Below are 115,343 nucleotides of genomic sequence, written 5' to 3'. Positions count from 1 at the left end.
CCCGCGAACAGATCCGCGCCGACCTGAACTTCTGGCGGGCCGACGTGTTCGTGCTGCCCGCGACCCGGAATGTCGACGCGCTGCGCACCACCATGACGCAACTGCTCGGCTTCGGGCCGACCCGGGTGGCTGACGTGTGGGTTTGGGACGTACGCGCGATGCGATAGGTGGTGATCACCGGCTCCGGCCCCTCGGGTGGCTAGCATCAACCCCCGTGCGACCGGACCGATCAACTCGAGCGTTCACCCGTTACCGCCTGATCGCCCTCGTCTCCGGGCTCCTCGGATTCGTGCTGGCGCTGCTGACACCGCTGTTGCCGGTGCGGCAGGACCAGGCCACGCTGGACTGGCCACAGGCCGGGCGCAGCAGTGTCGAGGCGCCGCTGGTGTCGTATCAGCCGCTGCGGCTGAGCGCGACGCTGCCGTGCTCGCTGATCCAGGCGGTGGGATCGGGCACGGTGGCCGCCACCGTGCCCGTCGCGTCCGGCCAGGCCACCGCCACCGGGCTGGTGGTGTCGGTGGCCGACGGCACGCTGTCGGTGGTGCTGCGCGACGTGCCGCTGCTGTCCGCGCCGGTCGCCGAGATCACCGCGGCCGGGTGCACCGCGCTCACCATCGATTCGACGGCCGCCGCGACCACCACCGAGATCACCGGCGCGACCAGGCAGGACGGGACGCCGTTCCGCAACACCGTGACTCGGGACATCCGGCCGCAAATGGTCGGTGTGTTCACCGATCTCGAGGCCGGTCGGCTGGACGGCGCCCGGGTGCACGCCGACATCGACTCGCGCTTCTCCTCGTCACCGTCGGTGCTGAAGCTGATCGCGATCATCGCGGCGGTGCTCTGCACGATCGTCGCGCTGCTCGCCCTGCACCTGCTCGACACCAGCGATCGGCGCCGGGCGCGCCGGTTCCTGCCCGCGCACTGGTGGCGGTTCACCACGACCGACGCGGTGGTGCTCGGCACGCTGGGGCTGTGGCACTTCATCGGCGCCAACACCTCTGACGACGGTTACATCCTGAACATGGCGCGCGCCTCCGGGCACGCGGGGTACATGGCGAACTACTACCGCTGGTTCGGTGTGCCGGAGGCGCCGTTCGGCTGGTCCTACGAGGTGCTCGCCTGGATGACCCGGCTCTCCGACGCCAGCCCGTGGATGCGCCTGCCCGCCCTGCTCGCCGGGGTGACCTGCTGGCTGGTGATCAGCCGGGAAGTGTTGCCGCGCTTGGGGGCCCGGGTGCGCCGGAACAAGGTCGCGCTGTGGACGGCCGGGCTGGTCTTCCTCGCCTTCTGGCTGCCTTACGACAACGGGCTGCGTCCCGAGCCGCTGATCGCGGCGGGCGCGCTGCTCACCTGGTGCTCGATCGAACGCGCCATCGCCACCGGGCGCCTGCTGCCCGCGGCGATCGCGGTGCTGATCGCGGGATTCTCGCTGGCTGCCGGGCCGACCGGGCTCATCTGCATCGGTGCGTTGATCGCGGGATCACGGCCGGTGCTCCAGATCATCATCAAGCGGGCGCGCGGGGTGGTGCCCGCGGCCGGCGGTGGCGTCGCCGAAAGCCCCTCGGGTTCAATGGGGCTCGACGAGGCCGACGAAAAGAGTGTTCCGGCAACGAAGTCCGAGGCCGGCGCCCGACCGTCCTGGGCTACAACGCTCTTCCGCTACCTGGCTCTGCTCGCGCCCGGCCTCTCCGCCGGAACCCTGGTGCTGGTAGTGGTTTTCGCCGATCAGACGCTGTCCACCGTGCTCGAAGCCACCCGGGTGCGCACCATCGTCGGGCCGAACGTGGCCTGGTTCGACGAACGCACGCGGTGGGATTCGCTGCTGATGCTCTCGCCGGACGGTTCGCTCGCCCGCCGGTTCGGTGTGCTGGTCATGCTGCTGTGCCTGCTGGTCTGCGTGTTGCAGGTGCTGCGCAAGGGACGCATCCCGGGCACCTCGCGCGGGCCGTCGGTGCGGATCCTCGGCATCGTGTTCGCCTCGCTGGTGCTGATGATGTTCACGCCGACCAAGTGGACGCACCACTTCGGCGTGTACGCGGGCCTGGCCGGCTCGCTGGCCGCGCTCGCGGCAGTCGCGGTGGGCAGCGCGGGAATTCGCTCGCCGCGCAACCGGGCGCTGTTCACGGCGGCGGTGCTGTTCCTGCTCGCGGTGACGTTCACCGGGTCGAACGGCTGGTGGTACGTGTCCAGCTACGGCGTGCCGTGGTGGGACAAGGCGCCGCTGTTCGCGGGCAAGGGCTTCTCCACGTTGTTCCTCGGGCTCAGCGGGGTCGCGCTGCTCGTCGCGGTGTGGCTGCACTATCGGGAGCCGTATCGCCGGCCGCGCCCGACGCCGCGCCGGTTCGATCGGTTCGCGAGCGCGCCGCTGACCATCGCCGCGGCGCTGCTCGTGCTGTTCGAGGTGGCGTCGCTGGCCAAGGCGGCGGTCGCGCAGTACCCCGCGTACTCGGTCGCCAAGTCGAATTTCCAGTCTCTGGCGGGAGATTCGTGCGCCTTGGCAAACGAGGTCCTGGTGGAGACGGACACCGCCAACTCGGTGCTGCTCCCCCTCTCCGGCTCGCCCGCCGACGGATTAGCGGCGGAGGCGAAGGGATTCACGCCCAACGGGGTCGCGAGCGACCTGACCGCCGACGCGGACGAGACCGTGTCCGGCGGGGCCAACTCTGTCAACTCCGACTCGAAGAACAAGACCACCAAGACCACCGGCGCGGGCACCGGCGGCGGCACCACGGCGCAGACCGGCATCAACGGCAGCACCGTCGCGCTGCCGTTCGGCCTGGACCCGGCGACCACGCCGATCATGGGCAGCTACCAGGAGGACGAGCAGACCCAGGCCTCGCTGACCTCCCAGTGGTACCACCTCGACCTGGCCGACAGCATGCGCCACGACCCCGCCTACCAGGTGCTCGCCATCACCGCGGCGGGCCGGATCCGGCACGTGGACGCGGACGGCGTGGTCACCTACGGCCAGGAACTGCACCTGGAATACGGGGTGCGCGACGCGGACGGCTCGGTGCGCAAGCTCGGCTCGGTCGACCCGATCGACATCGGGCCCGCGCCGTCCTGGCGAAACCTGCGGGTGCCGCTGGATCGGCTGCCGGTCGAGGCGAACGCGGTGCGGCTGGTCGCGGTGGACAACGACATCACGCAGAAGCAGTGGCTCGCGGTCACCCCGCCCCGGCTGCCCAAGCTGGCCACGCTGAATTCCGTTGTCGGATCGCAGAACCCGGTGCTGCTCGACTGGCACGTCGGGCTGGCCTTCCCGTGCCAGCGGCCGTTCGATCATCACGACGGCGTCGCCCAGGTGCCGAACTGGCGCATCCTGCCCGACCGGGTCGGCTCCGACGCGTCCAACGCCTGGCAGGACGACATCGGCGGCGGGCCGCTCGGCTGGACCGGGCTGCTGCTGAAGTCCGAAACCATCCCCAGCTACCTCGACCACGACTGGTCGCGCGACTGGGGCTCGCTGGAGAAGTTCACCCCGTATGACAAGGACGCGAAACCGGCTGAGATCGGCGTCACGGTGCAAAGCCGGAGCGGTCTGGCCAAGGACGATCCGATCCGGGTTCGCTAGCCGCCGTTGCCGTTCCGCAACACCGGACCAGCCGGTTCGGTGTTGCGGGGCCGCAAAGATGTTGTAAACAGACCGGTTGGACGGCAAAAACACCGCACGATCGCAGGACGAAACCCACAGAAATCCGTAACCTGTGCACTATGACGTCGGCTTTCGACCACATGGATCTGCGTGACCTCGTCGGTCTGCTCACCGCAGATGAGCAACGCGAACTGCGCCCCGCGGTGCTGCGCGTCCTCGACCGCCTCCCCTCCCAGGAGGTCCTGCGCCGCGAACTCGGTCTGCGTATGACAAAGGTCTGAGCAACCAACCAGCGACTACCGGCCGCTCCTGATCCGGGCCACCCCGCCGGTAGTCCATCGCCCGTACGCCACTCGCCGGTCGGACCACGCCCGGCGACTCACGGCACCAGTACGAGCCGCCCCCGAATCCCACCCTCCGCCAACCGCCGCTGCGCCGTCCCCACGGCGTCCAGCGGCAACCTCTCGGCGACCCGCAACGTCAGCCTCCATATCGACATTGGCAACGAACTCATTCAGCTGACTGCGGTTGCAGCGAGCGAAATCCATAGTCGCCCGAGCGATTTCGGGGCATTCTTGATCCATACCGCCCGCCACCTCCGGGGCGGGTTTATTTTGCGCTGCACACGCCCGGCTGACAGATCTGAGCCAGAGTCTCAAACCAGTCATGCGAACCGCCGAATGCTCGATCAAACGGCCCGGGCATCGCGTCCGCACGAGTCATGCCCGCTGAGACAATGAACAGGCACGGCAGGTTCGTGAACGATAGTCTTGAGCCATGACCGCGGCATTCGACGACATGGACCTGCCCGCACTAGTCCGGCTGTTGACCGAGGACGAGCAGCGGGACCTTCGGCCCGTCGTGCTGCGCTTGGTCGCCAGTCACGGTCAGCCGGTCGAACAGCATCCGGCCACCCCGGCACGGCGTCTGTCCTTCGCCGGAACAGTCGAGGCCGCACCAGACTTTGCCACCACATCCCAGGAGGTACTCCGGCGCGAGCTCGGCGGTGGTGCGTGATCATTTGCGATACGGGTCCGCTCCTGGCGATTGCGAACAGTAAGGACAGCGAGCACAAGGCCTGTACAGCCGCGCTCGTCGATGAACCCGGCCCGCTGATCGTGCCTGCCACTATCGTGACCGAGGTCTGCTACATGCTCGCCAAGCATGGGCCACAAGCCGAGGCCCAGTTCTTACACGCCCTGGCTGCGGAGGAACTACAGGTCGAACCGCTGACCTCATCCGACTTCGGGCGCATGGCCGAATTGGTCATTCAGTACGGCGGCTTTCCGCTCGGAGCGGCTGACGCATCGGTCGTGGCAGTCGCCGAACGTCTCGGCGTGACCACGGTGGCCACGCTCGACCATCGCCATTTCCGCCAGATCATTCCCAAGCACTGTGCCGCTTTCACGCTGATGCCCGGCGAAGAGCAGTTGGCTCGGCACCAACGACACTGACCGTTCAGCACGACCTGATTCGGAAACCCAACGGCCGCAGGCCCGTCGGGAAGGCTGGGTGCCTTCGCGACGGGCCTGCGGTCGTTGATGCGGGTTAGAACACTCGGAGTTGGCCTGGGGACCAGAAGCCGGAGCGGGTGGTGGTGCCGGTCTCGAGCTGGGCCGGGGTGGCGGAGCGGTCGTACTGGTCGTAGCGCTCCAGGGAGCCCCAGTCGCGGGCCCAGTTGTCCTTGAGGTAGGTCGGGACGGTGACCGACTTCGCCAGCATCTGGGCGAAGCCGAGCAGTCCGCCGAACTCCTCGGCCTGCCAGGTGTTGGTGGAGCTGATGGCCAGCGGGCGGTCCGGCAGGATGCGGTAGCCGGGGACCTCCGCGACGCCGTTCTTGTGATAGAGCGGGCGCTGGCAGGGGAATTGCAGGCCGACCGCCCAGTCCTCCAGCACCGGCTGCTCGGAACCGATGAAGGTGTTGAGCGACTGCAACTTCGGCATCCGCGGCGGGGTGAACGCCAGCCACTGGTCGCCGATCAGGATCGGGTCGTTGGCGACGATGCGCACCGCGTCGGCGTCCGGCGCGATCTCGGCGAGCGGAACGCGCAGGTTGCGCCAGGACGGGAACGGGCCGATGTCGCGCGGCAGGTAGGTGCCGAGCTTCTCGACGCTGCCGTCCGGCAGGTGCTTGCCGTAGTCGACGGTGAGCGACTGGCCGTACTTGGTGTCGCCGGTGTCGTCGACGGACAGGATGCGACCGGCCGCGGAGATCACCACGAGCGGCTTGTCCTCCGACCGCGGCGCGAGCCCGTACCAGCTGGAGGTGAGGTGCGCGGGCTGCTGCACCCCGCTCTGGTAGCTGCCGAGGATCGGCGTGGTCGCCGGGTCCAGGCCGAAGGGCAGGGCCACGGTGCTGCCGTTGACGCCCCGCGCGCCCTGGCCACCGCCGGTGCCCGCGCTCTGTCCCTCGGCGAACGCGGCGCCGACCGACTGGGTGGAGGTGTTGCCGGTACCCGGTTTCACCTCGACGCTGTCCGCGGACAGGTCGTTCGGCACGCCGTTCGGATCGAAGCCGACCGGGTCGACGCCGGCCAGCGGGTCGTTCGGGTCGGTCAGCGGGTGCGCCGGATCGGCGATCGGCTGCAACGCGCCGCCGTTCGGATTCTGTTCCACCAGAACGTCATTGGCGAGACCGCAACTGCTGCCGCCGATCGCGTCCAGGTTCGACCGAGCGATCGAGTACGCCGGGTACTGCGAGACCGCGCCCTTGACCAGCGAGAGCACCTCGAGCAGCACCATCAGCGCGGCGACAACGGTCAGCGGGATCGCGGCGAACTTACGAATCCGCTTGCCCCGCGCCGACTTCGGTGAGGCCTCCGGTTTCGCGTAGCCCTCGCGCAACGAGTGCCAGGCCACCAAAGCCAGTGCGAGACCGAACAAACCGAGCATCAGGGTGTTGGACTGGTAGCCGTGCAGCGAGATCCGCTTGTCGAACCACGGCACGCCGAAGCTGGACACGTACCAGTAGCCGTTGATGCCGGAGAACGACAGCGCGAGCACGAACAACAAGCCGGCCAGGAAGATCGCGCGATTCTTCCGCGCGCGCAGGGCCGACGCCGAGACCGCGACCGCGGTCACCGCGGCCAGCGAACCGGCGATGCCGGCGTACGCGCCGAAGTGGTGCGTCCACTTGGTCGGGTTGAACATCATGAAGAAGATCGTGCCGAAGACGACGCCCATCAACCGCCAGGTCGGCCCGCTCGCGATGCCGGGAACCTGCCTGCGCCGCAACAACACCAGCATGGTGGTGAACAGGCACAGCAGCATCACCAGGAAGGCGAACCGGCGGGCCAGCGAGCCGTCGACGGTCTCCACGAACAGGTAGTAGTAGCGCAGGTAGTCCTCGTACCAGGCCAGGTTCGGCCCGGTCACCTGACGCACCCGGTTGGCCTCCTGGATGCCGGCGAAGGTCTGATCGGTGTACACCGCGATCAGCACGAGCAACCCGGCCGCGGCGATCGGCGCGAGCAGCGGCAGCGTCGACCACCACTTCGCCCCCGCGGAGCCGAACTGCCGTCGCCGGCGCACCACGATCCGCACCAGCGGGCGAATACCGGCGAGCAATGCCGCCACACACATCAATCCGGTCGGCGCGGCAGCCAGGGTGAACGCCGCGACCAGGACCGCGACGCCCGCGGGCAGCAGTCGCCCGGTCGCGATGGCCCGCTCGATCGACACCCAGGTGAGCAGCGCGCCGAGCGCGACGATCGGCTCCGAACGCAGGCCGTTGTCGAACGGCAGCCAGAACGCGAGGAACACCAGGCCGCCGGTCCACAGCGCGACCTTGCTGTTGCGCACGCCGCGGCCGAGGCGCGGCACCACCTCACGGCTGATCACCATCCAGCAGAGGATGGCGCAGAGCAGAGCGGGCACCCGGACCCACGCGCTCGCGGTGGAGAACTCCGCGAACAGCTGGATCACGTAGTAGTACCAGCCGAACGGCGCCTCCGGCACGCCGTACCAGCGGAAGTAGTTGGCCATGTAACCCGCGTGCGGCGCGACCCGCACCATGCTCAGGATGTAGCCGTCGTCGGAGGTGTTGGCGCCGACGAAATGCCAGACCAGCAGCGTGCCGATGATCGCGCCGTCGGCCCAGGTCGGCTTCAGCCAGTTGGACGGCAGGAAGCGGCGGTGCCCGCGCCCGTCACTGCCGTCGAGCCGGGCCAGCGCCGCGAGCGCGACCAGGGTGCACAGCACCGCCGCGATCATCGCGATCAGCTTGATCGCGGTCGGGCTGCTGGAGAAGCGGGTGTCGACGGTCATCTTGAACGACAGTCCGTCCGGCACCGCACCCTTGAGCTCGGAGAAGACGCCGACCACCTGTGGACGCAGGTCGATGTTCATGGTGCCCTCGACCGGCACCTCGATCTGCTGCCCGCTACCGGGCGGCGCCTTCGGGTCGTCGATCATCCGGGTGAGACCGGTGAACTCCGCGTGCGTGCTCTGGTTGTCCGAGGTCAGCACCAGCGCCGAGCACCGGTCCATGTCCGAGCGCGGCGCCGACACCACCACCGCGTTGCGGTCGACCACGTCCACCGAGGTGTCCGACACCCGAATGAACAACGCCTCCAACGCGGCCCGGTCGCCCTGCGGCGGCGCGGTGGCCAGCAGCATGCCGCCGCGCTCCGGCAGCTGCGCGACCGCGCTGCACGGAATGCTGGCGCTCAGGTCGATCGGGACCTGAGACATCAAGGGGGCCTGCACATTGCCGAGCTTGCCGTCCTGCGGCCAGTTCAGCTGCGCGGTGGTCTGCGTCACCGGCAGGAACGGGGTGGCCAAGGCGAACAGCGCGCCGAGCAATCCGGCGACCAGCGCGATTATTCGCGCGGTGCGGAAATCGGCCGAAGAGGCCGCTGGCACGGCGGGCGGTTTCGTCAGGACAGCAGTAGCGGCGTCGGGCACGATTGGCAATGCTAGCTGTAGCGCCCCTCCGCGTCTCGAGGCCAGGCTAGTCCGGCTCGCGAGTATTCAAGCCGGGCTTAAGTGCCAGGCAAGTTTTCCTCGGCGTCCGGCGGTTAGTGGCGAATCCTGTTCTCGGCCTACCCGGCGAGTTACCCGTGTTCTCGGGCGTCGCCGCCGTTTCTAGATCAATTGAAATGCGATATGAACTTTGCCCCCTCCGACCTGGATATATGTCACAGCTCCGAGCGCGGGCCCGGCAGACACGCCCAGTACGGAGGCCGTTCCCGGTCGCGCGCCGTCCGCGATAGTCGCGCCGCATACGAAGACCGGCAAAAGGTGTGCGGTGGCGGGCTGGCAAGGTGTGGGTATGACCAAGGTGAATCTCACGACGAATTACGGACCGATCGTCCTGGAACTTGACGACCAGAAGGCGCCGAACACGGTGCAGAACTTCGTGGATTATGTGAACGCGGGTCACTACAACGGCACCATCTTCCACCGCGTCATTCCCGGCTTCATGATTCAGGGCGGCGGCTTCGAGCGCGGCCTGCGGCAGAAGGGCGTGCAGGCGCCGATCCAGAACGAGGCCAACAACGGCCTGAAGAACGACAAGTACACCGTGGCGATGGCCCGCACCAACGACCCGCACTCGGCGACCGCGCAGTTCTTCGTCAACGTCTCCGACAACGCCTTCCTGAACCACTCCGCGCCGACCCCGTCCGGCTGGGGCTACACGGTGTTCGGCAAGGTCATCGAGGGCACCGAGGTGGTCGACAAGATCGCCGCCGTGTCCACCGGCAGCGCGGGCGGGCACCAGGACGTGCCGACCGACGACGTCGTCATCGAGTCCGCCAGCCTCGGCTGAGGTACGCCCGACTCGGGTGAATCGGGCCGCGCCCCAACGGGTTGCGGCCCGATTCCGGCTTACAGCGGCAGCAGGTGGTGCTTGCGCGGGTTGCGCGCCAGCGACTTGTCCCGCAGCAGCTGCAAGGCCTTACGCAGCTCCAAACGGGTGTTGGCCGGCTCGATGACCGCGTCGATGTAGCCGCGCTCGGCGGCCACCCACGGCGTCGCCATGGTGGCGTTGTAGAAGTCGATCATCTGCTGGCGCACCGCCGCCCGCTGGTCCTCCGGCGCGGCCTCGATCTGCTTGCCGCCGATCAGGCTCACCGCGCTCTCGGCGCCCATCACCGCGATCCGCGCGGTCGGCCAGGCCAGGTTCACGTCGGCGCCGAGCTGCTTGGAGCCCATCACCGCGTAGCCGCCGCCGTACGACTTGCGAATCACCACAGTAACTTTCGGCACGGTCGCCTCCACGTAGGAGAACAGGAACCGGCCGCCGCGCTTGATCACGCCGATCTTCTCCTGCTCCACGCCGGGCAGGAAGCCCGGCGTGTCGACGACGAAGACCAGCGGGATCTCGAACGCGTCGCACAGCCGCACGAAATGCGCCGCCTTGTCCGAGGCCCGAGCGTCCAGCGCGCCCGCGTAGACCATCGGCTGATTCGCCACCACGCCGACCGGACGACCGTCGACCCGGGCGAAGCCGGTGATGACGTTGCGCCCCGCGGTCGCGCCGACCTCGTGGAAACCGCCGTCGTCGAAGATCCGCAGCAGGATGTCGTGCATGTCGTAGGCGGCGTTGTCCGAGTCCGGCACCAGGGAATTCAGTTCCCGGTCGCTGTCGGTGCGCTCCGGCTCCAGGCCGGGGTTCACGATCGGCGGCAGTTCCTGACAGCTGGTCGGCAGGAAGCTCAGGTAGTCGCGCACCCATTGGAACGCCGACTTCTCGTCCGCCGCAACATGATGGATGTTGCCGTACTCCGCCTGGCTCTGCGCGCCGCCGAGTTCCTCGAGGCTCACGTCCTCGCCGGTGACCTCGCGGATCACCTTCGGTCCGGTGACGAACATGTACGCCTCTTCGGTCGCCACCACCACGTCGGTGTTGATCGGGGCGTACACCGCGCCGCCGGCGCACTTGCCGAGGATCATCGAAATCTGCGGCACCAGACCGGACAACGGCTCCTGCCGCCTGCCCAGCTCGGCATACCAGGCCAGCGAGGTCACCGCCTCCTGCACGCGCGCGCCGCCGGAATCGTTGATGCCGACCACCGGGCAGCCGACCTTGGCCGCGTACTCCATGATCCCGGCGACCTTGCGGCCGAACATCTCGCCGACCGAACCGCCGTACACGGTCTGGTCGTGCGAGAACACCGCCACCGGCCGGCCCTCGACCAGGCCGTGCCCGGTGACCACGCCGTCGCCGTAGAGCGCGGTCGGGTCACCCGGCTTGCGCACCAGCGCACCGATTTCCACGAAGGTGCCCGGATCGAGCAGCATGTTGATCCGGTCGCGGGCACTGGGGATGCCCTTCTTCGCCCGCTTCGCCACTCCCGCTTCGCCCGCCGGTTCCTGCGCGAGATCCAATCTTTTACGCAGGTCGGCAAGCTTCTCAGCAGTAGTGCTCACGTGGCCCCTTTCGTCAGTCACCCCTGAGGGGTTATCACCGCAAGCTTCGCAGTGAGGTCGGCTCCGATCTTTCCGATCCGCGGTTCATCGACGATCTGCAGGTGGTCGCCCGGGATGTGGATGACCTCGAGCTTTGGAATGTATTCGTCCCAACCACCATTCGGGCGCCGATCGGCGTAACGGGGCTCCAATTCGATCATGCCGTCCTGGTAGCGATCCGCGAGATAGAGCACGACATCGCCGTCGTAGTGGCTCGGCGTGGTCTTGGCCAGGTGCCGTCCCTCGATCCACGAGGTGCGCTGATGCTCGAGCACGCCGCCGGGAATCTTGGTGCCACTCATCTTGACCAGATCGCTGATCATCTTGAACTGCTCTTCGTCGGAAGCCGCGGCCAGCGTTTCCAGCTGTTCGCGATCGAGCTCGCCCTCGACGCCGTAGGTCTTCTTGGCGAAGACCTGATAGCGCTCGATCCGGCGCACCCGCTCCTCGGGGCTGTTGTCCTCGCCCTCGACCGGCATGGCCAGGTCGATCAGGCCGACATTGCGCACATCGGCGCCGTCGGCCCGCAGCAGCTGGGCGACCTGCAGCGCGAACACCGCGCCGAGCGACCAGCCGTACAGGACGTACGGGCCGTCACCCTGGATCTTGCGCAGCTCGGTCACATACTGCTGCGACCGCTCCAGGATGTCGCCCTCGACGCGTTCGAAGCCGTACATCGGGGTGCCCGCAGGCAGCCGCTTCAGCAGCGGCTCGTAGACCAGGGTGTTGCCGCCGGACGGGTGGAACACGAAGACCGGCACGGCATTCGAGCCCGCTTCGCGCGCCCGCAGCGGGCGGATGAAGCCATCCACATCGGCGCCGCTGTCCTGCAGGTTGCGCACCACGTCGGCGAGCTGCTCGATGGTCTCGCAGTCGAGCACGTCGTCGACGGTGACCTCGGCCTTGACCCGCTCGGTGAGGCGTTCGGCCAGCTTCTCGGCGACCTCTTCCGCGAGGATCGGCAGGGTGTTGAAGATGCCGCCCGCCGACTTGCCGGTGACGATCGCCCAGGTGGCGAAGGTCAGGCGTTCGGCGGCGTCACGCGGCGGCACGTCGTCGTCCTCGTCGGCCGCGGCGGGTGCGCCGAACACCGGCTGGACCGGAGCCGGGGCCGCCTGCGCCGTGAGCTCCTCGGCGGCGCCGACCACGGTGGTGTCCACCTTGTCGAGCGACTGCTCGATGGCGGTTTCCTTCGCCTCCGCCGCGGCGGACTGCTCGGCCGACACCGGAGCGGGTGTCGCCGTCGCGGGCGCGGCACCGGTGATGCCCGCGGCCGCTTCGGCTTCCGCGACGATCTCCGCGGCCTCCGCCTGCACCGACGTGGTCTCGATATCCAGCGAAACACCGTCGGTGCCAGCCGCTTTCGCGACCGCCTCGGTCGGGTCCGCACCGGCTTCGACCGCGGCGCGCGCGGCGGCGATGAACCCGCCGTCGACCACGATCTCTTCGCCCGCGGCCTGTCGCGCCGCGACCGCCTGCATCTCTTCGCGGTGCTCGACGGCGTAGCGCAGCACCTTGCCGACCTCGTTGAGGTTGGCGTCGCGCACGGCCTGGATCTGCAACTGCGGGATGTCGAACTCGTACTCGACGCGGTTCTTGATCCGCATGGCCATCAGCGAATCCAGGCCCAGCTCCATCAGCGGGATCTCCATCGGGAGGTCCTCCACCGCGTAGCCCATGGACTCGGCCACGATCAGCGCGAGCCGGTCGTCGAGCGACTGGTTGCCCTCGGGATCCCACCGGTCACCGAAGGTCTCCACCACCTCGAGGTCCGCGCCGCCCTCGGGCTCGGTCGCCGCGGCGGCCGGAACAGCCTCGGCCACAACGGGTTCGGGCAGCGGCGCACCGGAGGTGACCACCGCGTCGAACAGCAGGCGGAAGGTCGCGCCCTCCTTGGCGTGCACCTGCACCGACGCGCCACCGGGGTGCGGGGTGAGCGTGGTGGTCAGCGTGCCTCCGGAAGGAACGGCGCCGTGGGCGATCGAAGCACCCAGCGACACGTCGCTGAGCACCTGTGCCGCAGCGGCATTCACCAGCGCGACGAGGTCGCCTGCCGACTCGGCCTGTACCTCCCAGGCATGCCTGCCGTCCGGCAGCGCCACGTGCGCGCCGGGCGCCCCGGTGTTGCCGGTCGCGGCCAGCGAGACCTTCGGCCAGAACTCCTTGCGCACGAACTTGGTTCGCGGAACATCGGCGTAGTCGCCCGGGGTGAGCAGCGACGACAGATCGACCTTGTGCCCGTGCACGTACAGCTGGGCGAGCGCGCCGATCACACCGGCGGCCTCGTCTTCCTTGCGCTTGAGCGTCGGGATGAGCTGCGCGTCGTGCAGGCCCGCCGCGAAGGTGGTGCCCAGGACCTGCATCAGCGCAACGGAATTCGGCGCGAGTTCGAGGAAGGTGGTGTGCCCGGCATCGACCGCCATCTTCACCGCATTGGTGAAGTAGACGCTGCCGCGCATGTTCTTGACCCAGTAGTCCTCGTTGTGCACCGGATCATTGCCGGGGCGGTAGAACTCGCCCTTGTGCACCGTCGAGTAGAGGCCGGTCTTCAGCTTGGTCGGCTCGATGCCGGCCAGTTCCGCGGCCAGCTCGCCGAGCAGCGGGTCCATCTGCGAGGTGTGGCCCGCGCCGCGGGTCTGCAGGATCCGGGCGAACTTGCCTTCCGCCTCGACCCGCGCCACGATCGCCTCGACCTGGGCCTGCGGGCCGCCGATCACCGTGTTGGTCGGCGCCGCGTACACGCCGACCTCGACGTCCGGGTAGTCGGCGAGCAGCGCTTCGATGTCCTCGGCGCTCTTTTCGACGAGCGCCATGTTGCGCACGTCGTCGTCGGTGATCATCTGCTCGCCCTCGTACATCAGGCGCGAGCGGGCGCAGATCACCCGGACCGCGTCCTCGAGCGGCAGACCACCGGCGATGTAGGCCTCGGCGACCTCACCCATCGAATGGCCGACCACCGCGTCGGGCTGCGCGCCGTGTGCCCGCAGCACCGCGGCCAGGGCGATCTGAATGGTGAAGATGCCGACCTGCGAGGTGCCGACGTTGTAGTCCTGGCTGTCGTCGAGGAACAGCTCGCGGATCGAATAGCCTGCCTCGTCCTCCACCAGCACGTCGACCTCGTCGACGGCCTTGGCGAAGATCGAGTTCTCCAGGTAGAGCCGCTTGGCCATCTTGCGATGCTGCGCACCGAAGCCGGAGAGCACCCAGACCGGTCCCATGACGGCGGGCGCGTCGGCGGTGAACACACCGGCGCCCGGCTTGCCTGCGGCGATGGCGCGCAGGCCGGTGACGGCCTCCTCGTGGGTCGCGGCGAGCACCACGCCGCGCGAACGCCAGTGGCTGCGCTTGGCCAGCGACCGAGCCACATCCTCGAGCGAAACGTCGCGTCCCGCTTCGGATTCCAGCCAGTCGGCCAGCTCGGCGGCGGCCCGGCGGCGGCGCGAGGGCAGGTAACCGGAGACCGGCAGGATCACCGGCAGCGGTTCGGTCCGCTCTTCGGTCCATTCCGCCACGGGCGCAACGACTTCCGCGACCGGTGCCGCGGCTTCGGCAACGGGCACGGCGATTTCGTCGCCCGCTTCGGCTTCCTCGACGACCGCGTCCGCTTCCGCGAGCACGTCGGTGGTCTCGTCCTCGAGTTCGGCATCGAGGGCGGCGGTGGCATCGACCGCCGCGGCCTCGACCACGGGTTCAGTGGGTGCCGCGACCTGGGCCGAAGCCGGAACGTATTCCTGCACAACGACATGCGCGTTGGTGCCACCGAAACCGAAGCCGGAGATGCCGACGGTGGCGGTGCCGCTGTAGCGCGGGAACTCCGTGGGCTCGACGACGACCTTCAGGCGCGACTGATCCCACGGGATGTACGGGTTGGGGCCTGCGTAGTTGATGTTCGGCGGAATGACGTTGTGCTGCAAGCCCATCAGCACCTTGGCCAGGCTCGCCACACCCGCGCCGGACTCCAGGTGGCCGAAGTTCGTCTTCGCCGAACCGAGCAGCGCGGGCTTGTCCTCATCGCGTCCACGACCGACCACCTTGGCCAGCGCGTCGGCCTCGATCGGATCGCCGAGCGGGGTGCCGGTGCCGTGCGCCTCGATGTAGTCGACGGTGGACGGCACGATGCCCGCGTCCCGGTACGCCCGGCGCAGCACGTCGGCCTGGGCGTCGGGGTTCGGCGCGAGCAAGCCGTTGGAGCGGCCGTCGTTGTTTACCGCGGATCCCTTGATCACGGCCATGATTCGATCGCCGTCACGTTCGGCGTCGGCGAGGCGCTTGAGCACGAACACCCCGGCGCCTTCCGAGCGGACCATGCCGTCGGCGTCGGCGGAGAACGCCTTGATCCGGCCGTTCTTGGCGACGCCGCCGCCCATGTCGAAGCCGAGGGTGGCCATCGGCGCCAGGATCATGTTCACGCCACCGGCCAGCGCCACATCCGCGTCGCCCTCACGCAGCGCGCGCACCGCCTGGTGCACCGCGACGATGGTCGACGAGCACGCGGTGTCGACCGTGACCGAGGGGCCACGGAAGTCGAAGAAGTAGGAGATCCGGTTGGCGATGATGCCGTTCGAACTGCCCATGATTCCGTACGCCTGCGCGGACGCCGGTACGTTCGGGCCCTGCTCCGCGCCGAGCCCCAGCGCGGAGATCAACATGAAATCGCTGGTGGACGAGCCGACGAACATGCCGACCGGCTGACCCTTGAGCTCGCTCGCCGGAATCCTGGCGTGCTCCAACGCTTCCCAGGTCAGCTCCATCATCAGGCGCTGCTGCGGATCGACCCGCTCGACCTCGAGCGGGGACATCGCGAAGAACTCGGCGTCGAAGCCCTTGACCACGTCCTGGTCCAGGTAGCCACCGAGGGTGTTGCCCTCGGCGATCGCCTTGGCCGCCGCCGGATTGCTGGCGAACTCGGCCCAGCGCCCCTCGGGCAGCTCACGGATCGCGTCGCCGCGGCCGATGAGGAATTCCCAGGTCGACTCAGGGGTGTCGCCCGCGCCGGGCAGCCGGGTGGACAGGCCGACGATGGCGATGTCGTGCGCCTCGCCCGGCTGGTAGCCCTCGGTATAGAAGGCGTCGCCGGAGGCGTCCTCGAGCGGTTCCGGCTCACCGTTGATGACCATCTCGGCCAGCGAGGCGATCGTCGGATGCTGGAAGTAGGCGGTCGCGGTGAGCACGACGCCGGTCAGCTCCTCGATGTCGCCGACGAGCGCGATGGCGTCGCGCGAGGCGAGCCCGAACTCCTCCATCGGCCGGTCGACGGTGATCTGCTCGACCGGTTGATTGATCGCCTCGGCGACCCAGTTGCGCAGCCAATCCCGCAGCTCGGAGACCGTCATATCGGTCTGTGCGCCGCCGGGGGTGGAGGCGGCGACCACCTGCGCGGAAGCCTGGTCGGCGTCCGCGTCGGCGGGCAGGGATTCGGTCGTGGTGGACGTGCCCTCGTTGTCAGCCATCAATTCCTCAAGCTACCTGTCTGCGAACCGGGTGTCGGCGTCCGAGGCCACCCCTGGGCAATTACTCTTCCGGTGCATCGGGGAACGCCTGCTGGGTGTAACCACCCCGCAGCGTTCCCTCGAGGTAGGCGGCCTTGCAGGCCCGCCGGGCGATCTTGCCGCTGGAGGTACGCGGGATGGAACCCGCGGGGACCAGCAGTACGTCTCGAACGGTGACGCCATGACGCGAGGCCACCGCGGCCCGCACCTCGTCGGCGATCGGCAGCGGATCCGCCTTGCCCGCGCCCGGGCCACGCTCGGCCACGATCACGAGCTGCTCGGAGGCGTCGTCGGCGTCGAACTTCAGGCCGGAATGGCTGCCCTGATCGAAGACGAGCGCGGGTAGCTGGTTCGCGGGCACCGAGAACGCGGCGATGAAGCCGGGGCGCAGCGCCTTCGAGGACTCCTGCGCGGAGAACTCGAGGTCCTGCGGGTAGTGGTTGCGGCCGTCGACGATCACCAGGTCCTTCACCCGCCCGGTGATGTACAGCTCGCCGTCCAGGTACACGCCGTAGTCGCCGGTGCGCATCCAGTTGGCGTCGCGGTCGGTGCCCTCGGCATGGCTGCCCTCGGTCAACCGGTGCGGCACCTTGTTCTGGAAGGTGGCCGACGTTTCGTCCGGGCGACCCCAGTAACCGATGCCCATGTTGTTGCCGTGCAGCCAGATCTCGCCGACCCGGCCGTCAGGCTGCTCGTGCCCGCCGTCGTCCTCGACGGTCTCCGGATCGACGATCACGGCCCACTGCGACAGCGCGACATAACCGCAGGAGACCTGCGCGATGGCGTTCTCGGTGCCCTGCTCGACCTTGATCATCCGGCCGGCGTTGAGCTCGTTGCGATCGACGTAGACGACCTTGGCCTCGTCCTCGGCCTTGGTCGCCGACACGAACAGCGTCGCCTCGGCCATGCCGTAGCACGGCTTGATCGCGGTCTTGGGCAGGCCGTAGGGCGCGAACGCCTCGTTGAACTTCTTCATCGAGGTGGTCGTCACCGGCTCGCTGCCGTTGATCAGGCCGATCACGTTGGATAGGTCGAGCGACTCGCCATTCTTCGGCAGGCCGCGCGCGGCCGCGTGCTCGAACGCGAAATTCGGTGCGGCGGCGAAGGTTCCGGCGCCGTCGGACTGCGCGGCGAGTTCCTTGATCCAGCGGTACGGGCGGCGCACGAACGCGCTCGGCGACATGATGGTGATGTACTTGCCGCCGACCGCGGGCAGGATCACCGTCAGCAGGCCCATGTCGTGGAACAGCGGCAGCCAGGTGACGCCGCGCGAGTTCCAGTCCAGGTTGATCGCGTCGACCATCTGCAGCAGGTTGGTGCCGACCGCGCGGTGGGTGATCTCCACACCGGCCGGGGTCCGGGTCGAGCCCGAGGTGTACTGCAGGTAGGCGATGTCGTCGATGGCAATGTCCGGACGCACCCAGCCCTCGCCGACGCTGTCCGGGATCGCGTCCACCGCGATGATGCGCGGACGCTGCGCCGCGGGCAGCGACCGGAAGAACTGCCGTACACCGGCCGCCGACGAACTGGCGGTCAGGATGGCGGCGGGCTCGCAGTCGGCGAGCACGGCGTGCAGGCGGTCGGTGTGACCTGGCTCGTCCGGGTCGAACAGCGGCACCGAGATGGTGCCGGCGTAGATCGCGGCGAAGAAGGAGATCACATAATCCAGGCCCTGCGGCGCGAGGATCGCGACCCGGTCACCCGGGTTGGTCACCTGCTGCAGTCGAGCGGCCACCGCGCGCAGCCGAATGCCGAACTCACGCCACGTCAGTTCCTGCGCCTCGCCATCACGCTCACGCGAGTAATCGATGTAGCGGTACGCCAGGGTGTTCGCGTCGTTCCGGGTGTGCTTCTCGACGTGATCGACCAGGGTGTGATCCTCGGGAATTCGGATGTTCCCGGTCTCGTCCAGGTAGTCGTCGAAAGTCTCTTCCATTCCTTCTTCTCCTCCGAGGCACACGCAGCAAGACGGCGACAACGCCGTAGTTACCTGTGAGGCCCCGACTCGCTTTCGCCCGCGGGTGGCTCCAAGTGCCCGAGTCAGCCTGCAGTTATTGGGCGGTCTGCGCGGTGACCGCTATCGGCTAGATGTACTCAAACCAGAGTCATGTTACAGAGAAGCCCGGCTCACTCGTCTCGCAGCAGGGGAATAACGGGGGCGAATGCGTCCATCTGGGTGGGAAACACCCCGACATACGACATCGAGGTGAGTTGGCGCACACGACGGATCTGCTCGGCGATTTCCTCGAAGCTGCCGATGGCCACGTAGGGCGAGTTCAGGATGTCCTCGACCGAAAGCTTCACGTCCACTTCGAGATCCGGGTGCAGACCTCGTTCGATCGCGGAAAGCGCCATCTCAGCGGTCTTCTCGCGATCGTCGGTGATGACGATGGCGGTGATCGCCCAGTTGAGCTCGATCTCGGCGAACCGGTCGCCCGCGGCTTCGCGGATCAGGTTCACCTTCTCGATCGTCTTCTCCAGGGTGATCCCCGACAAGAGGCCTTTACCGTTCTTGGTGGTCACCGGCACGATCGAGATGATGTCGGCGTGCTTGGCGGCCAGTCGCAGCATCTTCGGGCCACCGCCGCCGGTGCAGATCGGCGGGCGCGGACCCTGGCGCGGGCGCGGCGTGCCCTTGATCCCGCGCACCTGGTAGTACTTGCCCTCGAAGGTGCACTCCTGGCCGCGCAGCAGCACGTCCAGGATGGTCAGCGTCTCGTCCAGCTTCTCCAGCCGGATGCCGGGGGTCTCGTACGGCAGGCCGGCGGCGAGGAACTCGTCCTGCTTCCAGCCCGCGCCGACACCGACCTCGAGCCGGCCCTTGGACAGCACGTCGATGGTGGCCAGGTCCTTGGCCAGCACCACGGGGTGCCGGAAACCGTTGGCCAGCACCGACGTTCCGAGCCGGATCTTCTCGGTGGCCTGGGTCAGCGCGCCGAGGGCCGCGATCGGGCCGATCTGATCACCGAGGTGATCCGGCACGAAGAAGGTGTCGAAGCCGTATTCCTCGGCCTGCTGCGCCGTCTGGATGAACTTGCGGGCGCCACCCTCTTGCTTGTTTCCCTCGCCCGCTGCCCCGAAGCGGAAGCTGCGCAGCGGCGTACCGAGCGCGGTCAACTCACCGGCTGGTGCGGCGGCTTCTGTCATGAACTCATGCTCCTGGCTGTAAGGAAATTAGGGCGCGACGGTGCAGGGCGGTCCTACCCCGAACGCGGAGTGAGTGTTACCTGCGTCGCGATCACCAGCGGCACTTTACAGCGTCCTGCCCAATGGGAGTCGCGCTTGTCGGAGCAGTACTAGGTGTACTGCGTGCCGACCGGAACATTGTCTGTGACTTCTCACGACTCCGCCTCGCTGGCGCTCGGCTCCGTCGTGCGAAGACGCGCTGTGTCGATGGTTCACTCGCTGGCGCTCGCTCACGAATGTGCCGGATGCGGCGCCGATTCGATCAGCCCGTTCGCCCAGTTGACGGTCCACTGGGTGGAGGTCGCGCCGTTGTCCTCGACGACGAAACCGTTGTACAGCGCGTGCACCGGGTTGCCCGCCGCGCGCACCAGGGCGCCGACGCTGCCCATGATGTTGAACGGGCTCAAGGCCTGCCGCGGTGCGTCGCAGATCAGATCGCCCTGGGCACAGATGGTGAAGGTGCGCGGGGCCAGCTCGCCGAAACCGCCGGGACGCGGGCCGGTCATCGTGATGCCCGGAACGTTGAGGCCCTTGAGCGCGACCTCCGCGCCGACGCCCGCGGGCACCGCGCCGACCTGGACGGCCTCGCCGGGACCGGTGTCGCCGGTGCGCCTGCCGTCGGAAATCAGCGTCACGCCGAGCACCTTGTTCGCCGGCACCGGGCCCTTGCCCTGGCCGATATCGGAGGCCACGTCGCCCGCGATCACCGCGCCCTGGGAGAACCCGGCGATCACATAGGTGGTCAGCGGACAGTCGCGGTAGCGCGCGGCCATCGCGTCGACCATCCGCTGGGTGCCCTCGGAGCGGCTGGCGTTGTAGGACGCCTGGCCGTCCGGCGGGAGCGCCACCGGATTGGAGAACTGCGCGACGTACGGGACGGTGTACACGTCCAGCCGTTCCTTCGGGAACTGCTGCCCGACCGGATTGGAGACGTTGAGCATCAACGACACCGGGTTCGCCGTCGGGTTGTGCGGGTCGTCGTTGCTGTTGGACTCCCAGGTGCCCGGCACCGAGATCATCTGCACGTCCGGGCAATCCGCCGACTGCGAGGTCGGCTCCTTCGGCGGCTTGGGACCCGGCTTTGGCTGCTTCAGCAGACCCGCGAGCAGATACCACAGCAGCAGCGCCACGATGACGATCAGCACCGGAATCCCGATCAGCAACAGACAACCCGCCGGCCTGGACCGGCGAACTCCCGAACCGCCGCGCGCGTTCACTTGCAGTAGTTCTGCTTAGCGGCGCTGATATAGACCTGCCCGGCCTTCTCCACCGGCATCTTGGCCGGATCGAAGGACGGATCGGAACCGGCCATCGCGGTCACGAAGGTCATCAGATCCTGATCGGAGGCGCCGGACGCGGTGCCCTGACAGACATAGTTCGCCACGCTCAGCGCGATATCCGGGGTGGACGGCGTGACGCCCTGCTGCTTGAGCGAGTCGAGGTACTTCTTGTCCTTGTCGGTGAGCTTCGAGGTGTCCGCAGGCGGCGGGGTGTCGATCGGCTGCGGCCGCTCGGGCGCCACCGTCTCGGCCGGCGGCTGCTCGGGAGCCGGGGCCGGCGCGGGCGCCGGGGCCTGCTGGCCCGGATCGGCGCTGGTGCTGGACGCGGCAGGCGGCTGCGTCGCCGCCGTGGTGCGGGTCAGCGTCGGCGTGCTCGACGCGGTCGAGTCGTTGCCGCCACAGGCGGCGAGCAGGCCGGTTGCGGCGATCGCCACAACAACGCCGAATACCTTGCCACGGGTCCTCTGCATGAATTCTGTCCTCGATCTCTGTTCGCAAACGGGAGGTCGCCCCCCAACATAGCTGTGTTATTTGCCGCGCGGGCGCGGCGGGTTCGCGGCCCCGGGGTGTCTCGCGAACGGGGTCGCTCGTAAGACTCGCTCCGTTGGGGTTGAGCTGGGTGGTTCGGTCTCGGTTGGTGTTAGCCCGTGGTGGGGGCGGCCAAACTATTAGAGGCCGTGGACTTCTGGTTTTCCGTCTTTGATGACGATGAAGCCGGTCTGGAAGTTTTGCTGGACGCCGCCGGGGACGGGGAACTCGTCGCTGATCGGGTAGCCGAGCTTGCCGTTTTCGTAGCCGAGGACCTGCCAGGCGTCCATGATGGGGCCGTTCTTGACCGACCAGGTGCCGGACAAGGGGCTCCAGTAGACGTTGCCGCCTTCGAAGCGGCTGTAGCGGCCGAGGTCCTTGGTGGGCTGTTCCTCGGTGAGGGGGAAGCCGAGGAAGCTGTTCTCGTAACCCATTTGGGCGTACTTGCCCAGGACCATGCCCTGGACGCGGTGCACGCCGGTCTTGGCGCTGTAGTAGAACGGGCCGTTCTCGAAGGACTGGACCGCGCCGTCTCGGTTGGGGGTCTTCACCTCGGGGGCGACCGGGTAGCCGGCCGGGCCGCCCTCGTAGCCCTGCCTGCCCCACTCATCGAGGATGGCGCCGCGGACGACCTGGGCGCCGGTCTGCGGGGTCCAGTAGAGCGAGCCGTTCTGGAAGGTCTGCATGCGGCCCTTGCCGTCGGGCAGTCCGCGTTCGTCGCCGGTGGGCAGGCCGAGCGGTCCGGCGGCGCCCTGCGCGGCCTGGTATCCGCCGCCGATCATGCCGCCGACCGGGTGCGCGCCGCCGGCAGGGGTGAAGTAGACCCGGCCGGAGCGGAAGTCCTGGGCGACACCGCCGGCCACCGGGTATTCGCCGGACAGGCAGTCGCCGAGCCAGTTGTTCGCGGCGGCCACGGTGGCGATCTGGCCGCCGACGGTGCAGGCGGTCTTGCCGGGATCGACGCCGAGCGCGGCGGCGGCCTGGGTCCAGGACTGGCGCATCTCGAAGTCCCAGTAGGGCCACGAATGCGTCCCGGACGGGCGGTAATTCACCTGCGCGGGGATGGCCAGCCTGCCGAGCTTGGTGACGAAGTTCTGCGAGGTGAGCCGGGACAGGATCTCCAGGCCCATGCCCGCGTAGTTGGTGCTCACCCCGGGAATGCCGGACGCCTGGTCGAACGGACCGGTGGCGCCGCTGCCGCTGGAGACGTAGAGGGTGATCCCCTTCAGCTTCTCGGCCAGCGTGTACGGGTCGTGCGCGGCCCATTCCGGGCTGGTCGGCGGGCCCCACATGGCGCCGGTGTCGAAGCCGCCCGCGTCGCGCATGGCGAACTGGATGGCCTGCGGCATGCCGATCGTGGTGGTGGTGAGGAAGCCGGAGTAGGACGCGGCGAACTTGGCGAAGCCGGGGTTGCGCGCGGCCAGGAACATGGCCGCCGTGCCACCCATCGAAAGGCCCTCCAGGGCACGCACATCCGTGGCCCGCCAGTCACCCTCTAGCAGCGGCGGCAGTTCCTTGGTCAGGAAGGTTTCCCACTTGTAGGTCTTGCCGTTGTCCGGCTGGATCCAGTCGGAGTAGAAGCTGGACTGGCCGCCGATCGGCAGCACCACGGTGACGTTCTTGTCGGCGAAGAAGTCGACGGCGCCGGCGTCTTTGGTCCAGCCGCTCTCGTCGTCCTGGGCGCGCAGGCCGTCGAGCAGGTACAACACCGGGAAGCGCGCGTCGGGCCGGGTGGCCCAGTCCCGGGCGAGCAGCAGCTGCACCTGGATCGGGGTGGCCATGGACGGCGAATTGATCCACAGGGCGACCCGGCGGTCGGTCAGCCAGATCACCTTCTGGATGGTTGCCGGGGCGACGGCGGCATCCGGCGCTGCGGGCGCAGGCGCCGGTGCGGGGGCAGGCGCGGGCTGCGCGGACGCCGGCGCGATGCCGGCCGCCAACGGAATCACCATCGCGGTAGTGAGCAGCACTAACCGCCCGCGAGCCGGACGAGCGCCACGACGCTCGCGTCTCCCCCATCTGCCGCGCCGAATCCCTGCCACAAGAGCTTTCTACCCCCGTGCGCGCCGTGTTCCGGGGAGGACACGCACTATTAGAAAACCGCCATGTTCGTTTTCTCGTTGAAACCACCTGCCCCGAAACGCAACTCAGGCCGTACCCCGAGGGGTACGGCCTGAGTGGGTCAAGCAGTGATCACCAGGCGCCGGTGGCGTCCAGGATGCCGTTGCGGGACTTGAACAGCTCGCCCTCCCAGTACTTCCAGGAGTGTGTGCCCTGGGCCGGGAAGTCGAACGAGGCGGGGATCCCGAGCGAGGCCAGTCGGGCCTGGAACGCGCGGGTGTTCACCAGCGAGAGCGCCTCCAGCGCCATCGCGTTGCCGGTATTGAACACACCGACGGCCGAGTTCGGGTTGTCGTACTGACCCGGCAGGCCGCTGGCCGCCGAGATGTACATCGGCAGGCCCTTGAGCTGCGGCGCGAACACGAATGGGTCCATACGCAGCCACGCGGGGCTCCACGGGGCGGCCATCGAGTCGACGTTGTAACGACCGGCGTCCAGCATCGCGACGCGGATCGCCTCACGCATGCCCGGCGCGGAGATGTTCAGGTAGCCCGAGTAGGAGGCGGCGTACTTGAACTGGTCGCGGTGGTACGCGGCCAGCGCCAGTGCGGCACTGCCGCCCATGGAGAGACCGGCGACCGCATTGTTGGTGCGGGAGACGCCGTAGCCTTCCAGGAAGGCCGGGAGCTCCTTGGTCAGGAACGTCTCCCACTTATAGGTGGTCTTCTGACCGTTGGTATTGCTCGTCGTGTACCAGTCCGTGTAGAAGCTGGACTGACCGCCGACCGGCATGACCAGGGTGATGTTGTCGTTCGCGAACTGCTGCAAGGCGTTCGTCTCGAACCCCCAGGCGTTGCGGTCGTCGCGCGCCCGCAGCCCGTCGAGCAGGTAGAGCGCCGCGTTGCCGCCGCGCGATGCCCACTGCACCTGAACCTTGATCGGTCCCATGCTGGACGGGACCATCAGATCTTCGAATCCACCTGCGGGGGTACGCAATACCGGTGCGTGCACCGGCGCCGCCGTGGCGATCGGGGCCGCCACACCGGCGGCGATCGGTAGCGCCAACGCAGCGGCACCGACAGCCAGAATTCGATTACGCCAACCACGAGGTGCGCCTCGCCGTCCCGATTTCGTTGTCATCGGCGCGGCCGCCCTGCCGAAACGCATGAATCCTGCTCTCTTTCTGCTTTTCTGCCTGTTGTGGTGCGGTCGGCGACCCCGGGGGGGCGCAGCCACACCAGTGCTGCCAACGAGTCGCACACCGCCGCACACCGGACCCCGACATTCCGGCGCAGGCGACTGCGAAACAACGATCTGGTCACACTTGCGCTCGCTGGACGATATTCGACACCCGTGGCCTTAGCAAGGCCGAGGCAACCAGGTGGCCGAAATCCGCCCGTACGCAATCTGTGATGGTGCGGTGACCCTATCGCGTTCCCCTGGTGATTGTCGTGCCGGAACACCAAATTTTCATCTGATGGCGGGAAGTGTCAGCTCAGCCTAAATTCGCGCTGAGGTCGGGCAGCATCTGGAACACCTGGTCCTGCCAGTAGTTCCAGCTGTGCACGCCTACCGGGGTGTAGACGAACACCGAGTTGCTCGGTCCGAGACTGTTAATCCGAGCTTCAAAGCTGCGGGTGTTGGCGAGGGCGATCGTTTCCAGCGCCATCGCGTTGCCGAGGTGGTAGACGTCGATCGGATTGTTGATCACGTCACGCGGCCCGTTCAGCCCGTTGCCCGAGGAGATCCACAGCCGAGTTCCGTTGTCGCGCAACAGTGGCGCGAACATGAACGGATCGTTGCGCAACCAGCGCGGGTCCCATGGCGGACCCCACATCGCGTCGATGTTGAACCCGCCCGCGTCCAGCATGGCCAGCCGCAGCCCCTCTTTCATCGCGGGCGCGGAAATGTTCAGGTAGCCGGAATACGAACCGGCATAACGGAACTGGTCCGGGTGGTAGGCGGCCAGGGCGAGCGCCGCGCTGCCGCCCATGGACAGCCCGAACACGCCGTTGCCGCGCGGATTGAACCCGAGCCGGTCGCGCAACGCCCAGCGCAGATTCCCGGTGAGAAAGCTCTCCCAGGCATAAGGCCGCTGTTGGCCGTTGGTATTGCTCGGCGCAATCCAATCCGAATAGAAGCTGGACTGCCCGCCGACCGGCATCACCACATTGATGTTCCAGCGCGGCAGCACCTTGGTGATGTCGGTGTCGACCTCCCAGCCGCTCAGGTCGTTGCGGGCGCGCAGGCCGTCCAGCGCGTAGACCACGCGGCGGGTGTTGCCGTCCAGCGCACGGAAGATCCTGGTCTTGATCGGGCCCATGCTGGAGTCGACCCAGAAGTCGTGCCCGCTCGGGTCGAAGCCGGCCTGGGCGGGTGCGGCGAGGCCGCCGAGCGGCAGCACGAGCGCGAGCGTCAACCCCGCGACCGAACGCCGGAACCAGCGGCGATCCGTCGATCCACGAACACCGGCAACCGTTCCGCTTACTCCGCCTGACCGCATCGATTCGACCTTTCGCCCGTGCGATCGCCGTTGACCGCAACTGTGCTGCCTATAGATCATTCGAGCAATAGCCGTCGGAAAACGCGGCGCGATACCGGATCGTGACGAACAACCAGCGATTAGCCGAGGCCCAGTTCCGGCCGAAGGACATCGCCGCGACAAGATCGCGATTTGTTCGCCAGCGATCAACCAGACAATCATCTCGCGGATATCCGCGGACCGGGTGGAAAACAACCGACCGCCCGGCGCTTGGTAGCGCCGGGCGGTCGGTGTTCGACGAATTCGTCAGCCGATATTGGCGGACATGTCCGGAATCATCCGGTAGGCCTCGTCGGTCCAGTTGTTCCACGCGTGAATACCGTAGGCCGGGTAGGAGTAGACGGTGTTGCCGCCGCCCAGCGTCGCCATCCGCACGTTGAACGCGCGGGTGTTGGCCAGGGCCAGGGCCTCCAGGCCCATTCCGTTCAGCGTGTTGAAGCTGGGTCCGTCGTTGGCCGTCGGCAGGCCACTGGCCGCGGCGATCCACAGGCGGGTGCCGTTGCGCACGAGGTTCGGCGCGAAGACGAACGGATCCATGCGCAGCCACTGCGGGCCCCACGGCGGCGCCATCGAGTCGACGTTGTAGCCGCCCGCGTCCAGCATGGCGATGCGGATCGCCTCGCGCATGCCCGGCGCGGAGATGTTCAGGTAGCCGGAGTACGAACCGGCGAAGCTGAACTGGTCCGGGTGGTAGGCGGCCAGGGTGAGCGCCGCGCTGCCGCCCATGGACAGGCCGAAGACGCCGTTGCGGTTCGGGTTGAAGCCGAGCCGCTCCTGCAACGCGTTGCGCAGGTCGCGGGTCAGGAAGGTCTCCCACTGGTAGCGGTAGCTCTTACCCGGCCCCGCGGCCAGGATGTTCAGCGCGCCGGAACCGGAGGACGAGCCGGTGCCCGCCGGGATCCCGGCCAACTGGCTCGGCGCGTTCCAGTCGGCATAGAAGCTGGACATGCCGCCGACCGGCATGACCACGTTGATGTTGGCGTCGGCCAGGACCGCGGGAACGTTGGTCTCGATCTCCCAGCCGTTCAGCGTCTCCGGCGCGCGCATGCCGTCGAGCACGTAGGCGACCCGGTTGGTGTTGCCGTCGCGGGCGCGCAGCACGCGGGTCTTGATCGGGCCCATGCCGGAATCGACCCAGAAGTCGAACGCGCCGGGGTCCATGCCCGCCGATGCGATGGCGCCACTGCCTGCTGCCGCGATTCCGAAGGGCAGCAAAAGAGCCACGGCGACCCCGAGTGCGGATCGCTTCACCCACGAACCAGTCGCTCCGGACGTACCGGATCCACCTTTCCAGCGGGCAATTCGCATCTAACTCGACCTTTCGTTCGGGCGGCCGGGGGCAAACAGCTGGCGATCTATACCAGCCCCCTCTGCGGACACTGAGTGCCGCCGTCCACCGAAACCGGACGAATCGACCTCCGTGCATGTTCTTCGTGTATCAATCGGCATCGGAAGCTTATATGTTGCTGGAAAGTGACTCATGCCACAACTCGCCCACCGCTACCCCCTCTTCATTCGTTACCGAACACCGTTTGGACGCCTGGCACACGAAAAGACCGCCCGGCGCACTCGGCGCTGGGCGGTCTGTCGAACAGACTTACCCGTGAATCACCCGATATTGGCGGACATGTCCGGGATCATCCGGTAGACCTCATCGGCCCAGTAGGTCCAGTTGTGCACACCGACGGCCGGGAAGTCGTAGGTGGCGTTGCCGGCGCCCAGCGTGGCCATCCGGACCTGGAACGCGCGGGTGTTGGCCAGCGCCAGCGCCTCGAGTCCCATCGCGTTGACGGTGTTGAAGCTCAGGCCGTCCGCACCGCTCGGCAGGCCGCTGCCCGCCGAGACCCAGAGCCGGGTGTTGTTGGCCTTCAACCGGGGCGCGAAGACGAACGGATCCATCCGCAGCCACTGTGGACCCCACGGCGGGGCCATCGCGTCGATGTTGAAGCCGCCCGCGTCCAGCATGGCCACCCGCAGCGCCTCGCGCATGCCCGGCGCCGAGATGTTCAGGTAGCCGGAATACGAACCGGCGTAACGGAACTGGTCCGGATGGTAGGCCGCCAGAGTGAGCGCGGCACTGCCGCCCATGGACAGGCCGAACACGGCATTGCCGTTCGGATTGAAGCCCAGACGATCCCGCAGCGCGTAGCGCAGGTTCTGGGTGAGGAAGGTTTCCCACTTGTAGGTATTGGTCTTGCCCATGCCCGCGGAACCGGACAGCAGGCCGGAGCCGGAGTTGGCGGAGCCGGTGGAAGAGGAACCCGCGCTACCGAGACCGAAGAAGTTGCTCGGCCCGGTCCAGTCGGCGTAGAAGCTCGACGGACCACCGACCGGCATGACCACGTTCATGTTCCACTTGGTCAGCTCGCGCACGACCTCGGTGTCGACTTCCCAGCCACTCAGATCCGGCCGGGCCCGCATGCCGTCCAGCGCGTAGACCACGCGACTCGTATTGCCGTCGGCGGCGCGGAACACCCGGTTCTTGATCGGACCCATTTCCGAGTCGACCCAGAAATCGAAGCCATCCGGATTGAAGGCCGCCGACGCCGGTCCGGCCGGGCCTGCCACCGACACCCCGAGCGGCAGCAGAATCGCCATCGATACCAGCGCCGAACGCTTCAGCCACGATCCAGCTCTTCGAGTATTCAGACGCCCGAACACGCCTCGCATCAGTTTCGACCTCTCGTTCGTGCAACGGCATCGGCCGTTGTCTAACGATGACCCGCCGATGCCCAACTAGTTGACGTCATGACGGGCGTACTTTCGCAGCCTAGCGCGTCATCGTGACAGTGGCGTTATCGAACCGAGACAGAGGGGTGTACACCAATTTTGTGAAACCTGCCCAATGCACCACCGGGTCCCCCTGTGAAGGGGGACCCGGTGTGGCTGTTGATCTTTGCGCGTCAGCGCGGCGCCGGTGCCGGCTTGGGGAAGGGATCGACCAGGCCGCAGCGTTCGATCTCGTACTTGGGCACCCGATCGATCCGGTACTTGGCGAAGGTCAGCGCGTGCTTCAGGTTGTGCCGGAAGCGCTCGAAGGTGAGCGGGTCACGGTAGGAGATCTCCAGCGCCTCGGTGGCCGGACAGGACATCGCGGTGCGCGCCTGGGTCACCCACTTCTCGTCCAGGTACCAGGGCATCCACGGCTTCTTGTCCACCATCCCGGTGTCCACGATGACCCAGTCCGGGTACAGCGCCTTGTCGTGGCCGATCCGGCCGTCGGTGAGCCGCTCGGTGTGCGCGGCGAGCGGATAGGCCAAGCCCATCTGATCGATGACGCGCACATTCAGCGGAACGTTCATGCTGGTCATACCGAGGTTGAGAAAGTAGACGGTGTGTCCCGCGCCGCCGGCCGGGATCGGCTGCGGCGGCGGTGCGATGTACCAGAACATGAACGATGGCGAGTTCAGCAGCAGGCCACCGTTCGGGGTCTCGGCGATGTTTTCGACCATCGGACGGATGCGCGGGTAGTCCAAGTAGTCCTCGGCCAGAATCGGATGGTCGTGGCCAGTGTTGAGGACGTAGTAGATCCGCTCGTCGACGATGCCCGTCGAGGTGATCTTGGAACCGGACTTGATCGCGGTCGTGTTCGCGGCGAACAGCGCCCAGCCCGCGGTGCCGAGCAACGCGAACAGCACCACCGCGAACGACCAGTCCGCGGCCGTCGCACCGCGCAGGCCACCCACCGGCAGCCGGATCGGCACCACGGCCACCGGCAGCAGCAGCAGGAACAACTGCGCCAACAGCATTCGGCCGTGCATGAAGTCGCCGCCGACGCGCAGCGCGTACACGGTGAGGACGAAACCGCTCAGCAGCACCAGCGTGACCACCGCGGCAGGCGAGCGCAGCCACTCCCGGATCCGGCGCGCGTTCCAGCGGGACTGCTCGACGGCGGCGGCGTGCCGACCGGCCGGGTCCGCGGCCGGCTTACCGCGCGCCGCAACGACTCCCGCGACGAGCAGCACCAGCAGCGGCACCCACAAGTAATACGGCCCGACCAGATCCCACAGGTAGACGAAGCCCTGATGCCACTTGGCCCCGCCCGCGTCCTTGGCGACCGCGGTGTTCGGGTAGGGCAGGCCGTAGTAGCCCATCCGCCAGATCTGGTAGCCCATCGGCGCCAGGCCGGCCACGACGATGACCAAGCCGCGCAACACGATCGGGCGCAGCCTGGACTCGGGCATCGGCGCGATCACGATCATCAGCAGCGCGAGGCCGCCGACCAGCGTCATCTCCGGCCGGATCAGCGGGGCCAACCCGGCGAGGAACACCAGGCCGAGCAGGCCGGGCAGCCGGACGCGTTCGGCCTGGCTCCAGCGGATCAGCTGCCACCACAGCAGGCCGAGCCAGCAGATCACCAGGCAGCTCTCCAGCCCCGAGGTGACGTAGTCGCGGGCCGGCGGAATGGCGATGTAGACCAGCATTCCGGCGGGCAGCAGCAGCGCCGACTTCGGGCCGCCCCACAGCCGGCTCGCGCCGAGCATGGCGAACACGACCGCGGCCAGCGACAGCGTGAACGCGATGCCGAGCACCACGTACTCCAGCCGCGCCTGGGTCAGCCAGCTGAAGAACCAGACGATGTAGGTCCAAGCGGTGCTGGTGTTGGTCTCGACCCGCTCGCCCTCGTTGAAGACGGGTCCGTTGCCTGCGAGCAGGTTGCGCACCGTGCGCAGCACGATCAGTCCGTCGTCGGCGATCCAGCGGCGCTGCCAGCCGCCGACGGCGAAAAGGACCACGGTGAGCGCGATCCCACCGACGAACGTGGCGCGGGATAGCAGGGCGTACCGCGACGCCGAGCGGGCCGGCTGCACAGCCGGCCCCTCGTTCGCGTACTCCGCTTGATCCACTCCCGCTACCAACATCTCGTCAGGTGAGATAGACAGCGACACCTACCGCTCCGATCCAGGCGATTGCGAGGAACTGAAGGACTCGGTCCCCCAGTGCGATCTCTTCGGGTTCACCGGCCTCGCCGCCATCGACGTCGACCGCGTAACGCAGGATTGCGATGGTAAACGGAATCATCGAGATTGCGAACCAGTTGGTGTCTTTCAGGTTGTCCTGCTGGAACGCCCACAGACCGTAGAACACCACGACGGCGGTGGCCGCGAGGGTCCAGATGAACCGCAGGTAGGTCGGCGTGTAGTACTCGAGCGACTTGCGGATCTTCGCGCCCGTGCTCACCGCGATCTGCAGTTCGGCGTAGCGCTTGCCCGCGGCCATGAACAGCGAGCCGAACGCCATGATCAACAGGAACCACTGCGAGAGAACGATGTTCGCGGCCGCGCCACCGGCCACCGCGCGCAGCAGGAAGCCCGAGGACACTATGCAGATGTCCAGCACCGCCTGGTGCTTGAGCCCGAAGCAGTAGGCCAGCTGGATGCCGATGTAGATCGCCATCACCACGGCCAGGTGCCAGGACGCCAGGAACGAACCGGCGATCGAGGCGACCAGCAGCACGATCGACAACGTGTACGCCAGGTTGACCGGGACGACGCCGGCCGCGATCGGCCGGAACCGCTTGGTCGGGTGCGCCCGGTCCGCCTCCACGTCGAGGGCGTCGTTGACCAGGTAGATGCCGGAGGCCGCCAGGCAGAACACCACGAAGGCGATCCCGACGTGACCGAGCACGTCGAGTTCGTTGGCCGTGCCCGCGGCGAGCGGAGCGGCGAGCACCAGGACGTTCTTGACCCACTGCCGCGGCCGGACGGCCTTGATCAGCCCACCGCCCAACGTCTTCGGCGGACCCTTGACGACCGCTTCGGCTAGGTCGGCACCAGTCGGCTCTTCGCTCATGACTCCGCCTCGCTGGCGCTCGGCTCCATCATGTGCGACGCACGCTGTGTCATGATTCGCTCGCTTCGCTCCCTCATGTCAACCAAGGCTCTTTCTGTGGCGGTCATCGAGTCTCTTTTCGGTGGCAAGCACAACGGCGGCGGACGCGGCACCGAGCGCCGAACCAGCGAGCACATCGGAGGGATAGTGCACCCCGAGGACGACCCGGGAAAGCAGCATCGGTGGGACGAGCACCGCAGGCAAGGGTAGCCCGGTCAATCTGCCGAGCAACACCGCCGCCGCGGTGGTCGAGGTGGCGTGCGAGGACGGGAAGCTCAGCTTGCTCGGCGTCGACACGTTGACCTGCACGGACGGATCGTTGGGGCGGGGCCGCCGGACGACCCGCTTGATCACGATCGAGGCGGCGTGCGCGCCGACCGCGCCGACCACGACGCCGGCCCACTGCCTGCGCCGCGGCTTGTCGACGAGCCAGCCCGCCGCGGCGATGCCGATCCAGCCGAGCGCGTGCTCACCGAAATGCGACATGCCGCGGGCGGCCTTGATCACCTCGGGTGTGCCGATCTTGGCCTGCACCGCGTTGATGATCTTCACCTCGGGCGGCGCGGGTTCGGTCGACGGCACCGCGGACACCGGTCCGCCGTGGCCGTTCGTGCTCTGCAGCGGCTTGTTCACCGCGGTGTTGTCCGCCAAGCTCACGACTCCGCCTCGCTAACGCTCGGCTCCGTCGTTCGCCTAGGGGCGCTGTGTTGTTGGTTCGCTCGCTGACGCTCGCTCACTTGTCGCCATCCTTCGTGTCGGCGCCGATGCCGAAGGCGTTTTCCCAGGCCGCGGTGCTGGTCAGCTGCGGGTGGGCGGCGCGGTAGCGCTGCTGCATCTCGGGGAAGCGCGCGGCCAGTTCCTTACGCAGGCGCAGGGCCTCCTTGAACAGGCCGAGGGCCTGGCGCGGGTCGCGCTTGCGGTAGACGACGCCGCGGCCGTCGGCGGTGGTGACGGTGACCCCGTCGACCTGCGACAGCAGGAACCAGCGCGCGTCCAGCGTGGGCACGTTCAGCTGCGGGACCTCGTGGTGCTGGGTGTGCGCCGGGCGGAAGTTGTGCACAACGCCCTTGGCCAGCCGGACCACCTTGGCGATCGGGTTGGCCGGCTCGGCGACCGCGCCGACCTCGATGTGGCTGGCCAGCGGCAGTTCGGTGGACGAGGGCAGGATGACCGCGTCCGGGTACTGCTTACGCAAGGCGTGCACCGCACCGAGCGCGCTCGGCAGCAGCTGGAACAGCCGCTCCGGTCCGGCCAGGAAGTCCTTGATCGCCAGGTTCTGGATGGCGACCGTCGAATACTCCAGGCAGAGCAGGTGTTTCAGGGTCGCCTTGACCGTGTTGACCACCATGGCGCGACCGTTGCCCGGCAGGTGCAGCGAGGCGACGACCAGCCGGTTGCGCAGGTGGAAGTACGCCTGCCAGTCGATGGCGTCGTCCTTGTCGCTCCACGCCATGTGCCACACCGCGGCGCCGGGCAGGGTGACCGTGGAGTAGCCGTGATCCCGTGCGCGCAACCCGTATTCGACGTCGTCCCACTTCAGGAACAGCGGCAGCGGCTGACCGATCTCCTCGGCCACCCGGCGCGGGATCACGCAGGTCCACCAGCCGTTGAAGTCGACGTCGATGCGCCGGTGCAGCAGCTTGGAGTTGTCCCGGTCCTTGAGCGGATACTTCGAGAAGTCGTGGTCGTACTCGACGTTCGGCGCGGAGGTCCACATGAAGATGCCGCGGTCGACGACCTCACCCATGCTGTGCAGGTGCGAGCGCTCCTGCAGGTTCAGCATCTGCCCGCCGACCAGCATGGGCGACTTGGCGAACCGGGCGAAGGCCAGCGCGCGCAGGATCGAGTCCGGCTCGATCTCGATGTCATCGTCCATGTAGACGATGTACTGGGCGTCGGTGGTCTTCAGCGCCTCGTACATCACCCGGCTGTAGCCGCCGGAGCCGCCGAGGTTGGGCTGGTTGTGGATGGCCAGCCGGTCGCCGAGCGGCGCGGCGGCCTCGGCGAAACCGGGCTCGTCGACCACCTTGCGGTTGCCCTGATCGGCCACGATGACCGCGGCGATCTTGTCGAGCACCAGCGGGTCCGAGCCGAGCGCGGCCAGGGTCTTCACCAGGTCGGTCGGCCGGTTGAAGGTCGGCATGCCGACCGCGATGGTGCCCTCGTCGGGCGCCTCGATCGGCGCGTACCAGCCGCCGGACAGCAGCGTGACCGCCGTGTCGGTGGTGATGTCGAACCAGATCCAGCCGCCGTCCTCGAACGGGCCGAGGTCGGTCTCGAACTCGACGTACACTGACTCCGCGCCGGGCGCGACGGCGAATTCCTTGCCTTGCACATGGATTCGCGAACCGTCCGCCTTCGAGCGGTAGACGTCCACCCGGCCGTGTCCGGCCAGCTCCAGACGCAGCACCACCGACGGCAGGATGCTCCAGCGCCGCCAGTAGCTGGCCGGCAGCGCGTTGAAGTACGTGCAGAACGACACCTCGGACTCCGCGCCGATGGACAGCGAGGTGCGGGTGGCGGCGTGCGCGCGCTTGGCGTTGGTCTTGGATTCCTCGACGTAGAGCGTGCGCACGTCGAGCGGCTCACCCGGCCGGGGCAGGATGATCCGCTGCAGCAGGGAGGTCGCGCGGGTCTCGGTGGTCATGTCTTCCAACAGGGATTGGGAGGTCATTCTGCACTTTCGTCAGCGAGCGGCGCACCGGACTCCAAGTGCGGGCGCAGCACATTGTCGAACATGCTGAGCGCACTGCCGATGGCCATGTGCATATCCAGGTACTGATAGGTGCCGAGGCGGCCACCGAAAAGGACCTTGTCCGTTGCGGTTTCCTTCTTGGCGAGCGCGCGGTACGCGGCCAGCTTGGCGCGATCCTCCGGCGTGTTGATCGGGTAGTACGGCTCGTCGCCGGTCTGCGCGAAGCGGGAGAACTCGCGCATGATGACCGTCTTGTCCGTCGGGTAGTCGCGCTCCGGGTGGAAGTGGCGCGGCTCGATGATGCGGGTGAACGGCACGTCCGCGTCGTTGTAGTTCATCACCGAGGTGCCCTGGTAGTCACCGGTCTCCAGCACCTCGGTCTCGAAATCGATGGTGCGCCAGCCGAGTTCGCCCTCTTGGTAGTCGAAGTAGCGATCCAGCGGGCCGGTGTAGACGACCGGGGCGTCCGGGTTCTGGGCGCGCAACTCGTCGCGCACGTCGAACCAGTCGGTGTTCACCCGGACCTCGATGAGCTCCGAGGCGGCCATGTTCTCCAGCCACTTCGTGTAGCCCTGCTTGGGCAGGCCCTCGTAGGTGTCGTTGAAGTAGCGGTTGTCGAAGGTGTAGCGCACCGGCAGGCGGGTGATGTTGCCCGCGGGCAGTTCCTTCGGGTCGGTCTGCCACTGCTTGGCGGTGTAGTCGCGGATGAACGCCTCGTAGAGCGGGCGGCCGATCAGCGAGATCGCCTTCTCCTCGAGGTTCTGCGCGTCCTTGGTGTCGATCTCCGCGGACTGCTCGGCGATGAGCGTGCGCGCCTCGTCCGGGGTGAAGTAGCGGCCGAAGAACTGGGAGATCAGGCCGAGGCCCATCGGGAACTGGTAGGCCTGCCCCTTGTGCTTCGCGAAGACCCGATGCTGGTACCCGGTGAACTCGGTGAACTTGGTGACGTAATCCCAGACCCGCTTGTTCGAGGTGTGGAACAGGTGCGCGCCGTACTTGTGGATCTCGATCCCGGTATCCGGATCCGGCTCCGAGTAGGCGTTGCCGCCGAGGTGGTATCGACGATCGATCACCAGCACGCGTTTGCCGAGCTCGGTAGCGGCGCGTTCGGCGACGGTCAGCCCGAAGAAACCGGAGCCGACGACGATCAGATCGAACTGAGAGGAGGAGTTGGCGGAGTTACCCGGGGACGATGCGACGGTCACGGGAGCCCAGAGTATCGGAAGTCCGCGCGGGGTCTGGGTGGAGTCGTGCGGGGCACCGCGCGGGACCGGGTCCGCGCACGTTTTCATGCCCGAGCCGTCCTTATTTCGCCGGAAGTTTGCCGAATAGCGGGCTTGACGGCACGGAGGCACTGTTGGCTGGACGGTTCTCGGTCAGTCCGCGATCTCGGGCGCGGCGAGCGATGCGACGAGGTCGCGCAGGTCCGCGTGGAACAGTGCGGCGGGGTCCGCATAGACGGGGCGCAGGTGGCCGTGGATTTCGAGGGAGACCTGGCCGTGGACTCGGCCCCACACGCGTAAGGCGAGTTCGGCGGTTTCGGGGGTGAGGGTGTCGGCGCGGATCTTCGTCAGGTAGGCCGGGGGGAAGTTGGACCAAGCCGAGTCGTCCACGGGTACACCAGGTTCGGGTGCGCGGAGGGCGGCGACCAGGTCGTTCAGTCCGCCGCAGATCCGTTGCGCCGCCAGTTCGACCGGGGCGCCGTCAGGTGCGCAATAGCCGGGGACCGGGTCGCCGTAGATCAGGCGGAAGCCCTCCGGGTTGGCCAGGGCCCATTCGCGTAGCGCCGTGCACCAGGCCAGCAGCCGGCCGCCCGGGTCGTCGGCGGGGACGGCGTCGCGGGCGGTCTCCAGCGCGTCGGCGAGTGCGGTGCCGAGGTCGCCGATCAGCGCGGTGATCAGGTCGTCGCGGTCGGCGAAGTAGCTGTAGATGGCGCGGGCGGTCATGCCCATCTCGCGGGCGATGCCGCGCAGGGAGATCGAGCCGGGGCCGTCGGCGGCCATCTGCCGCAGGGCGATCGTGGTGATCTCCGTGGTGGTCATGGTGCGCAGCCGCTCTCGTCGGGTGGGCTGCTCCGTCGTCGGCATCTTGACACGGTACATCGTTGCGATAGTCTTCGCCGTGTCGTTAGGACACACCGTTTCCTTTTGTCACGGCAGATAGGAGCGGCTGCTGTGAGTGGAGGATTCATGACCGCGTACGTGATCGTCGAGGCCGAGATTCAGGATGCGGAGCGGGCCAGGGAGTACACGGCGGTGGCGATGCCGTCGGTGTTGCAATACGGCGGGCGTTATCTGGTCGCGGGTGCGACACCGGAGGCTGCGGCGGGCTCCTGGCCTGCGGATGCGGTCACTACCGTGATCGAGTTTCCGGACATGGAGCGGCTGCGCGAGTGGCATTCCTCGGCGGAATACGCGGTCGCGAAGGAGTTGCGCGACGGTGCGTTCAAGTTGCGGCTGCTGTTCGCCGAGGGGGTCGCCGCGTAGACCCGCCACCCGCACGCCGAGGTCCGGCGTGCGGGTTCTGCTCCTCAGTCCGGGAAACCCACCTCGACCTCGACCTGGTCGCGGTCGAGGTACATCTGCCAATAGTGTTCGCCCAGTTCGACATTGCCCATGCGGGTGATCTCGAGGTCGGCGGGGAACAGCTCCGGATGTTCGTCGACCAGCTGTTCGGCCTTGCTGTTGCCGATGAGCACGCCGATGTTCAGCAGACCCGCGTAGACGCCGGTGCCCTGTAGTTCGATCGCGAGCTGGTGGATGTAGCCGCGCTGCGCGGCGAGGGCGACGCCGAAGTTGGACAGGAACGGCATCGGGTGGCGATCGGACGAGCCCGAGGAGAACAGCAGGGTGCCCTCGCCGCGCTCGATCATCGCGGGCGCCAGCGCGCGGGTCATCAGGATCGGCGAGTAGAGCTTCAACGCGAGCGGGGTGCGCAAGGCGGGCACGTCCACCTCGAGCGTGGACGGAATGCGGTCCACCGGGTCGCCGGCCGCACCGTGCATGGCCACGTCTATCCGGCCGAAGGTCGCGCCGATCTTCTCGATCGCCGCGTCGACCTGGGCCTCATCCGTGACGTCGGCCGGAAACGCGGCCGCCTCGATGCCCTCGGCCGCGAGTTCGTACACATGCCGCTGCGCCTTGTCCGGGTTCCGCCCGATCACCGCCACCCGGAACCCCTCACGCCCGAAATGCCGCGCGGTGCCCACACCGAGTCCGGGCCCGAACCCGAATATCGCGATGGTCTTCGACATGCCTACCTCACTAAGTTGAGCAGTGGTTCAAGTTAGATGTCCGACGGTAGCACTAACTTGAACCTATGCTCAACATAATTCGCGGCCCGGATTTGTAGGATCGGCAAATGCCCGTGGACAAGCCGTTACGCAGCGATGCCCGCCGCAACCGCGACGCGCTGGTGACCGCCGCCCGCGACGTCTTCGAAGCACGCGGGCTCGACGCGCCGCTCAAAGAGATCGCCGCCCGGGCCGGCGTGGCCATCGGCACCCTCTACAACCGCTTCCCCACCCGCGACGACCTCATCGCCGCCGCCGTCGAGGACCGCATCGAGGCGGGCGGGCGCATCGCCGAGGAAGCACTCGCCATCGACGACCCGTGGGACTCGTTCGTCTACCTCGTCGAAAAGGTCTGTGAACTACAAGCTTCGGATCGCCTGCTCAGCGAACTCGCCGTCCGCGCCGCCCCCAGCACCGCCATCGCGAACGCGCAGGAATACGGCCACGGCATCATGCGCCGGATCATCACCCGCGCCCAGCAATCCGGCGCGCTGCGGGCCGACTGGGTCCTCGAGGACATCGCCTTCATCACCTGGTCGCACACCAGAATCCTGGAAGCCACCGCCACCATTGCCCCCGAGGCTTGGCGCCGCCACCTGGCCCTGACTCTGGATGGCTTGCGCGCCACGGCGGCCCACCCGCTACCGGTCCCCCCGATCACGGAAGACCAACTGATGCAGTCCCTTCGAGGTCAACCCGAAGACAGCCGGTCATAGCTCTGGACCGCCGCCGCGCTCGACTCGGCGGGCTACCTACCGAAATCCTTGTGCCGTAAGCGCTTTCTACGGTCGGTCAGGGCCGTGGAGGCTGATAGTGCATCGGAGCAGGTGGCTGCTGGATATACGCCGTCTGGGCTGGCGAAACGCCAGGACGGGTCAGCGCGAATACCAGCGAGACCAATCCCAGGACAGCGCCGCCGATGATCAGGTAGCCGGGGAAGGATGCTCCGTCGGCGAGACCACGGTCGCCACCGTAGGTCACGCTGAACAGGCCACCTAGGAAAACCCAAGCGCCGCCGATGATTTCCAGAGGGCGGCCGACCGGCTTGCCGATCATGGACAACAGGCTGCCGACGGCAAGGACGACAGCCATCAGCGCCGAGACGATCAACAGGACTTCCAGCACCGCATGGAAATCCGACGCGGTCTTCCAGGCGTCGTATTTGTCGTCGGTGAGCTTCGGCTTTCGGATCCGGTCCACTATCCGGTAGTGCTGAAAAGCGAAGATCGAGCCGGAGCAGGCCAGGGCCGCGCCGAGCCAGGCCGACACGATCGTGATCACCGCGACCAGTCCGCTGTGCGCGGTCGCCGGAGCCGGATTGCCTGGTCCGCCATATGGATTAGTCATCGAACCCCCCTCTAGGTATCGAGCGAACCCTACCGTGCGGGTGGCGGCGGATCGAGTCGATGAGGGTGCCGGATTACGGCCGCGCGGCCGGGTTAGGCGTCAGCAGGGCCGAAAGCTACTTGGTTGTCCGGGTTTTCGGTACGCGGAGGCGTCGGCGCGTAGGTGACCCAGCGGGTGGTCGATCCGGAGGAGGCCAGCAGGAAAATCACCAGTGGCAGGACCGCGGACACCAGCGAGGCGATCCACTCGCGATGCAGCAGGGCGGTCAGCGTGCCGATCAAGCCGTCGAAGTTGGCGTTGACGATTTCGAGTGACCGTCGCTGCTCGGGCAGCCAATCGATCCCGTAGTCCGGCTGGTAGTCGAAGAGCGAGCAGTAGAGGGCGACCAGCGCGGCGACGGTCAGCAAGCCCGAGGTGAGGATGAGGAGGTAGCGGCCGGTCTCGTCGCGGCGCAGCAGTTGGATGGCGCCGTAGATAAGAGCGATCGCGGCGAGCGACGCGCCGAGGATCGAGAAGATGGCGAAGGATTTGTCGACGTGCGGGCCGTCGCGCAAGGCGCTCAGCACGGTTCGTTCGCCCCACAGGTTGAACAACCCGGCGACCAGGGCCAGCACCCCCGTGGTGGTCGCGACCACTCCGCTCGGCCCGGCGACTCGCGAACTCTCCCTGGCGTATGTCATTGCTCGGATGCCCTCTCTCCGCCGACGGCCGGCACGCATTCAGTATGCGTACCGGCCGTCGGTTGGGCGTGATCTAGAGCTGTGTCTCGGCGTAGACCGTCATGGCGTCCCGGACGAACTCCGCGGTGCCCGCGCCGTGCACGTCGTAGTTCGCGCCGAACCGCGGATCCGCGACGTACATTTCGCCGAGGCCGATGAAGGCCTCCTTGATTACGGCCTTGCCCTGCCAGCCGTCGCCGATCCAGGCGCGGTGTCTGGCCACGATGGCCTGGACCTCGTCGTGGTCCGGCGCCAGCCCGGCGGCGTGCGCCCGGCCGTAGTCGGCGGCGATGTCCAGGTGGGTCTGGAAGTGCGCCTGCTGCTGCGCCGCACTCATCGAGCGCCACCACTTGTCGCCGCTCTCGTAGGCGTCCTTGCCCCAGCGTTCGATCACCTCATCCTTGTACTGAGCGTGGTCGAAGCCGTCGAAAACTTCTGCAGCCATGAGTTGTTCACCTCTTTCCGTCTTCTGCAGCGTGGTTTGCACCGACGAGATCTGGCGCCGGATCCGATCCTGTTCCTGCCGAAGCAGTTCCAGGTGCGTGCGCAGTGCGGTACCGGTGTCCTGTTCTCCGGCAAGCACTTCGGCGATGACCGGAAGGCCGAGGCCGAGCTCTCGCAGCAGCAGGATGCGTTGCAACTGCAGCAGGGAGTCCTGGTCGTAGTAGCGATATCCGTTGGCGCCGATCCGGCTCGGCGGCAGCAGCCCGAGCTGGCCGTAGTGGCGCAGCGTGCGGCTGGTGGTACCGGCCGCCTTGGCCAGATCCTGGATGGACCATTCGGTGCTCACGACCTGTTCTCCCTTCTCATCTCGTCGGTGTAACCAGCATGCAAGTTGACGCTACGTCAAGGTCAACCCCGATTATCCGCAGCTCAGCGCGCCGGCACCAGAACCGGCTCGACGGGCGCGGCGACCACGGGCACCGCCTTCGGCCGGCCGGCCAGCTGGCCGAACAGGGTGCCGCCGAGCGCGATGACCAGGCCGGCCATTTGCAGCGGTCCGAGGGCCTGGCCCAGCGCGATCCAGCCGATCACCGCGGCGGAGACCGGGCTCAGCAGCCCGAGGAAGGCCACCGAGGTCGCGGGCACCTTGGAGATTCCGCGGACCCAGAGCCAGTACGCCACGGCGGTGCCGATGACGGCGAGGTAGAGGTAGCCACCGATCGCGCGGCCGTCCAGCGCCGGCGGCGCACCCTCGATGAGCAGGGCGAACGGCAGGATGAACAGTCCACCGGCGGTCAGTTGCCAGCCGGTCAGCGCCAGCGGGCCGACGCCCTCGGGCCGTCCCCACCGCTGGGTGAGCACGGTGCCCGCGGCCATGAACGCGGCGCCGGACAGTCCGGCGATGACGCCGAGGGTGTCCAGCTGCGCGTTGGCCTTCAATACGACGAGCGCGACGCCGAAGACGCCGATCAGACCGGCAAGCACCTTGCGCCCGTTGGGCTTCTCGGCGAGCACCACGGTCGCGAAGCCGAGCGCGAACATCGGCGCGACCGCGCCGAGCACGCCGGCCACGCCGCCGGGCAGCCGGTACGCGGCGAGGAACAGCAGCGGGAAGAACGCGCCGATATTGAGGATGCCGAGCGCGGCGGCGCGGCCGAGCCAGATGCCGCGCGGCAGCACCCTGGTGATGGCGAGCAGCGCGAGACCGGCGGGCAGCGCGCGCATCAGCGCGGTGAACAGCGGGCGGTCCGGCGGCAGGAATTCGGTGGTGATGGCGTAGGTGGAACCCCAGACGATGGGGGTGAGGGCGGTGAGCGCCAGAGTGCCCGCGTAGGAGTTCCCGGTGCGCGGGGTGGTGCTTGTGGTCATGTCGTTCGCTCCTCATTGATAATCTCAACGTTGAAATATCTACCCTCAGAAGTACCTTAGCGTCAAGTAGATCAATGTTAAGATTCTTAGAGTCGAGAGGAGCGGTCATGGCGGACGCGGTGGACCTGTTCACCCAGCACTGGAACCGGGAACGGCCGGAGGTCGACGTCTCGCCGATGGCCGTGATCGGCCGCATCCAGCGGCTGTCCCGCCTGTTCGAGCAGGAACTCAAGCAGTTCTTCGGCCAGTTCGGGATGGAGTTCTGGGAGTTCGACGTGCTCGCCACACTGCGCCGCTCCGGCGGCGACGAGGGGCTCACCGCGGGCGCGCTGATCAAGGTGGCCATGGTGACCTCGGGCGCGATCACCAATCGGATCGACCGGCTGGTCGCGAAGGAGTGGGTTGAGCGCATGCCGTGCGCGACGGACCGCCGGGTGATCCGGGTGCGGCTCACCGCGGCGGGTCGTCAGATGATCGACGATGTGCTACCGAAGCACATGGAGAACGAGCAGCGGCTGCTGGCGGCGCTGAATCTGGAATCGCGGGAGCAGCTTGCCGGGTTGTTGCGGACGCTGGCGGAGTCGCTCGGGGATGGGGTGCCGGACTGAGGTCGGTGTCGCGGAAAGCCGGTCTGAGTGGACACTTTCGGCGATCGGCGGGCTTCTGGCGTTGCCGCGCAACGAAGATTGTCCGCCTAGACCGGCTCTACCGAGTAGCCATCCATCACCGCCGCGCCGCAGGCCCCGACGATCCCGGTGACAGCGGACTACTCGTCGCACCGCCCGACGGGATCGGAATCCCCGGCGTCGGACGCGGTGTCGGGGTCGCGGCGGTCGTCGGCGCGACCGTACTCCCGGGGGACACCGAAGTCGCGGGCGGCACGAAGCCGATCGGCGGTGCGGACTCGAATACGGGCGGCGCACTCACACCGGACGGAATGGACTCGGGCAGTGGCACTGTGCTCACACCGGATGGCGCGGGCTCGGGCACCTCGACGCCCGACGGCTCGAAACCCGAAGGCTCATCCGTATCGGAGGGAACCGGCTCGAACGCCGACACGGTGCTGATACCGGCCGGAGCAGACTCCGGCACCGGCGGCGAACTCACATCCGACGGAACCGACGCAGGCAGCACCGGAACGTGCATTGCAGCCGGAATCGACTCCGGCACAGGCGGTCCGCCGATACCCGACCGCGAGTGCTCGGCCGCCGACGAGACGCTGAACCCGGACGGAACTCGCGCAGCGACAGGCGCTCGGCCGATATCGGACGGCTCGCTTGCGGGCGGCATGGACTCGGGCACCGGAGGCATGCCGGCGGCTGGCGACGCGGGCTCCGGCATCGAGTTGACGGCCGATGGGGCTGCTTCAGGTACCGGCGGCGTGCCCTCGCTGGGCGGCGCCGGCGGAACGCCGCCCGACGGCGGAACCTGCTCGGGCACAACGGCACCCGGCGCGGACGGCACACTCGCCCGCGACGGCCCACTCTTCGGCGCAGGCGGATCGGGCACCAACTGCAACAGTGTCGTGAAGTCGACGACCTGCGCGCCAAGGGTTTCGGTGAAGATGATGACCCCGTTGGTGAACATGCGATACGTCCCGGCATGTTCCGGCAACGCCATCTCCGGCCCGAGCGGCTGCCCGACTTTGCTTGCCGCCCCGCCGATTCGCCGATATTCGACCTCGATCGGCGATTCACCGACCGCGACCTTCGTCCGCGGATCCACCGGAGCGGTCGGCACATTGGGCGCGATATCGCTCAATGCCGGTCCGACCTCGAAGGTGTAGATGTCGGCCGGTTCGCCACCGCCGGGTGCGGAGGAGTACTCCGACCGCAGGATTCGCCCGTCCCGCAACAGCACGGTCCCCGCGGTGCTCGCCACGGCGGCGGCCGCGCGCGGATCTTCCTTCGCGGTACCGGGATACACCTGGCAGTCGGTGGTGTCACAACTCTGCGCATACGGAAAACGGTGCTCGGCAAGGACATACGACCGCGCGGCGATCGCCTGCGCGCGCAGGGCCTCGGTACCACCCTTGTCCGCCCAGTTCGCCTGCACCTCGGCCGGAATGACGCCGAGCAGGTAGTCCTCGACGTCGACGCGATTGACCGTGCGCGCCGCCCCGTTCTCCGTCGCCACCCCGAGTTCGCCGCGATACGCCGAGCCACCGCACAGCGTCAGGTGTTCCGCGGCCGGACGATTCGGCGCACGATTCACCGGATAGACCCACGGATCGTCGGTCGCCGCCTGCCACAGCACCTCCCCGTCGCATCCGACGGTCACCACCACATTCGCACCGCCGGTCGGCAGCGGGGTCAGATGCGCGGCCTGTCCGGCTTCGACGAACTGACCGGCGACCCACAGGCCGGCGGCCGAATACGTGTCGAGGGACGAGTCGTCCTGAGCGGTCAGCCGGATCCCGACGGTGTTTGCCGCAATGGTGCCGAGCGTGGCTCCCGGGTAGTAGTGCCCGAGGATTCGGTCGGCGGTCCACCCCTCCTGCGCGTTCGCGAACGCGCCGAGCTGGCTCATGCCGCGCCCGTGACCGGGTCCCGCGACGGTCCGGTACGGCGTGTCCCCCGGCCACGCCCACAGCGCGAACACGGCGCCGACCGTCAGCGTCACACCGCCGGTGACCAGCACCGACCGCATGGATAGCGCAGGTTGTCCCGGCCCGCGCGTGCGCTGCCCCCGGCGTGCCGCTCGTTTTCTGCGCGCAGATTTCACCCGCATTCGTGCTCCCCCCGTGCTCTTTCGTTCCGGTGCTGTGGTGCGTCGCATCCGTTCACTCCCACGGTATTCCGGGGCCGGGCGGATTGGATACCTGTCGGCATGTCGTTCCATCCGGCTGCATTACGAGAGCTACATTCGAGCAATCACATAATCCTCAACCAGAGCTTTAGATATGTGACAGTTGTGACTATTGTGATCGTTGATACATCAGGAATCAACCCTGGTTTTGCACACGATCGCTGGTTCGACCCGAATGGAGACGCTCGTGCCCTACCGCAAACCGAAACGTTCCTACGTCCTCCCGGTTGTCACCACGCTTGCGGTAGCGGCCCCGCTCGCGGCGCTCACAATGAGCGACTCGCCCGACTATCGCGCGACCACCGGCACCGAACTGGCCGCCGTACCGGCGCAGCTGGCCGAGGTCGTGCTGAACTCCGCCCCCGATATCGTGCTTCCGCTGCGCGAACTCACCGGCTTGGATCTGCCGGATCTGCACCTGTCGGATCTGCGCATGCTGCCGCTACCGGCGTCGATTCCCATTCCCGAGGGACTACCGCTGCCACCGGGTGTGCAGCTACCGAAAGAAATTCCGTTACCGAAGCTGAATGGTCCACATCCGGCCACCCCCGGCCAGCAGAGCGCGCCAGGTCTGAACACCGCACCTGGATCGAACGCCACTCCCGGGCAGGGCCTCGCACCAGGGCAGACACCATTTCCCGGGCAGGCCACCGCGCCAACTCAGAACAGTTTTCCGGGGCAGGCGGTTACGCCGAATCAAAACAACATTCCAGGCCGAGCCGCGCCGAACAATTCTGCAGGCCAAGCCGCCGCCCCGACCCAGAACCCCATTCCAGGGCAAGCCATCGCACCAGGCCAGAACAACAATCCGGGCCAGGCCCCCGCTCAATCCGCTCCCGGCGGCGCGCGTTTCATCGCCGATCCGAGCCACCTCGAACCGGGCACCACGCCCGACACGCCCGCGCTGGCTCCGGGCGCGGTCCCGCCCGAACTGACCGATCAGGTCGGCGCGCAGGTCAAGGAACTCTCCCGGGAAACGCCGTTCAGCGTCGTCGCCCTCACCGCCGCCGACCTGACGAACACCAAGGCGATGCTGCGCGCCCGCCAATCCGACGGCAGCTGGGGGCCCTGGTTCAACGCCGAACCGGTGGACACCCGCCGCACCGATCGCACCGCGGCCGGCGCCAAGACCGGCACCGAGCCGCTCTACGTCGGCACCACCAACGCGGTGCAGATGCTGGTCACCCGCAAGAACGCCGCGGCGACCGCACCGGACGACACGGTCGCGCCGGACCCGGCCGGCCGGCCCGCACCGCGGTCGGACGATCCGGCGCAGATGTCCGGCGTCGACCTGACCGCCGTCCTGATCGATCCGGGCCGCGGCGCCATCGACGGCGCGCTGCACAAGGTCGCCGCGCCCGCACCCGGCGGCGGACCCAAGGTGATCTCCCGCGAAGGCTGGGGCGCCGACGAGAGCATCCGCTGCGAAGAACCCACCTATGACGACGGACCGGGCAAGGACGGCCTCGGCGGCATCACCGTGCACCACACCGCGGGCCGCAACGACTACACCCCGGAGGAGTCCGCGGGCATCGTCCGCGCCATCTACACCTATCACGCGAAAACGCTGGGCTGGTGCGACATCGGCTACAACGCCCTGGTCGACAAGTACGGCCAGATCTTCGAGGGCCGCGCGGGCGGGCTCGATCGCGCGGTGCAGGGCGCGCACGCGGGCGGATTCAACGAGAACACCGCGGGCGTCGCGCTGATGGGCAACTACACCCAGGACCCGCCGACCGAGGAGTCGATCGGGGCGATCGGCAACTTCATCGGCTGGCGCGCCAAGATCGCCCATCTCAACCCGGAGGGCAAGACCATCATGTACTCCGAGGGCACGGAGTACACCTCCTACGCCATGGGTCAGGCGGTGAATCTGCCGATCGTGTTCGCCCACCGCGACGTCGGCAACACCACCTGCCCCGGCGACGCCGCCTATGAGCAAATGGATCGAATTCGTGAAATCGCCGCGAGTGTCGCGGGCGGCGCAAGCGTCACGAACAGCGGAAACGGCGACGGCACCGACAGCTACGCGAACAACGGGACCGGCACCGACGGCACCGCGAACAGCCCGGCCCCGCAGGCCGCGCCGCGCAACAAGCCCGACCTCTCCGCGCTGGCCGCACTCACCAAGAAGCTGCTCGGCATGGCGAACGAGAACCCGATCGCCAAGCACTGGGCGGACAACGGCGGTCCCCGCGGACCGCTCGGCGCCGCGCAGACCGAGCCGCTGCCCGCCGCCCAGGGCCAGCAGTACGCCAAGTTCGCCAACGGCTACGTCTACACCGCGCCGGACGGCAAGGTCATCGAGGTGCTCGGCAAGATCCTCGACCGCTTCCTGCAACTCGGTGGCGACGCCGGCGTGCTCGGCCTCCCGGCCGGCGACGCCTACAACGTGCCGAACGGCCAGCGCGCGGACTTCCAATACGGCTCACTGATTCTCAACCAGGTGACCGGCGTCGTCACCACCGTGTGGAAGACCTACAACGACACCTACCAGCAGAACGCGGGCCGCCCCGCGCCTGCTGCCGGTCCCGCACCGGCACCGGCTCCCGCACCGGTTCCCGCCGAAACCCCTGCTCCCGCAGAGTTTCCGGCACCCGCCGAGGTTCCGGCACCACAACCCGATGCCCTCCAATTCCCCACCCCCGAGGACTTCCTCCCGAACCCAGCCCCGGAACCAGCAGGCTGATTCCGAACCACCTCACTCGGAGCCCGTCGCCGTGATCCACTCAACGGCCGCGGGCTCCGATTGCGTTCAGGGCACCGCACCCTCTTCACAGATACCGCACACAAACTGTTGCGCACCAAGCAATTCGGGCACAGAAGATCCACCCGTGCGTCACTATGGTTTGCGCAGCAAGCGAATTCGCGAGCAGCGACTAACTCAGATCCACCAGCGTTCGAGGATGCGGGCGACGCCGTCGTCGGAGTTGGACTCGGCGACCTCGTCGGCGGCCGCTTTGGCCTCGGCGTGGGCGTTGGCCATGGCGACGCCGTGGCCGGCCATGGTGAGCATCGGGACGTCGTTGGGCATGTCGCCGAACGCGACGATGTTCGCGGATTCGACGCCGAGGCGCTGGGCGACGATCGCCAGGCCGGAGGCCTTGGTGACGCCGGGCGCGGACAGTTCGATCAGGCCGTGCTCGGTGGAGTAGGTGATGTCGGCGCGCTCGCCGATCAGCGGGGCGAGCACGGCGCGCATGTCGGAGCTGCGCGCGCCGGGTAGTCGGATCAGCATCTTGATCGCCGGGGCGTCGATCACCTCGTGCCGGGCGACCGTGGTGTCGTCCGGATTCAGCCAGGCGTGCTCGTAGAGCGGGGAGCTGACGAACTGCGGGGTGACCGCGTCGTGCGCGCTCTCGCCGACCCGTTCGGCTGCGAGCCCGCACCCGGGCAGCGCCTCCTCGGCCTGGTCGGCGATCCAGGACAGGGTGGCCACGTCCAACGTCATGCTGGCCAGCACCCGATCGGTGGCGCTGTCGTAGATGACCGCCCCGTTGCCGCACACGCACAGCGGCGCGTAACCGAGCCCGTCGACCACCGGATCGATCCAGCGCGGCGGGCGTCCGGTGGCCAGCACGAACGGCACACCGTCGCCGATCAGCGCGTCCACCGCCGCCTTGGTGCGCGCGGTGACCCGCTCGTCGTGATCGATGAGGGTGCCGTCGACGTCGGTCGCCACCATCTTCGGCTTGGGCAGATGCAGGAGGGTCACCTATTCCATCCTGCCGGACAACCGTCTGGGAGTGTCGGGGGTACCGCCAGGAAGATGGTGATCGGTCGATTCACGACGCCGAGTCCTAGGCGGACGGTGGACGCCACACGGTGTCATCCGCGGGGTGCGGCGGTGCCGGTGGCACCGAAGTGGGTGGGCGGAGCACAGTCTCATCGTTGCGCCCGATGGGAGCGGGAGCGTCACTCGGCGCTGACTCGGCAGGCGGCCACGCGGCTTGGTCTTTCGGGGCCGCGTCATCTGACTGCGCAGGCTCGCCCCCGGCCGACGGCGCGGACTGTCCGTCAACCGGCGGCGCGGACTGTCCGTCGACCGGTGCCGAGGAACCCGGCTGCGCAGGCGCACCCCAGACCGCCTGCGGCACGGCCGCCGCAGGCTGCCCCCACGCGGCCGGTGGCGCGGGCGGCTGCCCGTAGACCGGTGCCGACTGCGCGGGCGCACCCCACGCTGCTTGCGCCGGCTGCTGCCCGGGTGCTTGGCCGGCCGGCGCTTGCGGCACACCCGGCGCGGGTTGTCCCCAGGCACCTTGCGGCTGCTGGTCGACCGGCGGTTGCGGCCAGGCCTGCGGTCCGGGGTAGGGGTATCCATACGGCTGCGGCACGGCCGCGACCGGCGTGTGCGCCAACCAGCGGCTCGTCATGGGCAGCAGCGCGAGCACCGCGGTGACGATGGGGAAGATCAGGCCGAACAGACCACTGGCGCCGCCGCTGAGCGTGCCGATCGAACTGTCCGACGAACCGTCGAACGACCGCAGGATCGCGAACCCCACGATCTCCGCGGCGATCACCGCCGCGCACCCCACCACAACGAGCAACCGCCCGAACGACTTCCGGCTGAACATCCCGATCGCGCCGACCCCGAGCACGATCGCGGCCACCAGCGAGATGGCCCCGGACGCGATCGCCCAGGTCTGGAACCAGTCCTCGGAAAACAGCCCGGTCGTGTCGTATTCGTCGAGCTGCCAGCCGATCAGCCCGAACGCCAGGCTGATTCCGCCGCCGAGCAATTGGCCGACCGCGCCGACACACGCGAGCACGCCCGCGGTGATCGCGGTGGCCCCGCTCGGCGCCGACATTCCGGTCGAATATCCCGGATACGGGTTGTATCCACCGGGATATTGCGGATAGTTCATGACTCCCCCTTCGTCGCGTCGAACCGACCGCGTACGCGTGTGCCGCAAGAATAATGGACATGTCCGGCCCCGCGTGACACGCGCGTCCGGGTCATCGTCCTTATGATCAGGGGCTAATACTCGACGCTGGTCCCGTCCAGCCGAAAGACCACGAGGACTGATGACCGGCTTCCTGCTACGACGCGCGCTTCACTATGTCGTGCTGTTGCTGCTCGCGTCGTTCCTGACCTTCAGCTTGGCGTCGCTGACGTTCCGCCCGCTGGACAGCCTGGAACAGCGCAATCCGCGCCCACCGCAGGCGGTGATCGATGCCAAGGCCGAGGAATTACACCTCAACGACCCGATCCCGCAGCGCTATATCACCTGGCTGAAGGGGATACCGCAAGGCGATTTCGGCAAAACCCTGGCCGGGCAGCCGGTGAGCCAGGAACTGCCGCGCCGGGTGGCGGTGAGTTTGCGCCTGCTGATCATCGGATCATTGGTCGGCACCGTGCTTGGCGTCCTGATCGGCGCCGCCGGTGCGATCCGGCAGTACAAATTCAGCGACTACTTCACCACCATCATCTCGCTGCTGGTGCTGAGTACGCCAGTGTTCCTTCTTGCGACACTCTTGAAATACGGTGCGCTGGAAATCAATTCGCTCACCGGCTCGCAGATATTCCTCTACACCGGGGAGACTTCGGCGAACCGGATCGACGGATTCTTCCCGCAACTGCTCGATCGCCTGCAGCACCTGGTGCTGCCGACGGCCGGTCTCGCCCTGGGCGGCATGGCGGGCTACAGCCGCTATCAGCGCAACGCCATGCTCGACGTGTTGCAGAGCGATTTCATTCGCACCGCCCGGGCCAAGGGCCTGACCCGCAGCAAGGCGTTGTACAAGCACGGCCTGCGCACCGCGCTGATCCCGATGGCGACGCTGTTCGCCTACAGCCTGCTCGGCCTGATCACCGGCGCGACGTTCACCGAGAAGATCTTCGGCTGGCACGGCGTCGGTGAGTGGCTGGTCGACTCGATCAACGCCCAGGACCTGTACGTGGTGGTCACGGTGACCGCGTTCGCCGGACTGGTGGTGCTGGTCTCGGGCCTGCTCTCCGACGTGGTGCTGGCGATCCTCGATCCTCGGGTGCGTGTGCGATGACCGAAGCGGAAATCATCGTCCAAGGGGCGCCGGAGCCCGCCGCGGCCGGGCGCAGCAAGCTGGTCCTGCGCCGTTTCCTGCGCAACAAGCCCGCGGTGATCGGCGCGGTCATCCTGATCCTGCTGTTCGTCCTCAGCTTCGCGCTGCCGCCGCTGCTGAAATACGACTACCAGCAGCTGGATTACACGTCCTTGCTGAAGCCGCCCAGCGGCAAGCACCCGTTCGGCACCACCCAGATCGGGCAGGACGTGCTGGCCCAGACCCTGCGCGGTATGCAGAAGTCGCTGCTGATCGGCCTGTGCGTCGCGCTCATCTCGACCACCATCGCCGCGACGGCGGGCGCGACCGCCGGGCTGCTCGGCGGCTGGACCGACCGCGCGATCATGTGGCTGGTCGACCTGCTGCTGGTGGTGCCGAGCTTCATCATCGTCGCGCTGTTCGCGCCGCGGACCAAGGGCAGCGGTTCGATTCTGCTGCTCATCCTGCTGCTCAGCGTGTTCGGCTGGATGATCAGCGCGCGTATCGTGCGCGGCCTGACGCTCAGCCTGCGCGATCGCGAATTCGTCCGGGCCGCACGGTATATGGGCGCACCGACGCGCACGGTCATCGTCAGCCACATCCTGCCGAACATCGCGTCGATCCTGATCATCGACACCACGCTGGCGGTCGGCGCGGCGATCATGGCCGAAACCGGGCTCAGCTTCCTCGGCTTCGGTGTGCAGCCGCCCGACGTCTCGCTCGGCTCGCTGATCGCGTCCGGCACCAAGTCGGCGCTGACCTATCCGTGGCTGTTCCTGTTCGCCGGTGGCCTGCTGATCACCATCGTGTTGTGCGCCAACCTGGTCGGTGACGGGCTGCGCGACGCATTCGACCCCGGCGCCAAGCGGGCGCGCTCGAAGAAGAAGGCAAAGGTATGACGGGCGCTGACCCCACCGAGAAGGTCGTGGTCGAGAAGAATTTCACCGCACCGCTGCTGGAGGTCACCGACCTTCGCGTGTCCTTTCCCAGCGAGGAGGGGCGCATCGAGGCGGTGCGCGGGGTCAACTACACCGTCTCCGACGGCGAAGTGCTGGCCATCGTCGGTGAATCCGGCTCCGGCAAGTCGGTGTCCTCGCTCGCGGTGATCGGCCTGCTGCCCGAGCAGGCCCGGATCGGCGGCTCGATCCGGTTGCGCGGGCGCGAGCTGCTCGGCCTCGGCGATCGCGAATTGTCCAGGCTGCGTGGCAGTTCCATCAGCATGGTGTTCCAGGACCCGCTCTCCGCGCTGACCCCGGTGTACCGGGTCGGCGAGCAGATCGCCGAAGCCCTGCTCGCCCACGGCAAGATGGGCAAGGCCGAGGCGGCGGCGCGGGCGATCGAACTGCTCGACCTGGTCGGCATCCCCGAACCCGCGGTGCGCGCCAAGGCTTTTCCGCACGAGTTCTCCGGCGGCATGCGCCAGCGCGTGGTCATCGCCATGGCGATCGCCAACGATCCCGCGCTGATCATCTGCGACGAGCCGACCACCGCGCTCGACGTCACCGTGCAGAAGCAGATCCTGAATCTGCTGCGCAAGGCGCGCGATATCACCGGCGCGGGCGTCATCATGATCACCCACGACATGGGCATCGCGGCCACGCTGGCCGACCGGGTCGCGGTGATGTACGCCGGGAAGATCGTCGAAACCGCCACCACCACCGAGCTTTTCGCCGCACCGCGGATGCCCTACACGGTGGGCCTGCTCGGCTCCATCCCGCGGATGGACCGCCCGGCCCGCCAGCCGCTGATCCCGATCGTCGGCGCACCGCCTGCCATGCACGCGCTGCCGCCGGGCTGCTCGTTCGCGCCGCGCTGCCCGATCGCGATCGACGAATGCCGGGTCGCCGAACCGCCGTTGGAGAAGACCAACCCCGGTCACTCGGCCGCATGCATCCGCACCGCGGAGGTGGGCATCGACGACCTGTTCGAGGCCTATCGGCAGGAGATCACCGAGCCCAGGGCCGAGGCCGAGGTCAGCGACCAAGTGGTGCTGCGGGTTTCGGAGCTGGTGAAGACCTTCCCGATCACCGCGGGCATCCTGTTCAAGCGCCGCAAGGGCGAGATCCGCGCGGTCGACGGCATCAGCTTCGAGGTGCGCGCGGGCCGCACGCTGGCCTTGGTCGGCGAGTCCGGTTCCGGGAAGTCGACCACGCTCAGCCAGATTCTCGACCTGGTCCGGCCGGAATCGGGCACCATCGAGATCATGGGCAGCGACGTCGCGACCCTGACCAAGGCGCAGAAGCGGGAGATCCGCCGGAAGATGCAGATCGTCTTCCAGGATCCGACCGCCTCGCTCGATCCGCGGCTGCCGATCTTCGATGCGCTGGCCGAGCCGATGCGCATCGACGGCCGCTCGCGCGAGGAGATCGGCCGCCGGGTGCCGGAACTGCTCGAACAGGTCGGCCTGCGCCGCGATCACGCCGAACGCTATCCGGCCGACTTCTCCGGCGGGCAGAAGCAGCGCATCAGCATCGCCCGTGCGCTGGCACTGGATCCGGAGATCCTGGTGCTCGACGAGCCGGTGTCCTCGCTGGACGTCTCCATCCAGGCCGGCGTGCTGAACCTGTTGCGCGACTTGCAGATCGAGCGCGGACTGTCCTATCTGTTCGTCTCGCACGACCTGTCCGTGGTGCGCAATCTGGCGCACGACATCGCGGTGATGTTGCGCGGCAAGATCGTCGAATCCGGTCCGGCGGAACAGATTTTCGCCGATCCGCGGCACGAGTACACGCGCGATCTGATCGACGCCGTGCCGGTGCCTGCCGTCAGCCGATAGAAGGAGACTGCGATGCCGATCCGAGCAAGCCGAACCGCGGCCCTGCGCTGGGCGATACCGGTGGTCGCGCTAGGCCTGGTCGCGACCGGCTGCGGTTCGGGCGACACCGGCTCGACCGCCGGTGTGTCCAGCGCGATCGGCACCACCAGCGACATCAACCCCAAGGGTGTCGACGAGCTGCGCGAGGGCGGCAACCTGCGGCTGGCCACCACCGCGTACCCGGCGAACTGGAACACGCTCTCGATCGACGGCAACGACGCCGAGATCATGGATATCGAGAAGCCCATGATGCCGCGCGCGTTCGACACCAACGCCGCTGGTGAGCTCACGGTCAACCACGACTACTTCACCGATGTCGCGCTGACCAACACCAGCCCGCAGCAGGTCACCTACACGATCAACCCGAAAGCCGTTTGGTCCGACGGCAAGCCGATCACCTGGGAAGACATCGAATCCCAGGCCAAGGCGCTGGCCGGCGCCGACAAGCGCTTCCTGATCGCCATCACCGTCGGCTTCGACCGGGTGGAGAAGGTCGAGCGCGGCATCGACGACCACCAGGCCGTCATCACGTTCAAGCAGCCCTTCACCGAATGGCGCGGGCAGTTCGCCGGCAACCTGTCGCTGTTCCCCAAGTCGGTGACCAGCGATCCCGAGGCGTTCAACAAGAGCCTGGTCGACGAGATGAGCCCGACCGCGGGCCCGTTCCTGGTCCAGTCCGCCGATCGCGGCAAGGGCCGAATCGTGTTGGGCCGCAACCCGAACTGGTGGGGCGAGAAACCGAAGCTGGACACCATCACCTGGACCGTGCTGGACCGCAACTCCTGGGTCGGCGGTCTGCAGAACAACGAACTCGACGCGGTACTGCTCACCAACCTCGACGACGCGACGACCGTGCGGAAGTCCTCCGGCGTGGTCGTGCGGCGGGCGCCCGGTAATCGCTGGCGGCACATCACCTTCAACGGCGCACCCGGTTCCATCCTCGAGGATGCCGGTGTGCGCGTGGCGATCTCGAAGGCGATCGACCGCCAAGGCATCGCCACCGCCGTGCAGAACGGACTCGTGGAGAACCCGAAACCGCTGAACAGCCACGTCTTCCTGGAGGGCCAGGCCGGCTACCAGAACAACAGCCTCGGCTTCGACCCCGACGCCGCCGCAAAGGAACTCGACGCCCTCGGCTGGAAGCTCAACGGCGACACGAGGGAAAAGGACGGCCGCAAACTGGTCATCCGCGACGTCATGTACAAGGACGACACCTGGGTGCAGATCGCCCAGATCATCCAGCAGAACCTGGCCCAGATCGGCGTCAAGCTGATCGTCGACACCAAGCCCGGCGCGAACTTCTTCACCGACGTGATCAACCCCGGCGATTTCGACGCCGCCCAATTCGTCTACGTCGGTGATGCTTTCCCGCTCAGCAGCGTCCCCCAGACCTACGGCTTCCACCCCGGCGACTGGCAGAACAACTTCGGCCACATCGGCTCCCCCGAACTCAACACCCTCATCGATCAAACCCTCACGGAACTCGATCCGAAGAAGGCGATCGATCTGGCCAACGAGGTGGACCGAAAGGTGTTCGAGGAAGGGCATTCGCTGCCATTGACCCAGTCCGAAGGGAACTGGGGCGTACGCTCCGACATCGCCAACTTCGGGTCACCCGGGCTCGCCTCCTACGACTACACAAAGATCGGATTCGTGAAGTGAACTCAACCGCGAAGAAAGCCCGCACCGGCCGGGCCATCGGTATTCGGTGCGCCGCACCAGCTGTCGCTTTGGCATTGATCCTGGCCGGGTGTGGTTCCGACGGTGACCCGGCGACGAGTTCGAGCACGATCGGCGCGGTCAACGACGTCAATCCGAAGGACGCGAGCGAACTGCGCGACGGTGGAAATCTGCGGCTCACGCTCACCAATTTCCCCGCGACCTTCAATGCGCACCACGTGGATTCCGACGGTGAGCTCTCAGATCTGATCGCCTGGGCGATGCCGGGCACCGTCACCTCGAACGCGGCCGGCGAGCTGTCCGTCGATCACAACTATTTCACCGACGTGCAGCTCACCAACACGAATCCGCAGCAGATCACCTACACGATCAATCCAAAGGCTGTGTGGTCCGACGGCAGCCCGATCACTTGGGAAGACCTGCGGACTCAGGCGGAGGCGCTGAGCGGGCGCAACCCGGAGTTCCTGGTCTCGGCCACCCAGGGCTACAGCCGAGTCGACAAAGTCGAACGCGGGGTCGACGACCGGCAGGCGGTCGTCACCTTCGGTAAGCACTACGCGGAGTGGCAGGGCCTGTTCAACCCGTTGTATCCGAAGGCATCGATGGGGACGCCGCAAGCGTTCAACGATGTCGACCGCAACAGCCTGCCGGTGTCGTCCGGCCCGTTCATGGTCACCTCGATCGACAAGGCGCAGCAGCGAATCGTCCTCGGCCGCAATCCGAAATGGTGGGGCGACACCCCGAAGTTGGACACGGTCACCTACAGCGTGCTCGACTACTCGGCCCGCATCAACGCGTTGCAGAACAACGAACTCGACTACGCGACCGTGTCCGGAATCGATGAGGTGAAGACCGCCACGAATTCCCCCGGTATCAAGGTGCGTCGCGCACCCGGCGTGCGGTTCTCGCACTTCACCTTCAACGGAGCGCCTGGCTCGATCCTCGAGGATCCCAAACTGCGCGTGGCGATTTCGAAGGCGATCGATCGGCAGGGCATTGCCGTCGCGACCCAGAACGGGGTCGTGGAGAATCCCAAGGCGCTGAACAACCACATCTTCATGGAGGGCCAGAAGGGTTATCAGGACAACGCCGCCGCCGTTGCCTACAACCCGGAGCAGGCGGCCAAAGAGCTCGATGAGCTGGGTTGGAAGCTCAACGGTGACGTCCGCGAGAAGGACGGCCGGAAACTCGAAATCCGCGATGTGATGTACCAGCAGGACTCCTGGGTACAGATGGCGCAGATCGCCCAGCAGAACCTGGCAAAGGTGGGCGTCAAACTCACCATCCAGACCGTGCCGGGCAATGGTTTGTTCACCAATGTCGTCGATCCGGGCAATTTCGACATGGTCCAGTTCACCTGGTCAGGCGGCACTCTTCCGCTGGGTGCGTTGCCGCAGATCTACGCTTACGATCCGGCCGTGCCGCAGAGCAACAAGGGCAAGATCGGCAACCCGGAGCTGAACGCCCTGATCGATGAGGTCATCTCCGAACTCGATCCGCAGAAGGCGATCGAGCTGGCGAACAAGGCCGATCGGATGATTTTCGAAGAGGGCTTCTCGCTGCCCATCGTGCAGTCCGCCGGAGCCGTCGCGGTGCGCGACAACCTCGCCAACTACGGCGCCGCCGGCCTCGCCTCTTACGACTACACCAAAATCGGCTTCGTGAAGTAGACGTCTCCGATCGCTCCATGAACAAGGAAGGTCCCCGAATGAGGATTCGCTCTCTGGGCGCGCGGGTTGCGATTCCGTGCGTCGCCATCGGGCTCATCGTGTCCGGCTGTGCCGATAACGGCGGCGTGACGCCGGGCACGAGCACCATCGGCACCACGAACGACGTCAACCCGAAGGATCCGAGCGAACTGCGCGACGGCGGCAATCTGCGGCTGTCGCTCACCTCGTTCCCCGAGACCTTCAATTACCTGCACATCGACGGCGGCACCGACACCATGGCGTCGGTGGCCGCACCGACCATGCCTTCGCCGTTCGTCAGTGACGCCGCGGGCGATCTGACCGTGGACCACAACTACTTCACCGACGTGCAGCTGACCAATACCAGTCCGCAGCAGGTCACCTACACGATCAATCCGAAGGCCGTGTGGTCCGACGGTTCACCGATCACCTGGGAGGATCTGCGCTCGCAGGCCGCCGCGCAGAGCGGCCGGGACAATCGGTTCCTGGTCTCGTCCACCAGCGGGTTCGAACGCGTCGAGAAGGTGGAACGCGGGGTCGACGATCGCCAGGCGATCGTCACGTTCAACAAGCCCTATTCCGAATGGAAAGGCCAGTTCGGTTTCCTCTACCCGAAGGAAACCACGGGGACCCCGGAGGCGTTCAACGATCGTGACCGCAACGGCCTGACGGTCAGCGCGGGCCCGTTCGTGATCACCGAGATCGACCGCAGCCAGAACCGGATCACCCTCGGCCGCAATCCGAAGTGGTGGGGTCCGACGCCGAAGCTGGACCGGATCACCTTCAGCGTGCTGGACAGCACGGCGACGCTGCCCGCGGTGCAGAACAACGAGCTCGACTACGCCTACATGTCCGGCATCGAAAACGTCACTGCCGCACGCAATGCCAAGAATGTCGTCATTCGCCGCACGCCCGAGCCGAGCTGGTCACACCTGACCTTCAACGGCGCGCCTGGCGCGCTGCTCGAGGACCCGAAGCTGCGCATCGCGATCTCGAAGGCGATCGATCGGCAGGGTCTGGTCAGCGCCGCGCAGAACGGTGTGGTCGACAATCCGAAGCCGCTCAACAATCACATTTTCATGGTGGGACAGAAGGGCTTTCAGGACAATGCCGCGCCGATCGCGTACGACCCCGACGCGGCCGCGCGCATGCTGGACGAGCTGGGCTGGAAGCTCAATGGTGATGTGCGCGAGAAGGATGGGCGCAAGCTCGAACTCCGCGATGTGATGTACCAGCAGGACCTGTGGGTGCAGACCGCGCAGATCGTGCAGCAGAATCTGGCCAAGGTCGGCGTCAAGCTGAACATCCAGACGGTGCCCGGCTCCGGGTTGTTCAAGAACGTCATCGACCCCGGCAACTTCGATATCGCCCAGTTCAGCTGGAGCGGCAGCGTGCTCCCGATCGGCGCGCTTCCGCAGATCTATGCCTACGACCCGAACAACTTGCAGGGCAACAAGGCACGGATCGGCTCGCCGGAGCTGAACGCGCTGATCGAACAGACGGTTGCCGAACTGGATCCGCAGAAGGCGCTCGAGCTGGCCAACAAATGCGACCAGATGATCTGGGAAGAGGGCTATTCCGTTCCATTGCACCAGGCGTCGGGAACCTATGCCGTTCGGGACAACCTCGCCAACTACGGCGCATTCGGCCTCGCCTCGCCTGACTACACGAAAGTTGGCTTCCTGAAGTGAGTTTCGGATCAGGCCACCCCCTGGCCTATCCGATCAGCGTGACGATCGGCGCCCTGGCGATTTGCCTCGCCTGGGCGCCGTTCGGCGATCTGGACCAGGTGGCGGCGTTGGCCACGGTGGCGCTGGGGATCATCGGATACTCGGCCCACCGAATCGCCGTCGCGCGCGGACTTCTCGCCTTCTGGCCCTCCGGAACCGCACGCACCGTGGGCGTTTCCCGCATCCGCCAGCAGCATCGATTGGTCAGCCGCTCCTGGCTGGAGATCACCGGAACCGGCCGGCCCCGGTGGCTCCCGGTCTATTTCGACCCGGCCCTGATAACCCTGACCGAATCCCGGGCCGACCTGACCGACCGAACCCTCCACATCGCCGGCCACCGCCTCTACCCCGCCGGCCGCATCCGCACCACCGAACCCCCCGGCCGCCTCATCGACAACCCCTCCCTCCCCGACCCACACGCCCCCACCCTCACCACCACCGCAACCCGCCTCCACCGCCGCCTCCTCCTCGACGCCCAATCCACCGTCGCCGCCCCCTTCGCCGCCCTGATGTGGATCTACGTCGACGGCGGCGCCTTCACCACCTTCCTCGCCGCCACCTCAGTAGCGGCCGCCACCGCCCTCTGGCTACCCGCCATCCGCGGCTCCGACCCCAGCTGACCCTTGATCGCCCGGTCGGCGCCGGCCTCGGAAACGAAGCTGTCCATGGATTTTCATCGGCTGTGGGGCGCGCTGACCATCAGCCAGCTCGGAAGTTCGCTCAGCGCAGGCGCTTTGCCGTTGATCGCGATCATCGTGCTCGAGGCGTCCGACTTTCGCGTGTCGCTGCTCGCGGCGCTCTCGGCCGTGGTCAGTGCGGCTATCGCGCTGCCGCTCGGACCATTTGTCGAGTTCCGCCGCAAACGGCCGGTGATGATCGGTGCGGACCTGCTGTCCTTCGCGACGCTTGCGACTGTTCCGGTGGCGATGGTGTTCGGAGTGCTCAGTTATGGGCAGCTGTGTGTGGTGGCGACGGCCCAGGTGTTGTGCGCCATGGTGTTCAGTGCGGCCGGCGGGGCGCACCTCAAAGCGCTTGTACCCGCTTCGATGTTGACCACCGCGAACAGCCGGTTCGAGACGACGGCGTGGACGGTGTACGGTCTCGGGGCTCCGATCGGCGGTGTCCTGATCGGCGCCTTCGGCGCAGGCACCACCGTGCTGATCGATGCGATCAGTTTCCTGCTGTCCGCGTTGGGGATTCGTACGCTGGAGCGACCCGAGCCTGCGCCGCCGGTCGCGCAGGCCGAGCGGCACTGGGCCGGCGACATCCGCGCGGGCTGGGCGTACATCTTTCGGCATCCCACGCTGCACGCGCTGTTCTGGAACGCGATGGTGTTCGGCGGCGCGATCCGGCTCACCGGCCCGCTGCTGGCCATCCTGATGCTGCGCGAACTGCACCTCGCGCCATGGCAGTACGGGGTGGCGCTCGGGATCCCCAGCTTCGGCGGAATCATCGGGTCGTTGCTGACGAGCCGGCTGATCATGCGCCTGGGTGAACGGACCGTGCTGCTCGGCTTCGGCGTGCTGCGCACCTGTTGGATGGGGTTCCTGGTGCTCGCGGGACCGGGGGTTGCCGGGTTGGTCGTCATTGTCGCGGCCGAGACCGCGCTGCTGTTCAGCGCCGGTGTGTTCAATCCGGTCTTCACCACGTTCCGGATGCGCGCGACGGACGACGCGTACATGTCGCGGGTGGGCATCGCCTGGTCCATCAGCGCGCGCTCCTGCCAACCGGCCTTCATCGCCCTCGGCGGTGCGTTGGCCGCGGCCACCAGCGTTCGCGTGGCCATCGCGTGCGCGGCAGTCGCTTTGCTGTTCAGCTCGCTGCTGCTCCCCTGGCGAACCTGGCCCGAGCGTTAGCCGGATCGAATCGAGCCCCCGAAGACGACCGGTGTGCGTGCTCAGGATTCATCCGCGAGCCATTGGTGCAGATCGGTGACCGATTGCAGTTCTGCGGCGATCGCGGATCGGTCGGCTGTGGTGAGGGGCAGGGTGGCGATTTCGGTGGTCAGTTGGGTGGCTCGGGCGGGATTGCCGGTGGCGGCGGCTATTTCGGCGAGCATGGCCAGGGCACGGGCTCGGTCGGCGGGGGTTGCGGTTGCGGCGTGGCGGCGTAGGGCGGTTTCGAGGATGCGGGTGGCGGCGTCGTCGTCGTTCTTGAATTCGCGGTAGTTGCGGGCGTTGTCGAGGGCGCGGGGGAGGCCGGAGAGTTCTTGGGCGCCGCCGTATTTCAGTTTCGGGATGGTGTGCTGCAAGTAGATGACGGAGTTGCCGACCGGGTCGACGACGGTGAATCGGGTTTGGCCTGGGCGGAATCGGGTGATCCGGGGCAGGCCGCGGGCGGGTACCCGGCCGTAGCGGGCGCGCAGGGCGGCGCTGAATTCCGCGTGCCAGTCGGCCAATTCGTCCACCTTGACCAGGCAGCTGATGTACGCCTGCTCGGCGCTCAGGTCTTTCGGCGTCGGCCCGAAGTGCAGTTCGAATCCGTCGCGCTGCACCTCGCCGTACGTGTATGGCCGGGTCATCTCCCGGGTGACCGTGTAGCCAAGTGTGCGATAGAAATCCAAGGTCGCCGGCAGATCGCCGCCCCAGAGCTGCGGTATCGAAATGCTCACCATCTGTGCCTCCCCTTGCTGATCGAGTCCGAAATCGACCGTACGGATCAGCAACGGTCCCGCGCCTATGCCAATTTCAGTGATCTAGGTCACGCCCTCGCGGGGACAGGTGAATTGGTCTGACCACTTGACCTCCTGACCTATCTGGGCGCAGAGTGGGGCTATGGCGTTGCAACCAGTGGTCAAGCGGTCGGTGTCGGGGGATGTCTTCGAGCAGATCGCGGCGGATGTATTGAGCGGGGAGCTGGCGCCGGGGGCGACGTTGCCCAGCGAGCGGCAGCTGGCCGAGGCGCTGGGGGTATCGCGGCCTGCGGTGCGGGAGGCATTGCAGCGGCTGGCGGCGGCCGGGTTGGTCGCGGTGCGGCAGGGAGATGCGACGACCGTGCTGGATTACCGGCGCGGGGCGGGGCTGGAGGTTTTGCCACGACTGCTGGTGCAGGCCGGGGAATTGGATCCGGCGGTGGCGCGCAGCATTTTGGAGGCGCGACTGCACAACGCGCCGAAGGTGGCCGAGCTGGCCGCCGTCCGGTTGGGCGCGACGGATTCCGCGGCGGTCGGCGCGGCACTCGCCGGCAGCGTGGATGCGCTTGCCGCGGAAGCAGATCCGGTGGCGCAGCAGCGGCATGCGATGCAGTTCTGGGATCACGTGGTCGACGCGGCCGACTCGATCGTGTTCCGGCTGATGTTCAACATGCTGCGCGCCGCGTATGAACCGGCGCTCGTGGCGCTGGCCCCGATCATGTCCGCCGAGGTGGGCAATGTCGAGGCCTATCGCGCACTGGCCGCCGCCATCGTGGCGGGCCGGCCACAAGAGGCCGCCGATATCGCCCGGGCCTTGCTCGAGCCGGCGACCACCGCACTGATCGGCGTCCTCGGCGGACACTGATCACGTTTCACCTAGGAATCACGATGACGAAACCCCCTTCCTCCGAGCAGGATTCGGTCGAGCAGACCGCCCGCGCCCGGGTGCGCAACGACGAACGGGCACTGCGCCGCGGCCTCACGCTCGGCGCGGCCTTCCGCGAATTCCTCCGCCATCCCTCGCCGTGGCTGATCGGCCTCACGCTGATCGCGGCCCTGGTCGGCCGAATCCTGGTCGGCGACTGGCAATTGACCGACGCGCTGGTGCCCGCGGCGATGCTCGCGGTGTTCCCGGTCTTCGAATGGATCGTGCACGTCACCGTATTGCATTGGCGGCCAAGGCAACTCGGCCCGATCGCGATCGACAGCGAGCTGGCTCGCAAACACCGTGAGCACCATGTCGATCCGCGCGACATCCCGCTGATCTTCATCCCGACCAAGACCCTGTCGGTGCTGGTGGTCGTCCTGATCGCGCTGGGCGTCTTCGCATTCCCCCGCCTCGGCCTCGGCCTGACCTTCCTGCTCGCCATCACGATCCTCGGCCTCGGCTACGAGTGGACCCACTACCTGATCCACACCGACTACAAGCCGAAACGCTCGCTCTACCGCGCGGTCTGGCGCAACCACCGCCACCACCACTACAAGAACGAGCACTACTGGTTCACCGTCACCACCTCCGGCACCGCCGACCGCCTCTTCGGCACCCACCCGGACCCCGCCGCGACCGATGCCTCCCCCACCGCTCGCCACCTCCACGCCGGCTGACCTCCGCGCGGCATCGAAAGGCCATCGCCCTAAGGGCGGTGGCCTTTTTCGTGCCGCCATCCGCCACGAAACCGCTGTGACCAGGGGCACTCCGATCGCGCCTGAAGAAGTTCTTGACTGAATACCCTAGGGGGGTATGGTAGCTATAGAAGGAACGGCAGCCGCCGACGTCAGACCCGAAACGGAGCATCCGATGAACGCCACCACCAAGTTCGCGGGCTTCGCCCTCGGCCTGGCCGCCGTCTTCGGCATCGCCCTCGCCACCGGCGCGGTGCTCGGTCCCGATCCCGCCGCCCCCGAATCACACGCTCACGAGGACGAGTCCGCGGCCCCGTCCGACCACGCACCTGGAGGAATGATGGCCACCGAGAACGGATACACCCTGCGGCTCGACACCGCGCTCACCAGCGCGGCGCCGAACGTTGCGCTGCGGTTCCGCATCCTGGATCGGGACGGTGCACCGGTCACTCGATACCAGCGCAATCACGACAAGGACCTGCACCTGATCGTGGTCCGGCGCGATATGGCCGCCTTCCAGCACGTGCACCCGGTCCTCGGCGGCGACGGAACCTGGAGCGTCCCACTGGATCTCACCCGCGCGGGCGACTACCGGGTGTTCGCCGACTTCATCCCGGCGGGCGGCGAGAACCTGACCCTCGGTACGGACCTGCGGGTCGCGGGTAACTTCGACCCGCAGCCGCTGCCGCGCGCGGCGACCACCGCCACGGTCGGCGGCTACACCGTCACCCTGGACGGCACCGTCGCCGCCGGGCAGGCCTCGAAGGTCACGCTCTCGGTGAGCCGCGACGGCAAGCCGGTCACCGATCTGGAGCCCTACCTGGCCGCGTACGGTCACCTGGTCGCGCTGCGCACCGCCGACCTCGCCTACCTGCACGTTCACCCGGACGGCCACCCCGGCGACGGTGTCACCCCGGCCGGGCCCGGCATCACCTTCTATGTGACCGCGCCGAGCACGGGCGACTACCGGTTGTTCCTCGACTTCCAGCACGAAGGCGTGGTCCGCACCGCGGAGTTCACGCTGACCGTCGGCCAGGGCTCGGCGGCGGCCGAGCCGGTGAACCACGACGAACACGGCGGCACACCCGCGCCCGAGCCGACCCACGCCGGACACGGGACCCCGGAACCGGCGCACACCCACTGAAGCGCCGCGGTCGCCCCCACACCGGCTGAATCTCCACTACCGTGCCGCACAGAACGGAGCACACGATGACCACCACGACACAACCACCCGGCATCGGGCAGGTCGAACTGGTAATCGGCGGCATGACCTGCGCGTCCTGCGCCAATCGCATCGAGAAGAAGCTGAACAAGCTCGACGGTGTCACGGCGACGGTGAACTACGCGACCGAGAAGGCCCGGGTCGACGTCACCGGCGACGTCTCGCCGGCGGAGCTGATCGCCACGGTCGAGCAGGCCGGCTACAGCGCGACGCTGCCCGCCCCGAAGACCGCGGAAACCGTGGCGGCCGAGGTCGATCCGACCGCGGCGCTGCGCACCCGGCTGCTGGTCTCGCTGGTGCTGACCGTGCCGGTGATCGCGATGGCGATGATTCCCGCGTTGCAGTTCACCAACTGGCAGTGGCTGTCGCTGACGCTGGCCGCGCCGGTCGTGGTGTGGGGCGCGCTGCCGTTCCACCGGGCCGCGCTGACCAACCTGCGGCACGGCACCGCCACCATGGACACGCTGGTATCGATGGGCACCCTCGCGGCGTTCGGCTGGTCGCTGTACGCGCTGTTCTGGGGCACCGCGGGCATGCCGGGGATGAAGCACCCGTTCGAATTCACCATCTCCCGGATGGACGGCACCGGCAGTATCTACCTGGAGGCCGCGGCGGGCGTCACCACGTTCATCCTGGCCGGGCGGTTCTTCGAGGCGCGGTCCAAGCGCCGGGCCGGTGCGGCCCTGCGGGCCTTGCTGGAACTCGGCGCGAAGGAAGTCTCGGTGCTGCGCGACGGGACCGAGCAGCGAATTCCGGTGGAGCAGTTGGCCGTCGGCGATCGGTTCGTGGTTCGTCCCGGAGAGAAGATTGCCACCGACGGTGTGGTGGTGGAGGGTTCGTCCGCGGTCGACGCGTCGATGCTGACCGGTGAGTCGGTGCCGGTGGAGGTCGGGACCGAGGACGCGGTGGTCGGCGCCACGGTGAACGTCGGCGGCCGGATCGTGGTGCGCGCCAGCCGGATCGGGTCGGATACTCAGCTCGCGCAGATGGCGAAGCTGGTCGAGGACGCGCAGATCGGCAAGGCGCAGGCGCAGCGGCTGGCCGATCAGATCTCCGGCTATTTCGTGCCGATCGTGATCGCGCTGTCGGTGGCGACGCTCGGCTTCTGGCTCGGCACCGGCGGTTCCGTCGCGGCCGCCTTCACCGCCGCGGTCGCGGTGCTGATCATCGCCTGCCCGTGCGCCCTCGGGCTGGCCACGCCGACCGCGCTGATGGTCGGCACCGGACGCGGCGCGCAGCTCGGCATCCTGATCAAGGGGCCGGAGGTGCTGGAATCGACCAGGCGGGTGGACACCGTGGTGCTGGACAAGACCGGCACCGTCACCACCGGCCGGATGACCCTGCTGGATGTCGTTGCGGCCGAAGGCGAAGACGCCGACGAGGTGCTGGCACTCGCTGGGGCGCTGGAGGATTCGTCCGAGCACCCGATCGCGCAGGCGATCGCCAAGGGCGCCGGGGAGCAGGCCGGTGCGCTGCGACCGGTCGAGGGCTTCGCGAATATCGAAGGCCTCGGGGTGCAGGGCGTGGTGGACGGGCACGCGGTGGTCGTCGGACGGGCTCGCCTGCTCGCCGACTGGTCACAGCACCTGGATGCCGAGCTGGAGCAGGCCATGCGAGCCGCGGAGGCCGACGGCAAGACCGCGGTGGCGGTGGGCTGGGACGGTAAGGCACGCGGTGTGCTCGTGGTCGCCGATGCGGTGAAACCGACTTCGGCGCAGGCGATTTCACAGTTGCGAGCGCTCGGCCTGACGCCGATCATGCTGACCGGTGACAACGCGGCCGCCGCCGCGGCGATCGCCGCACAGGTCGGCATCGACGAGGTGATCGCGGAGGTGCTGCCGCAGGACAAGGTGGACACGATCAAGCGGCTGCAAGCCGAGGGCAAGGTCGTCGCGATGGTCGGCGACGGCGTCAACGACGCCGCGGCGCTGGCCCAGGCCGACCTCGGCCTGGCCATGGGCACCGGCACCGACGTGGCCATCGAGGCCAGCGACCTCACGCTGGTCCGCGGTGATCTGCGCGCCGCGGTCGACGCGATCCGCCTGGCCCGCCGGACCCTCGGCACGATCAAAGGCAACCTGTTCTGGGCCTTCGCCTACAACGTCGCCGCGATCCCGCTGGCCATGGCCGGCCTGCTGAACCCGATGCTCGCGGGCGCCGCCATGGCGTTCTCGTCGGTCTTCGTGGTCAGCAACAGCCTGCGCCTGCGCACCTTCCGCTCCACCGCGCAGTAACCCCGGAAAACCCGACGGGACGGCACCCACAGGTGTCGTCCCGTTCGGCGTTGCGGGCTACTGCAAGATGCCGCTGTTCCCGAGTGCCATGGCGGCACTTCCCGTGCCCCACGCCGCGGCGGCGCTACCGGTCACACCCAATAGGGCAAGCAGAGCGAGCATGAATTCGACCTTCCATAGAACCATTGATCAGCAAGCGAAAGTTACTGCGGCCCAACAGCACTCCACAATGGTCGCGGCCGGATTCTCGGCAACCTCCCGCGCAATTGCCAGCCGATTCACAGCCGGTGATTACGCGATGGTTCCGCTGCCGCGGGCGGCCCCGATCGGCGCTTCGCGGAACAGCGCGGCATGATCGGCGGCCCACTCGGCGTAGGTGCGGGGTGCGCGGCCGAGGGCCTGGCGGAGATCGTCGGTGACGACGGCGTTGCCGCCGGAGCGGACATACTCCTGACCGGCGAGGGCGCCGTCGATGAACGCCTCGGACAGCCCGGCGGCGCGCATGTGTTCGCGGGCCGCATCGTTCGGCACGTCGACGACCTCCAGCGGTTGGCCGAGCACCTCGGCGAGCACGGCCACCTGGTCCGCGCTGGTCAGCAGTTCCGGGCCGGTCAGGGTGTAGATGCGGCCGGCGTGATCGGACGAGAGCAAGGCCTCGACGGCGAGCGCGGATACGTCGCGCGGATCGATGACACCCTGCTGACCGTTGCCGGTCATGCTGGGCACGGGCCGGCCGTTGCGGATCGCGTCGGCCCAGCTCAGGGTGTTCGAGGCGAAGGAACTCGGGCGCAGGATGGTCCACTCCGCGCCGCTCTGCCGGGCCGCCTGCTCGCCGGGAAGATGCCAGGAACCGATCCGGCCGACCCCTTCTTCACCGGTGCCGATGGCGGAGAGCTTCACGATGCGGCCGACTCCGGCATCCCTCGCGGTCGCGATCATCGTGTGTTCGATGTCGACGTATTCCGGGCCGAGGATGCCGACGATGAACGCGGCGTCGACGCCGGACGTGGCCGCCGCGATCGAGGCCGGGTCGTGGTAATCGCCGCGCACCACCTCGACGCCCGCGGGCAGTTGCGCCTGGACCGGGTCGCGGGTGAGGGCCCGGACCTGCTCGCCGCGCGCCACCAACTGCCGGACGATTTCGCTGCCGATGGTGCCCGTGGCACCGGTGATCAGAATCATGAGACCTACGCTGCCGCCCCGGCCACCGGGTTCTCTAGGAGATTTCGGCACAGCCACGGGGCCGCCGAGTGCATACAGTGGATTCGGTGACCACCCTGCTGCGCACGGCGCCTGTCGTGACCGCCGACCTCGTCGAGGCGACGGCCCCAGCACCCGAATCGTTGCGGCCGTGGTTCACCGAACTCGGACGCATCCCGACCGTGCGCGACCTGGCCGAATCGTTCGCGCACGTCCCGCAGGCCGCGACCACGATCGTGCTGCGCTCGCAGCAGGGCGGCCCGCGCGAGGCGCTCGTCATCGGCCCGCAGACCAAGGCGCTCTACTACCATCCGAGCAAGCCCGCGTCCTGCCTGCGGCTGCGGTTGGCGCACGGCGCGGCCCGGCCGCTGCTCGGCGTGCCCGCAGCGGTGCTCACCGATCGGGTCATCCGGCTCGCCGACCTGCCCGGCGTCGCCGCCGATCTCGCCGGCGAGCTGATCGAACTGAGCGCCGACGAGATTTTCGACTTCCTGGAAGATACTCTGCCGCAACGCATTTCCGAAGACGCGACCCGACGCGCACAACGCGAGGTGCTCCGCTCTGCCGTCGCGGCCCTGTCGGCGGACCCGAACGGCCGCTCCATGCGCGCAGTGGCCGCAGACGTCGCCGTCAGCGAACGCCAACTGCGCAACCTCTTCACCACCGGAATCGGCGTCTCCCCCAAGCATTTCGCGCGCATCGACCGAGTACGCCGCATCGTGACGCAAGTGCGAAACACACCGTCGGCGCAATCACCTTTCAGCACAAGCGATCACGAGTCCAAGACTTCTCTCGCGCAGCTGGCCGCAGACAACGGCTACTTCGACCAATCCCACATGACCGCAGACTTCCGCACCCTCATGGGCGTCCCCCCGCGCTCGTTCCTCCGCGGAGCCGTCCCCACCCCTTCCCCCTGTCGCCCACTAGACCGCATCTGACTACGCGAGTGGCACACTCGATCGCCGCTCACAATCGACTACGTCTCATGGCCTACCCGAAACCGCGACGGCACGACCAGGTTCGCCCGAGCCCCCGGTTACGACTCGATCTGTGAACCATAGCGAGGCGTACAAAGCGAGCAAGCATCGTTTGAGATGAACTGCATCGACAACCAACAGGTATGTGAACTGCGAATTCAAGGCTCAAGAGGTATCGCTGACCACTGCATCGGGCGGTCACGAGTGCAGTTCACAGATTTATGTACGCGGAGTACTTGCACTGCCAGGTGGCGCGCGTTACGCTATGAACACGCCAGTTCGACGTTCCTAATGGGATGGTCCGACACACCTAAGACGAACCGGTCGAGATAAAGCGATGCCCCGGGTGGCGTGCCGAAGCAGAGGCGAACCCGGGGCGTACCCCTGTAGTGTAGCGCAACTTTGCGCTGCCCTGGACCGGATACGAGGCGAGCACAATGGTTACCGAACCCGACTGGATCCGCAGCGCCTTATCGCAGGCGAGGTTCGCGCCCTACTTGGCGAAGGCAGATGGCGACATCGACGCGGCCATTCGGCTGTACTGGTGGAACATCGACATCTCGGCCGCGTTCTACACGCCCCTTCACTGCCTTGAACTAGCTCTCCGCAACTCGCTGCACACCCGACTGACCGACCAGTTCGGACGCCGAGACTGGTGGCTGGTCGCTCAACTGCGTGATCCGGGACTCCAGATGGTGACCAGCGTTCGATGCAAGCGCAACGGGCGTGGATGTGCCTACACCGCCGACGACATCGTGGCGGAGTTGTCCTTCGGATTCTGGGTTTCACTCACCAGCAAAACGTATGACCGCAGTTTGTGGGTGCCGTTCCTACACAGGGCTTTTCCTTTGTATCGCGGGCCGCGCCGGCGCCTGCATGACGACCTGCAAACAATGCGGCTGTTCCGAAACCGGATCATGCATCACGAACCGATCCATCACCGCCATCTGGAGGCTGACCACAAAACAATTCTTCGACTGTTGGGGTATATGTCTCCCAGTATGACCGACCAGTTGAAGTCGTACGATCAGGTCGTACGCACGCTCGGACAGCGGCCCGATCGGACTACGTTGCTGAATCGAGGCGCGACAGATGAGTGACAAAATTAGCTACGTCACTATGAAAGAAATAGCCGAGCTAGCCGAAGTTCGGCTCAGCGCGGTCAGCAACTGGCGGACACGACACTCTGATTTTCCAAAGTCACATGTTGTCTCCGGACAGGAAGCTTACAAGATAGATGACATCACACGTTGGTTAGAACGACGAAAGGTCCCGCGCAACAGGCTTAGGCCGGACGAACAAGCTGATGCCAGCTACGGCGACCGGGTTTCGCGCAACGCGACTTCCGCCGTGGCCACGGGGAGTGGGTCTCATTCGACTCAACGCCCAAAGTTGGAAGGACAGGCTCTGCTGTGGACTGCAGCCGACAAGATGCGCGGTACGCACGACACAGCCACATCCCTCGAAGTATTGCTCGGCTTGGTATACGTCAAATCCCTCCATGCCGATATATGGCGATCGCTGATGGAGGCCCAGGACTGGCTCGAATTCCGCGATCTGCTCGAACGAGTATCGATCCCGTTGGGAGTGGGCAACCAGTCCGTTCCTGTGTTCCGTACGGTGGAGCGCACGCCAGACCTGTCCATTGTCGAAGCCGCGCGCCTACTCGACCACATCGACTTTGACGAGCGTAATTCTGAATTGTCTCCAGGCCGCATCGGCGAAGCCATCCTTGCCAACTTAGAACGAGATCTGGGTCGAGCAGGCGGCCATTTTACTCCACCGGATGTCGCCCGCTGCCTGGTTGAACTACTCGATCCCAGTCCTTCGGACCTTCTGTACGACCCGGTATGCGGATCTGGCGAGTTGCTGAGTGCTGGAGCTCTCCATGCCAACCGCCTCAACGAATCGATGGATGGTTGGCGGGTTTTCGGCCAGACGCCGCTCGAATGGTCATGGCTCACGAGCAAGATGAACCTCGCGCTCCATGGCGTTGAGGCCGACCTAAGCATTCCTAGCAACGCGCTAATTGAGGACAGGTTCCCAGATCAAAAGTTCAGCCGGATCATCGCGAACCCCCCTTTCAACTTGCGAGTAGATCTCCCGCAGACCCGAACATGGCCGTTTGGAGAACCGCCCGCTCACAATGCCAACTTCGCCTGGCTGCAACATGTAGTCACGAAGTTGGAGCCAGGAGGACGAGCGGCAGTGCTCATGCCAGCAGGCGCGGCCTTCATACAAAGCACTATCCGTGAACGCATGGTAGCAGCGGGCGTGATCGAATGTATCATCGCGTTGCCTGCCCAACTATTTAGATTCACCAGCATTTCGACAATGGTATGGGTCCTCCGTGGACATACCACGCCTTCGGCATTCTCGGACATATTGTTTGTCGATGCTCAGGCCCTCGGCGCAATGATCGACCATACGAAACGGCGACTGAGCCCAACTGACATCGAACAAATTGTCACCGAGTATCGCACCTGGCGAGTCGACGTTAGACCGACCGATTTCATCGGAACCGATGGATTCTCGCGAGTTGTCGGTCATGAGGAGATCAGCCGGAATAACTACAACTTGGAGCCAGCCCACTACGTAATTGCGCCCAATCAAAGGCCCAATGCCGCCCAGCTGATCACGGAACTCGAGGCCATGCGGAACGAGTTCGACGATCTCAGCAAGCGTGCCGATATATTGCACTCGACTCTGGACGCTCGCTTAACTGCGGCCGCAGTTGGACATCAGCCGAATAGCAAAGGACAGACTGTCCGGCTTGAGTACCTATGCGACGTGTTGCCAGGGCCGGGAACCGTATCGAGAAGTGGTCGCCAACCGTCCTGGATACCACTGGTACTGCCGCGTAACATCAACAGCAACCAGATTAGTCGCGACGATCTGGACGTCGTACCACCGGAAGTGGCCGAACGAATGACCAGATACCGACTACTTCCCGGGGACATCGTCACCGCGCGTGCAGGCACGCTTGGCCGGTATGGCCGGGTATCGGAAGAACAGTCCGAATGGCTACTCGGTCCTGGGTGTCTTCGACTGCGCCCGAAGACCGAGACGGATGCCGACTACCTGACGTACTACTTGAGCAGCCCTATCGCCCTCGAATGGCTCATGCAGCATGCGACCGGCTCGGTCATACGGCACATCAACACGGCGACAATGCGGCAGATGCCGATCTGGCTTCCGCCGCTTGCGACTCAACGCGCAATCGTCGAGACGCTAGACCCGTTTCAGTCAGCAGCGTCGACGCACAACCAGATCAGCACAATTGCACGAAAGCTTCACAGCACATTGCTAGCGATGCTGATGTCACCCGCCACGGAATCCGAGATCCAGTAGCCGAGACACAATTTTCAACTATGACCACTGTGGGGGCTGCTCTCGATACAGCCACGATGCCGCTCGTCGCCGCCTTCGGCTGGCATGCACGCGTATTGGTGAGTGGCACACAGGGCGGGACCTACTCGACCGATGCCACGATCAGGTCCCGCTCGTGGTCCGTCCGGTGATCGAGCAGGCACCATCGAGCGTCCACTCGATGTTTCGCGCAGCTATGTCCCGCTCGACGATCCGGGCTTCGGGGGTTGGGACTTGGCTCGGCGGCGGGCCAGTTCTTCCTGTTCCAGGACGGCGGCTTCGGTAGGGGTGGGGGCGGTGCCGCCCAGGCGGGCGGGGACCCAGCGGGCGCCGGGTTCCATGGGGTAATCGTGTTGGGCCTGGGTGAGCAGGGCGCTCATGGACGCGCGGAGGGTGGCGGTGAGTGCTTCCGGGGGTTCGGCGGGTGGGATGGGTTCGCCGATGCGGATGTTGATCGGGAAGTTGTGCCTGCCCAGCTGTTTCGGGATGTCTTTGGTCCAGACGCGGTGTGCGCCCCAGATGGCCAGGGGAATGATCGGGACGCCGGCTTCGATGGCCATGCGGGCGGCGCCGGACTTGAAGTCCTTGAGTTCGAAGCTGCGGCTGATGGTCGCCTCGGGATAGACCACCACTAGTTCGCCGTCGCGCAGCGCGTCGACCGCCCGGCTGTAGGACTCGGCGCCCGCGGTCCGGTCGACGCCGATGGCCTTGCAGTGCTTCATCAGGAAGCCGACGATGCCGTGCTCGAGCTCGGCCTTCATCATGTAGCGGACGTTGCGGCCGGACTTGCGCCCGACCAGTCCGACCTCCATGAAGTCCAGGTACGCGGTGTGATTCACGGCCAGCACCGCGCCGCCCGAACGCGGGATCCGGTGCTGATCGGCGATGTCGATCCGCAGCCCCTGCACCGTGAAGATGGTGCGCACCAAGCCGGTGAGGACGTCGTAAACCGGTTCCCGAGCCATCCGAATCTCCGCTGCTACGAGGCCGTCTTCTTCCGCGCGGCCTTTTCCGCGGCCTCGGCGGCGTCGAGCGCGTCGGCCTCCTCCAGGGTAGGAGCGCTGCCGCCGAGGCGAGCCGGTACCCAGTACGCGCCCGCCTCGTGGGGGTAGTCCTTTTGCAGGTCGAGCAGCATTTCCTGCATGGTGGTGCGGAGTTTTGCGGTCAGCTCGGACGCGGGCTCGAACGGGTCGATCGGCGCGCCGACGGCGATGGAGATCGGAGTGTTGGTGCGGCCCAGGCGCTTCGGGAAGCCCTTGGTCCACACCCGCTGCGCGCCCCAGATGACGATCGGGATGATCGGCACGCCGGACTCGATGGCCATCCGCGCGGCGCCGGACTTGAAGTCCTTGATCTCGAAACTGCGGCTGATCGTCGCCTCGGGGTACACGCCGACGAGTTCGCCGCGTTGCAGGTACTCGACGGCGGCCTTGTAGGAGTCCGCGCCGGCGCCCCGGTCGACCGGAATGTGCTTGAGCGCGCGCATGATCGGGCCGGAGATCTTGTCGTCGAAGACCTCTTTCTTGGCCATGAACCGGATGTAGCGCTTGGGCGTGCGCACCGGCAGCCCCGCATAGGTGAAGTCCATGTACCCGGTGTGGTTGACCGCGAGCACGGCACCACCCCGCGCGGGGATATGTTCAGCGCCCTTGACGGTGAACTTCAGGCCTTCGACGAAGAAGACGGTACGGGCAAGGCCGATGATCGTCCGGTAGACGGGTTCCACAATTCCGCTAGCGTAGTCGCTGACTGTCCCATCCGGCAGTGGGCCGCTGCTTTATGGGTCACACCGGGTCCGGGACGGCCCGTCACACGCTGTAGAGAAGAGGATCGTCGAAGTGGAATGCGCCCGTCCGAATTCATCTGGACGCGACCGGTCCGCGTCCCACCTTCGACGAGTGATGCTCGGCGGCTTGGCGATCACCGGGGCGTTCGCGCTGGCCGGCTGCGATTCCGTGGTCGGCATCCCGAACGACGAGCCGGCCGTGGTCGCGACCACGAGCACGACGCCGCCCGCCGCGGTCCCGTCCACCCAGCTGGTTCCGCCGACCTCGGCCACGGTTGCCGCCGCGCCGACCACCGGTACGGTCGCCGAAGTGCCTGCCGCCGTGCAGCGTTGGGCCGCGGACCTGAAGACCGAGACCGTCGCGCAGCTGCAGGCCAAATGCTGGACCATCGCGCCGCGCAACGTGGCCGAGATGTACGCCGACGACCAGCCCATCCTGGCCGCCCTCGCCCAGCCGGGCACCGCGACCAAGGACGCGATCACCTGGAAGACCCGCAGCACCACCGTCGCCGTCGACCGGGCCGCGCTGGACACCGGTTACGCCTGCCCGCGGGTCGCCACGGCGGGCGCGGACATCGACTACAACGAGGCCGACGCCCGGCACACGGTGCGGCGCTACCTGGCCCGATTCGTCGGCACACCGCTCGACGCCGCCGACAAGGAGGGCGCCTATCCGCTGGTCTGCAAGGCCGCACCGGCGACCTGGGATCCTACCGGCACCGGCAAGGCGATCGCCGCGCCGCTGGCCGACAACCCGGGGAAGCTGACCGGCGTCACCAAGTTCGCCGACCAGGAGATCAGCTCCGAGCGACTACCCGGGGACTATCTGGCCGTCGAAGTTCCGGTGACCAACTCCGCCGGGGTCACCAAGTCCCGCACCTTCACCCTGACCGCCGGCGCGCAGGGCTACTGCATCGGTGACGTTTCGCCGTAACCGACGCACCGCGAGCGGCGGCAGTTCGACCCGAGCCATTACCCTGGGTGGCTGGTAACGGTAGGAGGAGCAGCTCGTGCAGATCACCAGCGTCGGACACGCCGGATTCCACATCCGCACCGCGGCGGGGTCGATCCTTTGCGACCCCTGGGTCAACCCCGCGTACTTCGCGTCGTGGTTCCCGTTTCCCGACAACACCCAGCTGGACTGGGACGAGCTGGGCAATTGCGATTTCCTCTACGTCTCGCATCTGCACCGCGACCACTTCGACGCGGAGAACCTGGCCAAGCACGTCAACAAGGACGCGACCGTGCTGCTGCCGGACTACCCGGTGCCGGATCTGAAGCGCGAGCTCGAGCAGCTCGGCTTCCACAAGTTCTTCGAGACCGAGGACTCGGTCAAGCACACGATCAGCGGTAACGGCGCCGAGCTGGACATCATGATCATCGCGTTGCGCGCGCCGGCCGACGGGCCGATCGGCGACTCCGGGCTGGTCGTCTCCGACGGCGAGACCACGTGCTTCAACATGAACGACGCCCGTCCGGTCGATATGGACGTGCTGCACGACTCGTTCGGCCACATCGACATCCACCTGCTGCAGTACTCGGGCGCGATCTGGTACCCGATGGTCTACGACATCCCGAGCCGGACCAAGTCGAACTTCGGCAAGCAGAAGCGCCAGCGCGGCATGGACCGCTGCCGCAGCTACATCGAGCAGGTCGGGGCCACCTGGGTGGTGCCGTCGGCCGGGCCGCCGGTGTTCCTGGACGACGAGCTGCGCTACCTGAACGACGATCGCGGCGACGAGGGCAACATCTTCCCGGATCAGATGGTGTTCCTGGATCAGATGAAGATCCACGGCAACGCGGGCGGGATCCTGATGATCCCCGGTTCCGTCGCCGACGTGCGCGGCGCCGAGCTGGAGCTGACCCACCCGTTCGAGCCCGGCCTGATCTACGACAACAAGGCCGAATACATCGAGCTGATGGCGCAGCGGCTCGCGCCGGTGCTCGCGGCCGAAAAGGCTTCCTGGGCAACGGGTGACGAGCCGTTGCTGGAACCGCTGAAGGCGCTGTTCGAGCCGATCATGGCGCAGAGCGACCTGATCTGCGACGGCATCGGCTACCCCGTCGGCCTGGTGATCGGCGAGGAGACCGTGGTGCTGGACTTCCCCAAGCGGGTGGTGCGCGGGGCCATCGAGGGAGAAGGCAAGTACCGCTACGGTTTCCGCATCGCTCCCGAACTGGTGCGCACGGTGCTGCGGGACAACGAACCCGACTGGGTGAACACCATTTTCCTGTCCACCCGCTTCCAGGCGTGGCGGATCGGCGGCTACAACGAATTCCTCTACACCTTCTTCAAATGCCTCACCGACGAGCGGATCGCCTACGCCGACGGCTGGTTCTCCGAGGCGCACGACGATTCCGCCTCGACCGAACTGGCCGGGTGGGAAGTTCAGCGCCGGTGCCCGCACCTCAAGGCGGATCTGTCGAAATTCGGTGTGATCGAGGGCAATACGCTGACCTGCAACCTGCACGGCTGGCAATGGGATCTGGAATCGGGTCGATGCAAAACGTCCAAGGGTCATGAATTGCGGTCGCGGAAACTCTGAGCGCATCGGACCGGGTCGGTCCCTTTCGGCACCGACCCGGAATTCGCTATTTCAAGTGATCAGGATTTGACCTCCCTGGTGAGCCGTGAGGACCATGGGCACCAGAAACAGCCTGGCAGGAAGGCTCCACAGGCCTCGTCGAGATGATCGTCGACGTAGCTGATGCTGGCGTCGCAGACCTCGATGGCCATGGTGAAGAAGGTGACCGTGTCCGAGTCCAGGTGGAAACTCCAGCCCGGGTTGTAATCGACCGACTGCTTGCGGATGCGACCCATGACATGGATCGACATCGTTTCCTCGCCGCTGAGAATCCGGCGTGCCTCTGCGATACGCGCTTCGTTGGTCAATCTGACCACGAATTCCTTGCCGGAGTAATCCGTGAATGCGAAGTCTGCCATGATATTTCACCTCGAAGGGTCGACCGATGGAGCCTTGCCATTCGATGGTAGCCAGCGGCGTCGGCTTATTTCCGGCGAAATCGATTGTGCGGCAACATAATTAAAGAACCGTTCTGTATGCGGCCGGGAAACGGCCGATTTTGATGTAACGGACTCGGCGTTGCGTACCAGAATCCTGATTCAGTGCGGGCTCAGCGCCGGACAACCGTTTTCGCCCGCACGATCAGTTCGCGCGCGGCGATCGCACCCCGGGCGACCGGCGCGGCGACCCGGCCGTCGGCGTCGATGAGCACCGCCGACGGGGTGCCGCGGACACGGTAGCGCAGGGCCGCCTCGTTGCCCTGTTGCACCAGCACCGGGATGTCGGCCAGGCCCTGCTCGCGACCCCATTCGGCGTGTTCGGCGGCGTCGCCGTTACCGACGACGACGATGGTCAGGGCGTGCGCGGTGCGTTCCTGCCAGCGCGGCAGTTCCCGGGCGAGAGCCGCACACAATTCGCAGCCGGGATGGACGAAGACCAGCAGGACATGACGTTCTCGCTCCAGTAGCGACGCCAAACTCGTTCTGCCACCGGCGACATCGAGCAGCTCGAATTCCGGTGCGACCGCGCCGACCGGCAGGCCCTCCGCACCGAGCGTCGACAACGCTTGCTCGTCGACCCGTTTGCGCAGGGCGCGCACCTCGCCCCACAGCCAGGCCAGCGCCGCGACCAGTAGCGCGGCCACCGCGAGCCAGACCGCGTCATCGGTGGGCAGTGCGCCCGGCACCCGGGGGTGAGCGACCGCGCCCCACGCGACCAGCAGGGCGAGCACCAGCAAGACCCCGTTGCGTACCAGCGTCCGCGCCCCGATCGGCTCCGCACTCACCGCGCCGAAACACGAACAGGCCGGGCGCTCCCCACGTTTCAACAGCCGCGCCACCGCCAGCGTGAAGACGACCAGCAACAACAGAGCTAGCACCGCCCCCGGCAAAACCGTCCACGGCACCAGCACGGCGACCGCGACCAATCCCTCCGAAGCCGGCAGCCCCCACCCCACCGCGGGCACCCACCGCAGCGGAACTCCGAACTCCCCCACCGCTTTCCGCGTCCCGACCGGATCAGCCAGCTTCCCCACCGCCGACAACCCGAACAGCACACCAACCACCAGCCGCGAAATCCACACCCCGTATTCGATAGGCATGAGCGCAGGTTCCCACACCGGCAAACCCCCGAAAGACGAATCGGCGGAACTACTTCCAGCCCCAACGATCAGTGGTACACGGATCCACCGGCCCGCCGCGCAGGCTGTGCCAAAGCCGCAGCCGACAGCGGACAAAGTCGCACGCTGCCTGCGTCTACGGGGCGGAGATGCCCGCCGTGGTCAGTCTGGGAATCGAAGCAGTGTGGCCAGTCGGTGAGCCTCTGCGATAGGTCGCGATCTGCGCGACGTCAGCCGTGCGAGCGGGTGGCTATGCCGACGGCGATCAAGGTCAGGGCGCTGCCGACTAGTGCGGTGGCGGAGAGGCCTGCGCTGGTGGGGGTGGCGATGTCCAGGGCGATCGACATCAGGAGTTGGCCCGCCACGGAGGTGAGGGCGAGAAGTAGGACGCCGGTCCAGCGGACGGTGATGGCGGCCAGGGCGATGAAGGCGATGCCGATCAGGCCGCCGAGGTAGAGCCAAGGCTCGGTGGGGAATTCGGCGGGGAGGCCGGAGCCGGCCAGGACCACGGCCTCGATCACGACCAGGGCGACGAGGCCGATGCAGAAGTTGACCAGAGTGGCGGACAGCGGGCCGCCGACCGCACCGACGCGGCCGTTGACGGCTTGTTGCCAGGCCAGGCCGATACCGGCGAGTGCAGGCAGGATGATCAGCAGCGCGGTCGGTGCGCCGCGCAGTGAGTCAGGGACGGCGAGTGCTCCGGCCGGTGCGCCTGAACGGCCCGCGCCGGCGATCAATACGGCAAGTACGGCGAGGGCGGCACCACCGAAGCGGAGTGCGGTGATCGGAGTGCGCCCGCTCGGGGAAACGCCGAGGCGGTCGACGACCAGGCTGCTCAGGAGTTGTCCCGCGACAACGGCGACGGTGAAGGCGGTGACCCCGATTGCCGCAACCGTCAGCCCCTGACAGGCGACGAAGAACGCTCCACAAAGCCCACCGAGCAGATGCCAAGGGCGCAAAGTACCCGCCGTCAGCGCCTTCCGAACCTGCGCGGCCCCCGCACGCAGCCGACCGCTGAACACGAACGCGATCACCAGAATCAGCAACCCGGACCCGAAACTGATGGTCGCCGCGGCAATTCCGTCATGCAGCCGCCCACCGAGCGCACCATTGATCCGCCCCTGCACCGCGACCCCCGCCCCGATGCAGAACCCGAACCCCAGCCCCAACCTCACCCGTGCGGTCACCCTCCGCACGCTACCGCCGCGCACCCTCGTGACCACGTTCCGCCGACAACCGCCCCGCACTCAACGGACATAACGACGACACCGAGTACGCCCCACCGCGTCCCGTTGATCATGCAGCGCGCGTCGGCAGGTCAGCCGCTTCGCCCGCCCCCGTCACGCACCTTGGCATCGACCTCCGGCTGACCACCGAACGCGCGGATCAACGAGACACGGCGACGGCATCGCTCGAGTACTCCTGCGGGTCAGCCCGCAGGAAAGCAGTGGGCAACCATCCGATTGCGGGCGCGCTGCCAGTAGGTTCGCACGAAGAGCGGACAGTCATCCGGTGCCAGGCGCGTCCTGCGGGTCAGCCGGCACGGAGGGGGCGCGCCGCATAAGTGTCGTGGCGGGCGTAGGTGCGGTCACCGCCGTTGCGGGCGATGGAGCCGCGGACCAGGCGGGTGCGGATGCGGGCACCCAGGTTTTCGTGGAAGCGGGTGGCGCCGGGGAGGATTCGGCGGGGGACCTCGAGAGCGCCGTTGACTACCGCGGTGGCCATGACGGCGCTTTGGTAGAAGCGGCTGTCGGGCAGGCCGAGGAAGTCGGCGTTGCTGGAGCCGAGGATGATCCGGCTGTAGGCGACCATGTAGCTGGTGACTATTCGGCGCACGGCGCGCTGGGCCACGGTGTCGTTGCCGACGAACAGGCCGCCCGCGGCGGGGATCAGGGCCTGGGCCAGGCGCTGGGAGTCGGCGTCGGGGATGAATTCGGTGTCGGCGAGGATCCAGAACGCGCGCCAGGTGTCGTTTTCGCAGGTGGGCAGGATTTCCGCGTCGACGCCGAGCAGGAAGCCGACGTAGCGCCAGAGCTGGAACACGGCGTCCTTCTCCTTGGCCGAGAATTGCAGGCCGAGGGCTTGGGCGCCAACCAGATTCGCCATGGAGAACAGGCCGAGGGTGCCGACCGTGAGCACCTGGTTGACCGGGTGGTCCCACGCTTCGTAGTCCCAGTCGGGGCGGCGGTTCATGCCCGCGCGCACCAGCGCGTGCATCAATCGCACCCGCAGCACGCTCTTGTAACCGACCGCATTGCGTTGCAGGGCACCGGGAGTCGTCACGTCCAGCCACCACTGGGTGGTCTCGGCGAGCCGGCGCGGCGCCATCGCGTCGAGGTCGCCGGTGCCGACCAGGGTCTTGTCCGCGCGCGAGGCCAGGTAGCCGCCCATCAGGGCGAACATGCCCATCGCGATGCCGCCCCACACGCTGGTGCGGCCGACGACGCGGGCGCCGCGGTCGATCTTCTCCCGGTCCAGCCAGTACGGATCGGCTTCGACCTGCGCGAAGAACGCGGTCAGCTCTGGCGGCGCGTCCGGCACCGAGTCCAGGCCGCTTTCGACGGCGAGCTCGAACATCCGGCGGCCCTCGCCGACCGGCAGCCGCTTGAACATCGCGACCATGGCATCGGCGAGCGGGTCGCCGACGGAGGTGAACCGGCGGAACGAGTCGCGCTGGGCGGCGGTGCAGCTCAGGTCGCCGGGTGCCAGCACGGGCACGGCGTACTTGAACGGGAACTCCGTGAACAGCTGCGGAGTGGGCAGTTTCTGGTTGTCATGCGCCATTGCACTTCACCCGTCGGATCGAGGTTCGCGGTCGAGCATTCTGACAAGACCGTCCCACACAATCGGATATCTGGCAAGGATGTATGCCAGAATGACTCCGATGGCTACCACCTCGCGGTCCTACGGCGGCGTGCCGATCGAACAGCGCAAAGCGCGGCGACATGCCGCGCTGCTCGACGCGGCCCAGGAAATCATCGGGACCTCGGGTTTCGCCAAGCTGACCGTGTCCGGGTTGTGCACCCAGGCGCGGCTGTCGGAGCGGTATTACTACGAGAGCTTCGGCGATCTCGACGCGGTGTTCAGCGAGTTGTTCGACCGGATCGTCGACGAGATCGGGCAGGCGGTGGTCACCGCGTTCGTCACCACGCCGACCGATATCCGGGCCAAGACCAGGGCCGCCATCGCCGCGGCCATCGATCTGATCGCCGACGATCCGCGCAAGGCGCGCATCGCCACCGTCGAGGCGCAGTTGAATCCGGCGCTGCTGATGCGCCGGGCCGAGGTGATGCGCTCGTTCGCGGGCATCATGCTGGCCGTGTGCGCGGGCGAGGTCGGGGCCGAGGTGGTCGAAAAGGCCGGTGACCAAGCCGAATTCGCCGCCACCCATCTGCTCGGCGGGCTCTGGGAGACCACCAACAGCTGGCTGGCCGGCACGCTTCCGGTCACCCGCGCGACGCTGATCGATCGCTCCACCGACCAATTCCTGCTCACCGCAAGCCATCTCATCGGCGCACCGCTCGACTAGTCCGAGTGCCGTCGAGGCAGCCAGGACGGGGTCAGCAGGGCGATGGGGAGGATGGTGGCGCCCAGCAGGGCGAGCATGGTGGACATGGACCACCAGGCGGTGGCGAGGGCGGCGAAGGCGAAGACGGCCAGGGCGACGACCTCGCCGAGCAGGCCGGATACCGAGGTGACGGTGGCTCGGGCCGGGCCCTCGATCGCGTCTTGCAGGCGGGCTCCGGCGACGACACCGGCGTTATAGACGATGCCGTAAGAGAGGCCGATCGCGGTGAAACCCAGACCGGTAAGGACATACACCGCATATGGTCGGTGTTCGGCGAGTCCGGCGAGCAGCGCGCCACCGAGGAACAGGACGCCGCCGAGGCCGACGGCGATCGCCATGGTGCGGCCGGACATGGCCTCGGTGCGGCCGGCGAGCAGCGAACCGCCGAGCGAACCGAGGACGGTCAGGCCGACGAGCAGCGGCACGATCGCCGTCGAGACACCGACCGATTCGGCGAGCAGGGCGAAGTATTCGTCGAACGCCGTGATGCCGAACAGCAATGCGCCGAGCAGGACGCCGTTGCGTACCGCGCGCACTCGGAACGATTCTCCGACACCGGTCTTCAGCATGGTGAGGTAGCGGGCGAACGGTCCCTCCGGCTGGTCGCGATCCAGCGGGACAACCGGATCGGCCTCGTCCGCAAGGCTTTCGGCGTCTTCCAGCTCATCGATGTCGGCGGCGGACACCGCCTTCGGCGCGCTGGGGAACGACAGCGCGATCGCCGTGTGCAGCGCGGCGAATCCGACGCTGGACCAACCGATCAGCGCGTAACCACCCCAGAGGTACAGCGGGGTGGCGGCGACGATGCCGACGACGATCGCGGTCTCGGAGGCCGCACGGGTATAGCCGAGGATGCGCGCGTACGCGGACTGCTCGCCGCGCGCGGCCAGGTCGTCGTACAGCAGCGCTTCGAACGTGCCGGACACCAAAGCGCCTGCGGCACCCCACAGTACGAATCCGAGGGCGAAGCCCGGATAGGTCGGGACCAGGGTCCACAGCGCGAATCCGGCCGTCAGCAGGACACCGCTGAGGACCAGGAGCGCGCGTCGCGACACCGTGTCCGCCCACGCGCCGGACGGCACCTCTAGCAGGAACGCCGTGGTCGACCAGATCGCGAACAACGAGGAAATCTGCCCGGTGCTCAGCCCGTGGTCGGCGAACAGCAGGGAGTACAGCGCGTACAGCGGGATCAGGTCGCCGATGCCCTTGAACAGCACGGCGCGGATCGTCAGCGAGCGCAGTGGCGCAACCCTGCGCGGGGACGAGCGTGAATGGAGACTGTGGGTGGTGCTACCCGTCAGCCGGGCGAGCATCCCGCTGACAGATCAACAGACGTAGACGAGCAAACGCATGTTGATCAGCATGCGAGCCCGAACGGGCCACGTCAAGCAGTTATCCGAGCGGCAGCCAGCCGTTGGCGGCGTGCATCGAGTCGCCGTCGTCCAGCTCCCGGCCCGCCATCCCCGGACCGACCCGGCCGTGGTTCTCGTTGAGGTCGCTGATCAGGTCCGCGACCGGGTGCGAGTCGCTGTAGTGATAGCCCTGGGCGAGCGCGAAGCCGAGTTCGGTGAGCACCGCGGCCTGGTATTCGGTCTCCACGCCCTCGGCGATCACCTGGAGATCGAGCGCGCTGCTCAACGCGGCGATCACGCCGAGCAGCGGCGGCGCCGGGGAGTCGGAGCGGATCGCGGCGACGAAGGACTGGTCGACCTTGAGGATGTCGCTCGGCAGCGTGGCCAACCGGCTGAGCGAGGAGTACCCGGTGCCGAAGTCGTCGATGGCGATCCGCACGCCGCGGTCGCGCAGGGTGTGCAGATTCGCGATGGCCGTGTGTGATTCGGCGGCCAGCTCGCTCTCGGTCACCTCGAGCACCAGTTGCTCGGCGGGCCAGCCGGTGTTGGCGAGGATGCCCGCGACTCGGTCGGCATAGCCCGCCTCGGCCAGTTCCAGGCCGCTGACATTGACGTTGAGGGTCAGATCGAGCTGAGCGAAGGTGTCTTGCAAGCGGGCCGCGTCGGCGCAGGCCCGGCGCAACACCAGCTCGTCCAGGTCGGAGATGAGGTCGTATTCCTCGGCGACCCGGATCAATCCCTCGGTGGTGACGTCCGGCTGCGCGCTCGACGACCAGCGCAGCAGCGCCTCGACCCCGACCGCCTTGCCGCCGCCCTCGCTGAGGCTGACGATCGGCTGATAGTGCACATCGAGCAGGCCGCGGTCGATGGCCTCGCGCAACTCCACCGCAAGCGGCAACTGCCGCGAGGACTCGAGCACCGTCCGGTTGCGCCCCGCCTGCTTGGCCCGGTACAGGCCGACGTCCGCGCGGCTCACCAGCAGCGAACCGGATTCGCCTGGCTGCCATGAGGTCACGCCCGCGGAGCAACCGGTGGTCACCGCGGCGCGCAACTGCTCGGTGAGCAGGATGGCGGCCTGCTCTGTGGTGTTCGGCAACAGCATCGCGAACGCGTCGCCGCCGTAGCGGGCCAGACGCTGGTCCGGCGCAAGCAGTTTCGACCAGGTGTCGGCCACGCGTTGCAGCACGGCGTCGCCGGCCCGGTGGCCGAGGTGGTCGTTGATCTTCTGGAAGCGGTCGAGGTCGACCAGCACCAGCGCGAGGCCCTGGCCGGTGCGGGTGGCCTGCTCGATCGCGGAGTTGAGCGCGCGGTCGAAGCCGCGCCGGTTCAACAGCCCGGTCAGCACGTCGATGTCGGCTTCCGACGCCATCCGGGTCAGGATGCCGACGACCACGCCGACGCCGAAGGTCACCCCGGCCGGGATCAGTCCGGACCACCACGGCAACCCGGGAACCACCGGCCGCGCGGGCAATACCCATAGGCACAGCACCATGGCGAAGGCGATGTGCGCGGCGGCCTGCGACCACGCGAAGAACAGCGCGGCGTCACAGGCGACGAAGACATAGAAGGCGGCCAGGCTGATCGCGCCGACGGTGTTCGGGAAGGCGTAGACCGCGACCGTGACCAGCACCGTCGCGATGGCGACGTAGACGTGATGCACCGAGTGCGGCAGCCGCGGACCCCAGGCCAGCAGGGTGAGTCCGAGCGTCAGCGCAATCGCCGCAGCCGCACCAACCAGCGGCCGACTACCCTCGTCGCCCGGGGCGATCGCAGTAATCAGCAGACCCAGCACACCACCCATGACGTAGAACGCCCCGGTGGTCCGAGCCATGACCATAGCTGTCGCCAGCGCCGATGCCGCCCGCACCCGGGTTCGGGTATCGCCGCGCGCCCCGATTCCTCGCACGGACAATAGCCTAGACACAACGAATCCCGGCGGTTGCCACATCCCGTGAATCCGGCATGGCGAACCGGCAGCTATTCATCTTCGCGAAACATTCGGGTAGCCAACACGACTTGGCCACGGCGGCCCACATTCGACATTCGCCGACCGGGCACGGCAGGGCTAGCGGCGAACCGCGGGCAGTTCGGACGGACGGATGTCCGCGGTTCGCCGGATCACGTACGCGCGAAAGTTCGCCTACTTCGGCGGCGTCAGCACCTCGGTGCCGACGAACGGAACCAGCGCCGCGGGCACCCGCACCGAACCGTCGGCCTGCTGATTGTTCTCCAGGATGGCCACGATCCAGCGGGTGGTCGCGAGCGTGCCGTTCAAAGTCGCTGCGATCTGCGGCTTTCCGTTCTCGTCGCGGTAGCGCACGGAAAGGCGGCGGGCCTGGAAGGTGGTGCAGTTCGAGGTCGAGGTGAGTTCCCGGTAGGTCTGCTGGGTAGGCACCCAGGCCTCGCAGTCGAATTTGCGCGCGGCCGAGCTGCCGAGATCGCCTGCGGCAACGTCGATGACCCGGTAAGGGACCTCGACAGCCGCGAGCATGTCCCGCTCCCAGCCGAGCAGGCGCTGGTGTTCGGCGTCGGCCTGTTCGGGCGTGGTGAAGACGAACATCTCCACCTTGTCGAACTGGTGCACCCGGATGATGCCCCTGGTGTCCTTGCCGTAGCTACCGGCCTCGCGGCGGAAGCACGACGACCAGCCGGCGTAACGCTTCGGGCCGTTGCTCAGGTCGAGGATCTCGTCGGAGTGGTAGCCGGCCAGCGGCACCTCCGAGGTGCCGACCAGGTAGAGGTCCTCCTCGGCGAGCCGGTAGACCTCCGAGGCGTGCTGGCCGAGGAAGCCGGTGCCCGCCATGATCTCCGGGCGCACCAGCACCGGCGGGATCATCATGGTGAAGCCGTTGGCCACCGCCTTCTGCGCCGCGAGCTGCAACAACCCGAGTTGCAGCAGGGCGCCGTAGCCGGTCATGAAGTAGAAGCGGGCGCCGGAGACCTTCGCGCCGCGTTCCATGTCGATCAGGCCGAGCGACTCCCCGAGTTCCAGGTGGTCCTTCGGTTCGAAGTCGAATTCCGGTGGCGTGCCGACGGTTTCGAGCACGACATAGTCGGCCTCGCCGCCGGCCGGCGCGCCGTCCTGCACCACGTTCGAGATGGCCCGGTGCGCGGCATCCATATCGGCGTCGGCGGCATGCTGCGCGACCTCGGCCTCCTTGACCTTGACCGACATCTCCTGCGCCTGCGCGAGCAGCGCGGATCGCTCGTCCTTGCTCGCCTTGCCGACCAGCTTGCCCATCGCCTTGTGCTCGGCGCGCAGGTTGTCGGCGGTGGCGACGGCCGCGCGGCGGGCCGCGTCCGCCTCGAGCAGGGCATCGACGAGGGCGGGGTCTTCGCCACGGGCGCGCTGCGAGGCACGGACCGCGTCGGGGTTGTCCCGCAGGAATCGGAGGTCGATCATGGGGCCTCAGCCTAATGGTCCGGCTATCACCGTTTCACCCCGATATCCCTGGATGCAGCGCACTCGGCCGACGGCACGCGCATAGTTGGCTTGTGGGCACAACTTTCGACGAATCAGCGATCGATGACGCACTGGCCGAGCTGACCGCGGGCGAGAAGGTGTGGGCGCAGACCCCGCTGCGCCGCCGCCGGGAGCTCCTCGACGACCTGCACGCCCGGACCGGCCGCTTCGCCGACGACTGGGTGCGGGCCGCCCGGACGATCAAGCAGCTGGACGCGGACTCGCCGCTGGTCGGCGAGGAATGGATGTCCGGGCCGCTGACCATGCTGCAGGCCACCGCCGCGCTGTCGGCGACGCTGGCCGCGCTGGAGAACGGGCGCAGTCCGCTCGACGGAGTGTCGATCAAGACGGCGCCCGGCAATCGGGTCGCGGTGCCGATCCTGCCGCTGAGCACCTATGACCGGCTGCTGCTCAACGGTTTTCACGGCGAGGTGTGGCTGCGGCCCGGCGTCGACGCCGCGACCGCGCGCCGGCGGGCCGGGCTCGCGCAGCTCGATCCGACCGCGACCGGCGGCATCGGGGTGGTGCTCGGCGCGGGCAACATCACCTCCATTCCGCCGCTGGACGCGTTGTACGAGCTGTACGCGCACAACCGGGTGGTGCTGCTGAAGCTGAACCCGATCACCGATCCGCTGTTCACGGTGTTCGAGATGGTGTTCGCGCCGCTGTGCGAGCTGGGGGTGCTGCGGATCGTGACCGGCGGCGCGGACACCGGCAGCTATCTGGTGCATCATCCGGACGTCGCGCATGTGCACATGACCGGCAGCGCGCAGACGCACGACGCGATCGTGTGGGGGCCGGGCCCGGAGGGGCTGGAACGCAAGCAGGACCGGCGGCCGCTGCTGGACAAGCCGATCACCAGCGAGCTCGGCGGCGTGTCGCCGACCATCGTGGTGCCGGGCGACTGGTCCGACGCCGATCTGCGGTATCAGGCCGAGCACGTGGCCACCCAGCGGCTGCACAACGGCGGCTACAACTGTGTCGCCGCGCAGGCGATCGTGATCAGCAAGGACTGGGAGCTCAAGGACAAGTTCCTGGCCGAGCTGCGCACCGCGCTCGCGCAGGCGCCGCAGCGACCCGCCTATTACCCGGGTAGCGACGCGCGGGTCGCCGACGCGGTGGCCGCCTATCCGGACGCCGATCAGGTCGGCACGGGGCGGGTTCTGGTGGAGCAGTTGCCGCTCACCGATACGCCGCTGTTGCGCACCGAGTATTTCTCGCCGGTGCTCGGCGTGGTCGAACTGCCTTATGCGGGTGGTGAATTCCTGCAACAGGCGGTGGATTTCGCGAACAATGAACTGACCGGGACGCTCGGCGCCAACGTGCTCGCCCATCCGGCGACCATTCGCCGGCTCGGCATCGGGTTCGATCGCGCTATCGAGCGGCTGCGTTATGGCGCGATCGCGGTGAATGCGTGGACCGGGCTCGCTTTTCTCGCCCCGCGCGCGTCCTGGGGCGCTTTCCCCGGGCACACGCTCGACGATGTGCAGAGCGGAATCGGCGTGGTGCACAACGCTTTTCTGCTCGACGACGTGGAACGCACAGTGGTGCACGGTCCGTTCCGCCCCGCGCCCCGTTCGGTGCTGCGCGGCGAGCTGGCGTTGTCGCCGAAACCCCCGTGGTTCGTCGACAATGCCGCGGCGGCGGTGACCGGACGCAAGCTGACCGAGTTCTATGCCAGCGGCAACCCGGCCCGGATACCCGGCATCTTCGTGTCCGCGTTCCGCGGTTAGCCCGGCGAAAAGAGCTGATCAGACCAGGTCGTGGCACCGCGGCGCGGAGACTGCCATGATGGATCGCGATGTCCTCCTCCGATCATGCACCCGAGCCAGAGCCCTCGAGCCGGCTGACCAAGCGCGGCCTGCCGACGCGCACCGGCGCGGTGCGGCGGCCACTCGACACGGTTCGCGGCTGGTTCAGCGGCGATGTCCCGCTGCCCGCGCCGACCCTGCGCTGGGGGTTGCTGCTGGTGGCGGCGGGCGCCGTGATCGCCGCCCTGGTGACGTTGTTCGTGACCGGGTTCGACAACAACAAGGTCGCGGCGCACACGCCGGGCTCGCCCGGTGAGCCGATCGTGGACAAGGAATTCGGCACCGCGGTCAAGGGCGACTGCCTGAGCTGGGCCAAGCCGGACCACTCCGACCTGGCCAAGGTGCGCTGCGACAGCAAGCACATGTTCGAGGTCGCGGCGGACGTCGACATGAGCAAGTACCCGGGCAAGGAATTCGGGCCGGGGTCGCGGTTCCCGGACTCGCTGCGGCTGACCGAGCTGAAGGAAGAGCACTGCGTTCCCGCGGTGCAGCAGTACCTGGGCGGGAAGTTCGATCCGCGCGGGCGCTACATCGTCGGGCTGATGTATCCGAGCCCGGACGGCTGGCAGCACGGTGACCGCACGCTGCGCTGCGGGTTGCAGTACGCGGCCAGCGCGGGCACGCCGGCCTCGGTGGGCAGCGCCGCCGAACACGATCAGTCCAAGGTGTACGGGCCGGGCGTTTGCCTCGGCATCAATCAGAACCTGCCCACCGATCCGGTGGATTGCGGACAGGTGCACTCGGTGGAGGTCGTCTCCACCATCGACCTCGGTCAGCGCTTCCAGGGCGGCCCGCCGGCCAAGGAGGAGCAGGACAAGTTCGTCGAGGACGAATGCACGCGGACCTCGTCGGACTATCTCGGCGGGCCCGACGTGATCAAGAACAAGACGCTGACCTTGTTCTTCGACTACCTGGACGCGCGCAGCTGGCTGGCGGGCAGCCGCAAGCTGGACTGCATGGTGGGCAAGGGGGCGGACCGGGAGGGGTTCGCGCCGATCACCGGTTCGGCGAAGGGCGACATCCTGATCAACGGCCAAGCCCCGCAGCCGCCGCCGAACACCGGGCGCTCCACCCCGACGCCGCTGCCCGGCGCCGCGCCGCTGCCGCCGCAGCCGAGGTAGTTCGCGACGATGTCGGTCTCCATGTCCGAGGACCGGTTCGAGGAACTGGTCGGCGACGCGCTCGACCGTATTCCACCGGAGTTGGCCCGGGCCATCGATAACGTGGTCGTGCTGATCGAACCTCGCAATCCGAAGGATTCACATTTACTCGGGCTGTATGAAGGCATCGCGCTGACCGAGCGGGACAGCCACTACGGCGGCGCATTGCCGGACACGGTGACGATCTATCGCGAATCCATCCTGGCCATCTGCGCGGACGAGGCGGAAGTGGTGGAAGAGGTGGCAATCACCGTGATCCATGAGATCGCACACTATTTCGGCATTGACGAAGAGCGCCTGCATCAGCTGGGATGGGGCTAGTCTTTACCCCAGCTGTATGAGTGCGGTTGCAGTTGGGGTGAGACAGGAAGAAACTTTAGGGGATTCGATGGAACCGATCGCTTTGCTGTCGCGTCCTATCACTCGAAGGGGGAATTCTCGTGGTTCCGCCCCATCGCCGCCACTAGAAGGAGTCGAGTCATGGTTGGCCACGTACTAGTACAACCCGAAGTCGTCCTCGCTGCTGCCGCCGAGCTGGATCTACTCGCCGAGCGGCTGGCTGCCGCCGCCGCGTTGACTGCGCCCGCGACGCACGTCGTCCCCTCCGGGGTCGACGAGGTGTCCCTGCATGCCGCGAACCACCTCAACCGGGGCGCGATGACGCATGACCAGGCAGTCGCGCAGGGGATCCTGGAACTGCACCACGCCGCCGCGACGCTGCGCAGCCAGCTCGTCACGCACATCGGCGAGGACGTCGCCCGGGCGGGCGTCGTCAACGTCATCAGCGGAACCATCGCTTAACGCCTGCGGGCACAGCACAAGCACGAGCAAGCAAGGGGAGAAAGCATGACCGCAGGAATCACCGGGGTGTTCTGGCTGCCCCGTATGGCAGAAGGAAACTCGATCGCGCTCAACGCGGGCGCACACGCCGTGCCGATCTCGGCCGCGGCGACCGCGTGGGGCGGACTGACCGCCGCCTGGGTCGACGCCACCGCGACCGTCGCCCGGGTGATGGCCGAGCTCGGCGTCGGCATGCAGGGCATCAACGGCATCTCGGCGCTGTCCAAGCTGACCGGCTTCATCGGCTGGGCCGAGCAGCAGGGCGTCATGGCGGCCACCATGGGCTCGAAGGCCGCGGGCAACGCGATCGCCTACACCGTGGCCTCGATCGCCATGCCCAGCATCCCGGAGATCGCGGCCGTCGACGCGGCGCGCGTCGCCGCCCACTCGACCGGCGGCGTGCTGAACGGCACCTCCGAAGCGGCCGAGGCGGCCAAGGCCGCGCTCGACCTGCGGGCCGCGCTGACCATGGAAACCTACGAGGCGGCGACCACCGCGATGGTGCTGACGCCGGGTGAGTTCGTCAACCCGCCGGCCATCGCGCACGGCGCCGGTTCCGCGGACCAGGCCGGACAGGCCGACCAAGCGTTCCAGGCCACCGACGCCGATCCGGTGCAGACCGCCATCTCCACGGCGGCCGCGTTCGTGAACAACCCCGCCGTGATCGGTGCGGCGACACAGGCGGCGAACGTCGCGGGCTCGGTGGCGACCACCGGTGTGTCCGGCGTCGGCACCATCGGCTCGCACGCGATCGCGGCCGTCACCTCCGCGGCCTCGGTGCCCAGCGTCACCAGCGCGGCGCCGGCGGCCATGGTCGGTGGCGCGGGCCTGGCCTCGGCCGCGGTGTCCGCGGGCACGCGGTCCGCGTCGTTCGGCTCGGGCGCTTCGGTCTCGGTCGGCAACGGTTCGCTCAAGCTGCCCGAAGGCTGGGGCTCGAGCACGATCGGTGGCGCACCCACCTCGGCTCCGGTGGCCGAGAACGTTTCGGTCAGCCAGCCCACCGCGGCGCCGGTGCAGCGCAACAACACGCCCGGCAGCCCGCTGCTCGGCAACCAGGTTCGGGACGAGGACGACGAGTCCGAGCACAAGAGCCAGGACTACCTGCGTGCGGAGCACTTCAACGACGGCCGTTACGCCGCCGACGGAGTGATCGGCGCCGAGACGGCCGCTAAGTGACGGTGCTCGGCGCGGGCCGCGGCCCGTCGATGCTCGCCTCGGTGGTGTTGTCGCTCGACGAGATGCAGTTTCTCCTGGAGAAGCTGGAGATCGACGAGGTGCCCGTTGTGCTGGACGCGCGCGGGCAATACGACAACGTCACCGACCACGATGCTGCGATGGCCGCGGCCGCCCAGTCACTCGCCGATCGGGAACTGCTGATCGGCGACGTGGTCCACCAGGAACTCGAAGACCGGCTGCTTGCGCTGTACCGACCGCACTGGGTGGTCGCGCTGCGGCTGTTCGTCGAGGGTCAAGCAAGTCGCATGTGCCTCGCGAAGGGCGACGATATTGTCACCGTCGCCCTGCGCGGGCCGCAGTCCTACGTGATCGACGAGGCCCAGGACGACCTGCCCGGCCCGGTGATCGCGGCCCTCGGCCCGGCCGATCCGCTCGACCTGACCGGCATGCGGGCCCCGACCGAACAGCTGGTCCCGATCTTCGACGACACCGGTGACGCGGCCGCGACCGCCAACCGGCTCGCCAAGGTCGGCACGCCCGCCGCCGACGCGCAAGCCCTGGCCTCGGCGATGGTGCAGATCCACTCGCACGCCGAGATCGTCGGCGTGGTGTACGGCGACGGCACCCGCGACGTCACCGACAACCACATCGCCGTGTTCAACACGCGCGGTGGACGGTTCATCGCGACCGCGAGCAAGTCCGATGACGAGGTCAAGTGGACCTCGCTCAGCTCGGGTACGCCGGCCCGGTTGCGAACGGCGTTGCAGGACTTGATCAGTGGGCTGCCGGAACGGGCGGAGTTTCCGCGCAAGCCCGAGCAGGTCTAGCCCGCTCCGAATCTGCTTGCGGCAAAACGTCGAACTGCCCTGCGCCGAGATGGCACGCTGGGTACGTGGTTTCGCCGACGTTTGCCGCGATCGAGCAGGCTCTCCGTGACAGCTGGGCCGCCGACACGTGTTCGCCGGACGATGTGGCCAGGGCGGCATGGGATTTCGGCAATCCGGCCTGGGGGCATTGCGATATCACCGCGCTGGTCCTGCACGACGTGTTCGGCGGCGAACTGGTGCTCGGCGAGGTGTACCTGGACGGCGAGCGGCGCGGGTACCACTGGTGGAATCAACTGCCCGACGGCACCGAGATCGACCTGACCCGCGAGCAGTTCCGGCTCGGCGAAACCGTCACCAATCGCCGGATCGTGCATCGGCCGGCCGGACCGCTGCGCCGCCGCAACGACGAGTACGCCCTGCTGCGACGGCGGGTCGCCGAACGCATCGGCAGCGCGCTGCCCGGCTGAGCGATCAGCCCATCGGGTCGTCGGAGGTGGGGGCGACGTCGTAGCCGAACGGTGGGGTGAAGCGCCCCCAGCGGATGCAGTCCCAGGTGCCGTCGGGCAGCGGGACCAGTTCGATGGTCTCCGTGTTGTCCAGGTGGTTGTTCGTGGTGAACGGCGGCAGCACGTCGGCCAGGTAGCGGGAGACCAGACGCATCGAGGCGCCGTGGTTGACCAGGATGACGTCGCCGGTGTTCGAATCCGAGGTCAGATAGGTCTCGCGGAGTTCCTCGATGACCGGCAGGAAGCGGGCCAGCACGTCGCGGCCGGATTCGCCGCCGGGGACCCGCTCGTCCAGATCGCCGTTGTGCCAGGCGCGGTAGATCCGCTGGAAGAAGAGGTGGGCCTCCTCGCTGTGCTTGCCCTCCAGGTCGCCGGCCTGCACCTCCTGCACGTTGTCCAGGACGGTGGCGGGCACACCGGTCGCGGCCTCGATGTAGCCGGCGGTCTGGCGGGCACGCAACGCGGCGCTGCAGAACAGGACCTGCGGCGGGTTCACCAGGTTCTCGCCGAACAGCTTGGCCTGTGCCGCACCGCGTTCGGTGAGCGGCAGGCCGGGCACCTTCGTATCGAGGAGTTTCGCGACATTGCCCTCGGTCTCACCGTGTCGCACCAGTACCAACTTGCCCGCGGCGATCTTCTGCTCGGTCATAGATCCGCCACCCCCTTTCTCAACTGCGTCAGCCATTCCGCGGCCGCCTCGTCCGACGGCGGCGGCGTACCGGTCGCTGACGTCGCAGGCCAGGAACCGAGGAACCGGATCCGCGCTGTGCGATGCAAAGCCTTGAGCGCCTCGGCCACCGCCGTGTCATCGATGTGGCCGACGCAGTCCAGATAAAAGCGATAGGTGCCCATGCCCGTGCGGGTCGGCCGGGACTCGATCCTGGTCAAATCGATGCCGCGGGTAGCGAATTCGGCGAACGCGCGCATCAGCGAACCGGGCTCGTTGGTCAGTTCCAGCACGATCGACGTCCGATCCGCGCCGGTGGCAGGCGGCGCCACGCAGGGCCGGGTGACCAGCACGAACCGGGTGATCGCCTGCTCGTGGTCGGCCACACCGGCGGCCAGCACGGCCAATCCGCGGCGGGCGCCGGCCAGCGCGGTGGACACGGCCGCGTCGGCCTTGCCCGCCACCACGTCGTCGGCGGCTGCGGCGTTCGACGCCGACACGTACGGCTGCGCCTGCGGCAACTCCCGCGCCACCCACTCGCGCACCTGTGCGGCGGCCACCGGATACGCGGCCAGCGTGCGCACCTCGGAAAGACCGGTGCCGGGGTGACCGAGGATCGTGAAGGTCACCTCCAACTCGGTCTCCGCCACGATTTGCAGCCGCGAACCGATGGCCAGCGAATCCAGCGTCGCGGAGATCGAGCCCTCGACCGAACTCTCGATCGGCACCACCGCGCCGGTCACGTCACCGGAGCGGATCAGCTCCAGCGCGGCCCCTTGGCTGGGCGCGGCAACCCGCTCGACGGCCCCTTCGAAGGCCCCCGAGGATTCGAGGTCGGCAAGGGCCATCTCGGTGAAAGTTCCGGAGGGCCCGAAGTACGCGATGCGCGGCACGGTTACGACCTTACTTGCGTCCGCGACCGGCGCTCCCGCGATTACGCCCCCACCCCGTCCCACCACGCGTTTCCCCGGTTACCGCGCGGCCACGTCGGCGCTCAGCGCGTCCGCCGCCGACATAGCGAGCTACTTCGCCGCGTCACGGTCCTGATCAACCAAAGGTGGGTCAGGGGCGCGCGAGGGGTTGCAGCGAGAGGGTTACTTCGTCGACTGCGTCGGTCTCGATGGCGAGGAGGACGGTTCGGAACGCCTCTACCGCAGGGGGTTTCAGGGCGACGAGGAAAGTCGTGTCCGGGGTGGCGAGGGCGGTGGGGATGTCTTCGCCGCAGAGGGCGGCGACGGTGGCGGCCACGATCGCCAGTGCCCGGTCGCCGGAGGCGGTGCGGGCGATGAAGCCGGTGTCGGTGTGGACGATGGTGGCCAGGAAGTCGGCGATGGCCGCGTCGGGGGCGTCCGCATCGAGGGTGGGGACGGAGTTGCCCGGTCGGGGGGTGCGGACCAGGCCTTCGACGAGGCTGCGCCGGGCGGGGGTGGTGAGTGCTATGAGTACCGGTTCTCCGGTCGATTCCGCTCCGTGCGCCACCGATTCACCGTAACAACCGGAGGCGCTGGGGAGTTCGGGGAGGCAACCAGCGACGAATTCTCCGGATCAGCATGGTGCTAACGCTTGCGGATGTTTCGCTCGTCACTTAGCTTAGGGTAACCTAATTGAGCGCCCGAGCGAGGCGAACAACGCCCGACCACGGAGGTTTGCATGCCGCGTCCGACACCGACTGTCACACCGTCCACCGCCGAGCGGGTGCGCAGCGCGTGTGCGCATGCGGAGCAGGCGGTGCTGGCCATGCCCGGCATCGACCCGACGCCGGTGTCCGTGCACCACGTGCGCGAATGCGGCGACGCGGTGATCGCGGTGCCGACCACCTCGGTGGCGGCGATCGTGGCAGGCAACTCGCCGGACGCGGGTGCCCCCGCGGTCCTGGAACTCACCGATCACGCGCCGCTGCCGCTGCGCGAACCCGTGCGCGCCCTGGTGTGGCTGCGCGGTTGGGTGCGGGCCGTGCCCGCTCAGGCCCAACGGGCGCTGGCCGGTGAGGTGGCCAAGGAGAACCCGGACCCGGGCCTGCTCGACGTCGGGCACAGCGCGACGCTGCTGCGACTGGTGATCAACTCCGCGGTGGTCGCCGACTCCACCGGCGCCGAATCGGTGAGCATCGACGAACTGCGCCTCGCGCAGCCGGATCCGTTCTGCACCTTGGAATCCGCGTGGTTGCAGCATATGGACGCCGACCACGCGGACGTGGTCGCGCAACTCGCGCGCCACCTGCCGCCCCGACTACAGCACGGCATCGTGCACCCGCTCGCCATCGACCGCTACGGCCTCACCCTGCGCATCGAAGGCCGCGACGGCGACCACGACTTCCGCCTCCCGTTCAGCTCCCCCGCCGACGACATCGAATCGCTCAGCCGCGCGGTCCGCACGTTGGCCGGTTGCCCCTTCCTCAACGGACTGCGCCGCATCTGACGCCGACGATGGCCCGGCCGCCAGTTCGCGGATCTGTGCTCGGGCCGACACTCGAGTCACCGCCTCGCGGGTCCGTCCTAGGGCAACCACGACACGTGACCGCGGAGCAAGGTGTAACCGACGTAGGCGACCGTGTCGATGGTGGCGTGCGCGAGGACCAACGGCCACAGCTTGTTCGTACGCTGCCAGTAGCGGCCGAAGATCAAGCCCATCACCAGGTTTCCGATACCGCCGCCAAGACCCTGGTACAGGTGATAGCTGCCGCGCAGCAGTGCCGAGGCGAGCAGTGACGAGTTCTCCGACCAGCCGAGCTTGCGCAGCCGCGTGATCAGATACGCGACCACGATGATCTCCTCGGCCAGCGCGTTCGCGCAGGCGGACAGGATCAGCGCGGGCAGCCGCCACCAGTGGTCGCCGAGCGACGCGGGCACGATCGTCACGCTCATCCCCAGCGCGTGCGCGGTCAGATACAGGCCGAGACCGGGCAATCCGATGATCGCGGCGAGCACCAGCCCGGGCACGACGTCCGCGCGCCAGCGCAGCCGCGCCGCCAGCCCGATCAACCGCGGCCCGATTCCGCTGCGCCACAACAGATACAGCCCGAGCGCCGCCCACCCGACCAACCGCGCCACACTCAGCAGCTGGAACAGCAGGTCGATGGTCGACTGCGCGGAACGCGACGGATTCAGCGCAACCGTGCGCCCACCCACCCCGCCCGGCGCGAGCGCGCTCTCCACCAACGACAACGCCGCGTTGAGCCCACTCAACCCGAACGTGACCACCAGCACGACCGCGAGTTCGAGCTTGATCCCGAGCCGCTCCCGCTCGGTCACCTCGGACTCGCCGCACTCGGCCCCGGACTCACCACGCATGCACTCGAATCTATTGCCCACCCGCGCCCGGTAACACGCACGGCCCGCGCGCCGCGCCCGGCGCCAACCATTCGACACCGATGCGGGCCTCCCGGGCGAGACGACGACGCCCAACCTCTGCGGCGAACAAATACCGCAGATCGGCTCAGCTCACGGCCGACCCTGGGTGTCGACAAACACATCGCTCCACCGACCCGCCTCTCACCTGCACAGATGAGCGTCGGCAACGGCCGTGACCCAACTGTTCTCCGCATCTCGATAACACCGAACCAGCACCGGCGAATTCATAGAGAGTGCGCGAACGGACGGGCACCGGGACCGGCGCGGGCCACGCAGGGCACACAGACAAGGTCAGCGCCGGGATCGGACCGAGATCATCCGCCGCACGACCTCCCCGAACGACGACGGATAAGTAGAGTCTCAGTGATGAATGGCGACGACCCCAGGTACCGCGCGCCGATGCGCCGGGTGCCGCCGCCCGGCCCGCCGCCGAGGCAGCGTCCCGGGCCGCACCGCGCAGGCCCGCCGGGTGACCCGCAGTCGCCGTACATCGAGCCGACCCAGGTGCTGCACCGCGGCGGCCCGCAGCCGCCGCTCGCGTATTCGCAGGTCCCCCCGGACAACGTGGGGACGCGCAGGCCACCGCCGCCGCTGAACAAGCCGCCGAGGCCGCAGACCCACGCGCCGACGCAGCAGCCGGTCCCCTATCGCGAGGGACCGCCGCAGCGCCCGCATCGGCCGAGCCCGCCGCCGCCACCGCCGTCCGGTCCCCCGCGCGGCGAACGCCAGGCCCGCGCGCCCCGCCCGCGGCGCAAGCGCCATTACTTCCGCTGGTTCCTGGTGCTACTGCTGGTGCTGGTCATCGCCGCGGTCGGCGCCGTGGTGAAACTCGACGGCTCGCTGACCCGCATCCCGGCGCTGGCGAACTACGCCGACCGCATCGGCGATACGCCGGGCACGAACTGGCTGCTCGTCGGTTCCGACGGCCGCGCCGGCCTGACCCCCGAGCAGGAGCAGGAGCTGGCCACCGGCGGCGAGGTCGGCCCGGAGCGCACCGACACGATCATGCTGGTGCACATCCCGAAGTCGGGCAAGACCACGCTGGTCAGCCTGCCGCGTGACTCGTACGTCAGCATTCCGGGCAACGGCAAGGACAAGCTGAACGCGTCCTTCGCGATCGGCGGCCCGCAGCTGCTGGTGCAGACCGTCGAGATCGCGACCGGCGTGCACATCGACCACTACGCGCAGATCGGCTTCAGCGGTTTCGCCGGCGTGGTGGACACGCTCGGCGGCATCGACGTCTGCCTGCCGAAGGCCATCGACGACCCGCTGGCCGGGATCAACCTGCCGGAGGGCTGCCAGAAACTGACCGGACCGGAGGCGCTCGGTTTCGTGCGCAGCCGCGCGACCGCGCTGGCCGACCTGGACCGAATCAACAATCAGCGCATTTTCATGGCGGCGCTGGTGAAGAAGGCGACCAGCGGCGCGACCCTGGCGAATCCGTTCAAGCTGTGGCCGCTGGCGACCGACATGGCGAAATCGCTGAAGGTCGACGACGGCGACCATATCTGGAATCTGGCGCAGCTCGGCTGGGCAATGCGCGGGGACACGATTCCGACCACCGTGCCGGTCGGCGGTTTCGCGGACACGGACAGCGGCAATGTGCTGCTCTGGGACAAGAACAAAGCCGGGCAGTTCTTCGATGCGATCGCTTCGGACCGACCGATTCCGGACGACCTGCTGACGAGGTAGCGTCGATCACATGACGGACACCGAGCTCGATCAGCCGTTCCCCGCTCTGCTCAGCGCACAGATCCAGCACGGTTTCACGGCCGCCCAGCAGTACCTCGCGGCGGCCGTGTACCTGGACTCGAATCGGTTGCCGCAGTTGGCCAAACACTGCTACGGCAAGTCCGAGGAGCAGCGCGCGCACGCATTACGGATGGTCCAGTATCTGCTCGACCGCGATCTCGAGGTCCGCGTCGTCGGGCTGAACGAGATCCGGTCCAGCTTCGAATCCCCCCGTGCCGCAATAGCTTTCCTGCTGGAAACGGAGCAGACCAGGAGCGGGCAGATCACCGGCCTGGCCCGCGCGGCCCGCGAATCGGGCGACTACCTGGGCGAACGCTTCATCCAGTGGTTCCTGAAGGAACAGGTCGAAGACACCGCCAAGATGAACACGCTGCTGACCGTGATCGACCGTTCGACGGGTGATCTTTTCGACGCGGAGAACTTCATCGCGCGCGAACTGCGGGCCCCGCAACGGGCCGACAACGCAACTCCGAGAATGGCTGGGGCAGCGAAGAATTAATTAGGCAATACTAGCCTCAATAAGGTTGCACTTGGATGACAGGCGCCTTGACCAGCGCTAATGTCCCTTACTATGTCCAGCCATCCGGAGTCCCCACGCAGCAAATTCCACGGCCTGCTCCATGATCAGATCAGGCACGAATTCAACGCCGAGCATCAATACATCGCAATCGCGGTATGGTTCGACAATGCTGACCTGCCGCAGCTGGCCAAGCGTTTCTATGCGCAGGCGGTCGAAGAGCGCAACCACGCGATGATGATCGTGCAGTACTTCCTCGATCGGGATATCAGCGTCGACCTGTCCGGTATCGATGCGGCCAAGTCCAAGTTCGAGAATGTGCACGAGCCGATCGCGCTGGCCCTGGCCCAGGAGAAGACGGTCACCGACCAGATCATCCAGCTGGCCAGCACCGCCCGCGAAGAGGGCGATTACCTGGGCGAGCAGTTCATGCAGTGGTTCCTGAAGGAGCAGGTCGAGGAGGTCGCCAACATGACCACCCTGCTCACCATTGCCGAGCGCGCCGGGTCCAACCTGTTCGACCTGGAAGAGTTCATCGCCCGGGAAATGGGTGGCCCGAGTGATGCTTCCGGCGCACCGTCGGCCGCGGGCGGATCTATCTGATCGTTCGACGCAAACAGGCCCAGCTCTTCGCGAGCTGGGCCTGTTGCCGTTTTAGAAGGCGTTCTACTGGGCGCTCATGGTGCTCAGGATTGCCTTGAGTGCAGTGATGAGTTCGGTCATGAAACTTGTTTCCTCTTTCTTCATCAGGTTGGTGAGGCCACCCTTCACCAGCGTCCGATCCTAGCCGAGAAACTGACTCCCGAGTAGCTTAGAAAGGACGATTCTTCCTAAGAATTCCCTATTGATCAGCGCAGGGTGACTTGGCGCGAACGCAGGCCATCGCGCGAACGACGCTCACCGACGGTCAACGGCGCGTCCGAGGCGAGCGCCTCGGCCAGCCGCGCATCGAATTCCTGTGCGGGCTTTGCCCATTCGTCCGGGTGCTGCTCGGGATCCAAGTCGAAGACCGGGACCAGCACACCGTGCGTGCGGAACGACCCGGCGAACCGGGAGCCCTCGCCCAGTTGCAGACCACCCGCGGCGTGCAGGCGAGCCAGCGCCAGCATCAGGTCGTCCTCGGCCTCCGGCCGGACCCAGCGGATGTGCGCCTTGTCGCCGGCATCCACCCACCACGCCGCACCGGTAGCGTCCGGACCGAGCGCGATCCGCGCCGACGGCTTGATCGCCAGCTTGGCCTGCTCGATGGTCGCGGCGACCTGCGGGTCGGGCTGCACGCCCTCGGGCACCCACCAGTCGAAGTCCTGGTGCACCGTGAGATCCAGGTCCGCGCCGGCATCGATGACATCGGCCAGGCGCGGGCCGCCGGCCACGCTCTCCACCGACGCCAGCGAGTCGCCGGGCTCGGCGGACTGCGTCCACAGGATCGCGGCGGCGAGATCGGCACCCAGATCGGCGCCCTGGAACTGCACCTGCGCACCGACATAGCCGCTCGGCTGATCGCCGGCCCGCACCAGCGCGGCGACCGCGCCGGGCAGCACGGTGGCGAGCACGACCGAGCGCTCGGCCGCGACGCCGGAGGCCAGCTTCAGCTCGGCGGTCGCCGACGGCACGAACTCGCAGAGCGCGACCAGGTCGCACTCCGCGGCCAGCCCCTCGAAGGGACGCGAGACGGTCTGCGCGGCCTGCTCCAGCGCCACCTTCCGCTCGGCGAGACGCTGTGCCCGGTTCCCTCCGGGCTTAGGACTATTCCGCTTGCTCTTACCCACGGGGGGTCAACCTACAGGGTGTGCGCGGCGCCACCCCGCGCGCCACGGCACCGAACGCGGCCGGAGACGGCGGGTGGCCGCGGGATCGACGGGCGATCGCCGAACGGCGCAGGCGCACAACCTGGTTCGCGCGCACCGCGATCCGCGGCGACCTGGTCACCGGACCGACTCTGTCAAGGCACCTTTCGGCCGGCGCCGGACTCAGGCGGCGTCGAGCAGGGCCTTGGTGCGGCCGGGGTGGTTAGTGGCGACCCAGCTGACGCCGAGGTCGGCGCACAGGCGCACGTCGTCGGGGTCGTCCACGGTCCAGCAGTAGGTGGCGCGGCCCGCGGCGGCGGCCTTGTCGACCAATTCGGGATGATCGCGCAGCGTCTTCACCGACGGGCCGACGGCGGTCGCGCCGACCGTGGTCGCGGCGCCGCCGCCGAGGTAGCGCGACGACTCACCGAGCAGCACGGTCGGCAGCAGTGGCGCGGCCCGCCGGATCCGCCAGACCGCGGTGGCCGCGAACGACATGACCACCGCGCGTGAGTGATCCGCGGAGGCGGGCGTGGCGATGCCGAACCGCTGCAACTCGGCGAGCAGCTTGTTCTCCACCAGCGCGCCGTAGCGCACCGGGTGCTTGGTCTCGATGAACAGCTTGGTCGGCCGGCTGCGCCAGTCCAGCACCAGCGTGATCAGCTCGCTGAGCGTGAGCACCTCGGCCGCTTCGCCGTCCGCGCCGAAGTCGAGTTCCTTCAGTTCGTCCAGGGTCATCTCGCTGACCAGCCCGGTGCCGGAGGAGGTCCGGTCGACGGTGCGGTCGTGCACGCACACCAGATGCCCGTCCCTGGTCAGCCGGATGTCGCACTCGACCCCGTCCGCGCCTTCCTCCAGCGCCAATTCGTATGCGGCGAGCGTGTGTTCGGGGCGCGCCGCCGAAGCACCGCGGTGCGCCACGACGAACGGTGCGCGACTGACCTGGCTCACTTGGCCATAACCTCCTCGTGCTCACGGTCCACTGCACCGTTGTCGGTATCTGTGTCTGGTAGCTCGTCGGCCTTCGGCTGCTCGGCCGCGCGGGCCCCGCCGCCGGGTTGCACCGGCTCGATCACCGGCACGGCCGGGTCGACGGCGATCAGCCAGCGGCGCGCGGTCCGGCTGTGGCCCAGCGCGTCTCGATCCTCGACCGCCCGCAGCATGGCCAGGGTGAGCAGCGCGACCGCGGCGGCGACCAGGTCGGTGAACGCGGTGAACAGCACGCCGTCCGCCTTGACCTGCAACGAGTCCGCGGTCCGCCAGAGCAGCGCGGCGGCCGTGACCAGCCCGCCGAATATCCAGGCGGCCCACCAGATCCGGATCGCCCGCAGCGCCCGCGGATCGGACCGGCCCGCGACGATCTCGGTCAGGAAGACGCCGGGCCACAACAGGTTGACCACCGGAATCACGCAGCCGAGCACCAACGTCCGGGCCGAGCGCGGGTCGGCGCGTCCGGCCGCCTGGAAGGCGAGCCTGCGCGCGTCGACCAGCCAGCCGACCACGGCCACCGCGGCCAGCAGGGCGAGCAGCAGCGCGATCAGCGCGGCCGCGACCACGAACACGTCGGAGCAGATCAGCACCGCGGGGTGGATCAGCCGCGTCCGATTGCGCAGCAGCAGTAGATAACGCAGCAGTTCGGCGACGGCCGCGACGGCGAACATCGACGCGGTGGCGATCAGCAGCGTGGATGCCCACTTGGTCAGCCTGGTCAGCGGGCGCGGCGCCGCGGCGGCGGGCCGGGGCGGCGGATCGAGCAGGCCCCAGCGCGGAATCTGGGTGTAGCGCGGGGTTTCGCGGCTCGCGGCGCGACCGGCGACCGGGGCGCGGCGGGTGCGATGGTCGGGCTTGCGGGCCACCCAGCGATAGTTGCGGCGCTCGGCGGGCGCATCGATGGGCGCGGGCGAGAGCAACACGCCGCGGCAGCGCGGGCACCAGTGCATCGGGGTCGACTGCACGGCCCAGCGCGCGCCACACCGCGCACAAGGTTGTACGACCGTGCTCACCGTGCCTCCTGTGTGTTGCGGCGTTCGCTAGTAGATCTTCGCCTGCCGGTCACCGTCGGCCACCAGCGGGCGTCCGGCCTGCTGCCAGGCCACCATGCCACCGTTGACCTGGATGGCGTCGAAGCCGATGTGCGTGAGGTATTCGACCACCTGCAGGGAACGGCCGCCTTGCCTGCAGATGACGTAGAGATCGACGTCGTAGTCCAGCTCGTCCACCCGGGCGGGCACATCGACCATCGGGATGTGCACGGCGCCCGGCGCGTGTCCGAGCTGCCACTCGTCGTCTTCGCGCACATCGAGCAGGATCGCGCGCGGGCCGTCGGCCGGACCCGGCGCGCCGCTGTCGAATTCGCTCGGCACCGCGTCCACCGGGACCGAAGGAACATGGGGACTCGTCACGGTTTCGATCCTGCCATGGGTGCACGGGTGCCGTGCAGTTCCGGCCCGCGCCCGGGCGGCCGGTGACTCGACACCGAGCCGGTACCTCAGGTATGTTTTCGGTCCCGGAACCCTGATCGATGCCCCGCTCAGTGGCCGCATGTGCATACCTCCGACAGAGTTATCCACATAATCCACAACTTCATCCACAGGCTGCAGCTATCAGACAGCGCACCAGTTTCAGGATTTGGCTATCAAAGCTACCCGCGGGCTAACTCATCTTCCGGCCCCACACGCCCCGATCGAGGCCCTTTCGCGGGCCGTCAGCAGATTCGCGGCGTGTTCGTACGGCGCGAACGACCGATCCGGGACTCCCCTCCAGCATCCAATCCCGGAGCGGTCATTCGCCGCCGACCTCGAAACTCGCCGGCGCAGCGGGTTCCGATAACTACTTGGACGGCGGCGCGCCCGATTCGGTTCCATAAAAAACGAGAACACTAGCGAAAAACTGAAATACTGGGCTCCACCGGTAGCTGTCGGTAGCCTGTGGCCATGAACGTGAGCAGGGGGCTACTCGACGGAATGGACACGGCTGGGCTCAACGTCGCGCTGTCCGAGGCGACCTGCCTCGGCCTGGAGGTCGACGCGGCGGCCAAGCAACTACGACTCGACTTAGAGGTGCTGACGCTTCCGGAAAACGGAACGCCCACCGAGGATTACCGCGTTCAGGTGACCTTCACCGGGGTCGGCCGTGTCGCGGCATCGCTGCGCATGCAGAACTGGGACGACCTGGAACCGCAGGTCCTGCCCTTGCAACTGGACGGACTCGACGCGGCCATCCGCAGCTTCGGCGGCGGCAGGCTGCACGGCTGGGAATTCATCGACCTCGACGACAGCGGCTGGGCCCTGTGGAGCGAGCTGCTCAGCTTCGACACCGAGATCGACGAGCACATCTCCGCGCACGTGCTGGAGTTCTCCCAGGAAGAGGGCATCGACCCGCGCGAACTGGACGTGCGCGTGTGGTTCGACAACGTGCTCATCACCGACACCACCGGCCGGGAGATCCCGCTGGCCGAGTTCATCGCGGGCGCGACCCGCTGGTGGGAGGCGCACGACGCGGGCGATCCGCGGGCAACCCGTCCCGGCATCGCGCCGCCGCTCTGACCCGACCGACCGACACCGCACATCCGGGGCCTCCGGGTGTGCGGTTTTCGTCTGCGCGGGCGGGGCGCGAAGGCTTGGGTGGCCGTTGACGTAGTGGGTATCCGGCACCAGGATCGGTACTGCCCGGCTGGGCGGTTTGCCCGATCCGGCGCAATGATGACGGACCCGGTGCGGCAGCGTCGCCCCACTAGTTCGTCGTACTACGACGTGGTTCGATGCTACGCGTGAGGTTCGACCCGGCGCCCCGGTGACCTCCACGGGTGCACAGCCCAGGCCCGGTACGGAATGCGGGGGCATCAGGCCCGGTTGGAACCGAGCGGGTGTACGAATGATGGTTGGGTGTGCTCGAGATGGGCGCACGCAGCCCGACATAGGAAGGGACATCGTGGCTGAGTACACGCTGCCAGATCTGGATTACGACTACAGCGCCCTGGAGCCCCACATCTCCGGGCAGATCAACGAGCTGCATCATTCCAAGCACCACGCCGCGTACGTCGCCGGCGCGAACACCGCACTCGAGAAGCTCGAGGCCGCCCGCGACAGCGGCGATCACGGCGCCATTTTCCTGTACGAGAAGAACCTGGCCTTCCACCTGGGCGGGCACGTCAACCACTCCATCTGGTGGAAGAACCTGTCCCCCAACGGTGGCGACAAGCCGACCGGCGAGCTCGCCGCGGCGATCGACGACCAGTTCGGCTCGTTCGACAAGTTCCGTGGTCAGTTCACCGCCGCGGCCAACGGCCTGCAGGGCTCCGGCTGGGCGGTGCTCGGCTACGACACCCTCGGCCAGAAGCTGCTGACCTTCCAGCTCTACGACCAGCAGGCCAATGTCCCGCTGGGCATCATCCCGCTGCTGCAGGTCGACATGTGGGAGCACGCCTTCTACCTGCAGTACAAGAACGTCAAGGCGGACTACGTGACCGCGTTCTGGAACGTGGTCAACTGGGAAGACGTGCAGGATCGCTTCGCGCGCGCCGTCGGCCAGGGCAAGGGCCTGATCTTCGGCTGACCGCCGCCTCGGTGCCTGCCGGGCCCGCGCTCCCTCCGCGATTCAGCGGTCGGGGCGCGGGCCCGTCTCAGGTCCGGGCTCGACGCGATCCGGACACGCCCGGGCCGCAAACCGGTCTCGGGGCCGCGGACCGACCGGCCGCCGCGGGGCTGTGGGCTGCGACAATCGCTGGCCAGCCGGTTTCCGCTGGTCACCTGGCACTCTTTGGTACTTGTGTGCCAGGTGTTTCATCGTTCATCCTCGGAATCCACAGAGGACGGGCAAAGCCGCCCCGGTTACACGACGGGAGGCATCATGCGGACGAATGGACCGATCGGCATCACGCCGTTCCATGCCCGCGGCTCGCTGCGGGGTTTCGTCATCTCCGGCCGCTGGCCGGACACCACCAAGGAATGGGCGCAGGTGCTGGTGCTCGCGGTCCGGGTGGCCACGCTGCCCGGATTGCTGACCACCTCGACGGTTTTCGGGGTGCGCGAGGAGTTGCCGGACGATCCGGCGCCCGGCACGGTCGGCCTGGTGCTGGCCGAGGGCACGGTGCTCGGCGCGGAGGCGCTCGCGCCCGGCAGGTTTGCCGATCATGTGCCGGCCGCCCTGCTGATGCTGCATCCGCCCTCGGAAACCCGGCCGTCACTGCCGGAATGCGCGGGCGCCGCGTCGGGCTGCGTGCTGCTGCCGGGCGTGCCGCATCTGGGGCTGGAACACCGGGCGGCGTGGGCCGAGGCGGAGTCCGACGGCACGGTGACCTCCCTGGTCAGCCGCGTCGGACTGGACCCGATCAGCGACCCCGACACCGCGGTTCTGGCTATGCTGCTGGCCGCGTAAGGGTACCCGAAACTCTGCGCGTGGATCGCCAAACTTATTGCGCGCATTGCGATTTGGGCAACACCAGGTTGGCGCACGCGGACCCGTGCGGGTAGAGTCGGGTACAGCGAAGGGGAGTAGCCCCCAATTGCACAGTCGACATACTGACCCGCAACCCCACGAGGGTTCGGGTCCGGCTGTGTGAACCGGAACAATCCGGTGGGCGAGACCTTCGGCCGAGACAACTAATCGTTGTCGGCCGGAGGCATACCCAGACTCCGACCGGCAGGCCGGAGACCCGGGAGCCGCACAATCATGATCGCCACTGTTTTGCTGAGTATCGGCATCGTCTTCCTCGCCGAGCTGGGCGACAAATCCCAGCTGATGGCGTTGACGTTCGCGCTGCGCTATCGCTGGTGGGTGGTGCTCGGCGGGATCGCCACCGCGTCGGCCGCGGTGCATCTCATCTCCGTCGGCGTCGGTTATTTCCTCGGTTCCGCGCTGCCGACCCGGGCCATCTCGCTGGTCGCCGCGCTCACCTTCCTCGCCGTCGGACTCTGGACGCTGCGGGAACACTTCCGCGCGGACGACGAAGACCCGGCACCGAAGTCCCTGCGCGCGAGCACCGCGCCGTTTTTCGTGGTGCTGTCCGCGTTCCTGCTCGCCGAACTCGGCGACCGGACCATGTTCGCGACCGCCGCGCTGGCCACCGATTACGACTGGGTCGGCGTGTGGATCGGCTCGACGATCGGCATGGTCGCCGCCGACGCGCTCGCCATCGGCATCGGTATCCTGGTCGGCAAGCATCTGCCGGAACGGGCCATCGGGATCGGGTCGGGTCTGCTGTTCCTGTACTTCGGTGCGGCGACGCTGCTCTCGACGGCCGCGCCGGCACTGAGTGGATTGCTCGTCGCCGCGCTGGCGGTGATCGCGCCGGCTTTGGGTGCGGCGGTCATGCTGATCGTCCGGGCGCTGCGGCCGGAGCCGGTGGAACCCGAAGTGCCGTCGCCCAGTCCGGCGACGGACCCCGAACTGCATCGGTAACCGATCATCGAACTCGGTGACGAATCGGCTGTAGAGTTCACATGATCAAGACCGTGACTCGGCCGCGGTCAGAGCGTCCCCGAACAGCTCCCCGCCCCGGCGCACCAGATCGAGCAACGGAACCCGCAGCGCGAGCAGGCCGGCCGAGTCGTCGGCGGCGATCCGGCCGGTGACCATCGCGCTGATCGCGGCGGCGAGGGTCTGGCAGGCGAAGCGCTGCTCATCGGTCCGGGCGCCGAGCACGTCAGCGATCAGGCCGACGAACAGCTCCTGTAGCTGTGCCCGGCGCGCGAGGGCCGCCGTACCGACCGCGTAGACCTCCACGAGGAACAGCCGCGCGCTGGCCGGGTCGTCGACCAGGTGCTGTAGGTAGGCCGCGAAGATCCGGTCCATCTTGGCCATGCGGTCCGGCTCGGGTTCCGCGCCTGCCGCCGGATCGCCCGCCTCCTCGGAGGCATCCGCGATGCGCCCGAGCAGGTTCTGCACCGCCCGCTCGTAGGCGGCCTCGAAACAGGCCTCCTTGGAACGGAACTGCTCGTAGAACGTCTCCCTGGACACTCCCGCGCGTTTCAGGATCGCCGCGACCGACGTGCCGACGTAACCGTTCTCCACCATCGCCTCGGCCATCGCGATCAGGATGCGCTCGCGCTGCGAGGCGACCACCTGCTCACGCGGCAGGCCGTGCCTGCCGCGCGGGAGTTGGCGTGCGCTGGTTGCCGATTCGGTCATTCGAGGGCTCCGGGGTTGGGTCGGCTAAGCTTTCCGCTCCATTTTGCGGGGTCTGTCCGGTTGGTCCGTGGTGAAGGGTGCCTCTTCGTTCCGCGCGATCTCCAAGGCCCGCCGCACGCCTCGGCGCAGGGCAAGCGCGATCACCCGCTGGGCGATCGGCCGGAACGGCAGGACGACCGCCACCCACCAGGGCGAGACCACCTGCCGACGCCGCCGCGCGATGGCCTTCTCCACCGAATCGATGGCAGGCCCGAGCGGCGCGACGCCGGACACGGTGGACCGGCCGATGATCGCGCGCGCCGCGGCGGTGCCGAAGCCGCGCGAGGTCATGTCGGTGTCGAGTTCGGCGAAGTACGCGACGCCGACCTTCGCCCCGGTGTGTTTGAGCTCGATCCGCAGCGTATTGCCGAGCGCCTCCACCGCGGCCTTCGACGCGCTGTACGCGCCGACCAGCGGCAGATGCACCGCCGCCGCGAGCGAGGAGTCACCAGCGCATAGCCGTTCGGATGACTGATGTGCGGCCCGGCCGCGCGCAACGTGTAATAGACGCCGAGCACATTGACCGCCAGCGTCTCCTCCATCACCGCCGGATCGCCGCCGATCAACGGCAACTGCCGCGCCACCCCCGCGTTCGCCACCACCACATCGAGTCCGCCCAGCTCGCCCACCAGCGTCGTCACCACCCGCTCCACCTGCTCACGATCCCCGACATCGCAATACCGCCACGGCGCATCCCCACACTCCCGCGCCATCTCCCCCAGCAACTCCCCCTCCAACCCCAGCAGCGCCACCTGCGCCCCGTCGGCGTGCAACTGCCGAGCCAGCGCGGCCCCGATCCCCCGCGCCGCCCCCGTGATCAAAACCTTGCGCCCAGCAACAGACGCCCCCGCGAACAGCTTCATGCAGCGACGGTACCACCAATGAACACGTCTGTTCGCAAATACTTCGGCGTTACCTCGAATGGCCGTGCGGACCGGCCGAAATAGCCAACTGCCTGCACGTATTTCAGTTATTCGGTTAGCGCATGAACGTAACGCCGATCACATGAGGTCGATAGAGGCGGCATCAGGTCCATCACTTCTCGCAGAAGGCGAACCAGATGACGTCACCACAGGGCGGATACCCGCAGCAGCAGCCGCCGAATCCCAACTGGGGCAACCAACCTCCGCCCGTCGGCGGGCAACAGCCCCAGCAACCCGGACAGTTCGCACCGCCGCCCGGATACGGTCAACCGCCGAAGAAGTCCAGTGGTGGCAAGATCGTGCTCATCGTGGTCGCGGTCGTTATCGGGCTGTGCGGGTTCGGTTCGGTTATGGCTGCGGTCAATGGCGGCGACGACAAGAAGACCGATACCACTGCCGGCCCGGCGGCCGCGCCGGCAGCCGGCGCGGCCGGTGAATCCGCTGCCCCGCCTGCCGCGAAGCCGCCGGCCGCGAGCGCACCGGGCCTCAATACACCGGTGCGGGACGGCAAATTCGAGTTCGTCGTCACCGGTGTCCAGGTCGGCCTCGCCGAAGTGGGCGACAACCCGTATCTGCAGCGAAAAGCCCAGGGCGCGTACACGATCGTCTCGATGACCGTGAAGAACACATCGAACAAACCGCAGGGCTTCAGTCCGAGCGCTCAGTATCTGTTCGACGGCCAGAATCGCAAGTTCGAGAACGACAGCATGGCCGCGATCAACCTGCAGGCCGACACGAGCATGTATGCCGGCGTGAACCCGGGCAACACGGTGACCGCCCAGGTCGTGTTCGATCTGCCCGCCGACGCGGTACCGAGCCACATCATGCTGCACGATTCGATGTTCTCCGGCGGCGCCAAGGTGACTCTCCAGTAGCTCCCGCCCGAGGCGCGGCGAAGGTCCTTCCCGGGGTGAGAGGGAGTCCTCATGGGGGTTGGGTGGGGGAACCGTTAGGGTGCAATTGACGAAGGGCCAACTGGCTGTCACGAACGAGAGGACCATCGTGGAGATTTCGGGTTCCGCCGCCATTGTCACCGGAGGCGCATCCGGCCTCGGCGCCGCCACTGCCAAGCGTTTCGCCGAGCTGGGGGCCACTGTCTTCGGCCTGGATGTGCCGCAGTCGATCGAGCGGGCCGGGGACAACGTGCCTGCCGGGGTCACCCTCATTCCGGCCGATGTCACCAGCAACGACGAGGTCGCCGCCGCGGTCGCGAAGGTCGTCGAGTCGGGTGCGCCGCTGCGCATCGTGGTCAACTGCGCCGGCGTCGGCTGGGCCGGGCGCATCCTGTCCAAGAACGGCCCGCACGATCTGGAGCTGTTCCGCACGGTCATCACGGTGAACCTGCTCGGCACCTTCAACGTCATGCGGCTGGCCGCCGACGCGATCAGCAAGACCGACACGGTCGACGAGTACGGCCAGCGCGGCGTAATCATCAACACCGCCTCGGTCGCCGCGTTCGAGGGCCAGATCGGCCAGATCGCCTACTCGGCGTCCAAGGGCGGCGTGCACGGCATGACCGTGCCTGCCGCGCGCGACCTGGCCCAGTTCGGCATCCGGGTGAACACCATCGCCCCCGGCATCATCGACACCCCGATGCTGGCTGGCGTCACCGAGGAGTACCGCAAGGGCCTCGAGGCAGGCGTCCCGTTCCCGTCCCGCCTCGGCCGCCCGGACGAGTACGCGCAGCTGTCGCAGTACATCGTCGAGCACGACTACCTCAACGGCGAGACCATCCGCATGGACGGCGCGCTGCGCATGGCCCCGCGCTAAGCACCGAGCAGAACCCGAAAGCCGCTGTCGACCAAGGTCGGCGGCGGCTTTTATTTGTGCCCGATGCCGAGGAACGCGGTGGTGGACAGCGGCTGTTGCGGCCGATAGTGCTCGGCGAGATAGGCCTTCATCAGCGCGACCCGTTCGGCCCAGACCTGTTCGCCGACCGTGCGGCGCATGAGCCCCAGCGGCGCGCTGCTGCGCACCATGGTGTCCCACATCTGTTCGGCGCTGTCGAAGGCGAGCGCGGTCGAATGCCGTTGGATGGACACGGCTTCGAAGCCGGCCTGGCGCATCTCGGTCTGGAAGACCTCGGGATTTTCCAGGCTGAGGTAGTTGGGTTGCGGCTCCTGGATGCTCGGGTCGGCGGCGTGGAAGGCGCCGAACATCATCCGCATCAGCGGAGATTCGGCGACCGGCGCCCAACTGGACACCACGGCCGTGCCGCCGGGCCGCAACACCCGGAACAATTCGGCGAAACCCTTGCCGCGCTCGGGGAAGAACATCAGCCCGAACATGGAGAACCCGGCGTCGAAACGGTCGTCGTCGAACGGCAGCGACTGCCCATCACCCACGCGCGCCTCGATATTGGTCGATCCGGCGGCCGCCGCCGCGGCGCTGAGGCGCTCGATCATCGGGGCGGAGAAGTCGATCGCCTGCACCTGCGCGACCTGCGGCGCGGCCAGCAGGCTCAATAGCCCTGTGCCCGCGGCGACGTCGATGACCTGGGAAGACGGTGTCAGCGAGGCGAATTCGAGCGCCCGGTCGGAGAAGGGCTGCATGATGGCGGGCGCGAATTCGGCGTAGCCGTCGGCGACGAGATCCCACGGCTCGGCGACGGCGAGAGGGTTTCCGGACATATGCTGACGATCCTTTCGATCGCCCAAATTTAACCGCTTCGCACCGTGATGGACCACAAAACCCGGCGAATATCGCTGTGCGCGAAGGATTTCGGATCGAGTGCCAGAAGGTAGCGAAACATGTCGTTTCACTCTAAGTGCAGCTCAATGGGACAAATCGGACTCAGATGGCGCGCCGGAACGTCATCAGATCCCGTCCCGGCCCGTTGTAGTCCGGCACCGGACCACCGACGGTGAACCCCATCCGGGCGTGGAACGCGATGGACGTCTCGTTCGCCGGCGCGGTCACGGCCGTGACGATCCGCCGGTCGTGCGCCCGCGCGATCGCGAAGAACCGTTCGTAGAGTTCACGCGCCAGCCCGCTCTTGCGCGAATCCGGATGCACCCCGACGAAATGGATATAGGCCTCAGCAGATTCCGACGGTGACGGAAACCCGATCAGAAACCCGGACAGCCGCTCGCCTGCCTCCGCGACCAGGCTCGTCCGATGGAAGTGATCGAGAAACAACCGCGGCAGCACCGGCAGGATCGCCCGCCCCCACCACTCGTCCACCACCCCCGCGATGGCGTCGTAGTCCGCGGCCCGCGCCGCCCGGATCACCGGCTCAGTCGAATTCGACACAGTGCCCATTCTGCCGAGCAGCCGGCGAGGACCACCGCGGGGTGGTCCTCGCCGGTGACCGGATCAGAGGGTGCGGGTGAGCCGATCGGTGAGGATGTGCGCGAACCGCGCCGGATCCTTCAGCTCGCCGCCCTCGGCCAGCACCGCTGTGCCGTAGAGCAATTCGGCGGTCTCGGTGAGCTCGGGGACCTTGCCCGCGTCGGCGTCGTCCTTGCGCGTGTCATAGGCATCGCGCAGGCCGGTGACCAGCGGGTGGGTCGGGTTGAGCTCGAGGATCCGCTTGGTCTCCGGCATCAGCTGACCGGACGCGCGGTACATCCGCTCCAGCATCGGGGTGAAGTCGAAGACGTCACCGACGAGGCAGGCGGGCGAGGTGGTGAGCCGGCTGGTCAGGCGCACCTCCTTGACGCTCTCGTCCAGGGTCTTGCCGAGCCAGCCGAGCACCTCGGCGAAGTCCTTGTCCTGCTGTTCGCGCAGCGCCTCGGAGGCCTTCTTCTCCTCCTCGGACTCCAGGTCGACCTCGCCCTTGGCGATCGAGACGAACGCCTTGCCGTCGAACTCCGGCACCGAGCCGACCCACATCTCGTCGACCGGGTCGGTCAGGATCAGCACCTCGCGGCCCTTGGCCTTGAACGCCTCCATGTGCGGCGAGCTCTCGATCTGCTGCCGGGACTCGCCGGTCATGTAGTAGATCGAGTCCTGGCCCTCGGCCATCCGCTCGACGTACTGGGCGAGCGTGGTCACCTCGGACTCGGAATTGGTCGAGGCGAACGACGACACCTGCAGGATGGTCTCGCGGTTGTCGGTGTCGCCGAGCAGGCCCTCCTTGAGGACGCGGCCGAATTCCTTCCAGAACGTCTGGTACTTGGTCTGGTCCTCGGCGCCCTGCAGGTCCTTGACCGTGGACAGCACCTTCTTGACCAGCCGCTTGCGGATCATCCGGATCTGGCGGTCCTGCTGCAGGATCTCGCGGGACACGTTGAGCGAGAGGTCCTGCGCGTCCACCACGCCCTTGACGAAGCGCAGGTACTCCGGCATCAGCTCTTCGCAGTTGTCCATGATGAACACCCGCTTGACGTAGAGCTGCACGCCGCGCTTGTGCTCGCGGGTGAACAGGTCGAACGGCGCCTGCGAGGGCAGGAACAGCAGCGCCTGGTATTCGAAGGTGCCCTCGGCCTTCATCGGGATGATCTCCAGCGGCTCGTCCCAGGCGTGGCTGACGTGCTTGTAGAACTCCTTGTACTCCTCGTCGCTGACCTCGCTCTTCGGGCGGGTCCACAGCGCCTTCATGGAGTTGAGCGTCTGGTCCTCGACGACCGTCTTCTCGGTTTTCTCCTCGCCCTCACCCTCGGTGACGGTCCGCTCGACCTGCATGCGGATCGGCCAGGCGATGAAGTCGGAGTACTTCTTGACGATCTCCCGGAGCTTCCACTCCTGGGTGTAGTCGAAGAGGTGGTCGTCCTCGTCGGCGGGCTTGAGCTGCAACGAGACCGAGGTGCCCTGCGGCGCCTCGTCCAGGGTTTCGATGGTGTAGGTCGAGCTGCCCGCGGCCGAGGACCAGCGGGTGCCTTCGGTCTCCCCTGCGCGCCGGGTGGTCAGCGTGACCTGGTCGGCGACCATGAAGGTCGAGTAGAAGCCGATACCGAACTGGCCGATCAGCTCGGCGGTGTCGATGTTGCCCGCGGCGGCGCTCTTGGCCTCGTTGAGCTTCTTGCGCAGTTCGGCGGTGCCGGACTTGGCCAGCGTGCCGATCAGGTCCACCACCTCGGCCCTGGACATGCCGATGCCGTTGTCCCGCACGGTCAGGGTGCGGTTGTCCTGGTCGACCACCAGCTCGATGTGCAGGTCGTCGGTGTCGACCTGTAGATCCTTGTCCTGATAGGACTCCAGTCGCAGCTTGTCCAGTGCGTCCGAGGAATTCGAGATCAACTCCCGCAGGAAGGTGTCCTTGTTGGAGTAGACCGAATGGATCATCAGCTCGAGCAGCTGATGGGTCTCTGCCTGGAACTCGAGTTGTTCGACGTGCTCAGTCACGACGCGATAGTACGACGCCCGAAATCCGCGAGGCCAGGAACCTCGAGGTCTGCCCGGTCCGACATCCAGTCGCGCAGCACCTGGGTGGCCCGCACGTCGTCCTCGTTGTACTCCAGCAACCGGGTGCGCTGGGACATATCCGGCTCGCCCTCGTAGCCGACGGCCAGCCGATACCAGCTCATCGACGCCTCGCCGCCCGCCTCGGCGTCGCGCCAGGCGAAGCCCGCGACCGGGGCGATCTTCTTGAGGCCCTTGCCGTTCGGGCAGATGAACTGATCGGAGACGGCCTGGAACATGTCCACCCACTCCGGCCCGTCGACGAACGCGCGCACCTGATCGACCGTCGGCACTCCCGGCCGCCCGGCGAAACGGCGGGCCGACTCGTAGAGCCACTTGTCCTCGGCCGTGCGCGAATAGCAGTAGGCGGCAAATGTTTTGCCGTGCAACGCGGCGTCCGCGCGGATGGTCATCAGCCAGGTCCAGAACTCGCCGAACGAGCGGCCCTCGTCCTCGGTGGGCAGCGGATCCCAGGTGACGAACGGGCGGTACACGCCGTCGAGCAGGGTGCCCCACAGGTAGGCGCCGTACTCCTGGAAGCTCTCCAGGTCGACGTCCACCTCGACGTCGGCGCGCTGCACCCGGACCTGCTCGACCCGGCGCACCAGCGGCGCGCTCGCGATCCAGGCCCGCGCGGTGACCACGGCCTCGTCGAACGGACCGTGCTGCCAATCGTCGGGGTCGTCGCCCGCCCACTCGGCCAGGTCGTCGATGGTCTGCACACCGTGCCTGCGCAGCACCTCGGCGCGCGAGCCGGGCGCGACCAGGCTGACGTCACGATGCTCGACCAGCCAGCCTTCGCAGCTCGGGCCCTCTATGCCGCGGGTCCACCACGGGCACTGCCGGCATTCGGGCACCTTCGACGGCACCGTCGGCAGTTCGCCGCGCACCACCGCGACCCGGTCGGCGTAGCGCTGGTCGTAGTCGGCGAGCACCGGGCCGAGGTCGTGCACCAGGATGCAGTCGAAGTGGTAGCCGATCACGCCGCCGACCAGCGCCGGGCTGGCCATGCCGTGGCGCTGCAGCATGCGGTACAGGTGCGCGAGCCGCTGCTGGTCGCGCGGCTGCTGGCGCAGCTTGCGGTGCCGGTCCGGGCGCGGGTTCCAGTGGTACGGGTCGGTGGTGGTCGGGTGGAAGTCGGCGGGTTCGGGGTGGCGCGGGTCGGTCACCTTGTGGTTCACCACGATCACCGGGATGTAGCCGCCGCGATCGAGATCGCGCAGCAGGATCTCCGAGCCGCCGCGCCTGCCGGTCTCCGGCTCCTGCGGCAGCAGCCCGCCCCAGATGTGTTGCACGCCTTCCGCGCACGCCGCCATCGTGGCCGCGGCCCGCTCGGACGCGCGCAGCGTCGGGTCGATCACCACCCAGCCGGCCGGGTCCGCCTCGATCAGCGCGTCGCGCACGCGCAGCCG

The 115,343-nt window shown here is 67.5% G+C and carries 95 protein-coding genes and 1 pseudogene (2 of these 96 running past the window's edge); 45 read left to right on the top strand and 51 right to left on the bottom strand.

Going from position 1 to position 115,343, the window contains the following annotated elements:
* From AB0M22_RS15455 to AB0M22_RS15435, 5 genes are all read left to right on the top strand, one after another.
* Positions 1 to 167, top strand: the 3' end of a protein-coding gene (locus AB0M22_RS15455) for a glycosyl transferase (RefSeq protein ID WP_364726090.1). It extends 1,711 nt beyond the left edge of the window; the window shows 167 of its 1,878 coding nt (coding positions 1,712-1,878); its start codon lies off the left edge, out of view; the stop codon is at positions 165 to 167.
* Between the two features lie 47 nt (positions 168 to 214).
* The gene (locus AB0M22_RS15450; protein ID WP_364726086.1) at positions 215 to 3,577 is read left to right on the top strand and encodes an arabinosyltransferase domain-containing protein; all 3,363 of its coding nucleotides are present in this window, start codon (positions 215 to 217) and stop codon (positions 3,575 to 3,577) included.
* 140 nt (positions 3,578 to 3,717) lie between these two features.
* A complete protein-coding gene (locus AB0M22_RS15445) occupies positions 3,718 to 3,879 on the top strand; it encodes a hypothetical protein (protein WP_191093775.1) in 162 nt (53 codons plus the stop codon).
* A gap of 496 nt (positions 3,880 to 4,375) precedes the next feature.
* Entirely contained in the window at positions 4,376 to 4,615 is a 240-nt protein-coding gene (locus tag AB0M22_RS15440; RefSeq protein ID WP_364726082.1) for a hypothetical protein, read from the top strand.
* The gene (locus AB0M22_RS15435; protein ID WP_364726079.1) at positions 4,612 to 5,052 is read left to right on the top strand and encodes a PIN domain-containing protein; all 441 of its coding nucleotides are present in this window, start codon (positions 4,612 to 4,614) and stop codon (positions 5,050 to 5,052) included. The genes AB0M22_RS15440 and AB0M22_RS15435 overlap by 4 nt, the downstream gene beginning before the upstream one ends.
* Before the next feature lie 94 nt (positions 5,053 to 5,146).
* Here the strand turns inward: AB0M22_RS15435 and AB0M22_RS15430 are convergent, their stop codons facing one another.
* Entirely contained in the window at positions 5,147 to 8,503 is a 3,357-nt protein-coding gene (locus AB0M22_RS15430; protein ID WP_364726076.1) for an arabinosyltransferase domain-containing protein, read from the bottom strand.
* 361 nt (positions 8,504 to 8,864) lie between these two features.
* Here AB0M22_RS15430 and AB0M22_RS15425 point away from each other — a divergent pair, with 361 nt between their 5' ends.
* Entirely contained in the window at positions 8,865 to 9,368 is a 504-nt protein-coding gene (locus AB0M22_RS15425; protein WP_364726960.1) for a peptidylprolyl isomerase, read from the top strand.
* A gap of 59 nt (positions 9,369 to 9,427) precedes the next feature.
* Here the strand turns inward: AB0M22_RS15425 and AB0M22_RS15420 are convergent, their stop codons facing one another.
* From AB0M22_RS15420 to AB0M22_RS15340, 17 genes are all read right to left on the bottom strand, one after another.
* Positions 9,428 to 10,972, bottom strand: coding sequence for an acyl-CoA carboxylase subunit beta (locus AB0M22_RS15420; protein WP_364726073.1), 1,545 nt, complete (start codon positions 10,970 to 10,972; stop codon positions 9,428 to 9,430).
* A gap of 17 nt (positions 10,973 to 10,989) precedes the next feature.
* Positions 10,990 to 16,344, bottom strand: coding sequence for a polyketide synthase Pks13 (gene pks13, locus AB0M22_RS15415; RefSeq protein WP_364726957.1), 5,355 nt, complete (start codon positions 16,342 to 16,344; stop codon positions 10,990 to 10,992).
* Positions 16,345 to 16,522: 178 nt separating this feature from the next.
* Positions 16,523 to 18,436, bottom strand: coding sequence for a long-chain-fatty-acid--AMP ligase FadD32 (gene fadD32 / locus AB0M22_RS15410; protein WP_364726070.1), 1,914 nt, complete (start codon positions 18,434 to 18,436; stop codon positions 16,523 to 16,525).
* 191 nt (positions 18,437 to 18,627) lie between these two features.
* Positions 18,628 to 19,647 (bottom strand): LLM class F420-dependent oxidoreductase, encoded by a 1,020-nt coding sequence (locus AB0M22_RS15405; protein ID WP_364726067.1) that lies wholly within the window; start codon positions 19,645 to 19,647, stop codon positions 18,628 to 18,630.
* Positions 19,648 to 19,916: 269 nt separating this feature from the next.
* Positions 19,917 to 20,903 carry a cutinase family protein gene (locus AB0M22_RS15400; protein ID WP_364726064.1) on the bottom strand — a complete coding sequence of 329 codons (987 nt, stop codon included), beginning with the start codon at positions 20,901 to 20,903 and terminating at the stop codon, positions 19,917 to 19,919.
* Positions 20,900 to 21,436: a DUF732 domain-containing protein gene (locus AB0M22_RS15395; protein WP_364726061.1), complete on the bottom strand. Its 537-nt coding sequence runs from the start codon at positions 21,434 to 21,436 to the stop codon at positions 20,900 to 20,902. The genes AB0M22_RS15400 and AB0M22_RS15395 overlap by 4 nt, the downstream gene beginning before the upstream one ends.
* 198 nt (positions 21,437 to 21,634) lie before the next feature.
* Entirely contained in the window at positions 21,635 to 23,446 is a 1,812-nt protein-coding gene (locus AB0M22_RS15390) for an alpha/beta hydrolase-fold protein (RefSeq protein ID WP_364726058.1), read from the bottom strand.
* 241 nt (positions 23,447 to 23,687) lie between these two features.
* Positions 23,688 to 24,695: an alpha/beta hydrolase family protein gene (locus AB0M22_RS15385; protein WP_364726954.1), complete on the bottom strand. Its 1,008-nt coding sequence runs from the start codon at positions 24,693 to 24,695 to the stop codon at positions 23,688 to 23,690.
* A 355-nt stretch (positions 24,696 to 25,050) separates the two neighbouring features.
* Positions 25,051 to 26,058 carry an alpha/beta hydrolase family protein gene (locus tag AB0M22_RS15380; RefSeq protein WP_364726055.1) on the bottom strand — a complete coding sequence of 336 codons (1,008 nt, stop codon included), beginning with the start codon at positions 26,056 to 26,058 and terminating at the stop codon, positions 25,051 to 25,053.
* 285 nt (positions 26,059 to 26,343) lie between these two features.
* On the bottom strand, positions 26,344 to 27,405 hold the full coding sequence (locus AB0M22_RS15375) for an alpha/beta hydrolase family protein (RefSeq protein WP_364726052.1): 1,062 nt from the start codon (positions 27,403 to 27,405) through the stop codon (positions 26,344 to 26,346).
* Positions 27,406 to 27,705: 300 nt separating this feature from the next.
* Complete coding sequence (locus tag AB0M22_RS15370; RefSeq protein ID WP_364726049.1) at positions 27,706 to 28,767, bottom strand: alpha/beta hydrolase family protein; 1,062 nt, start codon at positions 28,765 to 28,767, stop codon at positions 27,706 to 27,708.
* A gap of 233 nt (positions 28,768 to 29,000) precedes the next feature.
* Positions 29,001 to 30,959, bottom strand: a complete 1,959-nt coding sequence (gene zomB, locus AB0M22_RS15365) for a flagellar motor control protein ZomB (protein ID WP_364726046.1) — start codon at positions 30,957 to 30,959, stop codon at positions 29,001 to 29,003.
* A 4-nt stretch (positions 30,960 to 30,963) separates the two neighbouring features.
* Complete coding sequence (locus AB0M22_RS15360; protein WP_364726042.1) at positions 30,964 to 31,890, bottom strand: decaprenyl-phosphate phosphoribosyltransferase; 927 nt, start codon at positions 31,888 to 31,890, stop codon at positions 30,964 to 30,966.
* Positions 31,891 to 31,968: 78 nt separating this feature from the next.
* Positions 31,969 to 32,520 (bottom strand): phosphatase PAP2 family protein, encoded by a 552-nt coding sequence (locus AB0M22_RS15355; protein ID WP_364726951.1) that lies wholly within the window; start codon positions 32,518 to 32,520, stop codon positions 31,969 to 31,971.
* A gap of 142 nt (positions 32,521 to 32,662) precedes the next feature.
* Entirely contained in the window at positions 32,663 to 34,603 is a 1,941-nt protein-coding gene (locus AB0M22_RS15350; RefSeq protein ID WP_364726039.1) for a glycosyltransferase, read from the bottom strand.
* Positions 34,600 to 35,829 (bottom strand): UDP-galactopyranose mutase, encoded by a 1,230-nt coding sequence (glf, locus tag AB0M22_RS15345; protein ID WP_364726036.1) that lies wholly within the window; start codon positions 35,827 to 35,829, stop codon positions 34,600 to 34,602. Before glf ends, AB0M22_RS15350 begins: the two co-directional genes overlap by 4 nt.
* A gap of 171 nt (positions 35,830 to 36,000) precedes the next feature.
* Positions 36,001 to 36,711: a TetR/AcrR family transcriptional regulator gene (locus AB0M22_RS15340; RefSeq protein ID WP_364726033.1), complete on the bottom strand. Its 711-nt coding sequence runs from the start codon at positions 36,709 to 36,711 to the stop codon at positions 36,001 to 36,003.
* Positions 36,712 to 36,813: 102 nt separating this feature from the next.
* Between AB0M22_RS15340 and AB0M22_RS15335 the strand changes: the two genes are divergently transcribed.
* On the top strand, positions 36,814 to 37,110 hold the full coding sequence (locus AB0M22_RS15335; RefSeq protein ID WP_364726030.1) for a DUF1330 domain-containing protein: 297 nt from the start codon (positions 36,814 to 36,816) through the stop codon (positions 37,108 to 37,110).
* A gap of 44 nt (positions 37,111 to 37,154) precedes the next feature.
* On the opposite strand, the gene AB0M22_RS15330 is transcribed toward AB0M22_RS15335, so the two are convergent.
* Entirely contained in the window at positions 37,155 to 37,877 is a 723-nt protein-coding gene (locus AB0M22_RS15330; RefSeq protein WP_364726027.1) for an SDR family oxidoreductase, read from the bottom strand.
* Positions 37,878 to 37,984: 107 nt separating this feature from the next.
* Here AB0M22_RS15330 and AB0M22_RS15325 point away from each other — a divergent pair, with 107 nt between their 5' ends.
* Positions 37,985 to 38,632 carry a helix-turn-helix domain-containing protein gene (locus AB0M22_RS15325; RefSeq protein WP_364726024.1) on the top strand — a complete coding sequence of 216 codons (648 nt, stop codon included), beginning with the start codon at positions 37,985 to 37,987 and terminating at the stop codon, positions 38,630 to 38,632.
* Positions 38,633 to 38,708: 76 nt separating this feature from the next.
* Here the strand turns inward: AB0M22_RS15325 and AB0M22_RS15320 are convergent, their stop codons facing one another.
* The 4 genes from AB0M22_RS15320 to AB0M22_RS15305 all read right to left on the bottom strand — a co-directional run bounded on the left by AB0M22_RS15320 (position 38,709) and on the right by AB0M22_RS15305 (position 41,794).
* Positions 38,709 to 39,263, bottom strand: a complete 555-nt coding sequence (locus AB0M22_RS15320; RefSeq protein ID WP_364726021.1) for a hypothetical protein — start codon at positions 39,261 to 39,263, stop codon at positions 38,709 to 38,711.
* A 92-nt stretch (positions 39,264 to 39,355) separates the two neighbouring features.
* Positions 39,356 to 39,943 (bottom strand): hypothetical protein, encoded by a 588-nt coding sequence (locus AB0M22_RS15315; protein WP_364726018.1) that lies wholly within the window; start codon positions 39,941 to 39,943, stop codon positions 39,356 to 39,358.
* 73 nt (positions 39,944 to 40,016) lie between these two features.
* Complete coding sequence (locus AB0M22_RS15310; RefSeq protein WP_364726015.1) at positions 40,017 to 40,772, bottom strand: TipAS antibiotic-recognition domain-containing protein; 756 nt, start codon at positions 40,770 to 40,772, stop codon at positions 40,017 to 40,019.
* 83 nt (positions 40,773 to 40,855) lie between these two features.
* Positions 40,856 to 41,794 carry an EamA family transporter gene (locus AB0M22_RS15305; protein ID WP_364726013.1) on the bottom strand — a complete coding sequence of 313 codons (939 nt, stop codon included), beginning with the start codon at positions 41,792 to 41,794 and terminating at the stop codon, positions 40,856 to 40,858.
* Positions 41,795 to 41,901: 107 nt separating this feature from the next.
* Between AB0M22_RS15305 and AB0M22_RS15300 the strand changes: the two genes are divergently transcribed.
* Complete coding sequence (locus AB0M22_RS15300; protein ID WP_364726011.1) at positions 41,902 to 42,402, top strand: MarR family transcriptional regulator; 501 nt, start codon at positions 41,902 to 41,904, stop codon at positions 42,400 to 42,402.
* 115 nt (positions 42,403 to 42,517) lie between these two features.
* Here AB0M22_RS15300 and AB0M22_RS15295 read toward each other — a convergent pair whose 3' ends face one another.
* Complete coding sequence (locus AB0M22_RS15295) at positions 42,518 to 44,443, bottom strand: SpoIID/LytB domain-containing protein (protein ID WP_364726009.1); 1,926 nt, start codon at positions 44,441 to 44,443, stop codon at positions 42,518 to 42,520.
* Positions 44,444 to 44,777: 334 nt separating this feature from the next.
* Here AB0M22_RS15295 and AB0M22_RS15290 point away from each other — a divergent pair, with 334 nt between their 5' ends.
* Positions 44,778 to 47,291, top strand: a complete 2,514-nt coding sequence (locus AB0M22_RS15290; RefSeq protein ID WP_364726007.1) for an N-acetylmuramoyl-L-alanine amidase — start codon at positions 44,778 to 44,780, stop codon at positions 47,289 to 47,291.
* A 195-nt stretch (positions 47,292 to 47,486) separates the two neighbouring features.
* Here the strand turns inward: AB0M22_RS15290 and AB0M22_RS15285 are convergent, their stop codons facing one another.
* Together AB0M22_RS15285 and AB0M22_RS15280 are read right to left on the bottom strand one after the other, a co-directional pair.
* A complete protein-coding gene (locus tag AB0M22_RS15285; protein ID WP_364726948.1) occupies positions 47,487 to 48,308 on the bottom strand; it encodes an HAD family hydrolase in 822 nt (273 codons plus the stop codon).
* A gap of 94 nt (positions 48,309 to 48,402) precedes the next feature.
* Complete coding sequence (locus tag AB0M22_RS15280) at positions 48,403 to 49,467, bottom strand: hypothetical protein (RefSeq protein WP_364726004.1); 1,065 nt, start codon at positions 49,465 to 49,467, stop codon at positions 48,403 to 48,405.
* 160 nt (positions 49,468 to 49,627) lie between these two features.
* Here AB0M22_RS15280 and AB0M22_RS15275 point away from each other — a divergent pair, with 160 nt between their 5' ends.
* From AB0M22_RS15275 to AB0M22_RS15240, 8 genes are read left to right on the top strand one after another with little or no spacing between them, the layout of a single operon-like run.
* Positions 49,628 to 50,605: an ABC transporter permease gene (locus AB0M22_RS15275; protein ID WP_150400575.1), complete on the top strand. Its 978-nt coding sequence runs from the start codon at positions 49,628 to 49,630 to the stop codon at positions 50,603 to 50,605.
* Positions 50,602 to 51,522: an ABC transporter permease gene (locus AB0M22_RS15270; RefSeq protein WP_150400574.1), complete on the top strand. Its 921-nt coding sequence runs from the start codon at positions 50,602 to 50,604 to the stop codon at positions 51,520 to 51,522. The genes AB0M22_RS15275 and AB0M22_RS15270 overlap by 4 nt, the downstream gene beginning before the upstream one ends.
* The gene (locus AB0M22_RS15265; RefSeq protein ID WP_364725999.1) at positions 51,519 to 53,399 is read left to right on the top strand and encodes an ABC transporter ATP-binding protein; all 1,881 of its coding nucleotides are present in this window, start codon (positions 51,519 to 51,521) and stop codon (positions 53,397 to 53,399) included. Before AB0M22_RS15270 ends, AB0M22_RS15265 begins: the two co-directional genes overlap by 4 nt.
* Positions 53,400 to 53,411: 12 nt before the next feature.
* Positions 53,412 to 55,100, top strand: a complete 1,689-nt coding sequence (locus tag AB0M22_RS15260; RefSeq protein WP_364725996.1) for an ABC transporter family substrate-binding protein — start codon at positions 53,412 to 53,414, stop codon at positions 55,098 to 55,100.
* 35 nt (positions 55,101 to 55,135) lie between these two features.
* A complete protein-coding gene (locus AB0M22_RS15255; protein WP_364726945.1) occupies positions 55,136 to 56,788 on the top strand; it encodes an ABC transporter family substrate-binding protein in 1,653 nt (550 codons plus the stop codon).
* A 38-nt stretch (positions 56,789 to 56,826) separates the two neighbouring features.
* On the top strand, positions 56,827 to 58,497 hold the full coding sequence (locus tag AB0M22_RS15250) for an ABC transporter family substrate-binding protein (protein WP_364725994.1): 1,671 nt from the start codon (positions 56,827 to 56,829) through the stop codon (positions 58,495 to 58,497).
* Entirely contained in the window at positions 58,494 to 59,156 is a 663-nt protein-coding gene (locus tag AB0M22_RS15245) for a hypothetical protein (RefSeq protein WP_364725991.1), read from the top strand. The genes AB0M22_RS15250 and AB0M22_RS15245 overlap by 4 nt, the downstream gene beginning before the upstream one ends.
* Before the next feature lie 45 nt (positions 59,157 to 59,201).
* Positions 59,202 to 60,392 carry an MFS transporter gene (locus AB0M22_RS15240; RefSeq protein ID WP_364725988.1) on the top strand — a complete coding sequence of 397 codons (1,191 nt, stop codon included), beginning with the start codon at positions 59,202 to 59,204 and terminating at the stop codon, positions 60,390 to 60,392.
* Positions 60,393 to 60,433: 41 nt separating this feature from the next.
* On the opposite strand, the gene AB0M22_RS15235 is transcribed toward AB0M22_RS15240, so the two are convergent.
* Entirely contained in the window at positions 60,434 to 61,150 is a 717-nt protein-coding gene (locus AB0M22_RS15235; protein ID WP_364725986.1) for a glyoxalase, read from the bottom strand.
* 160 nt (positions 61,151 to 61,310) lie between these two features.
* Here AB0M22_RS15235 and AB0M22_RS15230 point away from each other — a divergent pair, with 160 nt between their 5' ends.
* From AB0M22_RS15230 to AB0M22_RS15215, 4 genes are all read left to right on the top strand, one after another.
* Positions 61,311 to 62,033: a GntR family transcriptional regulator gene (locus AB0M22_RS15230; RefSeq protein WP_364725983.1), complete on the top strand. Its 723-nt coding sequence runs from the start codon at positions 61,311 to 61,313 to the stop codon at positions 62,031 to 62,033.
* 23 nt (positions 62,034 to 62,056) lie between these two features.
* Positions 62,057 to 62,773, top strand: a complete 717-nt coding sequence (locus AB0M22_RS15225) for a sterol desaturase family protein (protein WP_364725980.1) — start codon at positions 62,057 to 62,059, stop codon at positions 62,771 to 62,773.
* Between the two features lie 193 nt (positions 62,774 to 62,966).
* Positions 62,967 to 63,935: a hypothetical protein gene (locus tag AB0M22_RS15220; RefSeq protein WP_364725977.1), complete on the top strand. Its 969-nt coding sequence runs from the start codon at positions 62,967 to 62,969 to the stop codon at positions 63,933 to 63,935.
* Between the two features lie 65 nt (positions 63,936 to 64,000).
* Positions 64,001 to 66,247 carry a heavy metal translocating P-type ATPase gene (locus tag AB0M22_RS15215; RefSeq protein ID WP_364725974.1) on the top strand — a complete coding sequence of 749 codons (2,247 nt, stop codon included), beginning with the start codon at positions 64,001 to 64,003 and terminating at the stop codon, positions 66,245 to 66,247.
* Positions 66,248 to 66,538: 291 nt separating this feature from the next.
* Here the strand turns inward: AB0M22_RS15215 and AB0M22_RS15210 are convergent, their stop codons facing one another.
* Positions 66,539 to 67,429, bottom strand: a complete 891-nt coding sequence (locus tag AB0M22_RS15210; protein WP_364725970.1) for an SDR family oxidoreductase — start codon at positions 67,427 to 67,429, stop codon at positions 66,539 to 66,541.
* An 86-nt stretch (positions 67,430 to 67,515) separates the two neighbouring features.
* On the opposite strand from AB0M22_RS15210, the gene AB0M22_RS15205 reads away from it, so the two are divergent.
* From AB0M22_RS15205 to AB0M22_RS15195, 3 genes are all read left to right on the top strand, one after another.
* Complete coding sequence (locus AB0M22_RS15205; RefSeq protein ID WP_364725967.1) at positions 67,516 to 68,385, top strand: helix-turn-helix domain-containing protein; 870 nt, start codon at positions 67,516 to 67,518, stop codon at positions 68,383 to 68,385.
* A 476-nt stretch (positions 68,386 to 68,861) separates the two neighbouring features.
* On the top strand, positions 68,862 to 69,524 hold the full coding sequence (locus tag AB0M22_RS15200; RefSeq protein ID WP_364725964.1) for a hypothetical protein: 663 nt from the start codon (positions 68,862 to 68,864) through the stop codon (positions 69,522 to 69,524).
* The gene (locus tag AB0M22_RS15195; protein ID WP_364725961.1) at positions 69,517 to 71,775 is read left to right on the top strand and encodes an N-6 DNA methylase; all 2,259 of its coding nucleotides are present in this window, start codon (positions 69,517 to 69,519) and stop codon (positions 71,773 to 71,775) included. The genes AB0M22_RS15200 and AB0M22_RS15195 overlap by 8 nt, the downstream gene beginning before the upstream one ends.
* 212 nt (positions 71,776 to 71,987) lie before the next feature.
* Here AB0M22_RS15195 and AB0M22_RS15190 read toward each other — a convergent pair whose 3' ends face one another.
* Both AB0M22_RS15190 and AB0M22_RS15185 read right to left on the bottom strand, forming a co-directional pair.
* The gene (locus AB0M22_RS15190; protein ID WP_364725958.1) at positions 71,988 to 72,758 is read right to left on the bottom strand and encodes a lysophospholipid acyltransferase family protein; all 771 of its coding nucleotides are present in this window, start codon (positions 72,756 to 72,758) and stop codon (positions 71,988 to 71,990) included.
* 14 nt (positions 72,759 to 72,772) lie between these two features.
* Positions 72,773 to 73,519, bottom strand: coding sequence for a lysophospholipid acyltransferase family protein (locus AB0M22_RS15185; RefSeq protein ID WP_364725955.1), 747 nt, complete (start codon positions 73,517 to 73,519; stop codon positions 72,773 to 72,775).
* Positions 73,520 to 73,706: 187 nt separating this feature from the next.
* On the opposite strand from AB0M22_RS15185, the gene AB0M22_RS15180 reads away from it, so the two are divergent.
* Both AB0M22_RS15180 and AB0M22_RS15175 read left to right on the top strand, forming a co-directional pair.
* Positions 73,707 to 74,513, top strand: a complete 807-nt coding sequence (locus AB0M22_RS15180; RefSeq protein WP_364725952.1) for a hypothetical protein — start codon at positions 73,707 to 73,709, stop codon at positions 74,511 to 74,513.
* A 76-nt stretch (positions 74,514 to 74,589) separates the two neighbouring features.
* Complete coding sequence (locus AB0M22_RS15175; protein ID WP_364725949.1) at positions 74,590 to 76,125, top strand: Rieske 2Fe-2S domain-containing protein; 1,536 nt, start codon at positions 74,590 to 74,592, stop codon at positions 76,123 to 76,125.
* A 59-nt stretch (positions 76,126 to 76,184) separates the two neighbouring features.
* On the opposite strand, the gene AB0M22_RS15170 is transcribed toward AB0M22_RS15175, so the two are convergent.
* The 4 genes from AB0M22_RS15170 to AB0M22_RS15155 all read right to left on the bottom strand — a co-directional run bounded on the left by AB0M22_RS15170 (position 76,185) and on the right by AB0M22_RS15155 (position 80,506).
* The gene (locus AB0M22_RS15170; RefSeq protein ID WP_364725947.1) at positions 76,185 to 76,523 is read right to left on the bottom strand and encodes a calmodulin; all 339 of its coding nucleotides are present in this window, start codon (positions 76,521 to 76,523) and stop codon (positions 76,185 to 76,187) included.
* 191 nt (positions 76,524 to 76,714) lie between these two features.
* A complete protein-coding gene (locus tag AB0M22_RS15165; RefSeq protein ID WP_364725944.1) occupies positions 76,715 to 77,704 on the bottom strand; it encodes a MauE/DoxX family redox-associated membrane protein in 990 nt (329 codons plus the stop codon).
* Positions 77,705 to 77,952: 248 nt separating this feature from the next.
* Complete coding sequence (locus tag AB0M22_RS15160) at positions 77,953 to 78,909, bottom strand: DMT family transporter (RefSeq protein ID WP_364725941.1); 957 nt, start codon at positions 78,907 to 78,909, stop codon at positions 77,953 to 77,955.
* 346 nt (positions 78,910 to 79,255) lie between these two features.
* Positions 79,256 to 80,506: an oxygenase MpaB family protein gene (locus tag AB0M22_RS15155; protein ID WP_364725939.1), complete on the bottom strand. Its 1,251-nt coding sequence runs from the start codon at positions 80,504 to 80,506 to the stop codon at positions 79,256 to 79,258.
* A gap of 100 nt (positions 80,507 to 80,606) precedes the next feature.
* On the opposite strand from AB0M22_RS15155, the gene AB0M22_RS15150 reads away from it, so the two are divergent.
* The gene (locus AB0M22_RS15150) at positions 80,607 to 81,251 is read left to right on the top strand and encodes a TetR/AcrR family transcriptional regulator (protein ID WP_364725936.1); all 645 of its coding nucleotides are present in this window, start codon (positions 80,607 to 80,609) and stop codon (positions 81,249 to 81,251) included.
* Here AB0M22_RS15150 and AB0M22_RS15145 read toward each other — a convergent pair.
* The 3 genes from AB0M22_RS15145 to serS form a co-directional block, all read right to left on the bottom strand.
* The gene (locus AB0M22_RS15145; RefSeq protein ID WP_364725933.1) at positions 81,248 to 82,507 is read right to left on the bottom strand and encodes an MFS transporter; all 1,260 of its coding nucleotides are present in this window, start codon (positions 82,505 to 82,507) and stop codon (positions 81,248 to 81,250) included. The genes AB0M22_RS15150 and AB0M22_RS15145 overlap by 4 nt on opposite strands.
* Positions 82,508 to 82,682: 175 nt before the next feature.
* Positions 82,683 to 84,548, bottom strand: coding sequence for a bifunctional diguanylate cyclase/phosphodiesterase (locus tag AB0M22_RS15140; protein WP_364725930.1), 1,866 nt, complete (start codon positions 84,546 to 84,548; stop codon positions 82,683 to 82,685).
* Positions 84,549 to 84,782: 234 nt separating this feature from the next.
* Positions 84,783 to 86,045, bottom strand: coding sequence for a serine--tRNA ligase (gene serS / locus AB0M22_RS15135; protein ID WP_364725928.1), 1,263 nt, complete (start codon positions 86,043 to 86,045; stop codon positions 84,783 to 84,785).
* Positions 86,046 to 86,137: 92 nt separating this feature from the next.
* Here serS and AB0M22_RS15130 point away from each other — a divergent pair, with 92 nt between their 5' ends.
* From AB0M22_RS15130 to AB0M22_RS15100, 7 genes are all read left to right on the top strand, one after another.
* Positions 86,138 to 87,838, top strand: a complete 1,701-nt coding sequence (locus AB0M22_RS15130; protein WP_364725926.1) for an aldehyde dehydrogenase family protein — start codon at positions 86,138 to 86,140, stop codon at positions 87,836 to 87,838.
* 68 nt (positions 87,839 to 87,906) lie between these two features.
* Positions 87,907 to 89,037, top strand: coding sequence for a septum formation family protein (locus AB0M22_RS15125; RefSeq protein ID WP_364725923.1), 1,131 nt, complete (start codon positions 87,907 to 87,909; stop codon positions 89,035 to 89,037).
* 9 nt (positions 89,038 to 89,046) lie between these two features.
* The gene (locus tag AB0M22_RS15120) at positions 89,047 to 89,397 is read left to right on the top strand and encodes a metallopeptidase family protein (protein ID WP_364725920.1); all 351 of its coding nucleotides are present in this window, start codon (positions 89,047 to 89,049) and stop codon (positions 89,395 to 89,397) included.
* A 159-nt stretch (positions 89,398 to 89,556) separates the two neighbouring features.
* Entirely contained in the window at positions 89,557 to 89,877 is a 321-nt protein-coding gene (locus AB0M22_RS15115) for a PE domain-containing protein (RefSeq protein WP_364725917.1), read from the top strand.
* Positions 89,878 to 89,922: 45 nt separating this feature from the next.
* Positions 89,923 to 91,092, top strand: a complete 1,170-nt coding sequence (locus AB0M22_RS15110; RefSeq protein ID WP_364725914.1) for a PPE domain-containing protein — start codon at positions 89,923 to 89,925, stop codon at positions 91,090 to 91,092.
* Positions 91,089 to 91,919, top strand: a complete 831-nt coding sequence (locus AB0M22_RS15105; RefSeq protein WP_364725911.1) for an ESX secretion-associated protein EspG — start codon at positions 91,089 to 91,091, stop codon at positions 91,917 to 91,919. Before AB0M22_RS15110 ends, AB0M22_RS15105 begins: the two co-directional genes overlap by 4 nt.
* Before the next feature lie 65 nt (positions 91,920 to 91,984).
* Positions 91,985 to 92,386, top strand: coding sequence for a hypothetical protein (locus tag AB0M22_RS15100; RefSeq protein WP_364725908.1), 402 nt, complete (start codon positions 91,985 to 91,987; stop codon positions 92,384 to 92,386).
* A 4-nt stretch (positions 92,387 to 92,390) separates the two neighbouring features.
* Here the strand turns inward: AB0M22_RS15100 and AB0M22_RS15095 are convergent, their stop codons facing one another.
* From AB0M22_RS15095 to AB0M22_RS15085, 3 genes are all read right to left on the bottom strand, one after another.
* Entirely contained in the window at positions 92,391 to 93,074 is a 684-nt protein-coding gene (locus tag AB0M22_RS15095) for a histidine phosphatase family protein (RefSeq protein WP_364725905.1), read from the bottom strand.
* Entirely contained in the window at positions 93,071 to 93,985 is a 915-nt protein-coding gene (gene pheA / locus AB0M22_RS15090) for a prephenate dehydratase (RefSeq protein ID WP_364725903.1), read from the bottom strand. Before pheA ends, AB0M22_RS15095 begins: the two co-directional genes overlap by 4 nt.
* Positions 93,986 to 94,154: 169 nt before the next feature.
* Positions 94,155 to 94,571 carry a hypothetical protein gene (locus AB0M22_RS15085; protein WP_364725900.1) on the bottom strand — a complete coding sequence of 139 codons (417 nt, stop codon included), beginning with the start codon at positions 94,569 to 94,571 and terminating at the stop codon, positions 94,155 to 94,157.
* Positions 94,572 to 94,742: 171 nt separating this feature from the next.
* On the opposite strand from AB0M22_RS15085, the gene AB0M22_RS15080 reads away from it, so the two are divergent.
* Entirely contained in the window at positions 94,743 to 95,510 is a 768-nt protein-coding gene (locus AB0M22_RS15080; RefSeq protein ID WP_364725897.1) for a DUF2470 domain-containing protein, read from the top strand.
* A gap of 77 nt (positions 95,511 to 95,587) precedes the next feature.
* Here AB0M22_RS15080 and AB0M22_RS15075 read toward each other — a convergent pair whose 3' ends face one another.
* Positions 95,588 to 96,382 carry a CPBP family intramembrane glutamic endopeptidase gene (locus AB0M22_RS15075; protein WP_364725894.1) on the bottom strand — a complete coding sequence of 265 codons (795 nt, stop codon included), beginning with the start codon at positions 96,380 to 96,382 and terminating at the stop codon, positions 95,588 to 95,590.
* Positions 96,383 to 96,808: 426 nt separating this feature from the next.
* Between AB0M22_RS15075 and AB0M22_RS15070 the strand changes: the two genes are divergently transcribed.
* The 3 genes from AB0M22_RS15070 (at position 96,809) to AB0M22_RS15060 (ending at position 99,314) form a co-directional block, all read left to right on the top strand.
* On the top strand, positions 96,809 to 98,134 hold the full coding sequence (locus tag AB0M22_RS15070) for an LCP family protein (RefSeq protein ID WP_364725891.1): 1,326 nt from the start codon (positions 96,809 to 96,811) through the stop codon (positions 98,132 to 98,134).
* Between the two features lie 10 nt (positions 98,135 to 98,144).
* Positions 98,145 to 98,693, top strand: a complete 549-nt coding sequence (locus AB0M22_RS15065; protein WP_364725888.1) for a ferritin — start codon at positions 98,145 to 98,147, stop codon at positions 98,691 to 98,693.
* Positions 98,694 to 98,765: 72 nt separating this feature from the next.
* The gene (locus tag AB0M22_RS15060; protein WP_150400542.1) at positions 98,766 to 99,314 is read left to right on the top strand and encodes a ferritin; all 549 of its coding nucleotides are present in this window, start codon (positions 98,766 to 98,768) and stop codon (positions 99,312 to 99,314) included.
* A 245-nt stretch (positions 99,315 to 99,559) separates the two neighbouring features.
* Here the strand turns inward: AB0M22_RS15060 and AB0M22_RS15055 are convergent, their stop codons facing one another.
* The 4 genes from AB0M22_RS15055 to AB0M22_RS15040 form a co-directional block, all read right to left on the bottom strand.
* The gene (locus AB0M22_RS15055; RefSeq protein ID WP_364725884.1) at positions 99,560 to 100,480 is read right to left on the bottom strand and encodes a DUF5926 family protein; all 921 of its coding nucleotides are present in this window, start codon (positions 100,478 to 100,480) and stop codon (positions 99,560 to 99,562) included.
* Positions 100,481 to 100,681: 201 nt separating this feature from the next.
* Positions 100,682 to 101,449 (bottom strand): glycerophosphodiester phosphodiesterase, encoded by a 768-nt coding sequence (locus AB0M22_RS15050; RefSeq protein ID WP_364725882.1) that lies wholly within the window; start codon positions 101,447 to 101,449, stop codon positions 100,682 to 100,684.
* Positions 101,446 to 102,501: a DUF4328 domain-containing protein gene (locus tag AB0M22_RS15045; RefSeq protein ID WP_364725880.1), complete on the bottom strand. Its 1,056-nt coding sequence runs from the start codon at positions 102,499 to 102,501 to the stop codon at positions 101,446 to 101,448. Before AB0M22_RS15045 ends, AB0M22_RS15050 begins: the two co-directional genes overlap by 4 nt.
* A 27-nt stretch (positions 102,502 to 102,528) precedes the next feature.
* A complete protein-coding gene (locus tag AB0M22_RS15040; protein ID WP_364726942.1) occupies positions 102,529 to 102,861 on the bottom strand; it encodes a rhodanese-like domain-containing protein in 333 nt (110 codons plus the stop codon).
* 570 nt (positions 102,862 to 103,431) lie between these two features.
* Between AB0M22_RS15040 and AB0M22_RS15035 the strand changes: the two genes are divergently transcribed.
* From AB0M22_RS15035 to AB0M22_RS15020, 4 genes are all read left to right on the top strand, one after another.
* The gene (locus tag AB0M22_RS15035) at positions 103,432 to 104,043 is read left to right on the top strand and encodes a hypothetical protein (protein ID WP_364725877.1); all 612 of its coding nucleotides are present in this window, start codon (positions 103,432 to 103,434) and stop codon (positions 104,041 to 104,043) included.
* A 385-nt stretch (positions 104,044 to 104,428) separates the two neighbouring features.
* Positions 104,429 to 105,052 (top strand): superoxide dismutase, encoded by a 624-nt coding sequence (locus AB0M22_RS15030; RefSeq protein ID WP_150400539.1) that lies wholly within the window; start codon positions 104,429 to 104,431, stop codon positions 105,050 to 105,052.
* A 294-nt stretch (positions 105,053 to 105,346) separates the two neighbouring features.
* On the top strand, positions 105,347 to 105,874 hold the full coding sequence (locus AB0M22_RS15025) for a peptidase (RefSeq protein WP_364725872.1): 528 nt from the start codon (positions 105,347 to 105,349) through the stop codon (positions 105,872 to 105,874).
* Between the two features lie 294 nt (positions 105,875 to 106,168).
* On the top strand, positions 106,169 to 106,897 hold the full coding sequence (locus AB0M22_RS15020) for a TMEM165/GDT1 family protein (RefSeq protein WP_364725869.1): 729 nt from the start codon (positions 106,169 to 106,171) through the stop codon (positions 106,895 to 106,897).
* Positions 106,898 to 106,942: 45 nt separating this feature from the next.
* Here AB0M22_RS15020 and AB0M22_RS15015 read toward each other — a convergent pair whose 3' ends face one another.
* Positions 106,943 to 107,626 carry a TetR/AcrR family transcriptional regulator gene (locus AB0M22_RS15015; RefSeq protein ID WP_364725866.1) on the bottom strand — a complete coding sequence of 228 codons (684 nt, stop codon included), beginning with the start codon at positions 107,624 to 107,626 and terminating at the stop codon, positions 106,943 to 106,945.
* Between the two features lie 24 nt (positions 107,627 to 107,650).
* Positions 107,651 to 108,528: pseudogene (locus AB0M22_RS15010) on the bottom strand (SDR family NAD(P)-dependent oxidoreductase).
* A 359-nt stretch (positions 108,529 to 108,887) separates the two neighbouring features.
* On the opposite strand from AB0M22_RS15010, the gene AB0M22_RS15005 reads away from it, so the two are divergent.
* Both AB0M22_RS15005 and AB0M22_RS15000 read left to right on the top strand, forming a co-directional pair.
* On the top strand, positions 108,888 to 109,463 hold the full coding sequence (locus tag AB0M22_RS15005; RefSeq protein ID WP_364725863.1) for a DUF4352 domain-containing protein: 576 nt from the start codon (positions 108,888 to 108,890) through the stop codon (positions 109,461 to 109,463).
* A 127-nt stretch (positions 109,464 to 109,590) separates the two neighbouring features.
* Positions 109,591 to 110,358 carry an SDR family NAD(P)-dependent oxidoreductase gene (locus AB0M22_RS15000; protein ID WP_150400533.1) on the top strand — a complete coding sequence of 256 codons (768 nt, stop codon included), beginning with the start codon at positions 109,591 to 109,593 and terminating at the stop codon, positions 110,356 to 110,358.
* A gap of 50 nt (positions 110,359 to 110,408) precedes the next feature.
* Here the strand turns inward: AB0M22_RS15000 and AB0M22_RS14995 are convergent, their stop codons facing one another.
* The 4 genes from AB0M22_RS14995 to AB0M22_RS14980 all read right to left on the bottom strand — a co-directional run.
* On the bottom strand, positions 110,409 to 111,218 hold the full coding sequence (locus AB0M22_RS14995; protein ID WP_364725859.1) for a class I SAM-dependent methyltransferase: 810 nt from the start codon (positions 111,216 to 111,218) through the stop codon (positions 110,409 to 110,411).
* Between the two features lie 163 nt (positions 111,219 to 111,381).
* Positions 111,382 to 111,840 carry a GNAT family N-acetyltransferase gene (locus tag AB0M22_RS14990; RefSeq protein ID WP_364725856.1) on the bottom strand — a complete coding sequence of 153 codons (459 nt, stop codon included), beginning with the start codon at positions 111,838 to 111,840 and terminating at the stop codon, positions 111,382 to 111,384.
* Between the two features lie 63 nt (positions 111,841 to 111,903).
* A complete protein-coding gene (gene htpG / locus AB0M22_RS14985) occupies positions 111,904 to 113,874 on the bottom strand; it encodes a molecular chaperone HtpG (RefSeq protein ID WP_364725853.1) in 1,971 nt (656 codons plus the stop codon).
* On the bottom strand, positions 113,871 to 115,343 hold the 3' portion of the coding sequence (locus AB0M22_RS14980; protein ID WP_364725850.1) for a TM0106 family RecB-like putative nuclease. 264 nt of this gene lie beyond the right edge of the window; only the last 1,473 of its 1,737 coding nucleotides appear in the window; the start codon falls outside the window, past its right edge; it ends in the stop codon at positions 113,871 to 113,873. The genes htpG and AB0M22_RS14980 overlap by 4 nt, the downstream gene beginning before the upstream one ends.

It is taken from the genome of Nocardia sp. NPDC051756 (assembly GCF_040681495.1).
GTDB lineage: Bacteria > Actinomycetota > Actinomycetes > Mycobacteriales > Mycobacteriaceae > Nocardia.
The sequence above is the reverse complement of the archived record's forward strand: the minus strand, read 5'-3'. Positions and strand labels throughout refer to the sequence as shown.

What these genes read in the sequence shown, in the direction of transcription:
- AB0M22_RS15445 (WP_191093775.1), top strand. Translation starts at nt 3,718, where the DNA reads ATGACGTCGGCTTTCGACCACATGGATCTGCGTGACCTCGTCGGTCTG.
- AB0M22_RS15440 (WP_364726082.1), top strand. Translation starts at nt 4,376, where the DNA reads ATGACCGCGGCATTCGACGACATGGACCTGCCCGCACTAGTCCGGCTG.
- pks13 (WP_364726957.1), bottom strand. Translation starts at nt 16,344, where the DNA reads ATGACGGTCTCCGAGCTGCGGGATTGGCTGCGCAACTGGGTCGCCGAG.
- fadD32 (WP_364726070.1), bottom strand. Translation starts at nt 18,436, where the DNA reads ATGGAAGAGACTTTCGACGACTACCTGGACGAGACCGGGAACATCCGA.
- AB0M22_RS15405 (WP_364726067.1), bottom strand. Translation starts at nt 19,647, where the DNA reads ATGACAGAAGCCGCCGCACCAGCCGGTGAGTTGACCGCGCTCGGTACG.
- AB0M22_RS15395 (WP_364726061.1), bottom strand. Translation starts at nt 21,436, where the DNA reads ATGCAGAGGACCCGTGGCAAGGTATTCGGCGTTGTTGTGGCGATCGCC.
- AB0M22_RS15390 (WP_364726058.1), bottom strand. Translation starts at nt 23,446, where the DNA reads ATGGTGATTCCGTTGGCGGCCGGCATCGCGCCGGCGTCCGCGCAGCCC.
- AB0M22_RS15385 (WP_364726954.1), bottom strand. Translation starts at nt 24,695, where the DNA reads ATGACAACGAAATCGGGACGGCGAGGCGCACCTCGTGGTTGGCGTAAT.
- AB0M22_RS15380 (WP_364726055.1), bottom strand. Translation starts at nt 26,058, where the DNA reads ATGCGGTCAGGCGGAGTAAGCGGAACGGTTGCCGGTGTTCGTGGATCG.
- AB0M22_RS15375 (WP_364726052.1), bottom strand. Translation starts at nt 27,405, where the DNA reads ATGCGAATTGCCCGCTGGAAAGGTGGATCCGGTACGTCCGGAGCGACT.
- AB0M22_RS15370 (WP_364726049.1), bottom strand. Translation starts at nt 28,767, where the DNA reads ATGCGAGGCGTGTTCGGGCGTCTGAATACTCGAAGAGCTGGATCGTGG.
- zomB (WP_364726046.1), bottom strand. Translation starts at nt 30,959, where the DNA reads ATGTTGGTAGCGGGAGTGGATCAAGCGGAGTACGCGAACGAGGGGCCG.
- AB0M22_RS15360 (WP_364726042.1), bottom strand. Translation starts at nt 31,890, where the DNA reads ATGAGCGAAGAGCCGACTGGTGCCGACCTAGCCGAAGCGGTCGTCAAG.
- AB0M22_RS15350 (WP_364726039.1), bottom strand. Translation starts at nt 34,603, where the DNA reads ATGACCTCCCAATCCCTGTTGGAAGACATGACCACCGAGACCCGCGCG.
- AB0M22_RS15340 (WP_364726033.1), bottom strand. Translation starts at nt 36,711, where the DNA reads ATGCCGACGACGGAGCAGCCCACCCGACGAGAGCGGCTGCGCACCATG.
- AB0M22_RS15335 (WP_364726030.1), top strand. Translation starts at nt 36,814, where the DNA reads ATGACCGCGTACGTGATCGTCGAGGCCGAGATTCAGGATGCGGAGCGG.
- AB0M22_RS15330 (WP_364726027.1), bottom strand. Translation starts at nt 37,877, where the DNA reads ATGTCGAAGACCATCGCGATATTCGGGTTCGGGCCCGGACTCGGTGTG.
- AB0M22_RS15325 (WP_364726024.1), top strand. Translation starts at nt 37,985, where the DNA reads ATGCCCGTGGACAAGCCGTTACGCAGCGATGCCCGCCGCAACCGCGAC.
- AB0M22_RS15320 (WP_364726021.1), bottom strand. Translation starts at nt 39,263, where the DNA reads ATGACTAATCCATATGGCGGACCAGGCAATCCGGCTCCGGCGACCGCG.
- AB0M22_RS15315 (WP_364726018.1), bottom strand. Translation starts at nt 39,943, where the DNA reads ATGACATACGCCAGGGAGAGTTCGCGAGTCGCCGGGCCGAGCGGAGTG.
- AB0M22_RS15305 (WP_364726013.1), bottom strand. Translation starts at nt 41,794, where the DNA reads ATGACCACAAGCACCACCCCGCGCACCGGGAACTCCTACGCGGGCACT.
- AB0M22_RS15300 (WP_364726011.1), top strand. Translation starts at nt 41,902, where the DNA reads ATGGCGGACGCGGTGGACCTGTTCACCCAGCACTGGAACCGGGAACGG.
- AB0M22_RS15295 (WP_364726009.1), bottom strand. Translation starts at nt 44,443, where the DNA reads ATGCGGTCGGTGCTGGTCACCGGCGGTGTGACGCTGACGGTCGGCGCC.
- AB0M22_RS15290 (WP_364726007.1), top strand. Translation starts at nt 44,778, where the DNA reads ATGGAGACGCTCGTGCCCTACCGCAAACCGAAACGTTCCTACGTCCTC.
- AB0M22_RS15280 (WP_364726004.1), bottom strand. Translation starts at nt 49,467, where the DNA reads ATGAACTATCCGCAATATCCCGGTGGATACAACCCGTATCCGGGATAT.
- AB0M22_RS15275 (WP_150400575.1), top strand. Translation starts at nt 49,628, where the DNA reads ATGACCGGCTTCCTGCTACGACGCGCGCTTCACTATGTCGTGCTGTTG.
- AB0M22_RS15270 (WP_150400574.1), top strand. Translation starts at nt 50,602, where the DNA reads ATGACCGAAGCGGAAATCATCGTCCAAGGGGCGCCGGAGCCCGCCGCG.
- AB0M22_RS15265 (WP_364725999.1), top strand. Translation starts at nt 51,519, where the DNA reads ATGACGGGCGCTGACCCCACCGAGAAGGTCGTGGTCGAGAAGAATTTC.
- AB0M22_RS15260 (WP_364725996.1), top strand. Translation starts at nt 53,412, where the DNA reads ATGCCGATCCGAGCAAGCCGAACCGCGGCCCTGCGCTGGGCGATACCG.
- AB0M22_RS15250 (WP_364725994.1), top strand. Translation starts at nt 56,827, where the DNA reads ATGAGGATTCGCTCTCTGGGCGCGCGGGTTGCGATTCCGTGCGTCGCC.
- AB0M22_RS15240 (WP_364725988.1), top strand. Translation starts at nt 59,202, where the DNA reads ATGGATTTTCATCGGCTGTGGGGCGCGCTGACCATCAGCCAGCTCGGA.
- AB0M22_RS15235 (WP_364725986.1), bottom strand. Translation starts at nt 61,150, where the DNA reads ATGGTGAGCATTTCGATACCGCAGCTCTGGGGCGGCGATCTGCCGGCG.
- AB0M22_RS15230 (WP_364725983.1), top strand. Translation starts at nt 61,311, where the DNA reads ATGGCGTTGCAACCAGTGGTCAAGCGGTCGGTGTCGGGGGATGTCTTC.
- AB0M22_RS15225 (WP_364725980.1), top strand. Translation starts at nt 62,057, where the DNA reads ATGACGAAACCCCCTTCCTCCGAGCAGGATTCGGTCGAGCAGACCGCC.
- AB0M22_RS15220 (WP_364725977.1), top strand. Translation starts at nt 62,967, where the DNA reads ATGAACGCCACCACCAAGTTCGCGGGCTTCGCCCTCGGCCTGGCCGCC.
- AB0M22_RS15215 (WP_364725974.1), top strand. Translation starts at nt 64,001, where the DNA reads ATGACCACCACGACACAACCACCCGGCATCGGGCAGGTCGAACTGGTA.
- AB0M22_RS15210 (WP_364725970.1), bottom strand. Translation starts at nt 67,429, where the DNA reads ATGATTCTGATCACCGGTGCCACGGGCACCATCGGCAGCGAAATCGTC.
- AB0M22_RS15200 (WP_364725964.1), top strand. Translation starts at nt 68,862, where the DNA reads ATGGTTACCGAACCCGACTGGATCCGCAGCGCCTTATCGCAGGCGAGG.
- AB0M22_RS15195 (WP_364725961.1), top strand. Translation starts at nt 69,517, where the DNA reads ATGAGTGACAAAATTAGCTACGTCACTATGAAAGAAATAGCCGAGCTA.
- AB0M22_RS15190 (WP_364725958.1), bottom strand. Translation starts at nt 72,758, where the DNA reads ATGGCTCGGGAACCGGTTTACGACGTCCTCACCGGCTTGGTGCGCACC.
- AB0M22_RS15170 (WP_364725947.1), bottom strand. Translation starts at nt 76,523, where the DNA reads ATGGCAGACTTCGCATTCACGGATTACTCCGGCAAGGAATTCGTGGTC.
- AB0M22_RS15165 (WP_364725944.1), bottom strand. Translation starts at nt 77,704, where the DNA reads ATGCCTATCGAATACGGGGTGTGGATTTCGCGGCTGGTGGTTGGTGTG.
- AB0M22_RS15155 (WP_364725939.1), bottom strand. Translation starts at nt 80,506, where the DNA reads ATGGCGCATGACAACCAGAAACTGCCCACTCCGCAGCTGTTCACGGAG.
- AB0M22_RS15150 (WP_364725936.1), top strand. Translation starts at nt 80,607, where the DNA reads ATGGCTACCACCTCGCGGTCCTACGGCGGCGTGCCGATCGAACAGCGC.
- serS (WP_364725928.1), bottom strand. Translation starts at nt 86,045, where the DNA reads ATGATCGACCTCCGATTCCTGCGGGACAACCCCGACGCGGTCCGTGCC.
- AB0M22_RS15125 (WP_364725923.1), top strand. Translation starts at nt 87,907, where the DNA reads ATGTCCTCCTCCGATCATGCACCCGAGCCAGAGCCCTCGAGCCGGCTG.
- AB0M22_RS15120 (WP_364725920.1), top strand. Translation starts at nt 89,047, where the DNA reads ATGTCGGTCTCCATGTCCGAGGACCGGTTCGAGGAACTGGTCGGCGAC.
- AB0M22_RS15115 (WP_364725917.1), top strand. Translation starts at nt 89,557, where the DNA reads ATGGTTGGCCACGTACTAGTACAACCCGAAGTCGTCCTCGCTGCTGCC.
- AB0M22_RS15110 (WP_364725914.1), top strand. Translation starts at nt 89,923, where the DNA reads ATGACCGCAGGAATCACCGGGGTGTTCTGGCTGCCCCGTATGGCAGAA.
- AB0M22_RS15095 (WP_364725905.1), bottom strand. Translation starts at nt 93,074, where the DNA reads ATGACCGAGCAGAAGATCGCCGCGGGCAAGTTGGTACTGGTGCGACAC.
- AB0M22_RS15080 (WP_364725897.1), top strand. Translation starts at nt 94,743, where the DNA reads ATGCCGCGTCCGACACCGACTGTCACACCGTCCACCGCCGAGCGGGTG.
- AB0M22_RS15075 (WP_364725894.1), bottom strand. Translation starts at nt 96,382, where the DNA reads ATGCGTGGTGAGTCCGGGGCCGAGTGCGGCGAGTCCGAGGTGACCGAG.
- AB0M22_RS15070 (WP_364725891.1), top strand. Translation starts at nt 96,809, where the DNA reads ATGAATGGCGACGACCCCAGGTACCGCGCGCCGATGCGCCGGGTGCCG.
- AB0M22_RS15065 (WP_364725888.1), top strand. Translation starts at nt 98,145, where the DNA reads ATGACGGACACCGAGCTCGATCAGCCGTTCCCCGCTCTGCTCAGCGCA.
- AB0M22_RS15060 (WP_150400542.1), top strand. Translation starts at nt 98,766, where the DNA reads ATGTCCAGCCATCCGGAGTCCCCACGCAGCAAATTCCACGGCCTGCTC.
- AB0M22_RS15035 (WP_364725877.1), top strand. Translation starts at nt 103,432, where the DNA reads ATGAACGTGAGCAGGGGGCTACTCGACGGAATGGACACGGCTGGGCTC.
- AB0M22_RS15025 (WP_364725872.1), top strand. Translation starts at nt 105,347, where the DNA reads ATGCGGACGAATGGACCGATCGGCATCACGCCGTTCCATGCCCGCGGC.
- AB0M22_RS15020 (WP_364725869.1), top strand. Translation starts at nt 106,169, where the DNA reads ATGATCGCCACTGTTTTGCTGAGTATCGGCATCGTCTTCCTCGCCGAG.
- AB0M22_RS15015 (WP_364725866.1), bottom strand. Translation starts at nt 107,626, where the DNA reads ATGACCGAATCGGCAACCAGCGCACGCCAACTCCCGCGCGGCAGGCAC.
- AB0M22_RS14995 (WP_364725859.1), bottom strand. Translation starts at nt 111,218, where the DNA reads ATGTCCGGAAACCCTCTCGCCGTCGCCGAGCCGTGGGATCTCGTCGCC.